The 115343-nt window shown below is 46.4% G+C and carries 95 protein-coding genes, 1 tRNA gene and 3 pseudogenes (1 of these 99 running past the window's edge); 50 read left to right on the forward strand and 49 right to left on the reverse strand.

All coding sequences use genetic code 11. The features are described 5' to 3' along the window. Positions 1-286: 286 nt before the first annotated feature. The 3 genes from H6F63_RS02805 to H6F63_RS02815 all read right to left on the reverse strand — a co-directional run bounded on the left by H6F63_RS02805 (position 287) and on the right by H6F63_RS02815 (position 1591). Entirely contained in the window at positions 287-439 is a 153-nt protein-coding gene (locus tag H6F63_RS02805; RefSeq protein WP_190634719.1) for a hypothetical protein, read from the reverse strand. 1 nt (position 440) lies between these two features. Further along, positions 441-1034 (reverse strand): MarC family protein, encoded by a 594-nt coding sequence (locus tag H6F63_RS02810; RefSeq protein WP_190459569.1) that lies wholly within the window; start codon positions 1032-1034, stop codon positions 441-443. 344 nt (positions 1035-1378) lie between these two features. Then, positions 1379-1591 (reverse strand): hypothetical protein, encoded by a 213-nt coding sequence (locus tag H6F63_RS02815; RefSeq protein ID WP_190417640.1) that lies wholly within the window; start codon positions 1589-1591, stop codon positions 1379-1381. Between the two features lie 261 nt (positions 1592-1852). Between H6F63_RS02815 and H6F63_RS02820 the strand changes: the two genes are divergently transcribed. Continuing rightward, a complete protein-coding gene (locus H6F63_RS02820) occupies positions 1853-2665 on the forward strand; it encodes a carbon-nitrogen hydrolase family protein (protein WP_190634721.1) in 813 nt (270 codons plus the stop codon). A gap of 398 nt (positions 2666-3063) precedes the next feature. Here H6F63_RS02820 and fba read toward each other — a convergent pair whose 3' ends face one another. From fba to H6F63_RS02835, 3 genes are all read right to left on the reverse strand, one after another. Beyond that, positions 3064-4143 carry a class II fructose-bisphosphate aldolase gene (gene fba, locus H6F63_RS02825; RefSeq protein ID WP_190445046.1) on the reverse strand — a complete coding sequence of 360 codons (1080 nt, stop codon included), beginning with the start codon at positions 4141-4143 and terminating at the stop codon, positions 3064-3066. Positions 4144-4371: 228 nt separating this feature from the next. Further along, positions 4372-4443, reverse strand: a tRNA-Lys gene (locus H6F63_RS02830). Between the two features lie 67 nt (positions 4444-4510). Next, the gene (locus tag H6F63_RS02835; protein WP_190634883.1) at positions 4511-5380 is read right to left on the reverse strand and encodes an aldose epimerase; all 870 of its coding nucleotides are present in this window, start codon (positions 5378-5380) and stop codon (positions 4511-4513) included. A gap of 347 nt (positions 5381-5727) precedes the next feature. On the opposite strand from H6F63_RS02835, the gene H6F63_RS02840 reads away from it, so the two are divergent. Together H6F63_RS02840 and H6F63_RS02845 are read left to right on the forward strand one after the other, a co-directional pair. Next, positions 5728-5970 carry a hypothetical protein gene (locus tag H6F63_RS02840; protein ID WP_190445044.1) on the forward strand — a complete coding sequence of 81 codons (243 nt, stop codon included), beginning with the start codon at positions 5728-5730 and terminating at the stop codon, positions 5968-5970. A gap of 830 nt (positions 5971-6800) precedes the next feature. Next, positions 6801-7112: a DUF6679 family protein gene (locus tag H6F63_RS02845; RefSeq protein ID WP_190417754.1), complete on the forward strand. Its 312-nt coding sequence runs from the start codon at positions 6801-6803 to the stop codon at positions 7110-7112. 94 nt (positions 7113-7206) lie between these two features. Here the strand turns inward: H6F63_RS02845 and H6F63_RS02850 are convergent, their stop codons facing one another. After that, positions 7207-8886 carry an MBL fold metallo-hydrolase gene (locus tag H6F63_RS02850; protein ID WP_190634723.1) on the reverse strand — a complete coding sequence of 560 codons (1680 nt, stop codon included), beginning with the start codon at positions 8884-8886 and terminating at the stop codon, positions 7207-7209. A 237-nt stretch (positions 8887-9123) separates the two neighbouring features. Here H6F63_RS02850 and H6F63_RS02855 point away from each other — a divergent pair, with 237 nt between their 5' ends. Next, on the forward strand, positions 9124-9720 hold the full coding sequence (locus H6F63_RS02855; protein ID WP_190634724.1) for a DNA-3-methyladenine glycosylase: 597 nt from the start codon (positions 9124-9126) through the stop codon (positions 9718-9720). Here the strand turns inward: H6F63_RS02855 and H6F63_RS02860 are convergent. Next, complete coding sequence (locus H6F63_RS02860; RefSeq protein WP_190445040.1) at positions 9717-10235, reverse strand: hypothetical protein; 519 nt, start codon at positions 10233-10235, stop codon at positions 9717-9719. The two genes, H6F63_RS02855 and H6F63_RS02860, sit on opposite strands and share 4 nt — an antisense overlap. A 232-nt stretch (positions 10236-10467) precedes the next feature. Between H6F63_RS02860 and mgtE the strand changes: the two genes are divergently transcribed. The 3 genes from mgtE to H6F63_RS02875 all read left to right on the forward strand — a co-directional run bounded on the left by mgtE (position 10468) and on the right by H6F63_RS02875 (position 13525). Continuing rightward, positions 10468-11820, forward strand: coding sequence for a magnesium transporter (gene mgtE / locus H6F63_RS02865; RefSeq protein WP_190634726.1), 1353 nt, complete (start codon positions 10468-10470; stop codon positions 11818-11820). A gap of 75 nt (positions 11821-11895) precedes the next feature. After that, complete coding sequence (locus tag H6F63_RS02870; RefSeq protein WP_190634728.1) at positions 11896-12924, forward strand: aspartate carbamoyltransferase catalytic subunit; 1029 nt, start codon at positions 11896-11898, stop codon at positions 12922-12924. Positions 12925-13030: 106 nt separating this feature from the next. Then, positions 13031-13525 carry a molybdenum cofactor biosynthesis protein MoaE gene (locus H6F63_RS02875; protein ID WP_190634730.1) on the forward strand — a complete coding sequence of 165 codons (495 nt, stop codon included), beginning with the start codon at positions 13031-13033 and terminating at the stop codon, positions 13523-13525. Between the two features lie 633 nt (positions 13526-14158). On the opposite strand, the gene H6F63_RS02880 is transcribed toward H6F63_RS02875, so the two are convergent. The 3 genes from H6F63_RS02880 to ruvC all read right to left on the reverse strand — a co-directional run bounded on the left by H6F63_RS02880 (position 14159) and on the right by ruvC (position 17022). Next, entirely contained in the window at positions 14159-14806 is a 648-nt protein-coding gene (locus H6F63_RS02880) for an SH3 domain-containing protein (protein ID WP_190634733.1), read from the reverse strand. 631 nt (positions 14807-15437) lie between these two features. Next, on the reverse strand, positions 15438-16388 hold the full coding sequence (locus tag H6F63_RS02885) for a trypsin-like peptidase domain-containing protein (protein ID WP_190634735.1): 951 nt from the start codon (positions 16386-16388) through the stop codon (positions 15438-15440). A gap of 103 nt (positions 16389-16491) precedes the next feature. Beyond that, positions 16492-17022, reverse strand: coding sequence for a crossover junction endodeoxyribonuclease RuvC (ruvC, locus tag H6F63_RS02890; protein ID WP_190634736.1), 531 nt, complete (start codon positions 17020-17022; stop codon positions 16492-16494). Positions 17023-17397: 375 nt separating this feature from the next. Here ruvC and H6F63_RS02895 point away from each other — a divergent pair, with 375 nt between their 5' ends. Continuing rightward, positions 17398-18801 (forward strand): gluconeogenesis factor YvcK family protein, encoded by a 1404-nt coding sequence (locus tag H6F63_RS02895; protein ID WP_190417663.1) that lies wholly within the window; start codon positions 17398-17400, stop codon positions 18799-18801. Positions 18802-18804: 3 nt separating this feature from the next. Then, a complete protein-coding gene (gene tsaE, locus H6F63_RS02900; protein ID WP_190634738.1) occupies positions 18805-19260 on the forward strand; it encodes a tRNA (adenosine(37)-N6)-threonylcarbamoyltransferase complex ATPase subunit type 1 TsaE in 456 nt (151 codons plus the stop codon). 191 nt (positions 19261-19451) lie between these two features. Here tsaE and H6F63_RS30855 read toward each other — a convergent pair. Next, positions 19452-20778: pseudogene (locus H6F63_RS30855) on the reverse strand (dihydroorotase). Positions 20779-21029: 251 nt separating this feature from the next. Between H6F63_RS30855 and lepB the strand changes: the two are divergent. After that, positions 21030-21626, forward strand: coding sequence for a signal peptidase I (lepB, locus tag H6F63_RS02910; RefSeq protein WP_190417667.1), 597 nt, complete (start codon positions 21030-21032; stop codon positions 21624-21626). Positions 21627-21797: 171 nt separating this feature from the next. Here the strand turns inward: lepB and H6F63_RS02915 are convergent, their stop codons facing one another. Continuing rightward, the gene (locus H6F63_RS02915) at positions 21798-23060 is read right to left on the reverse strand and encodes a dihydroorotase (RefSeq protein ID WP_190634740.1); all 1263 of its coding nucleotides are present in this window, start codon (positions 23058-23060) and stop codon (positions 21798-21800) included. A gap of 431 nt (positions 23061-23491) precedes the next feature. Next, positions 23492-24835: a histidine phosphatase family protein gene (locus H6F63_RS02920; protein ID WP_190634884.1), complete on the reverse strand. Its 1344-nt coding sequence runs from the start codon at positions 24833-24835 to the stop codon at positions 23492-23494. A 242-nt stretch (positions 24836-25077) separates the two neighbouring features. On the opposite strand from H6F63_RS02920, the gene H6F63_RS02925 reads away from it, so the two are divergent. Both H6F63_RS02925 and H6F63_RS02930 read left to right on the forward strand, forming a co-directional pair. After that, positions 25078-26592: a CPBP family glutamic-type intramembrane protease gene (locus H6F63_RS02925; RefSeq protein WP_190634742.1), complete on the forward strand. Its 1515-nt coding sequence runs from the start codon at positions 25078-25080 to the stop codon at positions 26590-26592. A 165-nt stretch (positions 26593-26757) separates the two neighbouring features. Then, positions 26758-29244: a heavy metal translocating P-type ATPase gene (locus H6F63_RS02930; RefSeq protein ID WP_190634745.1), complete on the forward strand. Its 2487-nt coding sequence runs from the start codon at positions 26758-26760 to the stop codon at positions 29242-29244. 145 nt (positions 29245-29389) lie between these two features. Here H6F63_RS02930 and H6F63_RS30360 read toward each other — a convergent pair whose 3' ends face one another. After that, positions 29390-29515, reverse strand: coding sequence for a hypothetical protein (locus tag H6F63_RS30360; protein ID WP_277873846.1), 126 nt, complete (start codon positions 29513-29515; stop codon positions 29390-29392). A 58-nt stretch (positions 29516-29573) separates the two neighbouring features. Between H6F63_RS30360 and H6F63_RS02935 the strand changes: the two genes are divergently transcribed. Continuing rightward, positions 29574-29993 (forward strand): FHA domain-containing protein, encoded by a 420-nt coding sequence (locus H6F63_RS02935; protein ID WP_190445026.1) that lies wholly within the window; start codon positions 29574-29576, stop codon positions 29991-29993. A 51-nt stretch (positions 29994-30044) separates the two neighbouring features. Here H6F63_RS02935 and H6F63_RS02940 read toward each other — a convergent pair whose 3' ends face one another. Further along, complete coding sequence (locus H6F63_RS02940) at positions 30045-30392, reverse strand: hypothetical protein (RefSeq protein ID WP_190417675.1); 348 nt, start codon at positions 30390-30392, stop codon at positions 30045-30047. 212 nt (positions 30393-30604) lie between these two features. Between H6F63_RS02940 and tmk the strand changes: the two genes are divergently transcribed. The 3 genes from tmk to moaA all read left to right on the forward strand — a co-directional run bounded on the left by tmk (position 30605) and on the right by moaA (position 33442). After that, positions 30605-31270 (forward strand): dTMP kinase, encoded by a 666-nt coding sequence (gene tmk / locus H6F63_RS02945; RefSeq protein ID WP_190634746.1) that lies wholly within the window; start codon positions 30605-30607, stop codon positions 31268-31270. 68 nt (positions 31271-31338) lie between these two features. Then, positions 31339-32328, forward strand: coding sequence for a DNA polymerase III subunit delta' (locus H6F63_RS02950; protein ID WP_190634748.1), 990 nt, complete (start codon positions 31339-31341; stop codon positions 32326-32328). A 127-nt stretch (positions 32329-32455) separates the two neighbouring features. Next, positions 32456-33442 (forward strand): GTP 3',8-cyclase MoaA, encoded by a 987-nt coding sequence (gene moaA, locus H6F63_RS02955; RefSeq protein WP_190634750.1) that lies wholly within the window; start codon positions 32456-32458, stop codon positions 33440-33442. 77 nt (positions 33443-33519) lie between these two features. Here the strand turns inward: moaA and rpsD are convergent, their stop codons facing one another. The 3 genes from rpsD to H6F63_RS02970 all read right to left on the reverse strand — a co-directional run bounded on the left by rpsD (position 33520) and on the right by H6F63_RS02970 (position 39252). Next, on the reverse strand, positions 33520-34128 hold the full coding sequence (gene rpsD, locus H6F63_RS02960) for a 30S ribosomal protein S4 (RefSeq protein ID WP_190417683.1): 609 nt from the start codon (positions 34126-34128) through the stop codon (positions 33520-33522). Between the two features lie 316 nt (positions 34129-34444). Continuing rightward, the gene (locus H6F63_RS02965) at positions 34445-34873 is read right to left on the reverse strand and encodes a response regulator (RefSeq protein WP_190634886.1); all 429 of its coding nucleotides are present in this window, start codon (positions 34871-34873) and stop codon (positions 34445-34447) included. A gap of 17 nt (positions 34874-34890) precedes the next feature. Continuing rightward, positions 34891-39252, reverse strand: a complete 4362-nt coding sequence (locus tag H6F63_RS02970) for a PAS domain S-box protein (RefSeq protein WP_190634752.1) — start codon at positions 39250-39252, stop codon at positions 34891-34893. A 318-nt stretch (positions 39253-39570) separates the two neighbouring features. Between H6F63_RS02970 and H6F63_RS02975 the strand changes: the two genes are divergently transcribed. Further along, positions 39571-40497 (forward strand): cobalamin-binding protein, encoded by a 927-nt coding sequence (locus tag H6F63_RS02975; protein ID WP_190634754.1) that lies wholly within the window; start codon positions 39571-39573, stop codon positions 40495-40497. Between the two features lie 272 nt (positions 40498-40769). Here H6F63_RS02975 and H6F63_RS02980 read toward each other — a convergent pair whose 3' ends face one another. After that, positions 40770-40928, reverse strand: a complete 159-nt coding sequence (locus H6F63_RS02980; RefSeq protein ID WP_190634756.1) for a hypothetical protein — start codon at positions 40926-40928, stop codon at positions 40770-40772. An 8-nt stretch (positions 40929-40936) separates the two neighbouring features. Between H6F63_RS02980 and H6F63_RS02985 the strand changes: the two genes are divergently transcribed. From H6F63_RS02985 to H6F63_RS02995, 3 genes are all read left to right on the forward strand, one after another. After that, the gene (locus H6F63_RS02985; protein WP_190634758.1) at positions 40937-42187 is read left to right on the forward strand and encodes an MFS transporter; all 1251 of its coding nucleotides are present in this window, start codon (positions 40937-40939) and stop codon (positions 42185-42187) included. A gap of 219 nt (positions 42188-42406) precedes the next feature. Then, positions 42407-43030, forward strand: a complete 624-nt coding sequence (locus tag H6F63_RS02990) for a methyltransferase domain-containing protein (RefSeq protein WP_190634760.1) — start codon at positions 42407-42409, stop codon at positions 43028-43030. Between the two features lie 13 nt (positions 43031-43043). Then, on the forward strand, positions 43044-43718 hold the full coding sequence (locus tag H6F63_RS02995; RefSeq protein ID WP_190634762.1) for an SDR family oxidoreductase: 675 nt from the start codon (positions 43044-43046) through the stop codon (positions 43716-43718). On the opposite strand, the gene H6F63_RS03000 is transcribed toward H6F63_RS02995, so the two are convergent. After that, positions 43705-44124, reverse strand: a complete 420-nt coding sequence (locus tag H6F63_RS03000) for a hypothetical protein (RefSeq protein ID WP_190634764.1) — start codon at positions 44122-44124, stop codon at positions 43705-43707. The genes H6F63_RS02995 and H6F63_RS03000 overlap by 14 nt on opposite strands. Positions 44125-44305: 181 nt before the next feature. On the opposite strand from H6F63_RS03000, the gene petN reads away from it, so the two are divergent. Beyond that, positions 44306-44395, forward strand: coding sequence for a cytochrome b6-f complex subunit PetN (gene petN, locus H6F63_RS03005; protein ID WP_190417696.1), 90 nt, complete (start codon positions 44306-44308; stop codon positions 44393-44395). Between the two features lie 7 nt (positions 44396-44402). Beyond that, complete coding sequence (locus H6F63_RS03010; protein ID WP_190445116.1) at positions 44403-44651, forward strand: hypothetical protein; 249 nt, start codon at positions 44403-44405, stop codon at positions 44649-44651. Between the two features lie 88 nt (positions 44652-44739). On the opposite strand, the gene H6F63_RS03015 is transcribed toward H6F63_RS03010, so the two are convergent. Next, positions 44740-46191, reverse strand: a complete 1452-nt coding sequence (locus H6F63_RS03015) for an ATP-dependent DNA helicase RecQ (RefSeq protein WP_190634766.1) — start codon at positions 46189-46191, stop codon at positions 44740-44742. 31 nt (positions 46192-46222) lie between these two features. Here H6F63_RS03015 and H6F63_RS03020 point away from each other — a divergent pair, with 31 nt between their 5' ends. After that, on the forward strand, positions 46223-46804 hold the full coding sequence (locus H6F63_RS03020) for a Uma2 family endonuclease (RefSeq protein WP_190634768.1): 582 nt from the start codon (positions 46223-46225) through the stop codon (positions 46802-46804). 29 nt (positions 46805-46833) lie between these two features. Here H6F63_RS03020 and H6F63_RS03025 read toward each other — a convergent pair whose 3' ends face one another. The 4 genes from H6F63_RS03025 to H6F63_RS03040 form a co-directional block, all read right to left on the reverse strand. Further along, entirely contained in the window at positions 46834-47634 is an 801-nt protein-coding gene (locus H6F63_RS03025; protein WP_190634770.1) for a class I SAM-dependent methyltransferase, read from the reverse strand. An 83-nt stretch (positions 47635-47717) separates the two neighbouring features. Beyond that, positions 47718-49328, reverse strand: a complete 1611-nt coding sequence (locus H6F63_RS03030; protein WP_190634772.1) for a 2-isopropylmalate synthase — start codon at positions 49326-49328, stop codon at positions 47718-47720. 79 nt (positions 49329-49407) lie between these two features. Next, positions 49408-49929 (reverse strand): NYN domain-containing protein, encoded by a 522-nt coding sequence (locus H6F63_RS03035; RefSeq protein ID WP_190417704.1) that lies wholly within the window; start codon positions 49927-49929, stop codon positions 49408-49410. A 337-nt stretch (positions 49930-50266) separates the two neighbouring features. Continuing rightward, positions 50267-51088, reverse strand: a complete 822-nt coding sequence (locus tag H6F63_RS03040) for a sulfurtransferase (RefSeq protein ID WP_190634774.1) — start codon at positions 51086-51088, stop codon at positions 50267-50269. Between the two features lie 266 nt (positions 51089-51354). Here H6F63_RS03040 and H6F63_RS03045 point away from each other — a divergent pair, with 266 nt between their 5' ends. The 3 genes from H6F63_RS03045 to glmU all read left to right on the forward strand — a co-directional run bounded on the left by H6F63_RS03045 (position 51355) and on the right by glmU (position 54909). Beyond that, entirely contained in the window at positions 51355-52236 is an 882-nt protein-coding gene (locus H6F63_RS03045; protein ID WP_190634776.1) for an MnmC family methyltransferase, read from the forward strand. A 130-nt stretch (positions 52237-52366) separates the two neighbouring features. After that, complete coding sequence (locus tag H6F63_RS03050) at positions 52367-53428, forward strand: two-component system response regulator (protein WP_347276764.1); 1062 nt, start codon at positions 52367-52369, stop codon at positions 53426-53428. Between the two features lie 104 nt (positions 53429-53532). Then, the gene (gene glmU / locus H6F63_RS03055) at positions 53533-54909 is read left to right on the forward strand and encodes a bifunctional UDP-N-acetylglucosamine diphosphorylase/glucosamine-1-phosphate N-acetyltransferase GlmU (RefSeq protein WP_190417712.1); all 1377 of its coding nucleotides are present in this window, start codon (positions 53533-53535) and stop codon (positions 54907-54909) included. Positions 54910-54970: 61 nt separating this feature from the next. Here glmU and H6F63_RS03060 read toward each other — a convergent pair whose 3' ends face one another. From H6F63_RS03060 to H6F63_RS03075, 4 genes are all read right to left on the reverse strand, one after another. Continuing rightward, positions 54971-55276, reverse strand: a complete 306-nt coding sequence (locus tag H6F63_RS03060) for a type II toxin-antitoxin system RelE/ParE family toxin (RefSeq protein ID WP_190634780.1) — start codon at positions 55274-55276, stop codon at positions 54971-54973. Next, complete coding sequence (locus tag H6F63_RS03065; RefSeq protein ID WP_190445009.1) at positions 55273-55539, reverse strand: type II toxin-antitoxin system ParD family antitoxin; 267 nt, start codon at positions 55537-55539, stop codon at positions 55273-55275. The genes H6F63_RS03060 and H6F63_RS03065 overlap by 4 nt, the downstream gene beginning before the upstream one ends. 149 nt (positions 55540-55688) lie before the next feature. After that, positions 55689-56648: an isoaspartyl peptidase/L-asparaginase gene (locus tag H6F63_RS03070; RefSeq protein WP_190634783.1), complete on the reverse strand. Its 960-nt coding sequence runs from the start codon at positions 56646-56648 to the stop codon at positions 55689-55691. 97 nt (positions 56649-56745) lie between these two features. Further along, complete coding sequence (locus tag H6F63_RS03075) at positions 56746-56889, reverse strand: DUF2256 domain-containing protein (protein ID WP_190417764.1); 144 nt, start codon at positions 56887-56889, stop codon at positions 56746-56748. A gap of 107 nt (positions 56890-56996) precedes the next feature. Between H6F63_RS03075 and H6F63_RS03080 the strand changes: the two genes are divergently transcribed. Both H6F63_RS03080 and H6F63_RS03085 read left to right on the forward strand, forming a co-directional pair. Further along, positions 56997-57809, forward strand: a complete 813-nt coding sequence (locus H6F63_RS03080) for an RNA methyltransferase (protein ID WP_190634785.1) — start codon at positions 56997-56999, stop codon at positions 57807-57809. 159 nt (positions 57810-57968) lie between these two features. Beyond that, positions 57969-59570, forward strand: a complete 1602-nt coding sequence (locus H6F63_RS03085; protein ID WP_347276763.1) for a serine hydrolase — start codon at positions 57969-57971, stop codon at positions 59568-59570. 71 nt (positions 59571-59641) lie between these two features. Here the strand turns inward: H6F63_RS03085 and obgE are convergent, their stop codons facing one another. The 3 genes from obgE to H6F63_RS03100 all read right to left on the reverse strand — a co-directional run bounded on the left by obgE (position 59642) and on the right by H6F63_RS03100 (position 62302). Then, positions 59642-60655 (reverse strand): GTPase ObgE, encoded by a 1014-nt coding sequence (gene obgE / locus H6F63_RS03090; protein ID WP_190634788.1) that lies wholly within the window; start codon positions 60653-60655, stop codon positions 59642-59644. A gap of 72 nt (positions 60656-60727) precedes the next feature. After that, entirely contained in the window at positions 60728-61414 is a 687-nt protein-coding gene (locus tag H6F63_RS03095; protein ID WP_190634790.1) for a Mo-dependent nitrogenase C-terminal domain-containing protein, read from the reverse strand. Between the two features lie 201 nt (positions 61415-61615). Continuing rightward, positions 61616-62302, reverse strand: a complete 687-nt coding sequence (locus tag H6F63_RS03100; protein ID WP_190634792.1) for a ComF family protein — start codon at positions 62300-62302, stop codon at positions 61616-61618. Between the two features lie 159 nt (positions 62303-62461). Between H6F63_RS03100 and H6F63_RS03105 the strand changes: the two genes are divergently transcribed. The 3 genes from H6F63_RS03105 to H6F63_RS03135 all read left to right on the forward strand — a co-directional run bounded on the left by H6F63_RS03105 (position 62462) and on the right by H6F63_RS03135 (position 73816). Beyond that, on the forward strand, positions 62462-65911 hold the full coding sequence (locus H6F63_RS03105) for a PAS domain-containing protein (RefSeq protein ID WP_190634794.1): 3450 nt from the start codon (positions 62462-62464) through the stop codon (positions 65909-65911). A gap of 393 nt (positions 65912-66304) precedes the next feature. Continuing rightward, on the forward strand, positions 66305-70987 hold the full coding sequence (locus tag H6F63_RS29190) for an ATP-binding protein (protein ID WP_199297599.1): 4683 nt from the start codon (positions 66305-66307) through the stop codon (positions 70985-70987). A gap of 255 nt (positions 70988-71242) precedes the next feature. Continuing rightward, positions 71243-73816 (forward strand): putative PEP-binding protein, encoded by a 2574-nt coding sequence (locus H6F63_RS03135; protein ID WP_190634797.1) that lies wholly within the window; start codon positions 71243-71245, stop codon positions 73814-73816. A 51-nt stretch (positions 73817-73867) separates the two neighbouring features. On the opposite strand, the pseudogene H6F63_RS30860 reads toward H6F63_RS03135, so the two are convergent. Further along, positions 73868-74975: pseudogene (locus H6F63_RS30860) on the reverse strand (hypothetical protein). Between the two features lie 183 nt (positions 74976-75158). On the opposite strand from H6F63_RS30860, the gene H6F63_RS03145 reads away from it, so the two are divergent. Further along, positions 75159-76316: a hypothetical protein gene (locus H6F63_RS03145; protein ID WP_190634799.1), complete on the forward strand. Its 1158-nt coding sequence runs from the start codon at positions 75159-75161 to the stop codon at positions 76314-76316. 306 nt (positions 76317-76622) lie between these two features. Here H6F63_RS03145 and H6F63_RS03150 read toward each other — a convergent pair. Then, positions 76623-76980: pseudogene (locus H6F63_RS03150) on the reverse strand (hypothetical protein); the annotation flags it as partial. A 111-nt stretch (positions 76981-77091) separates the two neighbouring features. Here H6F63_RS03150 and H6F63_RS03155 point away from each other — a divergent pair. After that, positions 77092-77880, forward strand: coding sequence for a sugar phosphate nucleotidyltransferase (locus tag H6F63_RS03155; RefSeq protein ID WP_190634801.1), 789 nt, complete (start codon positions 77092-77094; stop codon positions 77878-77880). Positions 77881-77885: 5 nt separating this feature from the next. Here the strand turns inward: H6F63_RS03155 and H6F63_RS03160 are convergent, their stop codons facing one another. Next, on the reverse strand, positions 77886-78536 hold the full coding sequence (locus H6F63_RS03160) for a DUF1361 domain-containing protein (protein WP_190634803.1): 651 nt from the start codon (positions 78534-78536) through the stop codon (positions 77886-77888). A gap of 151 nt (positions 78537-78687) precedes the next feature. Continuing rightward, on the reverse strand, positions 78688-81036 hold the full coding sequence (locus H6F63_RS03165) for an MASE1 domain-containing protein (RefSeq protein WP_190634805.1): 2349 nt from the start codon (positions 81034-81036) through the stop codon (positions 78688-78690). A 196-nt stretch (positions 81037-81232) separates the two neighbouring features. Between H6F63_RS03165 and H6F63_RS03170 the strand changes: the two genes are divergently transcribed. Beyond that, the gene (locus H6F63_RS03170) at positions 81233-82600 is read left to right on the forward strand and encodes a TldD/PmbA family protein (RefSeq protein ID WP_190634891.1); all 1368 of its coding nucleotides are present in this window, start codon (positions 81233-81235) and stop codon (positions 82598-82600) included. Between the two features lie 54 nt (positions 82601-82654). Here the strand turns inward: H6F63_RS03170 and H6F63_RS03175 are convergent, their stop codons facing one another. Together H6F63_RS03175 and H6F63_RS03180 are read right to left on the reverse strand one after the other, a co-directional pair. Then, the gene (locus H6F63_RS03175) at positions 82655-82870 is read right to left on the reverse strand and encodes a hypothetical protein (protein WP_190634807.1); all 216 of its coding nucleotides are present in this window, start codon (positions 82868-82870) and stop codon (positions 82655-82657) included. Between the two features lie 230 nt (positions 82871-83100). Next, positions 83101-83256: a hypothetical protein gene (locus tag H6F63_RS03180; RefSeq protein ID WP_190417777.1), complete on the reverse strand. Its 156-nt coding sequence runs from the start codon at positions 83254-83256 to the stop codon at positions 83101-83103. Between the two features lie 147 nt (positions 83257-83403). Between H6F63_RS03180 and H6F63_RS03185 the strand changes: the two genes are divergently transcribed. From H6F63_RS03185 to H6F63_RS03200, 4 genes are all read left to right on the forward strand, one after another. Beyond that, positions 83404-84192, forward strand: coding sequence for an SAM-dependent chlorinase/fluorinase (locus H6F63_RS03185; protein WP_190634810.1), 789 nt, complete (start codon positions 83404-83406; stop codon positions 84190-84192). 33 nt (positions 84193-84225) lie between these two features. Then, a complete protein-coding gene (locus H6F63_RS03190) occupies positions 84226-84879 on the forward strand; it encodes a DUF2301 domain-containing membrane protein (RefSeq protein ID WP_190634812.1) in 654 nt (217 codons plus the stop codon). A 148-nt stretch (positions 84880-85027) separates the two neighbouring features. Further along, positions 85028-86143 (forward strand): DNA-processing protein DprA, encoded by a 1116-nt coding sequence (gene dprA, locus H6F63_RS03195; RefSeq protein WP_190634815.1) that lies wholly within the window; start codon positions 85028-85030, stop codon positions 86141-86143. 212 nt (positions 86144-86355) lie between these two features. Beyond that, positions 86356-87531 (forward strand): GNAT family N-acetyltransferase, encoded by a 1176-nt coding sequence (locus H6F63_RS03200; RefSeq protein ID WP_190634816.1) that lies wholly within the window; start codon positions 86356-86358, stop codon positions 87529-87531. A 25-nt stretch (positions 87532-87556) separates the two neighbouring features. Here the strand turns inward: H6F63_RS03200 and H6F63_RS03205 are convergent, their stop codons facing one another. The 4 genes from H6F63_RS03205 to H6F63_RS03220 form a co-directional block, all read right to left on the reverse strand. Next, positions 87557-88669: a Gfo/Idh/MocA family oxidoreductase gene (locus H6F63_RS03205; protein WP_190634818.1), complete on the reverse strand. Its 1113-nt coding sequence runs from the start codon at positions 88667-88669 to the stop codon at positions 87557-87559. Then, complete coding sequence (gene gshB / locus H6F63_RS03210; protein ID WP_190634821.1) at positions 88666-89643, reverse strand: glutathione synthase; 978 nt, start codon at positions 89641-89643, stop codon at positions 88666-88668. Before gshB ends, H6F63_RS03205 begins: the two co-directional genes overlap by 4 nt. 109 nt (positions 89644-89752) lie before the next feature. Continuing rightward, positions 89753-90010: a glutaredoxin 3 gene (gene grxC, locus H6F63_RS03215; protein ID WP_190420839.1), complete on the reverse strand. Its 258-nt coding sequence runs from the start codon at positions 90008-90010 to the stop codon at positions 89753-89755. A gap of 179 nt (positions 90011-90189) precedes the next feature. Then, positions 90190-91245 carry a hypothetical protein gene (locus tag H6F63_RS03220; protein WP_190634824.1) on the reverse strand — a complete coding sequence of 352 codons (1056 nt, stop codon included), beginning with the start codon at positions 91243-91245 and terminating at the stop codon, positions 90190-90192. A 1724-nt stretch (positions 91246-92969) separates the two neighbouring features. Here H6F63_RS03220 and H6F63_RS03225 point away from each other — a divergent pair. The 6 genes from H6F63_RS03225 to secA all read left to right on the forward strand — a co-directional run bounded on the left by H6F63_RS03225 (position 92970) and on the right by secA (position 100672). Next, on the forward strand, positions 92970-93869 hold the full coding sequence (locus H6F63_RS03225; protein WP_190634826.1) for an MBL fold metallo-hydrolase: 900 nt from the start codon (positions 92970-92972) through the stop codon (positions 93867-93869). 72 nt (positions 93870-93941) lie between these two features. Then, positions 93942-95066 carry a bifunctional riboflavin kinase/FAD synthetase gene (locus H6F63_RS03230; protein ID WP_190634828.1) on the forward strand — a complete coding sequence of 375 codons (1125 nt, stop codon included), beginning with the start codon at positions 93942-93944 and terminating at the stop codon, positions 95064-95066. Positions 95067-95364: 298 nt separating this feature from the next. After that, a complete protein-coding gene (locus tag H6F63_RS03235) occupies positions 95365-96273 on the forward strand; it encodes a MoxR family ATPase (RefSeq protein WP_190460109.1) in 909 nt (302 codons plus the stop codon). Positions 96274-96281: 8 nt separating this feature from the next. Continuing rightward, the gene (locus tag H6F63_RS03240; RefSeq protein ID WP_190634830.1) at positions 96282-96956 is read left to right on the forward strand and encodes a class I SAM-dependent methyltransferase; all 675 of its coding nucleotides are present in this window, start codon (positions 96282-96284) and stop codon (positions 96954-96956) included. Between the two features lie 75 nt (positions 96957-97031). After that, positions 97032-97703 carry a diheme cytochrome c gene (locus H6F63_RS03245; protein ID WP_190634832.1) on the forward strand — a complete coding sequence of 224 codons (672 nt, stop codon included), beginning with the start codon at positions 97032-97034 and terminating at the stop codon, positions 97701-97703. A gap of 152 nt (positions 97704-97855) precedes the next feature. Beyond that, positions 97856-100672, forward strand: coding sequence for a preprotein translocase subunit SecA (gene secA / locus H6F63_RS03250; protein ID WP_190634834.1), 2817 nt, complete (start codon positions 97856-97858; stop codon positions 100670-100672). Positions 100673-100765: 93 nt separating this feature from the next. On the opposite strand, the gene H6F63_RS03255 is transcribed toward secA, so the two are convergent. Continuing rightward, positions 100766-103747: a GAF domain-containing protein gene (locus tag H6F63_RS03255; protein WP_190634836.1), complete on the reverse strand. Its 2982-nt coding sequence runs from the start codon at positions 103745-103747 to the stop codon at positions 100766-100768. A 253-nt stretch (positions 103748-104000) separates the two neighbouring features. On the opposite strand from H6F63_RS03255, the gene H6F63_RS03260 reads away from it, so the two are divergent. Further along, a complete protein-coding gene (locus tag H6F63_RS03260) occupies positions 104001-105155 on the forward strand; it encodes a quinone-dependent dihydroorotate dehydrogenase (RefSeq protein ID WP_190634838.1) in 1155 nt (384 codons plus the stop codon). A 237-nt stretch (positions 105156-105392) separates the two neighbouring features. Here H6F63_RS03260 and H6F63_RS03265 read toward each other — a convergent pair whose 3' ends face one another. Next, entirely contained in the window at positions 105393-106568 is a 1176-nt protein-coding gene (locus H6F63_RS03265) for a PAS domain S-box protein (RefSeq protein WP_190634840.1), read from the reverse strand. Positions 106569-107343: 775 nt separating this feature from the next. On the opposite strand from H6F63_RS03265, the gene H6F63_RS03270 reads away from it, so the two are divergent. After that, positions 107344-107607 carry a DUF1816 domain-containing protein gene (locus H6F63_RS03270; protein WP_190634842.1) on the forward strand — a complete coding sequence of 88 codons (264 nt, stop codon included), beginning with the start codon at positions 107344-107346 and terminating at the stop codon, positions 107605-107607. A 32-nt stretch (positions 107608-107639) separates the two neighbouring features. Here the strand turns inward: H6F63_RS03270 and cobO are convergent, their stop codons facing one another. Continuing rightward, entirely contained in the window at positions 107640-108314 is a 675-nt protein-coding gene (gene cobO, locus H6F63_RS03275; RefSeq protein ID WP_190634845.1) for a cob(I)yrinic acid a,c-diamide adenosyltransferase, read from the reverse strand. 407 nt (positions 108315-108721) lie between these two features. On the opposite strand from cobO, the gene H6F63_RS03280 reads away from it, so the two are divergent. Together H6F63_RS03280 and H6F63_RS03285 are read left to right on the forward strand one after the other, a co-directional pair. Further along, positions 108722-110353: an ATP-binding protein gene (locus tag H6F63_RS03280; protein ID WP_199297607.1), complete on the forward strand. Its 1632-nt coding sequence runs from the start codon at positions 108722-108724 to the stop codon at positions 110351-110353. Positions 110354-110450: 97 nt separating this feature from the next. Then, positions 110451-111548 (forward strand): response regulator, encoded by a 1098-nt coding sequence (locus H6F63_RS03285; RefSeq protein WP_190420867.1) that lies wholly within the window; start codon positions 110451-110453, stop codon positions 111546-111548. A gap of 34 nt (positions 111549-111582) precedes the next feature. Here the strand turns inward: H6F63_RS03285 and H6F63_RS03290 are convergent, their stop codons facing one another. Continuing rightward, a complete protein-coding gene (locus H6F63_RS03290; protein WP_190420869.1) occupies positions 111583-111888 on the reverse strand; it encodes a hypothetical protein in 306 nt (101 codons plus the stop codon). A gap of 271 nt (positions 111889-112159) precedes the next feature. On the opposite strand from H6F63_RS03290, the gene H6F63_RS03295 reads away from it, so the two are divergent. Together H6F63_RS03295 and speY are read left to right on the forward strand one after the other, a co-directional pair. Further along, positions 112160-112687, forward strand: a complete 528-nt coding sequence (locus tag H6F63_RS03295) for an O-acetyl-ADP-ribose deacetylase (protein WP_190634893.1) — start codon at positions 112160-112162, stop codon at positions 112685-112687. A gap of 105 nt (positions 112688-112792) precedes the next feature. Beyond that, positions 112793-113986: a deoxyhypusine synthase gene (gene speY, locus H6F63_RS03300; protein WP_190634848.1), complete on the forward strand. Its 1194-nt coding sequence runs from the start codon at positions 112793-112795 to the stop codon at positions 113984-113986. 84 nt (positions 113987-114070) lie between these two features. Here the strand turns inward: speY and H6F63_RS03305 are convergent, their stop codons facing one another. Together H6F63_RS03305 and rsmG are read right to left on the reverse strand one after the other, a co-directional pair. Then, positions 114071-114958: an SAM-dependent methyltransferase gene (locus tag H6F63_RS03305; protein WP_190634850.1), complete on the reverse strand. Its 888-nt coding sequence runs from the start codon at positions 114956-114958 to the stop codon at positions 114071-114073. Positions 114959-115012: 54 nt separating this feature from the next. Next, positions 115013-115343, reverse strand: the 3' portion of a protein-coding gene (rsmG, locus tag H6F63_RS03310) for a 16S rRNA (guanine(527)-N(7))-methyltransferase RsmG (RefSeq protein ID WP_190634852.1). The gene runs 416 nt beyond the window's last position; the window shows 331 of its 747 coding nt (coding positions 417-747); the start codon falls outside the window, past its right edge; the stop codon is at positions 115013-115015.

The following is a 115343-nucleotide window of genomic DNA, read 5'->3' on the forward strand; positions in this document are numbered from 1 at the left end:
CTTAATATTTTAAAAAATTATAGCATTTAATATGAGACGAGCTTTAAAAATTGATTTCAATTGAAGATTATGCCAATTGTCAAAGTAACCCCTTGCCGAGGCAAGTGAATAACCACCACAAAGTCTAAAAATGGAATTATTTTTAGTTTATATATTTACCCTTTCACTACATATTTACCACCACCGAAATGCTAAAGCCCTTACATGGAGAATGCGATCGCCCTCTCTTCCTCTGCGTTTCTGGCGTTTATAAAAACGCGATCCCCCGTAAGAAATGCTAAAGCTCTTACATGGAGAATGCGATCGCCCTCTGTCCCTCTGCATCTCTGCTGCTTATGAAAACGCGATCCCCCGTAAGAAATGCTAAAGCCCCTACATCGAGAATGCGATCGCCCTCTGTTCCTCTGCCTCTCTGCCGTTTATAAAAACGCGATCGCATCTTACGTTAGAAACAATTCCCGAATTCCAGCACTGCCAATTTCCACCGCCAGTGCTGCTAGAAGAAAACCTAGAAGTTTAGTAATGATAACTGCCCCTTCTGGCCCGATCAAGTGGTCTACGCGAGCAGACAGACGCACAATAAACCAAGTCACGAGCATAGCAGACACAATACCTACCACCACGCTCAGATGAGCATCAGGAGACTCAGACATCAATAGCATCACCGCAGTCAGCGTTCCTGGCCCCGCCAAAAGAGGAAAAGCCAACGGAGTAATCGCCACATCCCGCGTTTCATCAACGACGGGTGTATCCAGTTCTCCCTGGAGCATTTGTAGGGCAATTAACAGCAACAACAGGCCTCCAGCTACCCGCAAAGACCCCATGCTGATTTCTAAATATTTTAGAATCCATTTACCGCCAAAGGCAAATAGCAGCAGCACGCCCGTTGCCACAATACTTGCGCGGTTCACCACATTGTCTCTTTGCTCTGATTCCATGCCCTTAGTCAGGACTAGAAATATCGGTGCATTGCCCAAAGCATCTGCCAAGACAAACACAGCAACAAAGGTTTTGACCAGAACAGAGATATCCACGATTGAAGTTTACGAAATGTTTCCTCAACCGTAATGCGATCGCTGTAAAATTTCCCCATTCCGAAGGTCGATCTAAAACTAACAAGTCAGCAGCCCCCAGCCCTGACTAGCGATCGCCTGTGTCTGATTTTTTTACTTTATCCGCCCTGGATCTTCTTTCGCATCCCAGCGCGTCTACCTGCGGTTATATTTCTCTAATCTTTTCCTGAAGAAGCAGCCCAAACAATCGCTTACCTCATCTCACAGAAGCGATCGCCCTGTTCTTCTCTCTTCCTGTCGCGCCTTGGAGCCTTTCTCTAACACGCCATCACTGGTCATTCTGGTGTGCGATCGCTACCCGCCAGTCATACCAACGCCGCAAGACGCTTCGAGTGCAGTAATTCCCGCGACTCTTGCCGTACCCTACCTTCCATCGCCTCTTTCTGTAACGTAATAAAAGCTGTAAAGTCCTCGAAATCGTACTTTGTCTGTAAAAGTTGACGTAGCTGATCTTCTGCTTCCACGGTTAGATACCCAGTCGCTAAAGCTTGTTGAACAATTTTACGGATTAGACTCATAGTTATTCCCATCAGAACACGCGAATTTCCTATACAGCATTTTAACTGAAGACCAACCTTGCTTAAGTTTTGTTTCGCTTTTCCGGATAGATAAACCATATATCTATCCAAAGGAGTAGGCTAAATATCTATATCTAAAAGCTAGATTGTCTGAACTATCACCTTATTACTGGCCACAGAGGCGGCAAAGTAATAACATATGTTTTTATGTTCCCAACATCACCAGCGTTTAGGCTGATTTAACTAATCCACGAGAGCCACATGAAGTCCTATCTTGCCGCCGCCATACAAATGACTAGCTTGCCAGACCTGGAAAAAAACCTGGTACAGGCAGAAGAACTGATCGATCTTGCCGTGCGGCAGGGTGCCGAGTTAGTGAGCTTGCCAGAAAACTTTTCCTTCCTGGGAAAAGAGGAAGATAAGATTGCTCTTGGGGATGCGATCGCCACAAAGAGCGAAAAATTCCTCAAAACAATGGCACAGCGCTTCCAAATTACCATCTTAGGGGGCGGGTTTCCGGTTCCGGTTGACAGCCACAAAGTTTACAACACCGCCCTGCTCATCGATCCTTCAGGGCAAGAACTCGCCCGTTACGAAAAAGTGCATCTATTTGATGTTAACTTGCCCGACGGCAACACCTACCGAGAATCTAGCACAGTTATGGCTGGCACTCGCATACCGCCAGTTTATCCCTCAAAGCACTTAGGTAATTTAGGACTCTCGGTGTGCTACGATGTCCGGTTTCCGGAACTTTATCGGCACTTGGCGCAGATGGGAGCGGACATTTTCTTTGTCCCAGCGGCCTTCACCGCCTACACTGGCGCGTACCACTGGCAAGTATTACTCCAAGCCAGAGCAATTGAAAACACCTGCTACATTATCGCCCCAGCCCAGACTGGGCAACACTATGCCTTGCGGCAGACTCACGGACACGCGATGATTATTGATCCTTGGGGCGTTATTTTAGCGGATGCAGGGGATGCGCCGGGGGTAGCGATCGCAGAAATCAACCCCTCTCGCCTCGAACAAGTCCGCCGTCAGATGCCCTCACTGCAACATCGGGTTTTCATGTAACTTCCCCTTAACAATACTGGCGATATGCGAATAAAGCTGCTTGCCGCCAGTATTGTTGAATGGAAAAAGTCCCGCGAAGTGTTAACACCCACACTTTGCACCTTACTTACCAGGCTTTTTTGGCTTAGTAGTATTTTGGGTGCTAGTATTTTTCGGGGCGCTTCCCTGCCGTCTTGCGGGCTTGCCAATGTTAGAAGGTTGAAACTTTTTATTAGTAGCCATAAAAATAACAAACTCTTGAAAAACAACGATATGCAGTTCTACAAGGTTGCTCTGGTTGGTTCCTGAAAGTTTGCCAAGCTACTCTTTTGATATACAAAAACGGGTAGCTAAAAAGCTACCCGCCAAGGAAAATTTTCTATTTTAGATTGGCGATTAAGCCAAAATCCAAAATTTGCTTAGACAGTCAAAGCCTTCTTGGTGACAGCGCTCAACTCGCCTTTAGCATACTTAGCAGCGAAATCATCCAAAGACACCTGCTTAATCTTGGTGCCTTGACCAGCTGCGCCAAATTGCTGATAGCGATCGCCACAAACCTTCTGCATATACTTGATAGAAGGCTTGAGGAAGTGGCGGGGGTCAAACTCCTTAGTATCTTTGGCAAGAGCTTCGCGCACTGCTGCTGTGATAGCCAAGCGGTTATCAGTGTCGATGTTAACTTTCCGAACACCGCTCTTGATACCCTTTTGAATTTCTTCTACAGGTACACCGTAGGTTTCTGGAATTGTACCGCCATACTGGTTAATCAGAGCCAGTAGGTCTTCCGGCACAGAGGAGGAACCATGCATCACTAGGTGCGTGTTTGGCAGACGGCTGTGGATTTCTTCAATCCGGCTGATAGCCAGGATTTCCCCAGTCGGCTTGCGGGTAAACTTGTAAGCACCGTGGCTGGTACCAATAGCAACCGCCAAAGCATCTACTTGAGTTTGTTCCACAAAGGCAACAGCTTCGTCTGGGTCAGTCAGCAGCTGGTCGTGAGAGAGAACTCCTTCCGCACCGTGACCATCTTCTTTGTCACCCATGCCAGTTTCCAGAGAACCCAGGCAACCCAGTTCGCCTTCGACGCTAACGCCGATGGAGTGTGCAACTTCTACCACTTTCCGGGTGACTTCGACGTTGTACTCGAAGCTGGCTGGAGTCTTAGCATCTGCTTCTAAGGAGCCATCCATCATGACGCTGGTAAAACCGTGGCTCATGGCAGAGTAGCAGGTAGATGGTGAATTCCCATGATCTTGGTGCATGGCAATGGGGATGTGGGGGTAAGTTTCCACTGCCGCTAAAATCAGATGGCGCAGAAAGTTTTCTCCAGCATACTTGCGAGCGCCGCGAGAGGCTTGCAAAATCACGGGACTATTTGTTTCATGGGCAGCCTGCATAATTGCCTGGATCTGCTCCATGTTATTTACGTTATAAGCAGGGATGCCGTAATCGTTTTCGGCCGCGTGATCCAACATCAGCCGCATTGGTACGAGCGCCATAATATATGATCCTCCTAGTTAGTGGTCGTCAAGTTAATTTGTTCTAGACGAGCGAAATTATTACGATAATCTTAAGATAGTTTACCAGTCTCTAGGGAATTATCTAAGTCAATTCATAGATTATCCCTAACTACAGCAACTATAAACTCGTTTTATATACCAAGCGCGAGAAAGTAGAAAATTATTTTTTCTGCCTTTTGTCTTTTTCTATTTGTTTTTATATTTATATGGGTCGCCCGGGATTCGAACCCGGAACTATTCGGTTAAAAGCCGAGTACTCTACCGTTGAGTTAGCGACCCGAAGAAATTTGTGTTTTTCGCACCGTTCATAACGATAACACGAATTACTAGAAATGCAAAACTTTTTTCAGACAAAATTTATGGCTAAGCGCACAAGTGTCTCCAAACTGGCTCCTGGTTCCAGGTGAATTAGTTGCTCACCAGTATTTAGGGCATTGCGGGCCGCACTCCAAGGTTCTATGCAGTAAAAATCTTTGCCTTTGACCGTCCAAAAGACAAAGGTGGAATAGTTGTTGTCCCAGTTGAGGGTCAGCTGTAAGTGACGAGCGCGATCGCTAACTGTGGCAGAATTCCCGCTAAGCTGTCGAAAAGCAACATCAATTTCATCAGAGTCTAAGTCAAAGGCACCATTAAACGAATGGGTTTGCTGAGTGCGCTGATCCAGGTATTCGGTACCGGGGATTTCAAAGCTTAGTTGAGTCTTTTCCGGTGTCCAGAAGTAAGGATGCAAACCTGTGGAAAAGGGCATCACTGTCCCTGAGTGATTGGTGTAGCGCTGTTGAATTTCTAGCGTATTGCCCAACAGAACGTAGGTGAAGGCGAGTTGAAAGTCAAAAGGGTAAACGGCGCGTGTGGAGTCGTTGCTGTTTAGGACAAGGGTAAGGCTTGCTTTGTCTTGAGTCTCTTGGTCGGTAACTTCCCAAGGTTGTTCGCGGGCAAAGCCATGTTGCTTTAGATGGTATGACTGACCGTTAATAGTGTATGTATTTTCGGGTAAATTCCCGCAAATCGGGAAGAGAATCGGAATCCCACCTCTGACACTCAAGTCTGGATCGGCAAACCGCTCTGCATCTAGGTAGAGGATTTCCTGACCTTTGAGACGTAGGCTGGTGATAATACCGCCTCGTTCGGGAACAACCTCTAGGTAAGATTGGGCGGCTTGGTCTGAGAGGACATAGGTTTTGTATTGCTGCTGCTTAATGGCGATCTCAAACACCTGTTTTGTTTCCCCACTTATCGGGTGATCAGCTACCAGTCTCAAACTTTAACAAACTTTTATACCCATCCTCATTAAGTTTATGCCTTTTTAACAGTTGTTCTTCTAAGCTGTCATTAAGGGATGGGTAACATATTTTACTTCGGTTAAAAGCTAGAGTCTCCATGCACAAATTAGCAAGAGCGAACAGTCAATCAGCCAACCCTCAAATAGTTTGCCTTAGCTGTGACCCAAATCACAGGTGAATACCGCCTAAAATCACACTTAATGACCGATTTCAATCAATATCCACGTTTGAAAAGTATTAGATACTAAGAATACACACTCGAAGGATGCACGCCTACATCATGATTCGCACACTTGTACAATCGGCTTTCCAAACAGGTTGTCTCAGCGTTGCTTCAGAAGGATTGATTCGCCAGGTGCTGGTGAACAAATGCTACCAGTCATCCGATTTAGAAGCTCTTCATTCCCTTTATGAGGCAGTGAATGCAGGTCAGATCAAAAGAGAGGCGGGCGCGGGTGTGGCAATGGTATCTTTAGGAGTCCTGGCTTTCAGGCCCTTAGCAGAGGGCTGCAAAGCGTCCTGATTAATTCATTGAGGGATGCCGCAATACCGGAAAGCTACATATATTGATATATTCATAAAAATTTCCCCGTTCTAGCCGCCGACTTTGCCCAAGAATTATTAGAATGATTAATAAGAACTACCAATTGCAGCTTAGATGCACTTCGTGGAAAAAACGCGAGTAGTAATGTCAAAATTGATGGCTGCCGCAGCTTGACTTGTTTCCCGTCGGTGCTTTTCTCATCAGTAACCTTCCATCTACTCTACTCAAAGCGCTTGTGTGAGACCCGCAACTATTGTCATTCAAGTTTTTCTAGTCAGCCAATGACCTTGAATGAAGATGGAAGCGAGCTTTTAAGAGAAGCAACTTGGCGTCTACGAGCTTGTAGCTGGGGAGTATTGTGAAATTACCATCTTAAATACCACAGGATTCAAGCTAAACTTTGAGATTAAATCGGTAACATCATTTAGAACCCTCACCTTGAATTTTTGTCCTTACCCTCAATTCCCACATTTTCCTAGAAATCGGCGCCGGGCAGACCAAAAGGCATCCTCGCCAGCCCAAAAACTGGATTTCCAGCCTGAACCTGGAAAGGAAATCCCACCTGCGAGATTTTGGAGAGCGAGTTGGAGGAAAAATTCTTTTTCCCTCTCCCTGTCGGGGAAAAATCCCTATCCTCAAATTCGCTTCAAGATTCGAGAATTTGGGGAAAAGTGGGTAAAGATGAAAAGTGGAACTTGCCAGAAGTGGGGCAGTCAAATCGTATCAAGTTGGAAAGAAGTTGTGTATCCAAAAATTGGTTCACAGGTTTCTTACGGATTAAAAACTTATCAGCTCAGGAGAAGCAACCCATGCTACACCGCAAGATTTATCAACTCTGTTGCGATGGTCGTGAGGTCTGTATTTTCTTGCGGGACCAACAACGCTGGATAGAACGCGCTCGCATTCTTGACATTGAAGGAGATTTAGTAACACTCCGGTATGAAACTGAAGAAGAAGATGAAGTTTGTTCTTGGGAAGAAATGGTTCGCCTGGAAAGCATCGGTGCTGTAACTCAGAAGTTGGCTTCAGTACCGCGAGGAAATGTTGAACCTCTTGTATCTGACGATTGCCCAGAAGCTGAGCAAATTCGTCCGAGTTTCCCAGACTCGAATCCAGACTAAACAGTTAAAAAGGCAAAATTCAAAGTTTTGCCTTTTTAACTATGCAACTCGAAGCCACTACCATAATCGGTACTCGGATTTGGTGGTGGTTACTTCACTCTTCAAGACTTTCTAAGTCGGTATCAGAGGGTGTAGCGTTGGGATGCGCCGTTTCAAAAACTGGACAGTATCCCTCTGGTGTGACTTTAAAACCATAGAGGGGCGAGTCCTGATTCCAACAGCGTTGTCCCCGTTGGTGCAGGCAATTGCCGCAGCATTCAATACTCAGCGGAACTTTGGCATTGCTGCTCTGACTAAGTAGTTCCCGTTGGGACAAGCCGCGCAATACGAGTTCTTCACCCTGCCATCGGGCTTCTACTAAACCAGTGTCAGAAAAGTTAGTAAAGCGGGGGTCTAGAGCGATCGCTTCTGGTAAAGTAATTGTGACCACGGCTCCCAATTCCGACAGTTCCCCTTCATAGCTGGTTTCTGGTGCCGCAGGTTGCACAAACGTCTCGCCTATCGGGAGTTCTACCAACGTTCCCGCGCCTGGAGAATGCAAGTGGTAGCGGTTGTGTAACTCCTCCAAACCAGTTAAATCAGCCAAATAAGTCGGGGAGCCGTGAACAAAAATTACGTGCTGCGGACGGAGATTGTGGATTAACTGGGTGGTTCCCAAACCATCCGAATGCTGTGCCAGTAAATAGTCCTGAGCAATCAGTGCTTCGCCGCCAGTAGTGAGGCTGTAGGGATATGGCATTGCCATGTTCCTACGTTGCTGAGGTTGTAATAATACCCAAGGCCCGGTGCCTGGTTGACAGTATTCCCTTAAATCGTGACTTTCATCGGTGAGGACGATACAGGGAGACTTACCAATCGAGGAACGCTGTTCTGAAGGCAACCGGCGCACACGAGGACGCACCCGCTCATCCCAAAATAAAGATTGATGTCGGGCAAAATTTTGTACTGATGATGGGAGAGAGGGTAGCAGTTCCAGATAGGCATCGCAGCCAGCTGCAACGTTGCCATCTACCCAAATGTCTAAATTTTGACCAGTGAATAGGTGGTGACTCCGCAACAGCATTAGGAGTTCTTGCCCTAGCCCTAAAGTCGGGACAGGCATTAAGACAGATTTCGCCCCAGCGATCGCTTGATTAATTCGCTCTGCAAGGTTGTTTTCTTGGTTTCGTCGGTGGGGATGCCGTGCTGTGCCATAACTGCCTTCCACAATTAGCACATCAGGCTCTAAGCCGCGCAAAGCTTCCAAGGGCAACCCTTCCACCAGCCGGGAATTGGAGAGAAAGAAGTCACCTGTGTAAAGTAGCGAGTAGGTGCGTTGTGGAGCAGTGTAGGTGAGCAATATTGCCGCAGCGCCTGGTAAATGCCCGGCTGGGAACAATTCCGCCGCTAGTCCGGTTTGGAATTCCACAGGCGATCGCATCGGCAAAGCCTGACACAATTGCGGAATATCCTTAATATCTACCTCTGGCCAATTCAGCGGCAGTAGTTGGGTTGTCACCTCACTGGCGTAAATTGGCAACTGTGGGAAAGCCTGACGTAACGCCAGTAACCCACGAGCGTGATCCGAGTGTGCATGGCTGCACAGCACCAAATCTACTGGAGGATTTCCTGCTTTCAAAAGCGGCGAAATATCCGCCAAACCACAGTCTAAAAGAACGCGGTATTGGCCCAACCGCACCAGCAAACATACCCCTTCGTCGCTATGACCAACGCCATAGGGCAAATAGGCTAGATCATCGTAGCCGTGAGATGATGCCGGGGGAGCTTGACTCATTATTCGATTGATATTTGCAATTTAGAATTGTGGATTCCGACTCAATCCAAATCGGTTTAAAATCCAAAATTAATTAGTGGGCAGAACCGTTTCCATGATAGTTGTCTGAATCGTAGAATCCATTCTTAGTGCCAAAGAACAGGCACGATACAGTAAAAAGAACTGTTAATGCCACTAAAACCAGCTTGACATCCATTTGTTTTTATTTCCCCTAAGGTGTAATTAAGTATATTTACGATGAATTGTATCAAAAATAATCAAATTGTAGAACTTTGCTGGCTAGAACGTCCATCCACGGAAGTTGCACCCGACCTAATTGGCTGTTCGCTGGTACGGCAAATGGCAGACGGAGAAATTATCCGGGGGTTAATAGTGGAAACTGAAGCTTACGGGGAAAACGATCCAGCGTGTCATGCCTATCGGCGGCGAACTGGGCGAAACTCGGTGATGTTTGGGGAGGCGGGACGAACTTATGTTTATTTAATCTATGGGATGTATCATTGCCTCAACGTTGTGACAGACCGGGACGGCGTTCCTAGTGCAGTATTAATTCGGGCTTTGCAGCTAGAGTCAGTACCCAGATGGATAAATGAGCGCGACCGAGTAAAACCATCACGAATTGCCGCGGGGCCAGGTAAACTCTGTCGCGCCCTGCAAATTGACAGCACTCTCAATGCACAAGTTATACAACCCGGCCAACCTCTGTGGTTAGAACATCGCTCCTCAGAATTTACACCCGAAATCGTCCAGACGACCCGGATTGGTTTAACTCAGGGGATTGATTTGCCTTGGCGGTGGTATCTGGGAAACTGTCCGGCTGTTTCCAAACTCTAGAGATAAATTTCCTGTCCTTGGTCTGTGAAGCGGACATCTTTAATCTTCCACGCTTGATTACTAATCAGCGTTTTTCGCAAACTGCCAAAAAGAGCGAATTGTTCGCAAGTTGACAAAGAGACAAACTTCCGTTCTTGATTGGGTGCGAGTCGCAAATCAACAGTAGCAACGCCACTTTTTTGATTAACCTTGACGCGATACCCAGCTAAATTAAAGTCGGCTGTGTCTCTTTCTTCCAAAACTTTACCAACCGCTGCTGCTACTGAATTTTTATCTGAGACAGCTACTTTTTCTGGCACTAATTCCTGACACTGATTATCCGGTTGGTAGATGGTGACAGTGACAGTGTTTTTTGAGGTGGCGGTATTAGTTGTGCTAGCAGCAGTATTGGAAATTGTTGTTGGATTAACTGCATTCTCAGTTTTGGGATCAGCGGGAGTAGTAGTACAACTACTTAGGTTGAGGACAATTACCCCAGTTAAAAGCGGGACGATAGATTTTTTTATAAGTTGCATAATTTTTGAAACCTATATTTGGTATTTGGATAGATTGGTGCGATCGCGCCAATTGTGAAATGCACCTTGAGGGGATAGCATATATTTACTGGCATTGCTTAGCGATATCAGTGTAGATTTCTGCGGAATTTATGGACCGAAGTCCATTAGGTGACAGTAGTAAACTCCTCTAGCGTCTGGTGGGCGATCTAGTCTTTGCCAGCGCGTGGGGAGACTAGGAATAGGAGGAAGAATGCTCACTCAAGAAGGACGTGTTGCACTGGCGGATATTGGCGACTTAAATCAGCTAAAGTCGGAATTGAATGGTTTGCCAGCGGTAGATGTGGGGGATTACATTGTAGAATTGCCTCCAGAAAAGCGGGCGCTCGCATTCCGATTACTGAAGAAAGATCCGGCTATTGATGTATTTGAATATCTGCCGCCAGAGGTGCAGGAAGAATTAATTAATTCGCTGCATGACAACCAGGTGGTGCAAATTGTCGAGGCGATGCGCCCTGATGACCGGGCAGAATTGTTTGATGAGTTGCCAGCTGGAGTCGTAAGGCGGCTGTTGCAGCAACTCAGCTCGTCGGAACGGCAAGCAACAGCGAGAATTCTGGGTTATCCAGAAGGTACTGCTGGGCGTGTGATGACTACGGAATATGTATGGTTGAGGGAAGGCTTAACGGTGGGAGAAGCCTTAAGCAAAATCCGTCTGAGTGACGAAGATAAGGAAACAATTTATTACGCTTACGTCACGGACAACAACCGCAAACTGGTTCGGGTGGTGTCTTTGCGGCAGCTGTTATTTTCAATTCCCGATGCCCTTATCCGTGATATTGCCAGCGATCGCGTTGTCAAAGCTACTACGGAAACGCCCCAGGAAGAAGTCGCGCAACTAATGAAGCGTTACGACTTGATCGCAGTACCTGTAGTTGACCGCGAAGACCGATTGGTGGGGATTATCACCATTGACGACGTGGTGGACATTCTAGAGGAGGAAGCAACTGAAGACATTCAGAAACTTGCCGGGGTGAGTGGTGGCGATGAAGCCGCTTTGTCGCCTCCTCACGTTACGCTTCGCAAGCGACTGCCGTGGTTGTTGGCTAATATTGGTTTGTATATTGGTGCGGCGAGTGCGATCGCGCCCTTCCAAGGTGTAATTTCTGTTGTGCCAGTTCTTGCGGTTATCATGCCGATTTTGTCTAACACCAGTGGCAATGTCGCCATTCAAGCTTTATCAGTGACAGTACGCGGACTCGGTGTAGGTGAAGTGACACCAGAAGATACCTTAAAAATTCTCCGCAAGGAAATCTTAGCAGGGTTGGGTACGGCTTTAGCTTTAAGTTTTGCCCTTGGCATCCTTTCGTTAATTTGGTCGCCGCCAAATGACCGATGGGTGGCTTTAGTTGCAGCAATGGTGATGGCTGTTAATGTTATCGTAGCCGCGACTTTGGGAACTTTGCTGCCAATGGGTTTGAAGCGGGTTAACCTCGATCCAGCTCTAATTAGCGGCCCGTTATTAACTACAATGCTGGATGCAGTGGGATTTTTGACCTTCTTATCGCTGATATCGGTTGCTTTGAAGGTAGTAGCCCACAATTAAAAATGTAAAATTAAAAATTAAAAATGAAAGAACATATCTTGATTTTTTAATTTTTAATTTTTAATTATTTTTCTGATGCCTACTACCAATTGGACTCGTCACCACATTCTTTCCTTGGCAGATTTCACGCCAGATGAATACGATACTGTGTTGCAAACTGCTGCCAGTTTTCAAGAGGTGCTTTCGCGACGCACGAAGAAAGTACCAACGCTACAAGGTCAGGTAGTCGCTAATTTGTTTTTTGAATCTTCTACCCGTACTCGCAGTAGTTTCGAACTGGCAGCAAAGCGCCTCTCTGCTGATACGCTGAATTTTGCAGCAGCAACGTCTTCTTTGACGAAGGGCGAGACAATTCTGGATACGGCAAAAACCTATCTGGCAATGGGTGCGGATATGATGGTGATTCGCCATCGGGAGGCGGGAGTGCCGCAAGCGATCGCCTTGGAAATGGATCGTTTGCGATCGCGGGTAGGTGTCCTCAATGCTGGTGATGGTCAGCACGAACACCCTTCCCAAGCACTCTTAGACTTGTTTACAATCTGCACTCTTTTAGACCCAGACCACCCGCGACTCGAACTCCTCAAAGACAAAAAAATTGTCATTGTCGGCGATATTCTCCACTCGCGGGTAGCCAGATCGAATATCTGGAGTTTGACAGCGACAGGCGCAGAGGTTCATCTAGCTGGGCCACCCACTCTTTTACCCCAGCTTTTTGCCGCCTACGGTAGCGAGATTCAGGGAGAGGAAACTCCCCAATCCCCAATCCCCAATCCCCAAAGAAAGCTATTTCTCCACTGGGATTTAGAACCAGCTTTACAAAATGCCGATTTTGTGATGACGTTGCGGCTGCAAAAGGAACGTATGACTCAGCATTTGCTGCCCAGTCTGCGAGAATACCATCAACGGTATGGGATAACACGCGATCGCCTGAAACTCTGCAAACAGGACGTTAAAGTGCTGCATCCAGGGCCAGTTAATCGTGGCGTGGAAATTAGTTCTGACCTGATGGACGACCCCCAGTTCAGTTTAATCTCCCAGCAGGTGACGAGCGGCGTTGCCGTTCGCATGGCACTACTGTACCTGATGGGCAGCGGCAAATCTTAATCTGTGGGTCAGCATCTTGCCATCCCCTCACTGTTTATATTTTCATGGGCTTAGGGCGCTGGATCGATCACAATAGATCCAGTTCCTTGCTCAGGATTTCAACTTGATGAATGGTGTCACCAGTCTTTTAAACACTCCCACTCAACACCACAAAGGAGATAACTTTGCCATCTCCTTTGCTCCCTTGTCACTGGAAGAAGTTTATGCCCTAGCAGATGACCCAGGTAACGGTGCAATTGTGGTGATGAGTGGAATGGTTCGCAATCAAACCGATGGTAAACCAGTAGTTGCCTTGGAGTATCAAGCTTATGAGCCGATGGCTTTACAAATCTTTATACAAATTGCCGCTGATATCCGCCAAACATGGCAAGATGTCAATCGGGTTGTAATTCACCATCGCATCGGACGCTTAGAAATTGGTCAAATCAGCGTGCTGGTAGCTGTGGGTTGTCCTCACCGTTCGGAAGCCTTTGAAGCCTGCCAATATGCGATTGATACCCTGAAGCACAACGCTCCAATTTGGAAAAAGGAACATTGGGCGGATGGTTCTAGCAGTTGGGTGAGTATTGGTGCCTGCGAAACTCAACAAGAGGGTTGCTAAGTCGCTAATTGGCATTTGTTGCAAAACTTTAAGTTTTTAGGTGTCGTAGATTGCAGTTTGTAACTATTGCTTTATCTCCGGAAAATTATCCTTTAGACTGAGTTGCAATTCATAAATTTGAGATAAGCAGGGTTAGATAAATGCCAAATCTGCACTGGCACGATTATTTACTTTTCGCTTCTTTAGTTGCTAGTATTGCCGGACTTTTTTTACTATCTGATGGCGACTCAACTCAAGCTTCGGAGCTTGAGACAAGTGAGCAAATGCTGTTATCAATGAGCTTTTCTTACTGGATAGTGCACTGCGTCATGGTAGGCATCCTGAAGCTTTGGCATCCTGAGTGGGAAATCTTATCAATTAATTTGAGGTTGACGGCTGCTTTTTCTTACTTGTTGACCTTTTCTTGCATACTGTCTCTCCCGCTACATAGAATGTCAGTACGTCAAGTAGAGTAATGTCAAGTTGGGATTTTGAATCAATTCAAAGTATTAGGTTGTTGAGCGTGATTAACGCATCCTATAAATAGAAGGAAACAGCCACTCAATTGAATCTTGTCAAAAAAATCACCCCATTTCCAAGAAACTTGGTAAAAATATGGGGTGATTTTAACTTAAATGAGTTTAGGCTAAGATACTACGGACAACGGCCGACATTCAATGAGTTTGAACTAGGATAGCCGTAAGAAATCCATCCGGCAACCGGGGCGGTAATTTGTACCCAAGCACGGCGATCGCTATCGTAAGTTAAGTCTGGAGGACTCTTTACGAGAGTAACGCGATCGCCAAGTCTGATTCCACCAACTCTGGTGCCAGTTTTGTTGGGGCCACTACGGATAGCCAAACCCTCACTTCCTCTGTACGTAACTACGCGACAGAGGCTGGAAGGTTGAGCAGGGGGAGGATTGTTTGCTCCAGTGCAGGGTTTAAGGTATTGTGCCTGTATGTAACCGGTAGCAGGTGCATTGATCGCGATCCAACCAGCACTACCATTATCTGCCAGAGTCACGGCTTCGTTGGGAGCTAAGGTTCTAATCGTTTGACTGGTGGTTGAACGCTGTGCGTAGACAAAAATCCGCTGATTAACGGCGCGGCACTGTCCCACAAGTCCCTGTGCTAGTAGTAACTCGCCCTGAGGCCGAATAGAATTTGGTTGTGATTCTTGAATAGAGCTATCTGTGGTGCTGTTAGTGACCGCAATGGCGGAGACATTCAAGCCCCCCACAGTGGTTAATCCGACAGCAAGCAGGGCAACAGGCATTGCCCAGTGGCTCTTTGTTTTCATACGCTACACTCCTCATCTCACCAAAACGTTTGTGTTAGAAGCTTCCACATCGAAAAGCATCCCCGCAGTCGAGACTTGTTTTTCATAATGGTTGACTGATTAGCTGGCGCATCTCTATCAACCCGTCCCTACATCACTAAGCAATAGGATAGTTAAGTTTGCGGAAGCTTCTTAGTCAAATAGCATACAGAAAAATTAGTGTTAAATACATGAAAAAGGGGAATATTGTCAAGCAGTGCGCGGGAAGTGAAGTTATTGGGTAGACTCGTGTGGGGCAGGCAAGATGCCCCTCATCGCAAGCCCATACTTCAAGGGCTACCTTTTTCTAACTTAACCAAGTGCAAGGGGAAGATATATAAACTCCCCTCGCCTAATCGGGAAGCAGGGTGGTTCATATAATCGAAGAGAATATCGAAAATTGCGACATTTTGTAGGGGCATGGCAGTGCCTATGCCCCTAGCGCCAACCAGAATCAACTTTACAGAATTTTCTTTTAATAAATGAAACCACCCTGCCCTTCTAATCAGGAAGGGAGGCGAGGGGAGTTAGGTTTATCTTATAGGGGCAAGTATGACATTGAAAGTGGGCAGGCAAGATGCCCGCCCGATCAAAGAAACATTTTTTCCCAACTTCAAAAATTCACCCGGACATCAGCCAAACGGCGATTCCGTCCCACCGTGAGAATTGCCGAAGCGGGACGACGAGCTAAGAAAGTTTGCAAGTCTTGAACTCCCCTGAGACGACGACCATTAACAGCAATGATTCTGTCTCCGGGTCTGATTCCGATATTCGCAGCTGGCGATCCTGGCTGTACCCCCACAACTACCAGTGTCCCTGTATCTACAGTCACACCCAAGCCACGAGTTGAAGGCAAAGAGGGACTTTGCGCGGTAGTAATGGGGGGAGCGGTTCGGTTACGGTTTTGTTGAATAAAATTTCTGGCAACTGTCGCACTGGTAGCGAACCCAATCCCCGTATTGCCTCCGCCACCGGGACTGAGAATGGCTTTGTTTACACCGATGAGTTCGCCCCGCGAGTTGAGCAAAGGGCCTCCGGAATTGCCCGGATTAAGTGCTGCATCTGTTTGTAAGTCGCCATTACGGCCAACACGGCTTAAAATACCTGTTGTCAAAGTTCCGGACAATCCAAAGGGGCTGCCAATAGCAAAGACGCGCTGACCGACTTGAATGCTTGCCGGATTGGACAGCTTTACACTGGGGAAGCGATCGCTCGTATTTAATCTTACTAGCGCTAAGTCATTCGCTCGGTCAGTAGCAATTACTTGCCCGGTATAGCGCTTGCCTGTAGTGGTATTGACGCTCACCACACCGCCTCTGGCGCTGCGAATAACGTGATCGTTAGTTAAAACCAGTCCTTCTGGACTAACAATAGTCCCAGAACCGGAACCTCTTCCGGTACTTATGGTAACTACCGCCGGACTGGCAGTGCGATAAACATCAATGCTAGTTTGTTCTTCACCTTGAGCTTGGGCAAGAATCGTGGGAACGGGAACACTGCTCACGGCAGGCGTATTGAGCAAACAAAGGGAAGCAGCACACAACAACCAGCGCTCAGGTTTCATGACACTCAAAGGTAAGTAGCCGAATTTAAGAGGGATGACTCAATAAGACTGATGACGCAAATCCGCTGAGCGTGTTTCCTTTGTACGGATGTGTAGATTGCGGCTACTGCCCATACCACGCTGTCAGCGCCACCGCAAGGGCATCTGCGGCATCGTCTGGCTTGGGAATATAGTCTAAATTTAATTCCCGCGCTACGGCTTGCTGCACTTCCGACTTATCAGCATTACCCATGCCAGTTAGCCCCTGCTTAATCTGTGCTGGCGTAAATTCAACATAGGGGATACCATGCTGCGCTAACACTAACACCATTATCCCCCGCGCTTGAGCCACCAAAATTGTGTTCCCCATCCGATAGAAGAACAATTTCTCAATCGCCACCAAATCGGGTTCCCACTGATCGAGCAGAGTGTGCAAATCGTCGTAAATTGTGCGGAGTCGTTCTCCCATCTCCGTTTTGGCGGAGGTTTGGATAACGCCAAAATCCAGCAATGTTGCTACTTCTGGCGCGGTTTTTACCGGGCGCTTGGCAGCAGGAAGATTCGCCACAGTTAAGCAGTCAGGTGGTTTACAGAGAATTACGCCAAATCCTAATGTGGCAAGTCCAGGGTCTAATCCTAAAATTCGCTTTTCCATTTAGCCAAGTTTACGGGATAAACCAAGCGAGCTGCCGCCTAAAATGGCGACTCAAGCTGACTTCTGATGCAATGTTTATATTAGCTCCCTCTAATTCCTGATTTTGCTGCTGAACGTCGCAAGCGTATCATAAGCTCAGTTAAAAATTTGGAGACAAACTTTATTAGTTTCGTATGTCACATCCCAAGAAGCTGCAAAAAATGTATTCTGATGGGCAAAGGCTCCCTGTTGCTCTTTATAAGTGGCAACTTAGACACAAGTGTGCCAGTCCAATCAATTCGTAGAAGCGATTTATGGGAGCGTTCCTATTTCAGTAATTTTGCGCCCTTTCTCGTTAAAGTCGAATCTTGCCTTCGTGTTCCCCAGGAATCAGCAATGTCAAACGCTATTTTTAAACAAGCCTTACGCACCCTGAGACAAGAGTCGCATATCCCCTGGGGTTTGAACTCCAGAACTCCCCATCGAGTCAATAGCTGGTTTAAATGGTTGGCTCCCGGATTGTTGGTAAAACGTTGGTTGGTGATTAGTGCGGGTGGTGTGCTACTAACCACTTTGGGTTTGGCAATTTGGGTGAAGCTGACGCCGATTTTTTGGTTGATTCAGTTCATTGGGGAGCTACTGGAAACGATTACTACCATCCTTCCTAACTATGTGTCTGGCCCTATTGCGATCGCTTTCGGCGTGTTTTTGATTTTTTTGGGGCAAACTCGCTCTATGGGAGCGATTACCTCAGTGCTGAAGCCCTCATCAGATGAACAACTGATTGATGTGCTGCTAGCTCATCGCAAACTGAACCGAGGTCCAAAAATTGTCGCAATTGGCGGCGGTACGGGGCTTTCTACTCTGCTTAGAGGATTGAAGCATTACAGTGCCAACATTACCGCTATTGTCACTGTGGCAGATGATGGCGGCTCTAGCGGTCGTCTGCGGCGGGAAATTGGGGTGCTACCTCCTGGGGATATTCGCAACTGTATAGCAGCTTTGGCAGACCAGGAGAAGTTATTAACAGAACTGTTTCAATACCGCTTTAAGGCTGGGGATGGTTTAGTAGGTCACAGTTTTGGTAACTTGTTCTTAACGGCGATGAGCGATATTACTGGGGATTTGGAGAGAGCGATCGCTGCTAGTTCCCAAGTTTTAGCTGTGCGGGGACGGGTGCTACCAGCAACATTGAGTGATGTTCGTCTCTGGGCAGAATTAGAAGATGGGCGGCGGATTGAGGGAGAATCAAGCATCACGGAAGCGGGGGGTAAAATTAAGAAAATTGGTTGTATTCCCAGCAATCCCCCAGCCTTACCCAAAGCTTTACAGGCAATTCATGAAGCTGATTATATTATCATTGGCCCTGGTAGCCTTTATACCAGCGTGATCCCGAATTTGTTAGTACCGGAAATTGCCGCAGCGATCGCCCAAAAACAAGTTCCGATCATCTACGTCTGTAACATTATGACCCAGCCAGGGGAAACCCAAAGCTACACTGTCTCAGACCACATCCGCGCCATTGACGCTGCTTGCGGTCAACAATTATTTAACGCCGTCCTGGTACATAAAAAAGTTCCCTCTGCTCATACTCTGATTCGATATGCTCAGGAAAGTTCTCATCCGGTTTTTTTAGACAGAGAAGCTGTAGGAGAGTTGGGACGACGAATTGTTCTGGCGAATGTGATGGATGAGGATGAAGAAACAGGTTATGTAAGGCACGATCCTCAACGTCTAGCTAGGATTTTGCTGAGGTGGTATAGTCGCGCTCAAGGGATAGAGTTAGGAGTTGGAAGTTAGGAATTGCAAGTAATTTCTCTACTAGATGCAACAGCGACGCGATCGCTGGGTGTAAATCTTGGGCGATCGCTAAGTGCTGGGAGTACGATTTTGCTAGAAGGAGACTTGGGTGCTGGCAAAACTACTCTTGTTCAAGGCATTGGTGAAGGATTGGGCATTATCGATCCAATTGTTAGTCCCACCTTCACCTTAATTAACGAGTATCGGGAAGGACGCATTCCTCTGTATCACCTTGACTTATACCGCTTAGAACCTACCGAAGTGACAGTGTTAAACTTGGAAACTTATTGGGAAGGCATTGAAGTCCCTTTGGGAATTGTCGCCATTGAATGGGCGGAACGTTTGCAGTATAAACCATTAAACTTCTTGAGCATCCACTTAACTTATTCCGCTGATAACGGCCGCCAAGCTGAACTTGTCCCAGCAGGTGCATTTAATTTTGGGTCATTAAAGATTTAAACGCTCTAGGTAGCAAAGGTACACGCAAACAACTCTGCCTACCTTTGCGTTTAAATCTTACCCTTTAAAAAGTTACACGGTAGGCATTATGCTCACCATGTCAACTCTTGTTGTATTATTATTTAACTATAATTACAAGAGCTTGTCAAGCAGTTTTTGCGAAAAAGATTGACTAATTTAAAAGTTAGAAATTAGCAAAAAGATAAAGCTTGACCGCGGACTTCTGTATTAAGTTTTCCTCGGTCGTAAACAACCTGACCGCCGACAATAGTCACAACAGTCCATCCAGTGAGGTTCCAGCCTTCAAAGGGACTCCAACCACATTTAGTAAGTAAGTCCACGCGCAAAACAGGGCGGTAATTGTTCAAATCAACAAGGATTAAATCGGCATCATAACCAGGAGCGATCGCGCTTTTTTTTGGAATATTATAAGCTTGGGCTACAGCCGCAGACATCCAGTTAGAAACTTGGGCAACACTACAACGTCCCTGCATAGCAGAAGTTAACATCAGCGGTAGAGATGTTTCAACACCTGGCATTCCCGAAGGAGTATTGGGGTAGACTTGAGCTTTTTCTTCCAAAGTGTGGGGAGCATGATCGGTAGCGATAAAATCAATTACACCATCGAGAAGAGCTTGCCAGCGAACTTCGTTGTCATGAAGCGATCGCAAAGGCGGATTCATCTGCGCCAGCGTACCAATTTTTTCATAAGCGCTAGTGTTTAGCAGCAAATGTTGCGGCGTTACTTCCGCAGTCACCCAACTCGGTTTATCCTGACGCAGTAACTGGGCTTCCTCATCTGTGGACATATGCAAAATATGTAACCGTCGCTGGTATTTTTTAGAAAGATTTAACGATAGTTGAGTAGCATTAAGGGCAGCTTGATTATCCTCAATTTGGGAATGAATTGCCGGATCGTTGATCCCGGCAAATTCCTGACGACGTTAATTAATTCGGGCTTAATCTTCAGCGTGAACCGCAATTAAGCGATCGCCTTGTGCAAAAATGGACTCCAGCGCCGTATCCTGATCTACCAACAACTGACCGTGCATCGATCCCATAAAAATTTTAATTCCAGCAGTCGGATGCGCCTCTATAAATATCCGGCAAAATTTCCGCCGTTGCCCCAATAAAAAAGCCATAATTAACTAAGCACTTTTCTTTCGCCCGCAGCAGCTTGTCATCCAAAGCCGCCTGCGTAGTTGTCAGAGGGCGAGTATTAGGCATCTCCAGAAACGACGTTATCCCTCCCTTGGCACAAGCGCAACTCGCAGTAAACAAGTCTTCTTTGTGTTCCAACCCTGGTTCTCGGAAGTGTACCTGCGGATCAATAACTCCCGGCAACAAAGTCAGACCCGAACCGTCTATTTCTTTACCAGAGTCATCTTTTGGGATTTCTGACGTAACCTGGACAATTTCCCCGCCACGAGTTTCGACATCCCCAATGAAAAACTCACCATTGGGCAGAAGAATATTAGCGTTGCGGATAAACAGAGAAGAAGCAGAGGAGCATAGCAATCGGTGGTTTATGCAATCGTCAAGTGAGCGCGAAAAGTGTATGCTGTGCTTAGACTTTACCGCAATAAGGCGTTTTTTTTAACTGGGGCCAAGACAATTATGGTAAACACGCCAGCCAAATATTTTTAATGATGGCAGGATGTATTTAGGCAAAATTTAGACAAAATATAGGTAGAAACATTGTTTCCCTTGATATAAATCATTAGATGGGTAATCCGTTATATCCCTTTGCTTTGAGTGATTAACCGTTTATGACTGACGTGCAGAATCAAGAACCAGACAGCAAAACCCAACAACAAGTTGAAAATCCCTTTATAGAGGGAATTAAAACGATTGGGCTTAGCGCCATTTTAGCCTTTGGAATTCGCTCTTTTGTAGCGGAAGCACGCTACATCCCTTCGGGATCGATGCTACCAACGCTACAAATCAATGACCGTCTGATTATAGACAAGGTTAGTTACAAGTTTACCTCTCCAGAACGGGGAGACATTGTAGTATTTAATCCCACCGAAGCCTTAGAAAAGCAAAATTTCCACGATGCCTTCATTAAGCGGGTGATTGGTATACCGGGAGACAAGGTAGAGGTGAAAGGGGGGCGGGTTTATGTCAACGATCAAGCCTTGCGGGAAAAATATATCGACGAACAGCCTAATTACCGCTATGGCCCAGTGACGGTGCCACCTAACGCTTATTTGGTACTTGGTGATAATCGCAACAACAGCTACGATAGCCATTACTGGGGTTTTGTCCCCCGCGACAAGATAATTGGTCGGGCGATAGTACGTTTCTGGCCTTTGAATCGCGCCGGAGAAGTGGATCAGTCTCCAGTTGATTCCTCAGATAAGTGAAAGGGCTGATGGCTAATGGCAAGAAAAGCCCTGAACTAAAGTTTGGGCTAATAACTAAAGTCATCTAAAGATGACTGGGTAAATGTTTCAACCCGTTAAAACGGGTTTAAGTTTTAAGCCTAAAATTTATTTAAGGCTTTTGCCAGTCGGATGGCTAATTGTTCATTTATATTAGCCGGGACTCCAATTTTGGACGACGCGGCCCTGTAACTGTTGACCTAGCCAGGGAGTGTTGAGTGAGAGGGATTTGAGGTTTTGTCTCTCGACTGTCCAAGTTAGTTGGGGGTCAAATAAAATAATTTCAGCGAGTTGACCAGCTGCGATCGCAGCTGGTTTTTGTTGTAAACACTGGGCGGGACGGGTACTCAAAACCCGCCACAGTTCCAAAGAACTCCAGTCGCCATTCTCAACCAGGGTGTGCCAAAGTAGCGGCAAAGCTAACTCTAAACCAATCGCGCCCGGTGGTGCTTCAGCGAAGGCGACGGTTTTTTCTTCGTAAGTATAGGGAGTGTGGTCAATAGCGATCGCATCAAGTACCCCACTCCGCACACCCTCAATTAATGCTGCTTGGTCAGATGGGTTCCCCAGAGGCGGTTCCAGGCGTAAAGAAGGATCGTAACTCCCCACATCCTCAGCATTTAGCAGCAAGTGCATCCAAGTGGTACTCGCCGTTATTGGCAAACCCCGCGCCTTAGCATCCTGAATTAGCTTAACGCTGCGGCCGGTAGAAACGCGCATGATGTGGACTTTCGTGCCAGTGGATTCTACCACTTCCAACAAAGCAGCCAGAGCAGATGTTTCCGCGATCGCGGGATTTCCTGGCAAACCAAAACGAATTGAAGCCGCACCTTCTCGCATCACCCCATTGGTAGAAAGATGGCGATCGCAAGCCCACAAAGCCACTGGTTTTCCTAGAGGCTGAAGATATTCCAAAATTCTTCGCAGCAGCGCCAAATTCGATATCGGCTTACCATCAGCAAAACCCACCACCCCAGCCGCTGCAAGTTCTGCCAACTCTGTCATTTGCTGGCCTTGCACGCCCAAAGTTAAAGCACCCCAAAATCCAATTTTGGATTTTGGATTTCGGATTGTGGATTGTTGAAGATAGGATAAACCAGCTGGGTTGTCCATAGCTGGCAAGGTATCCGGCAAAATTGTCAACCGGGTAAAGCCTCCAGCCGCCCCTGCGGAAACAAGCGTTACTAAGGTTTCCCGTTCTTCAAACCCAGGTTCACCGGAGTGGCTGTATAAATCCACGAGTCCTGGCCCTAGCACCAATCCACGACAATCCCGCACCGATGTTTCTGCGGGATTTGCAGAAATTTCAGTTTCGACTGCTTTTATATAACCATCAGCAATCAAAACGTCGGCAATCTGGTCAGTTCCAGAAACAGGATCTATTACCCTTACTTGTTGAAGTAGTTCACTATTCATATATAAGTACCGAGGGCTAAGGACTGAGGACGTTGTTAATTCTGTTTGTTCTCAGCCCTCAGTCCTGAACTTCTCAGCCGTTTACAAAGCACATCTTGCACCAGTTGCAATAAACCGCCAGAGATTTTTCTGGCTAATAGCGAAAGTTTTCTTAAGACAAATGGCATTGACTTATGCCCTGAACTAAAGTAACAGGCTCAAAGCTCACAACCCGTTTTAAAGAGTTGAAAGACTTATTCAGTAAGCTTTAGCTTACTTTAGCTTTAAGCGGGAAATTTATTTCCTGGCTCAATTAAGCGCCATTCCTCTTAAGACGACTTAAGTCTTACCAGATAAAGATTTCAGTCTATTTTAATAGACTTTCGCTATTAGCCAGAAAATTTATTTCTAGGCTAGCTTTGAGGCTTATTGAGAATAGTGCAAGATGTTAGTTACAACGCACCAGCAGCCGTTTTATCCAGAACACCTCCTCCTAAGTGAGTTGTGATATTCATCGCTTGCAGCACTGGCATACCATCTGGGCCTTGGGGATAATCAATTACGGTGACTGCCCCATTACCCTGCTTAATGCTCCAGAAATTTTCTGGCTTTAAACCTAAAATGTGACAAAGCAAGACTTTGTTAGTGGCATCGTGAGCCACCACTAAACCAGTTTTAGGCTGATCTCCAGAATAAGATGCGATCGCCATTTGCCAAGCGGCTACGCTGCGTTCCCATACCTGCTGCAAATTTTCTCCCTCTGGCATCTGCACGGTCTGGGGGTAATCTCGCCACTGTTCCAACATACCTGGGTACGTTAGCTCAATTTCTTCCTCAAATTTCCCTTCCCACAGCCCGTGACTGATTTCCGCCAAAGGTGGCTGTAGTTCAATCTGGACATGGGGATGATATTTGAGAATAATTTCCGCTGTTTCCTTGGGACGCAGCAGTGGACTACTAACAGCAAAGTCGATTTGCACATCTTTGAGAAATTCGGCCGCTTTTCCGGCTTGTTCTCGCCCATTGTCGTTAAGCGGGACATCAATTTGTCCCTGAAAGCGTTTCTGACGATTCCACTCAGTTTCCCCGTGGCGTACCAGCAACAAACGTAACCCCTTATGTCCCGGACGAAAACTGGGCAGAGTTTCGCCCACATGAGCAGTCAAATTCATCGACTCTAATTGAGCAGGTTTGTCCCAGCCATCAGCAAAATTTAGTACGCTGATGCCACAGTTCGACTGCTGAATCGAATGGTAACGCTCAGGGGACATAGCGATCGCATTCGCAATCAAAGCTCTATTGATGCCGTTATGCCCCACCAATAAAATAGTTCCCCCAGCGTGGCGTGGGAGAATTTCCTGCCAAAACTGTCGCGCTTGCTCGTAAAGAGATAAAACTGGAAAATGTTCCCTCACGCCCTCCGCTTCCTGTATCATCATTCGCAGTTCGTGGGGACGTTCCTGCCAGCAGCGATAATCTTCGGAAAATTTCTCCTTCACCTCAGAAGAAAGCATTTTCTCCCAAGCAGGCAAATCGATTTCCATCAGCTTATCTGACGCTTGTAAGGGCGCAGGTGTCGCCAAACAGGATACGATTACCTCTGCTGTCTGTTTTGCTCTTTGTAAGGGACTGGTATAGATTGCATCAAATTTTATGCCACCTAGAGCAGCACCAAGTTGACCAGCAGTGACACGACCTTTTTCGGTCAAAATTGATTCATCACAGCGGCCCTGAATTCTACGCTCAGTGTTATAGCTGCTCTGACCATGACGCACGAGAATGACACGAGTATTCAGGGTAATATCCTCCGCGAATCGATTGTAGATTTTAGATTTTAGACACCCCCCTTGATAAGGGGGTAGGGGGGATCGGATGCAAGGATTTCTCGTTTTTGGGCTGCTGCCTGAGAACGAGTTGAGCAAGGCTGCTGCCTGAATCCGTGAACAAAAAAGGTTCAGGAGAATTTTAACCTGTTCGGGACACGTCGCTAAGATATTCTCCAGAGGCGACACGATACTAAATGTTTATAGGAGAACGCATGACAATTAAGCGGTTGATTTTGGGGTTGCTGACAATTTTGGCTATTGTTCAAGTTGCCCTGTCCTTGCAAGGCAGCTGGAGTCAGCCTCAGATTCAAAGTCGTCTGGAATTGTACCAAACGAATCTGTTGCTGCACGCAACCGAGTGGCAGCCGGAAAATTCCGGTGGCTCAAATTTGACGACCGCCCGTAACGCCATTCTGGGTGACGAACCCTTAAAAGCTGCCCAAAAGCAGTATCAGGATGCACTTTCGGAGGATAAAAATACTCTCCAAAAGCTCCAAGGGCAACTCAAAAAGCTGCAAGTTGAAGCTGAGACAGCTCCAAATAAATTGGATCAGCAGCAATTACTTTTGTCAATAGACAAGTTAAAAAAGGTGATTGATGAGCTGTACTTGCGAGTGGGAATCTTACAGGTGCCAGGAGAAACGGATGCAGCGATCGCAACCTGGAAAGAGACGAGTGAGCGATCGCCCTCTCAAACGGCTAATGTATTAATCGGGCTTTGGAGCAATCCCCCGCGCCTGTTGCCAGATGCCCAGGAGCAAATTGAACAGCATTTAGACGGTTGGTTCCGCTATCGCGCTTTAAGCAAGCTGTACGAATTACAGGAGCGAACAGAGGCGCTTTCGACTCTCAAAGCACAAGAACAGGAAATAGCCGAACAAGCAGTTTTTAAATTAGCAATGGTCGCTACGGTGCCGCTTTTCGGGGTAATTGTCGGCATAGGATTGCTGATTTTTCTGTTAGCTGGACGATTGATTAAGGGAAAAGAATCCCTTCTGGCTCACAATGGCGATGTTAAATGGACAACACCCTGGAATGGGGAAACTATCTGGCAAGTGTTTGTTGTCGGCTTTTTCTTTATCGGTCAATTTCTGCTGCCGATCTTTTTCACCTTACTGCCGCTAAACCGAGCCAGCTTCGATAGTCGGACGCAAGCCTTGTTTGTTCTAGCTACTTACCTATTTTTGGCAATTCCGTGTCTTTTAGTGTTGTATTTCTCCATAAAACCATTTTTTCCCCTGCCTGAAGGTTGGTTTCGGATTGATTGGCGGGGAAACTGGATTTTGTGGGGATTGGGAGGCTACTTGGTAGCGCTACCGCTGGTGATTATAGTGTCGCTAATTAACCAAAAACTCTGGCAGGGACAAGGCGGGAGTAATCCGATTCTCCCAATTGCCCTAGAGGGAAGGGATAGCGTAGCACTGACGATATTTTTCATGACGGCGGCTGTGGCGGCACCCCTATTTGAGGAATTTTTGTTTCGCGGGTTTCTGTTGCCGTCTTTGACTCGTTACTTGCCAGTGTGGGGCGCGATCGCTGTCTCTAGCTTACTATTTGCTGTTGTTCACCTCCACCTCTCAGAAATCTTGCCTTTGGCGACTTTGGGGTTTGTGCTGGGTATAGTTTACACGCGATCGCGCAACCTCCTCGCCCCCATGCTCCTCCACTCTCTCTGGAATAGCGCCACCCTCGTGAGTCTCTTCATCTTAGGCAGTGGCTCTACGTGATGCTTCGTGCTTTATCTGCGCTGGGGGAATCGTTGACCCAAGCAGGGGCAACTAACTTAAAAAAAATTTACAATTTTTGCGCCAAGACGCGGACTTTCGCCTAACCTCAAAATAGAGGCGCTAGATTAATCTGGCACTCTTGGTGTCGCGGTAAGTCCCAAATCTATGCAAGTTTCGACCAAATCCGTAGTTGCTACCCCCGAATCGTCGGTAGAGACTATTACCCTCGACGTCGGGGGAATGAGATGTGCAGGCTGCGTAAAGGTTGTAGAAAAGCAGCTAAAAGAGCATCCGGGTGTCATTTCCGCCTGCGTCAATCTGGTGACAGAAGTGGCTGTCGTAGAATGCGAATCTGGCGCAGTAGATCCAACAGCTTTGGCGCAGCAGGTCACTGACGCTGGATTTCCCACCCAGTCTCGTGTAGCTTCTACAGGCGATGGAAAAGAGGCTTTGAGTCCAGCCCAGCGACACGCCGAGGAAAATCGTAAGCAAATGTGGCGCTTGGTAGTTGCAGGCGTGCTGATTCTCTTCTCCGGAATTGGTCATCTTGGGCAACACTCTTTACTTTTGCCGCAGTTGTCACTGCTGACGAATATTTGGTTTCACTGGGGATTAGCAACAGCAGCCTTGCTGTTACCAGGGCGCGAGATATTGCTAGATGGCTGGCGAGGTTTGCGGCGAAATGCTCCGAATATGAACACGCTGGTGGGATTGGGAACCCTGACGGCATACACGGCAAGTTGTGTGGCGCTGTTCTTCCCCCAGCTGGGTTGGGAGTGTTTCTTTGATGAGCCTGTAATGCTATTGGGATTTATCTTACTGGGGCGCACTTTGGAGCAACGGGCAAGAGGTCGCGCGGCGGCGGCGTTTGAGGCATTGTTAGCACTACAGCCAAAAGTAGCTCGTTTGATTGCCAATCCAACTAATTTGGGAAGAGGAGCAGGGGAGAAAAGCAGAGGGGCAGAGGAGAATTTTGCCAAATCCCCAATCCCCAATCCCCAATCCCCAATCCCCAATCCCCAATCCCCAATCCCCAATCCCCAATCAGAAGTGGAAATCCCAGTCGATCAAGTCCGTGTGGGCGAGTGGTTGCGGGTGTTACCGGGTGAGCAGATCCCAGTCGATGGGGAAGTGGTGGCTGGTCAGACGACCGTGAATGAGTCGATGCTGACGGGGGAGCCTGTACCAGTAATGAAGCAGCCAGGGGATGCGGTGGCGGCTGGGACGCTGAACCAGTCGGGAGCGATCGCTATTAAGGCAACTCGTACTGGTAAGGACACGACTTTAGCTCAAATTGTGGCATTGGTGGAAGCAGCCCAAACCCGTAAGGCACCAGTACAACAGTTGGCGGATACAGTGGCGGGTTACTTCACTTATGGGGTTCTAGCAGCTGCGGCTTTAACGTTCCTATTCTGGTACTTTGTCGGCTCTCAACTTTGGCCTGATGTCTCCATATTGCGGGTTGTTGGCATTGATAGCCATGCCGCAATGCACCACGCTGCCAGCAACCACTCACCAATGTTATTAAGTTTGAAGCTGGCAATTTCTGTTTCGGTCATCGCCTGTCCCTGCGCTTTAGGCTTGGCAACACCCACAGCAATTCTAGTAGGGACTGGTCTTGGGGCAGAACGTGGGCTGTTGATCAAAGGTGGCGACGTGCTGGAACGGGTACACCATCTGGATACAGTGGTATTTGATAAGACGGGAACGCTGACGACTGGTCATCCTACGGTGACAGATTGCTTACCCATAGGAAATTTAACCCCAGAAACTCTTCTCGTCCTGGCGGCGGCGGCAGAAAGTGGCACGACGCACCCTCTAGCTAAGGCAATTTTAGAGGAAGCACATCGGCAAGAATTAGCGATCGCTCCGGCTGTAGAGTTTTATACGGAACCGGGGCTGGGGGTATCGGCTTTAGTAGATAATTCGCGGGTTTTCCTGGGTAACGCTGACTGGTTAATTAAGCAGGGGATTGCGATTAGTGATACAGCGGCGGAGCGCACTTTATCGCTATTTGCTGCTGGGAAAACGGTAGTTTATGTGGCAGTGGACGGTAATTTAGCTGGGTTGATTGCTGTAACTGATACCCTCAGACCGGATGCAAAGGCTACGGTGGAGCGATTGCGTTCAATGGGATTGCGGGTGATGCTGCTAACTGGGGATAGGATGGAAGCTGCTGTTGCGATCGCATCTCAGCTAGAACTGCACCCTGATGATGTTTTGGCAAATGTCCGCCCAGAGGCTAAAGCCACCGCAGTGCAACAGTTGCAAACTTTAGGGCAACGAGTGGCAATGGTTGGCGATGGCATCAACGATGCTCCGGCGTTAGCACAAGCCGATGTTGGAATTTCTCTCCAAGGGGGGACAGATGTTGCTATTGAAACTGCCCAAATTGTTTTAATACGCGATCGCTTATCTGACGTGGTGCAGTCAATCCAACTCTCCCGTGCCACCTTCAACAAAATCCGCCAAAATCTCTTCTGGGCTTTTGCCTACAATACACTCTCGTTGCCCGTTGCTGCTGGCATCTTACTACCAAGTTTCGGCATTGTTTTAGGCCCATCTGCCGCCGGAGCATTGATGGCATTTAGCTCTGTAAGCGTCGTCACCAATTCTCTATTACTCCGTCAAAGCCTGAAAAATCAAGATTGAGGTTTGTCCGGAGTTTGTAGCTTCTCGGTTGTAGTCACTACGGGATCTCTAATAACTACAATATGATAGGGGGAACATTGTAACCCAAAAGCACTATCATGCCTGCTGCAACTTGACAATACTGGCTTCAAAGGTGTAGAGGGTGTTACGCTGGAGTCCGGACAACATCAGCCATAGCTACTCTTGTTTTCCTCAAGATAATATCTGGTTGCTGGTTGTCAATCCGGGTGCAGGCACAGGCGCTTACGCCGCCAGTTGAAGATGGTGCCATTGTTAGTTGAAGTAACTGTTTTTTCCCAACCAACCGCTCTTTCTAAACTATTTTTTCAATGCCTTCAAAACTGCATCTGAACCATTTATTGATTATTGAGGATGATCAGGGACGCAAGGAGTTTACCTTAGAAAATCCTGAATATTGCGTTGGCAGAGACCAAAAATGCGATATCCGGCTATACTCACAGTTTGTATCCCGTAGGCACGCAACTTTAGTGCAAAAAATGCGTGGGGATGGCTCCTATTACTACAGGATTGTCGATGGCGACAAAGGCAAGCCTAGTGCCAACGGACTGTTGATTAATGGGCGTAAACTTCAATCCCACGATCTTGAAGATGAGGACGAGATTGTTTTTGGGCCGCAAGTGCGGGCGAGATATTTCCACTTGAAGAAAGAATCAATCCCGACAGGGCCTCCCGATGAATGGGACATCACTCTGATTAGCCCCAACATGGTAGGCGAAGACGAAACTTAAGCGATCCACATCAAAAGCTCAACCTCCTGCTACCCAAAAGTGAGCGATCGCCTATCCGGCTACGCTTTCAACCAGTTGCCAATGGCGATTTTGGGCGATCGCCTGCTGCACTTGGTGGAACATTTGATGACAGTGGTTGTCAACCTGGAGGGGCAATTCTTCGTTTTTAATCACAAAATTCATCCGCACTTCTTGCTCTGTGGCGGTAGATTTATCAATCAGCACCTCGACCGTCACCAGCTTGGCAAAGGAGACGTGGCCTGGTATTTCCCTCGCCATCAGGTAGTCTCCAGTGTTATAGATAATATCGAAATTGCAGGACTCCAAAACTTCTATGAGCACCTGTTGGAGACGCTCAAGGGGAACTGCAATGATAAATGAACAGGTATAGCGAGCCATCAAATAAACCCCCGAGTCATATCCCTAGACCCTCTCATCATACCGAACCTTAGTTTAGGGTCATAATTAAGTATGCTTTTTTCTAAGGCTAGAGCCATTAATAAAGCTTTTATCAGCTTCTAGCATACCAGTCATCTCTCCGGAAAGAACCAGAATAGGACGGATGGCTGAATGTAAAAGGAAAAAAGTGCTGTGATGATGAGAATTGGGTAATGCAGGGCAAGCTGATTGTGTTTGAGGGAGTCGAAGGTAGCGGTAAAACAACCCAGATACAGCGATCGCGCCATTGGCTTCTGGAAAGGATGAATCAAAAGCCATCCAACGTTGTAGTAACCAGGGAACCGGGAGGGACAACATTAGGCAGTCGTTTGCGCCAGTTGTTGCTGCAAGGACACCAGCACCCAATCCAAGACAGGACTGAACTACTGATTTTTGCGGCAGATCGCGCTCAACACGTTGAGGAAGTTATTAACCCGACTCTCTTGGCGGGAGGAATTATTTTGTGCGATCGCTTCACAGATTCCACAATTGCCTATCAAGGTTATGGTCGCGGTCTTAGCCTAGAATTAATCGAGAATATCTGCCAGGTGGCGACCGACGGTAGGACAAGTGACCTCACCCTGTGGCTGGATGTTGATGTCGAAGTTGGTTTAGCACGAGCCTTGGCTCGTGGAACTGCTGACCGGATGGAGCAAGCAGATTTAGCGTTTCATCGACGGGTACAGCAAGGCTTCACCGCATTGGCAGCAGCGTATCCGCATCGGATTGTGCGGGTGGATGCCAGTTGTAGTGAGGCAGAAGTACAAGAGCAAATTCAGATGATTTTGACTCAAAAATTTGCCCAATGGTATCCAGACAATTCCTTTTCCCCAGACTGATCTTGGGAACGAGAAAATAGAGACAGATTCTCTGTTTACTCCTTTTCCTGCCTTTCTCCACCAGTTTAATGAACTTTTTTGCACCACTTGTAGGACAAAATCAAGCCGTTGAGTTACTAACCCAGGCAGTTGCCCAAAACCGGGTTGCACCTGCCTACCTGTTTACTGGGCCAGAAGGTGTTGGCAGAAGTATAGCGGCCCGATGCTTTGTGGAGCTTCTATTCTGCACCCATCTGGCAAAACTAAATTCCAATACGCCTGCTGACGAAGCAAACTTAAAACATGGTTTCGCGTTACAAAAACGCTTGGCTGCTGGAAACCATCCAGACTTGCTCTGGGTGCAGCCAACTTATCTCCACCAGGGGGAAAGATTATCTGCCGCCCAAGCAACCGAAAAAGGTGTGAAGCGCAAGGCCCCGCCACAAATACGGCTGGAGCAAATTCGGGAAGTTGGTCAGTTTTTGGGACGTTATCCTCTGGAGGCTCCACGGAATATGGTGGTGCTGGAGGCGGCAGAAACAATGGCAGAGGCGGCGGCGAATGGCTTACTCAAAACGCTGGAAGAACCGGGACAGGCAACGCTGATTTTGATGGCACCATCAGAGTCCTCGTTGTTACCGACTCTGGTATCGCGTTGTCAGCGGATTCCTTTTTACGGTTTAGATAAGGCGGCGATGAAGCAAGTGCTACGGCAAACGGGTCACGAAGAGATTTTGAAGCATCCGCCAGTGTTAGCGATCGCGCAAGGCAGTCCAGGGAATGCGATCGCATCCTTCACGCAACTCGCCACCATTCCCCCAGACTTACTCCAAGACATTACCCAGTTGCCCAAATCTCATCGCAATGCTCTCCAACTCGCCAAAAAAATTGATAAAACTCTAGATACAGAAGCCCAACTGTGGTTAGTTGATTATTTACAGCACAGTTACTGGCAGCAATTCTTAGACAGAAAAATTTCTAAATTGCCCTTACAGCATCTAGAAAAAGCCCGCGAATATCTCCGAGGCTATGCTCAGCCGCGACTGGTCTGGGAAGTGACTCTATTAAACATGATTTAAGCCGCAGAGATTTTCAACGACTGTATCAGGCAAGCTTTCCTCTGGAGCAGTCTTTAGTATGGTGAATATACCCAGTGAACCCAGTAGTGGTGATAAAAACAAAACTGGGTAAGGGTTAGCAAATCTTATGAACCAAGTAGATTATCTCCGTATCAGCTTAATTGACCGCTGCAATTTTCGGTGTCAATACTGTATGCCGGAGGGGGCTGAACTTGACTATATTTTGCAGCAGGAGCTGTTAACTAATCAGGAACTGCTTACTCTGCTTAAAGAGGTGTTTATCCCTGTGGGATTTAGTCGGTTTCGCCTGACTGGTGGCGAACCGTTGCTGCGTCCGCGTGTGGTGGAATTGGTAAGCGCGATCGCATCCCTAAGAGAAACCCAAGACCTCTCGATGACTACTAACGCCTTTTTACTTTCCCCGATAGCGCAAAACCTCTACAATGCTGGTTTGCGACGGCTCAATATCAGTCTCGACTCTCTCGATCCAGATACATTTGCCCAAATTAGTGGTAATCGCGGCCGTTCCCGCTGGCAAGAAGTCTGGGATGGAATCCAAGCTGCTCATCGCGTCGGTTTTGATCCCCTGAAACTCAATGTAGTAGTGATTCCTGGTGTCAACGATCACGAAGTTCTAGATTTAGCCGCCCTGACACTTGAGCGACAATGGCACGTCCGGTTTATTGAATTCATGCCCATTGGCAACGACCAGCTTTTTGCGGGAAAGGGTTGGGTGTCCTCTGCCGATTTGCGGCAACGCATTCGTGACGTTTTTGGCTTGACAGAATCTTCCGTCCGTGGTAACGGGCCTGCGGATATTTTCCAGATTCCCGGAGCCAAAGGTACGCTGGGATTTATCAGTCAGATGTCAGAGTGTTTTTGCGATCGCTGTAACCGGATGCGTCTCTCAGCAGACGGCTGGTTGCGCCCCTGTCTGCTCAATGAAACTGGTCAAATTGACCTGAAAACTGCCCTTCGCACTGGCATTGAAACGGCTGAACTACGCGAGAAAGTGCAGCAGTTGCTCTTTCTGAAACCAGAAATTAACTTCAAGCAGCGAGATTCAGGATCGACTGGTGCGTATAGCCGCACCATGTCGCAGATTGGTGGGTAATGGGGGATTGGGAATTGGGGATTGGGAAGAATTTTATCCAGTCCCCAGTCCCTAGTTGCCAGCCCCCAGCCCCTTGCTTACGCTTGCCGCGAGTAGTATTCAACCACCAGCAGTTCGTTAATTTGCAGCGCGATCCATTCGCGCTCAATAACGCCATTCACTTTACCAGCCAGCTTGGTTTTGTCGAACTCCAAATGGCTTGGCATATTTGCCAGACCTGGATATTCCAGGTTTGCTTGCACTAAACGACGCGATGCGTCATTGTCGCGGACACCAATTGCCTCTCCAGCGCGACACTGATAGCTAGGAATATTGACTACGCGACCATTAACCGTCACATGGCCGTGATTCACTAACTGACGCGCCGCAGGGATCGTGGGAGCCATCCCCAAACGGAAGACGGTGTTATCCAGACGCATCTCCAACAATTGCAGCAATGCTTGACCCGTTGAACCCGTGGCGCGACGTGCTTTACGCACGTAACGCAGCAGCTGCTTTTCACTCAACCCATAGTTAAAGCGGAGTTTTTGCTTTTCCTCAAGTCGGATAGCATACTCTGAACGCTTTTTGCGGGCTTGCCCGTGCTGACCGGGCGGATATGCGCGGCGCGGCGACTTGCGGCTTAAACCAGGCAGTTCACCCAAACGACGCACAACTCTGAGGCGTGGGCCTCTATATCGGGACATATACCTTCCTCTTGGCTATTCTGCTTTAACTTTGCAAAACTTTCATTATACATTCATAAAGAAACTATAACCAAAAGTTTTTTGCGCGTTCCGAAACTGAGCGTGGAAACGCTGGTAGGGGAGGCTGTGCCTCGGCAATCTGTTTTAGATGAATTTCAGGTTGATTTATGAAAATTTTTCTAATAAGTAAAATAATCTTTCTGTTTCCCGTGCCGGGAAAAACTCTAGTTGTAGGGAATCGGAGCCACCCCATCTGCTGTGTTAATAGCGCCTTTGGTGCGTGGCGTTTGAGGAACCTCAGCCAAGAAATTAGCTACTAGCTAGCTGGTGGTAATTTGACAATGGTAAGCCAGAAGTCTTTTATTGACTGCACCACTTGCAGGAACTGTTCAAGGTCAAGAGGCTTGGTGATGAAACAGTTAGCATGGAAATTGTAGCTGTTAAGAATATCTTGCTCGGCTTGCGAGGAGGTGAGAACTACCACAGGAATATGTTTTAGTTCGTCGTCGCGCTTAATTTCTTCTAGCACTTCAATACCGCTTCGCTTGGGTAAGTTGAGGTCAAGCAAGATAATACCGGGACGAATGGCCTCTGTATACTTGCCTTGTCTTCGTAGGAAAGCTAACGCCTCAGCACCATCCCTGACGACATTCATGTGATTCCAAACCATACTTTCTCTAAACGCTTCTTTGGTGAGACGAATATCACCCTCGTTATCTTCAACTAGTAGAATTTCCACTGGTATATCACCCGAATTCACCTTTAATGCACTCCTGTTCGGGGAATTGTAAAGTAAAATACACTTCCCTGTCCCACTTGAGACTCTACCCAGATTTGTCCGCCGTGCCGTTCAACGATTTTTTTGCAGATAGCTAAACCAATCCCTGTGCCGGGATATGCTTCGCGAGCGTGTAAGCGTTGAAAAATGATAAAGATGCGATCGCACTCTTGGGGATTTAGACCAATGCCATTATCGCGAACTGAGAAGATCCATTCATTCTCTGTTGGCTGGACACCAATGTGAATCCGAGGGGGAGTATCTTGGCGAAACTTGATGGCATTGCCAATCAGGTTCTGTAACAGTTGACCGAGTTGCGTACTATCTCCCCTAACCGTGGGTAACGGATCGTAAGTGATGATGGCGTTACTTTCATCAATAGCGAATTCCAGATTAGCGATCGCTTCCTGTAACACATCCTCGCACTCGACGGGATCAAACTCGTTGCCTCGCGTCCCCACTCGCGAATACTCCAGCAAATCTTTAATCAACCTTTGCATTCGGTTGGCACCATCTACCGCGAATGTAATAAATTCGTCGGCATCTTCATCTAGTTTCCCTTTGTAACGCCGAGACAAAAGCTGGGTATAGCTGGCAACCATTCGCAACGGCTCCTGCAAGTCGTGGGAAGCGACATAAGCAAATTCTTCCAGTTCAGCATTGGAGCGGGCTAGTTCTTGTGCCTGTTTAGAAAGTGTCTCCTCCATCTGCTTACGCTCGGTAATATCGATGATATAGCACACACCTTGATATTCATTTTCTTCGAGAAGAGCGCCACCAATCAGAACCGGGACGCGCCTGCCATCAGCGCGAATGAATTCCTTCTCGAAAGGTGTACAAATTCCCGTAGCTGCAACCTCTTGGAGTTTTTGCTCATCCAGCTCTTTGTATTCCACAGGTGTCATGTCTTTCCAAAGCACTTTCCCGGAAAGCAAATCCTCCCGCGTGTAGCCGATCATCCCCAAAAAAGCATCGTTGGCTTCGGTAACGTTGCCGAAAACATCCCAAAAGTTGATGCCAATCATGTTGGAATCAACAACGCGCCTAAACCGCCCCTCACTTTCTCGCAGCGCTGATTCCATCTGCTTGCGATCGTGAATATCTGTAGAAGTTCCGAGCCACTTGACAATTTGCCCATCATTCGCACGTACAGGCACTATCCGATTCAGGTGCCAGCGATATTGTCCATCAAGCGATCGCTTCAAGCGGTGTTCGCTTTCGTAACTTATGCTCTTGCGAACAGCCTGATACCAGTCGCGGCGAATTTGCTGTCGATCGTCCGGATGCACCGCAGATACCCATCTGTAGCCCAGACTTTCTTCTAGTGTTAATCCGGTATAATCAACCCAGCGCTGATTGAAGTAATCGCAATTACCATCTGGCTGTACAGAAAACACGATCTGCGGCATCGCTTCGGCTAGAGAACGATAGCGTTGCTCGTTTGCCTGAGCCAACTGCCGAGCAGCCTGTTCCCGCAACAAAAGGTGAGCGCGTTCTTCTTCTGAGAGCTTGCGTTCGGTAATGTCCCACCAGGAACCGATAATTTCTATCGGGTTGCCAGCTTCATCCCGCACCAGTTTTAATTCGTCGTGCATCCAGCGATAGGTGCCATCCGGACGTAGGAAGCGGTATTCATGATGATGATGCCCTCGCTCAAATAGGTTTGACAGCCCAGCCAATATCTCCGGTCTATCCTCCGGGTGAATATGGTTCATCCAGAAGCCGGAATCCTCGGTAAATTCCCGCGGTTCATAGCCAAGTTGCGAGATGACGTTCTCGCTAATGAAGGTGGCAGAGTAGTCATTTGAAGCCTTGCAACTATAGATTACAGCTGGGCTAGAACTGAGTAGATGTTGCAGTCGCTCCTCGGCTATCTGGCGCTCAAGGATTTCAATTTTTAAATGTTCATTAGCCAGCGTCAGCTCTTGGGTACGCTCTTTCACTCTGCTCTCAAGCTCTGCATTCAGTTTTTGTAAAGCTTCCTGGGCTTGTTTGCGCTGGGTGATGTCGGTGGAGATGCCACAAACTCTATAAGCGACACCACTAGAGTCATAAAGGGGAAATTTGATGGAAAGATAAGTGTGTATCCCGTCGTCAAGAGGAACACTTTCTTCAATCTCTAAAGAAGTTGTGGCTTGAAGTACATTCAAGTTATTTTCGGCAAATCGATCGGCTATCTCCAATGGCCAAATGTCGTACAGGCTTTTACCTACGATCTGCTCTTTAGTAACCTGGAACAATTCTTCATACCTGCGATTGACCAACTGGTATTTGTTCTGAGTATCAGTTAAGTAAATGAACGCCGGGGAGTTATCTAAAATTGCCTGTAGGCGCTGTTGGCTTTCTCGCAGTTCCTCCTGGGCCTTTTTACTTTCGGTGATGTCGCTGCCAATTCCCAGAAACCCAGTGATGTTTCCCTCTGCGTCGTATAAAGCTGTCACCGACAGCAGCATTCTGGAGCGGCGGCCATCTTTACAGATATAAGTCCATTCCTGCTCGTCTATTTCTCCGAGACGAGCTTTGGCAACAAGAACCTCGAATAATGGGGATTGGGGGTTAGGGATCGGAGATTGTTCCGCTTGTTCCCCAATCAAGAGCGCTCGCTGCTTTAATTCCTCTGTATCATGAAATATGGCGGGGGTTGTTTTCCCCACTACTTCTTCGGCAGCATATCCTAATAAGGCTTCAGCCGCTCGATTAAAGGTAAGAATGGTGCCATCTAGTGAAGTAGAAATAATTGTGTAATTGGCACCATCTAAAATTGCCCGTTGCAGGCTGGTTGTCTTTTGCAAAGCAGCTTCTGCTGCTTTACGTTCTTGTATTTGCTCTTGCAAATCTGCATTAGCTAATGCTAGTTCCGCCGTTCTTTCTTGAACGCGAATTTCTAATTCTTCGGCTGCTTTTCGCAACGCTGACTCTGCTTGTTTGCGATCGGTAATATCTTCGGCAATGCCGACAATACGGTAAACTTGCCCTTGGGCGTTGCGAACGGGGAAGGAGCGATCGCGTATCCAGCGTTGTTGACCGTTTGGCTGAATAATCCGGTATTGTTCCTCATACTCGCCTGAAGATTGTTTGGCGAAACTAGCGAGGACGCGATCGCGATCTTCCTCATGGATAGCATCTACAAAAGATTTAGGTTGCTCGTAAAGACTCTCTCGCGTGCGTCCCCAAACTTCTTCGTATGCAGGATTAATGTAGATTATCTGGTTCTTATCCGGGTCACTCATCCAGAATACTTCCCGGATATTATTAGTAATCTGACGGAAGCGTTCTTCACTCTCCTGTAGCGCCACTAAAGCTTGTTGATGTTCGACGATTTCACTTGCTAATTGTTCGTTGGAGCGTTTCAATTCTGTCATGTTACGCTCGATTCGCTCCTCCAGTTCTCCATTGAGCTGGCGAAGCTCCTCTTCTGCTTTTTGCCGCTGCTTGTCTATAGTATTTAATGATTTGGCATTTCCCCAAATCAAAATACTAAAAATTACCAGATTCATCACTCCAATTACTGTAAATCCTTCTTCGGCATTAACCTTATCGTGACGATAACCGACGAGGATAAACCACGATAAGATTGGCGGAATCAGAATTACAGCTAAAGATAAACGCCTCGCCATCATACCACCAGCGTTATTGCTGGTGATCACTGCCATCAATCCTTTGTCCGGACAAGCAAATAAAATCCCGATACTCAACAGCATGAACGCGATCGCGCTGTGCAGCGCTATTTTGGTATAGATACTAATTCCGTAAAATGAGGAAATGCCATATAAATACCCTAAAAAAGCCAGCCATGCAACTAAAAAAGCTGCAATGCTCAATATCTGAGCAAAATGATAATTTGGGCGTTTTCTTAATAGTAGTATTTTGGCAACGCCAAGGATGAAAAAATTTAGAGCCGTATTGAATGCCATCCTGCCTGGAGCAAACCTGTGAATGGCATTATCTGACTCTTTAATCAGTAATTGATCAATACCAAAGTCTACGCCAAACCCATATTGTATCAACGTCAATAAACCAATTAAAGCAACGATAAAAGGTAAAGTTAAATGAAAAATAGGGACTCTTGAGTCTTGACTATTACCTCTTGAAAATCCCCCAATTTCCAGCTTATTCATTTTTACATTTCGCCTCCTGCCTTCTTTATACAGGGAAGCACCTGCCAGGATAAACAAAAGTGCTGCGTTGACTTTCATTGTCACAAATCCCGGAAAAACGCTCTTGAGGATGGTAATGTCAAAAATCCATCCGATTATGACCAAACAGCCAATTGCAAATACAATAATACTTGCAGCTTGCGAGATTGATCGCAGGTATTTGCTCAGACGCAAGTTAGTTTGCTGCATAATTTTGGTTTAGCTTTGATAGTGGACGTTGTTGTTTTTAGGTGTTATATAAATGCTTGCCGAAGTCGGAAAAAATAATAAAGCGCACAGAACGCTAACAAAGAGAAATAAACGATTTTAGGGAGGATTGAGAATTGTTATAAATTGATGGATATAATTATTATGGATAGAGCGACACAAGCCTTACCCATCGAATCCCAGCCAATGTTGGGTTTCTAGCTCAGAGGTTTATTTTAATTATGTCTACATACTTAGTTATTTTTTCAAAAATAAGAAGTGATCGTAATCACTGACAATTTATTAATTGGTTAGAAAGTAATGAAACAAAAAGAGTTAAAAATTGTCTCTCTTATCCCCAGTGCAACGGAAATTTTAGCGATATTGGAGCTGACTGATGCTATTGTTGGGCGATCCCATGAATGCGACTATCCAAGAGAAATCCAAAATCTACCAGTCTGCACTCAGCCTAAATTTAATCCTGAAGGCAGCAGTCCAGAAATTCACGATCGCGTTACGGATTTGTTGCAATCGGCTCTGAGTGTCTATAAAGTTGAAACCGACATTCTAGAACAGCTGCAACCTACGCACATTGTTACTCAAGCTCAATGTGAAGTGTGTGCTGTTAGTCTGGCAGAAGTTGAGAAAGCTGTTGCCAGTCTTACCCATAACCAGGCGCAGATTATTTCCTTACAGCCCAATTTCTTGAGCGATGTCTGGGATGATATTGCAAGAGTTGCTGCGGCTTTAGAGGTGGAATCGCAACCAGTGCTGACTGGGTTACAATCTCGGATTGATGATTGTGTGGAAAAGACGCGATCGCTATCCTTAACAACTCGTCCCACTGTTGCTTGTATCGAGTGGATCGATCCGTTGATGGCGGCAGGAAATTGGATTCCAGAATTAGTCCAAATGGCGGGAGGAGAACCGCTGTTTGGTGTTGCGGGAGAGCATTCTCCGTGGTTGAAGTGGGAAGAGATGGCGATCGCAAACCCTGCCATAATTATCTTCATGCCCTGTGGTTTCGACTTAAGCCGCACCCGTTCTGAAGCAATTGAGGTAACTCAGCGTCCCGAATGGCAAAGCTTGCAAGCTGTACAAACTGGCAGAATCTATCTTACCGATGGCAACGCCTACTTCAACCGTCCCGGCCCTAGATTAGTAGACTCTCTGGAGATATTAGCCGAAATTATCCATCCAGAAATCTTCCACTTCGGATATCAAGGCACTGGATGGGAGTTTTTGTAACCTTTTTAATCTTCTTGAGAATCCCCGAAATGCTATTTCGGGGATTTTTCGTTTACGAAGCCGACTTGAATGTGTAGATTTTCTCGCTACACATTCGATTCATTGGGAAATTGAATGCGATCGCACAGCCATAAAACAACTTTGTGGGATTAAAAGATTTCTGGTAAGTTCTAGCTTTGTGGATAGCCTGCTTTAATAATTCATATAAAAAATTCTGTATTTAAATATACATTTTTTATTCAAATCAGGACATCTATCAAGTTATCCTGACATTAACAACTAGCTTCCACACCTGCAAAACTTGGGAGTTCTAGAGTTGGGAAGGCATTCCAAGCTTTCACCAGGCTATTGCCTTTGGTTGCTGGCGTTGGCACTCCAGCTAAGTTCTCAGATTTTAGTCGTCTGTGAAATGTGATGTGAGTTGAAATCACTGAAATCAATGCCGAAATCCAAAGAATTTTTTAATCACTTACCCCATACCGAATCAGCCGATCTCGGGATTCGCCTAAAGCAGCATAAAGACCTGTTTTTATTGCTTTCAATCGCGGCGGGGCTAATTTTTCTCCAGGGGTACATGATTGCTCCCCTGATTCCACGTTTGGCTGAAGTTTTTAATGTTCCGGTTCAGGAAATTGGCTTTATCGTTCCAGCCTATATGCTGTCCTATGCACTGATGGCATTATTCTTCGGACTCCTATCCGATCGCTTTGGTCGATGGTCTATTATTCGCATCTCGCTTGCTGTTTTTGTCATTTGCACTGCTTTAACTGCCACCGCTCAAACTGCTTCGCAGATGGCAACCTGGCGGCTATTAACAGGAATTGGAGCCAGTGGAGTGATTCCTCTTACCTTTGCCTTAATTGGCGATTTATTCCCGTTTAATCAGCGAGGTAGCAAGCTAGGATTGGTGTTTGCAGCAATGGAAGGGGGTATGGCAGCAGGATCGGCGGGGGGAGCCATTCTTGAGCCATTTGTCGGTTGGCGATCGCTCTTTATAGGTACTGCTGTGCTTGCTGCTGTTGTCCTTTGGCGGCTTCATCCTTACGGCTCTTTATTTGATACACCAAAAGTCACGAAATTACCGACTATTCGCCAAATATTTAGGGGATACAGCCAGATATTAGCCACCTTTCGGGGAAAACGTACATATATTTATGTTCTGTGGAATGGTATTTACCACTCTGGGGTATATACATGGCTAGGGTTGTATTTATCGCAACGGTACAACATGGATGCCCTGAGCATTGGTTTAAACATTCTTGGGTACGGCATTCCCGGATTATTGCTAAGTTCTCTAATTGGTCAAGCCGTGGATCGGTGGGGACGGCGTTGGCTAGTTCCAGCCGGGTTGGTCATGGCTGCTCTAGCTGGGATTGGAATGATTTTTGAGATTCCGCCAATCGGAACGACGATCGCAGTTCTTATTTTGTCTTTAGGGTATGACTTAACTCAACCGTTATTTGTCGGAATTGTGACCGATTTAGGAGATGACAACAATTTGGGGCAAACGATGGGACTGAAGGTATTTACTCTCTTTACTGGATTTGGTGTAGGCAGTTTCATATTTGGCGAGCTACTGCGCTTTGGATTTGCACCTTCTCTTGCTATCTTTGGTGGTATTCAGTTAATCGCGGGTTTGATCGCAGTTCCACTATTCTGGCAGGAAGTCCCTTCTCGATTACGGGGTTAGCGACTGTTGCCCAAACCAATGTTGCCTAAATCAATACTGCTCACATCAGTGCGATTAGTGCTGGTAAGAGGATATCTGAAAAGTCATAATCGAGACGCTTAGAGGGTGGAAATTCGCTTAAATCCCCCTGAATAAAGAGTGCTGGGGGATTCAAGCTAATTTTTGACACTTCTCAGACATCCTCTAAGATTTTATTAGGTTTGAGGAAAGGGAGGGAGTGTGGAACAACACGAGCATCTGACAATTGCGGAGTACCAGGCGACGGCGGAATCTTTCCGGGATGGAACTTGGGATCACGATGTCTCTCAAAATCGCGATGCTCTGGTAGCGGCTATGCCTAAGATACCTGGTAAAATACTCGACTTAGGCTGTGGCCCTGGGCGTGACTTGGTTGCTTTTAAGCGTCAGGGGCATACGGTGATTGGCTTGGATGCTACACCAGCGTTTGTGGAGATGGCGCAACAGGCGGCAGATTGTGAGGTTTGGCAACAGTCGTTTCTCCGGCTTGAGTTGCCTCCAGAAACTTTTGATGGCATTTTTGCCAATGCTTCTTTGCTTCACGTTCCCCGTGCGGAAATGGTTAGGGTGTTGAAAGATTTACATCAAACACTTGTTCTTGGCGGCGTAATTGTTATTTCTATTTGTCGCGGCGATGATGAGGGTTATAGCGTTCGTCCAACTGGTTATCGTTATGTTGTTGGTTGGGAATATGAAACTTTAACTGCTTGTCTAGAAAAAGCTGATTTTGAAATTTTGCACCACTACTATCGTCCGCCTGGTTTGCCCTGCGAGGCTCAATCTTGGCTGGTGATGGTGGCAAGAAGAAAAGTTTTGAGTTGTTAGTGGTAATTTGCAGATGACGGCTGAATCATACATTTTTATAGGTGGGGCAAGTCGGGGTGTAGGTAGAGAAATTGCCAATTACTTAACAGGGGAAAATCAAAAAATAAAGGCAATGTTGCGCTCTGATATGTCTCGCGCTGATTTGGAAGGAATGGGAATTAAAGTAGTAATGGGAGATGCCCTAAATGTTGCCTCTGTGGAGCAGGCAATGCTGGAAGAAACGATTCATGCTGTAATTAGTACCATTGGCGGTTTACCTAAAGACGGCGAAAGAGCTGATTATTTGGGCAACAAAAATCTCATAGATGCGGCGGTGAAAGCGGGAGTTAAAAAGTTTATCTTAGTTTCTTCTATTGGCAGCGGCAACAGTGTTGTTGCTTTGCCGCCGCAAGCGTTGGAAACTCTAAAACCAGTTTTAATTGAAAAAGAGAAAGCTGAGCAATATTTGATTGAAAGTGGACTTATTTACACAATTGTTCGCCCTGGTGGGCTGAAGTCTGAACCGGCAACTGGTAACGGAGTTTTAACGGAAGATCCGCGAGTTGCGGGAACAATTCATCGGGCTGATGTGGCGCAATTGGTTTGTCGATGTCTTGAGTCTGATGCTGCTAATAATAAAGTTTTGTCAGCTCTTGACAGAAATATGATGTATGGGCAAGTTGAGTTTGAGGAGTTTAGCTTGACTTGAAGGGTTTTAGCCAGCTGCGATAAATTGCTAAGTCAAGGGTGAAACGAGCGATCGCAAACAGCAAGATACTCTCAATTCCCAGTACAGCATACAACCAGAAGGTATCGGGGAAATTTAGCCCAACCTCTATTTGCCCTAATCCCCGCACCAACCCAAAGGCAAACACAGCGCCAGTTTTGAGATGCGAGTTGCGGTCTTCCCGAATAATATAACGGTAGGTGACACCAAAGAGAAAACCGCTCAAAAGAGCGATCGCTACCTTCACCAGTAAATTAAAACCAGTCACGATCTGTATTTGTGACAGTAAATTATTGCCCAGAGTGACAATACTATAAGTTAGGAAAACGGACACTGCCGCCAGGGTTCCTGCTTTGATAGATTCAATTCGCTCTTTTGGATCAAACATAATGGGGATTGGGGACTGGGGGCTGGGGGCTGGGTACTAGGGACTAGGGGCTGGGGGCTGGGTGCTAGGGACTAGGTAAGACTTTTTCCCAATTCCCAATTCCCAATTAAGTGCCATAGAAGTCTCAGATTGAATTATCATATGGCTTGGAGACATTTCGTGATGGTTTTTACATATAGCTATGGATATTTTGTCGTTGGGCTGGGTGACGGTTCTGGTTCTGTTTACGTGGTCGATTGCAATGGTAGTTTGGGGTCGTAACGGCTTCTAAAAGCATCGTGGAAACTTCTGTCGTTAGTGTTTTAGGTCTTGTTACCTTTGCGTTGCTGTTTATAGTCAGTGGCGGTGTCGTTTATCTGACGCTGGCGGAGTGGCGCGATCGCCGTCGTCAGGAGAAAGAAAAACGAGAAAATAAGTTGCCCCTCACTGGTCGTCGTCAGGAGAAAGAAAAACGAGCGGATAAGCCGCGCGATCGCCGTCAGGAGAAGGAAAAACGGGTGGAAAAGGTGCGCGATCGCCGTCGCTAGAGTGTGGCTAAAGGCGAAACTCCAAGGGAACCCTACCCCAACCCCATCTCCGCTTGCGGGGAGATGGGGTTGGGGTAGGGTTCTTTTTTCAATTGCAATTATCACAGTGTCCGCATCGCCACCCAGCCGCCTCTTTTGCAAAGCCAAAAGCTTGTAACAAAAACTGCCAACGGCATTCTCGTGTTGTAAGATACTGGGTCATTTGAGACTGAAACTGCTGCTGCTGCGCGTTCAATTCGCCAAAGGAGCAAGATTTTCCTGATTGATGGCGAATATAATGAAACGGGCTTTGCCATTCTAATTGTCCGGCGCTGTGGAGTAGGGCGAGAGCAACTGCACCGTCGCGAAACTGCTTCGCCACCGTTGTTACTTCGCCTTGAGTTGGAAGTTTGGAAGCAATAGCTTGAGCTTCTTGGTATTGCGATCGCATCTTTCCTGCAAAAAATTCCCGTCTCTGCTTATCCTCCGGGTTCAGCCACCCCGTAGCCTCGCTAACTAATGTTAAAGCTTCCGCAGGCTTCCCATCTCGTCCAGCTCTCCCAACTTCCTGCACGTACTCGGAAAGCAGCAAAGGCGAATGGTAGTGAATTACCCAGCGAACATCTGGCTTATTGATGCCCATACCAAAGGCACAAGTACAGACAACAAAAGGCATTTTACCACCCAGCCAACTCGCTTCAATTTCGCGACGTTCCTCTGGACTCAACCCTGCATGATAAGCTGCTGTTGCATAACCTTTTTGCCGTAGCAATTCGGTTAATTCTTCGCTATCTCGCCGTGTGCGGACGTAAACTAAGCCTGCTTGGTTTGGTCTTGCCTGAATAAACTTTAACATCCCTTGGCGGCGACCTCTGGGTGTCCAAATAGTTTGAACTTTAAGATGCAGATTTTGCCGATACGGACTTATTTGGAAAGCAGCGGGTTTTTGCAGTTGTAAGACTTGCTGGATGGTTGCTCTAGCTTTTGGATCGGCTGTGGCGGTGAAGGCTGCGATCGCTATTTTTGTCCTAGCTGGCTTTGATTTTAACAGAGCTAGACGCACTGCACCCAATCTTCTATAAGCTGGGCGAAAAGTTTCTCCCCACTGCACCAAACAATGCGCCTCATCCAAAATTAACCCATTAATTTCTAGCTGCGGTTGACACAACCTTTCCCACACTGGCGCACTCAGCAAAGTTTCTGGCGACAAATACAATAGTCGTAACTTTTCCAAATTTTGCAGAGTTTTCTTGCGTTCCCAAGTGGGTAATTCACTATGCAAAAGAGCAGCTGGCAACTTGCGATCGCGCAATTCTTGCACTTGATTTTCCATCAGCGCCACCAAAGGCGAAATCACCAACGTTAACCCATTTTGAAGTAAAGCTGGAAGTTGAAAACAAATAGATTTCCCGCCGCCAGTTGGCATCACAATTAAAGCATCATGCTTTTCTAATAAACTGCGAATAATTTCTCCCTGCGGCGGACGAAAATCATCATATCCCCAGATTCTTTTAAAAGCTGCGAGAACCTCTTGCCAAGATGTTGTATCAGAATTATACATAATGGTAGTAGATGCCGAAAATAGTAAATTTATGAATACCCTAATTTTGAATATACCCTCTGCTGTTAAGCTGACAGATGAACAATTTTATCAAATTTGTCTGGCAAATCCAGATTTAAGGCTGGAACTAACTGCACAAGAAGAATTGATAGTTATGCCACCAACTGGCGGAGAAACTGGTAGACGTAACTTTAGCTTAAACGGTCAGCTTTGGCTATGGAATCGCCAAACAAATCAGGGCGTTGCTTTCGACTCCTCAACTGGTTTTAAATTACCCAATGGTGCGACTCGTTCTCCTGATGTCAGTTGGGTAAAGCAAGAACGCTGGGATGCTTTAACTGCTGAACAAAAAGCAGAATTTCCGCCACTTTCTCCTGACTTTGTGCTGACATTGCGTTCTGCAAGTGATTCTCTGTCTAAAGCAAGAGACAAAATGCAAGAGTACCTTGACAATGGCTGTCGTTTGGGGTGGTTAATTGATCCACAAAATCAACGGGTGGAGATTTATCGACAAGATCGGGAAGTAGAAATTATCCAGTCTCCTACAACTTTATCTGGTGAAGAAGTGCTACCTGGATTTGTACTAGATTTAACGCAAATTATCAGTATTTGAAAGCGCGATCGCATCCTCTGCATTTCAAATCATTTCGTCGCCACTACAGCCAAATTCCAAGCAAAACGCTTCATCAAAGGAATATGTTTTACCACACTATCTAGAGTTTCTAAGCACTGATATGTCGGCTTTAATCTTTCCTGTTCAATAATAATTTTTTTCCAATAACGCTCCTTATTTGGATCGACTTTTTCAATCAAATAGAAGCGCAAGAAAATCCACAGGGTCGCCAGCCAAAACGTATCATAAGACGTTTCTGAAAACTGGGATTTGACAAAATTTACAATATTAATATCCAGCGGTGTTTCATCTTCAGTTCGCACCTTAGTAGCCATCCGCCGATAAACATTAATAACTGGATTGTGCTTCAAAGGGTCCCAAAAACAAGCTTTTCCACCAGGCTTGAGAACCCTGTGCATTTCCCTAATAGCGAGTTTCGGATTCGGCAAATGGTGCAGCAAATTCGAGGCGTAGACGATATCAAAACTATTATCCGGGCAATCAAGAGCGATCGCATTCATAGTTCGCCCCTCAATCTCCACCCCATTAGCAGCTGCCAGTTGCAGCGCCACTTCCACCATACCCGGAGAATAATCAGATGCTAAGCATAGCGCCCCTTTCCTGGCAAAATAGACGCTATTTTCACCAGCACCACACCCTAAATCTAAAAGTCGCTTACCTCTAATATCCCCTAATTGCTTGAGGATAAATCGATTTTCTGGCGCGGTACAAGCTTCAAAGTAATCTTTAACTTTGATTCCTTCTACATCTATAGTAGATGCCCATTGATCGTGAAATTTTTTCTCTTTGTCAAAAATATCTTCTTTCATGGTTGCTATTAAGAAATAAAAGCAAAGGTACGCAAAGGATTCTCTTACTTTGCGTACCTTTGTGTCAACCTCTGCGCCTACGTTTACAATTTCTGATAAGTCACGGCTTCCCGCCCTTCCTGAGCTTGTAAAGCTGAGTAAAGGCGATTCAAGGCGTTGAGATAAGCTTGGGCGGAGGCGACGATGATATCGGTGTTCGCCGCATGACCGGAAAATACCCGTTCTCCGTGCTTCAGGCGAATGGTGACTTCGCCGATAGCATCAATTCCAGCAGTTACAGATTGAACGGAAAACTCAATCAGTTGGTTGGGTACGTTCACCACGCGGTTGATTGCCTTATACACGGCATCTACTGGCCCCGTACCAATGGCGGCATCAGTTAATTCTTCACCTGTGGGGGTGCGGAGTGTTACTGTGGCTGTGGGCTGGGAGTTGCTGCCGCAGGATACCTGCACCAATTCTAAGCGGAAAATTTCGGGAGCTTGTTGGGTTTCGTCGTTAGCGATCGCTTCCAAATCCCAATCGGTGATTTCTTTCTTTTTATCCGCCAATTCTTTGAACTTCAGAAATGCTTTATTTAACTCGCTATCAGTTAGTTCAAAGCCCAATTCTTTCAGTCTGGCGCTGAAGGCATGGCGACCGGAATGTTTGCCTAATACAATCTGATTATCTGTTAATCCGATGGATTGGGCATCCATGATTTCATAAGTCAGCTTGTTTTTTAGAACCCCATCCTGGTGAATTCCTGACTCGTGAGCAAAGGCATTCGCGCCGACAATTGCTTTATTTGGCTGCACCAACATCCCAGTCAAATTAGAAACTAATCGGGATGTCTTGTAAATTTGGCGCGTATCAATATTGGTCAGCGGTTCTTCTGAATCCTCTGAACGTCCCAAAAATGGATTGTAATATTGCCGACGCACATGGAGAGCCATTACCAATTCTTCTAAAGAAGCGTTTCCAGCACGTTCGCCAATGCCGTTAATAGTACATTCCAGCTGACGTGCTCCATTTTTCACAGCTTCCAAGAAGTTAGCTACAGCCAAACCTAGATCGTTGTGACCGTGAACTGAAATAATTGCTTGGTCAATGTTGGGAACGTTTTCTTTAATTCCCCGAATTAAATCCCCAAATTCGCTGGGAGTCATATAACCCACAGTATCGGGAATGTTAACAGTTTTGGCACCAGCAGCAATGGTTCTTTCTAGCACTTGGTAAAGAAACTCTGGGTCAGAACGTGCTGCATCCATTGGAGAGAATTCTACATCGTCCATCAAGGATTTGGCATAAGCGACCATTTCTTCTGCGATCGCTAACACTTCAGCCCTAGATTTTCTTAGCTGATACTCCAAGTGAATATCTGATGTTGAAATAAACGTGTGAATTCTACCCTTTGCCGCTGGTTTTAGCGCTTCGGCTGCTGCTTCGATATCTGCTTTAATTGCTCTTGCCAAACTACAGATAACTGGGCCATCTTCTGTCCCTACTGTTTTAGCAATTTTCTGCACAGCCTCAAAATCTCCAGGGCTGGCATAAGCAAAACCGGCTTCAATCACATCCACGCCTAAACGCGCCAGTTGTCGCGCAATGCTCAACTTCTCGTCTACATTTAAGGTAGCTCCGGGACACTGTTCGCCATCCCGAAGAGTGGTATCGAAAATTACGATTCTGTCTTGGTTTGATTGATTTTCCATAGTAATTGGTCAGTCCTCAGTTGTTCTCGATCAATTTCTAATAGCTAATTGGTAATTTTTCATCCCCATTAGTCATTAGCTAATATTCAGTCTTCTCAATATGATCCCGAATATCATTTAAGTCTATGTAACGATCTGTAGCGTTTCGCAGCTCTCTAGCTATCATTCCTTCTGTAGAAACCACTGTGATATGAGTATTTTTGGAACGTAATAGTTCGATGGCTCTTTCAAAATCGCCATCGCCACTAAATAAAACTACCCTGTCGTACTGCTCTACTGTATTAAACATATCTACGACAATTTCAATATCTAAATTTGCTTTCTGGGAGTAGCGCCCAGATGTATCATCGTAGTATTCTTTGAGAATTTTAGTGCGAACGGTATACCCTAAACTAATTAGTGCGTCTCGAAATCCCCGCTGATCCTGCGGATCTTTAAGCCCTGTGTACCAAAAGGCATTGATGAGTGTTGTTTCTGGCTGTTCTTTTTTGAAATATTCCAACACCCTTCTAGGATCAAAAAACCAACCATTTTTTTGTTGAGCGTAGAACATATTGTTCCCGTCTACAAAAATAGAAAGACGGTTCATTAAGCAAGCCATAGAAGCTAAGACCTAAAATTTGTAGAAAAGAATTTAATCGGAATGATTTATTCTAGCAATTTGTTAGTATAACAGTTTACTTATACTTACTCTAGCGTCAATATACTATATCTGTTTCTCTGTAACTGTATGCCCAAAGACCGACAGTGGCATTCAGGCGGACTTTAGAGCTGGCTTCGGGGAGCAAAATCGGAAAATTGACACTGCACACCAAGATCGCTCTGACAATTACTGCTTATTTAAACTCTACCTTAGTTCAGGAATTTGTAAATGTCCTACTTGTCACAAGAATGAATATTTAGGACAAGCTATTAGCCACTACTGCCCCTGTAACATCTTAGAGGTAGGAACACCAATCGCTCCAGCTGCCAGCATAAAGCTTGCCTGTGTGAATGCCAGCTATTTCAAGAGATAATAGATTGACGCAAGCAGTGACACCAGAACCGCAATAAACCAAAATTTCTTCAGCTTGCTCTAAACCGTTCCATCGTTGGCGTTGTTCTGTCATCAGTCGTAAGTAAGATTGAGTGTTAGAGACATCTTGCCAAGGGTAGTTAAGTGCGCCAGGAATATGACCTGCAATCGGGTCAATTGGTTCTCGTTCGCCTCGGTAGCGATCGCCTTCTCGCGAATCTACAAGCATAACTTGCGGCAAGTCTTTCTTTGCTTTCACTGTTTCAATATCCACCACCAAATCTTCTTGCAACCGCACCACAAAATTACCTGGATCTGGTATCGGTAGAACATCTGTAACCCGATGCCCCCCAGCGACCCATCCCGCAAACCCTCCATCCAAGACGACTTGACGATTATGCCCCAGGTAGCGCAGCAGCCACCAGAGACGGGACGCAAAGGCGAATCGGGAATCATCGTAAGCAACAACCAGGGTTTCTTGAGAATTTACCCCGATAGCTGCTAACTTCTTAGCTAACTCTTCTGGGCTGGGTAAAGGATGTCTTCCACCATGCTTTTCAACATTACCCGAAAGGTCTTTATTTAAATCCAGATAGTAAGCACCCGGTATGTGACTGGTGAGATACTGTTTGTGTCCCAATTCTGGATCTGTCAGGGAAAAGCGACAATCTACAATAACGACTTGAGGATCGTTAACGTGTTCACCTAGCCATTCGGCGGAAACTATAAAGTTGTTATCAGTCATAACTTGAAAATTCAATCTAAAATACCAAATAATTGAGATTCGCTTTGTATTGAGTAATGGCAATAAAAAAATATGATTGGTGTAATTATGAGTAACAATATCTTTACAATTTCCTTATAGGCACAGAGTAATCTTACCAAAAATGATGTTTTTTGTATTGCTCTAGGTTGTTTCCTTGGTACAAACTAACTACTATAAGCACTTCAGAACACTCAAGGGTAGAGATGCTTACAACGTCTCTATAACCTAAGCATCAATTAAGAATAATGGATAATGGCGGCATCTTCACACCACAACTTACAGATGATGGCTCATTCACCTTCTTCTCACAAGAGTTTGGCGAAGCTTTTCACAGTCAGCATGGTGCTAAGCAGGAAGCCGAACTTAAGTTTGTGAATCCTCTCCAACTCAACGAGAAAGCGCAGCAACCAACATTGCATCTATTGGATGTTTGTTATGGTCTTGGCTACAATACAGCAGCAGCGTTGGAGACGATTTGGGCAGTAAATCCAGATTGTCGCGTTGAGTGGGTAGGCTTGGAATTAGACGCATCTGTAGCACCAGCTGCGATCGCGCATAATCTCCTCAACAGATGGAACCCCGAATACATCCAAATTCTCGCTAAACTAGCAATATCTGGACAAGTTAAGACAGAACGTTTACAAGCAAATCTACTCATCGGTGATGCTAGGGAAACAATTAGGCAAGTATATCTCTCCGGCTTTAGAGCAGATGCAATTTTTCTCGATCCCTTCTCACCCTTGCACTGTCCCCAACTGTGGACAGTGGAATTTCTGGACATGGTTGCCAAATGCTTAAAACCTTCAGGGAGGCTTGCTACCTATTCCTGTGCGGCGGCGGTGCGGACAGCACTTTTAGCAGCCCAGTTACAAATTGGTGCGACACCACCAGTCGGGAGGCGATCGCCGGGAACCGTCGCCGCGCAAAAAGCCCCATTACCGCCACTATCATTACAAGAACAGGAGCATTTGCAAACCAAAGCCGCCATTCCCTACCGCGATCCGACTCTGAACGATCCAGCCGATGTAATTTTGCAACGGCGTACAATAGAACAGCAAACCAGTTCTCTAGAGCCATCCTCTCATTGGAAAAGGCGCTGGTGTCAAAAGCAAGATCCAAAATCTTAAATTTAGGTCTTAAAATTTATCACAACTATGGCAACAAAACTTTGCATAATCGCTCTAAAATATCCGTGAAAAGCCTGATTTCATAATTGAGCGATTCGTTCATACTAAAAACAAATTTCTAGGATAAGCGATTTTAAACTTATTAAATGCTTCTACTTTTTCGCAAATAAGGTGTTCTTCAGTGAGCTTTATCGATTCTGAATTGCCCAAAGTTCTAGTTGTTGACGATCATCCCTCCAGTCGGATGACAGCAGTAGCACTCCTGTCGGTGGAAGGCTACGAAGTATTAGAAGCAGACAGTGGCCCAGTAGCATTAGAACGAGTGCTGGAAAGCAATCCGGACTTGATTTTGCTAGATGTAATGATGCCGGGGATGGATGGATTTGAGGTGTGTCGCCGCCTGAAGGAGAACGAACACACGCGCTTGATTCCGGTAGTGTTCATCACCGCATTAAATGACAGGCGATCGCGCATTATGGGCATAGAAGCTGGTGGTGATGACTTTCTCACCAAACCCTTCGACCGCTTGGAATTATCTGCCAGAGTGCGATCGCTCGTTCAGCAAAAGCGCTTAAATGAAGACCTGGATCACGCTGAACAAGTTCTTTTCTCAATTGCCCGTACCGTCGAAAGCCGCGACCCTGTAACTGGCGACCACTGCGAACGACTGGTGACAATGGGCAGAACCTTCGGAGAATTTATCAATCTTGGACGCAATGAAGTTCGGGATTTAGTGTGGGGAGGCTATCTCCATGATATCGGTAAGGTAGGAATTCCCGACTCCGTGCTGCTCAAAAAAGGAAAACTCACCCCCGAAGAGTGGGACATTATGAAACAGCACGTCACCATCGGGGAGACTATTTGCAAACCCCTGCGAACCATGCGGGGTGTCATTCCCATTATTCGCTATCATCACGAACGCTGGGACGGTACTGGCTATCCGGATGGACTCGTAGGCGATGAAATCCCAATTCTTGCTCAAGTGTTTCAAATTATTGATATTTACGATGCCCTAACCAGTGAACGCCCATATAAACGGGCTTTCACCCCAGCCGAAGCTTTAGAAATCATGAACGAGGAAGCCTCAAAAGGTTGGCGCAATCCCCAACTTGTGCAGCAATTTGCTGAATTTATTCAATCTACTCAGCAACCTGAAAGCCTGAGTCGTGAGGAAGCGTTTGCTCAAAAATGACTCAGATGATGGGAAAGCTTTTCCTCAAGTGTGAAATTCAACTTTGAAGGTTCACCCTTCATCCTTTATCCTTTTAGCTGGTAGCTGAAGGCTGATAGCTAAACATGGTAGCAGTAGCAATTCTTGCAGCAGGACGTGGAACGCGGATGAAATCGGATCTGCCCAAAGTTTTACACTCTTTGGGAGGGCGATCGCTCGTCGAACGGGTTCTGCATAGTCTGTCCGAAATCAATCCATCTCGGTGTCTTGTCATTGTCGGGTATCAGGGCGATCGCGTCAAAGACTCTCTTGCGGGGGTTATTAATCATTTGCCCCCAATTGGAAGTTTAGAGTTTGTCGAACAAACAGAACAGTTGGGTACAGGCCACGCCGTCCAGCAATTACTTCCCCACCTAGAAGGCTTCGCTGACGATTTGCTGGTTTTAAATGGGGATGTTCCTCTCTTGCGACCGCAAACCATCCAAAATCTGTTGCAGACTCATAAAACAAATCAAAACGCCGCTACCCTTCTCACCGCCCATCTCCCCAATCCTAAAGGCTATGGGCGGGTTTTTTGTAACGGTCAAAATCTGGTAAAAGAAATTGTGGAAGACCGGGACTGCACACCCGCTCAAAAGCAAAATCGTCGGATTAATGCAGGTGTTTACTGTTTCAAGTGGTCGCAACTAGAAAAGGTGCTGCCGCAACTGGTGGCGAACAATGACCAGCAGGAATACTATCTCACCGATGCAGTAAAATTCATGGCACCTGTGATGGCTGTGGATGTAGAGGATTATCAGGAAATTCTCGGCATCAACGATCGCAAGCAGATGGCTTCGGCTTACGAAATATTACAAGAGCGGGTGAAAGATTCTTGGATGGCTGCTGGTGTCACTCTGATTCACCCAGACACGATTACGATTGACGACACGGTGCAGCTTTCTCCCGATGTGGTCGTTGAACCCCAAACTCATCTGCGCGGACAAACGGTAATTGGTGCAGGTAGTCGCATTGGCCCCGGTAGCTTGATTGAAAATAGCTCTATTGGGGAAAATGTGACGGTGCTTTATTCCGTGGTGACGGACAGCGCTGTTAAAAATGGCAGCCGAATTGGCCCTTACGCCCATCTGCGAGGTCATGTAGAGGTTGGGGAATCTTGCCGGGTCGGGAATTTTGTGGAATTGAAAAATAGCACTTTGGGCGATCGCACAAATGTCGCTCACCTATCTTATTTAGGAGATGCCACACTGGGTAATAAAGTTAACATTGGTGCTGGGACAATTACGGCAAACTACGACGGGGTGAAAAAGCATCCGACAACCATAGGCGATCGCACGAAAACTGGTTCTAACAGTGTTCTTGTCGCTCCCCTAACATTGGGAGAAGATGTGACTGTTGCTGCTGGGAGCGTAGTTACAGAAGATGTGCCAGATGATTCTCTGGTAATTGCGCGATCGCGTCAAGTAATTAAACCCGGTTGGCGCTTGAACCCAGAAGAATAACTTTACCCGTCTTTGCGTTCCCAGCCAGAGACTGGGAACGCACAAATCGAGAATGTCAATGTTATTCGTCCTCAGCATCTGCAAATAAAGAGCCTAAATTGCGTCTGCCACTCACGACTCGCATGATTTCAATAACATCATCTTTGACTCGATAGAAAATAATGAATCCTTCCAAAGGAAGTCCGCGCAGGTAAGAACGAATCTGAGGATAGCCACGTCCCATCTCTGGGAAACGAACCAACTGTTTACACCTTTCATTGAAGGCCTGAAACCAGCGTTCCCCTGCCTCCAAATTGCAAGCCAGAAAATAATTACTAATTTCGTCTAAATCTTGGTTGGCTTCAGGTGCAATAATATGGCGACTCATCCTCGATCTTGGCGAACTTGACGAAATCTTTCTAAAATACGGTTCACAACTTCTTCACCGTCTTGACCTTCGCCTCGATCTAAAGATGCAGCAGCAGCATCTATTTTCTCACGAGTTTCTTGCACCCACTGTTCGTAATCCTTATCCCGTTCTTCCAGCAGTCGAAAGGCTTCTATAATAACCTGATCGACGGTTTGATACTTCCCAGTTTTCAGTTGCTCTTGAATGAATTGCTCTTGTTCTGGCTTTAATGAAATGCTCATAGCGATTGATACAGGAGTTTTTCCTATCATAAAGCGATCGCCCTTGGACGCTCCCTGATAGGCGACAGCCTTGCCGAATGCCTGCCCTATATGAGTGCAATGCTTTCGGCATGGTGGTGTATGACCAAAGCGCCTAACTAACGCTTAATTTAAGCTACAAAGCCTGTGAGGGTGTCTCCAGTCCATTCCAGAGTGTCGCCGATCTTTTCGCCAGTGTGAAAAGCAGAAAGGAGGACTTCACTGGTTTTGCCAAAAGCGATCGCGCCTGTCGCATCAATTCCAATCGCCCCAAAATCTCGGCGGTGGTGATAAGCTTCGCCAAACGAGCGCTCAAATGCTTGGGCAAGAGATAGGCCATCAGTGACACGTACCACAATCCGCGCCGCCAGACACTCATCAATGATGTCTTCCCCAATACCCGTACAACTGATCGCTGCTTTCTGGGTGGCGTAGTTGCCAGCTGGCATAGCTGAGTCACTAACCCGCCCAATTCGCTCAAAACCCTTGCCACCCGTCGAAGTTCCGGCAGCTAAGTTTCCTTGCCCATCTAGAGCCACTACACCAATCGTTCCAACTCCTGCCTTACTTGGCTCAACCAGCTCTTGTTCCGCTATGACTCCAGCAGCTTCTTTGATAAAGTTCTCATCGCGTTCCTGAAGCCATTCCTGCAACCGGATCTCGATCATGGGATTGTAGACTGGAACTTGCAATTCCCGGATTAGTTCCATCGCCCCAAAATCCGACAGCACCCGATCCGCAGACGTTTGTAAAGCTTGAGCTAACTCAATCGGATGTTGTACCCGCGAGACATTGATTACACCACTGAAACGCTGACTTTCCCCATCCATCAGCGAAGCACTCATGCGAATTTGCCCGTCTGATTGCAGTACGGAACCTGTTCCAGCATTAAAGCGGGGATCGTCCTCTAGCATATGGCAAGCACTGACAACTGCGGCTGAGGCAGTTGCTCCTGCCATCAGCAACAAGTAAACTTCCTCTACGACTTTGTATAGAGATTGGCGTACTGCATCAACTCCCCCTTTACTCTTGAGAGAGCTTCCGGCACCGCCGTGAATGATAAGCTTGGGTTGCACCTGGTTAACTGACATTCCTTGAACCTTTGTAATGCGTGATATTTAGCGAGGATTAGGGATTGGGGATGGGGAATTGGAAGGAATCTTACCCAGTCCCCAGCCCGCAGCCATTTTATGAGCGGCGGCGGCGACAGCGCTCCGAACAGTATTTCACATCATCCCAGCAATCAGCCCATTTTTTGCGCCAAGTGAAGGGACGTTGACATACCGGGCAAATTTTTGTGGGTAAGTCGGACTTGGAACGAACACGCTTCATGCTAAGTTGACGATACATTGCTATTTAATTTTACGTAACAATTAGGGCAGGATGGCTACTATCTGTCTACAGATAGATGTGCTTTTTACTGTTTTCTTGAGTAAGTCATGGATGAAACCACATTAACGAGGGTGCGGATTGTGTTGGTGGAGCCAGCTGGCGCTCGAAATGTTGGTGCTGTGGCTCGTGTGATGAAAAATATGGGGCTGCGTCAGTTGGTGCTGGTGAATCCCCAATGCGATCGCCTCTGTGAAGAAGCTGTGCATATGGCAGTTCATGCCCTAGATGTGTTGGAACAAGCCCAGGTAGTTGCCACAATGCCAGAAGCATTATCCGGGTGTACTCGTGCGATCGCTACCACTGCCCGCGTCCGAAGTATAGAAACTCATCTGGAAAATCCCAGAACCGCTTTACCGTGGTTGATTGCAGAACCAGTGTCATCAGCTTTGATTTTTGGCCCCGAAGATCGGGGGTTAAGTAATGCGGAATTGAATTATGCTCAACGATTTGTACGCATTGCCACCAATCCGGAGTATCCTTCTTTAAATCTGGCAGCTGCTGTTGGCATTTGTTGTTACGAGCTTTATTCGTCAGTAATCAGCGAATTGTCAAGTTGTCAGGTTGAGTTGTCAGATTTTAATAGCTTGGCAACCTTTCAATCTGACAATATTGAAACGCCGACTGAAACTGCACCCTTAGAACTCTTAGAGGGGTATTATCAGCAGATGGAAGCTGTGTTATTAAAAATGGGTTATCTGTATCCCCACACTGCGACAAGTCGCATGGAAAAATTTCGCCGCATCTTCAATCGAGGTAATTTAAGCAAAGAGGAAGTAGCTATGCTTAGAGGGATTTTTAGTCAAATGGATTGGGCGCTGCAATTTTTACCCGAATCAGCAATAGGCGATCTCAAGCAATAGGACGCGCCATAGAATAGGGGATTGGGGACTGGGGACTGGGGACTGGGGACTGGGAAAATTTCCCAATCCAAAATCCAAAATCCAAAATCGATGTCGCCTGTACAGTGGTTGGGCGCTCTTTTTAACAACTAACAGCTAATAATGGTGGAGGAGTTGGGAGTGACTCAGCAGCCTGCAAATCAGTCAGTTGTGCCAGAGGTATCAGTGGGGAGTAAGTATACAGGCAAAGGGCAAACGCCCGACAAGGTTCGCGCCGCCATCCGCGAACGTCGCCGCCGAAAGGAAAAAAGTCAAATTGCATCGCCAACACAGCGCGAAGCATCTAGCAGCCCAGTGTCACGACGTACACCCTTGGTAAGGGTGGAAGACAAGCGTCAACCTGGAATTGGGAGTGAGGAATTACGGGCGGATTTAGGGCAGAAAGCGGCTTTGGAAACAGAAAGACGGAAATCGTACTTGTCGGCGCGATCGCAAAGCAGTACAGATTTGACTCGTGGAGGGCAACAAGCACGTCGGCGTACCGGCCGAGTGCGCCAGAGAGCAAATGCCAATCAGTCAATCTTTGCTGCCTCCTCAGAGCCAAGGAATAATGTTACACGCCTGAAAAAACCTTCTGCGTCTTTACCTGTCAATCTGCCAGTAAATAAGTCAACTCGTCGGACAAAACCTCAACGCCCGGTATCGCCTCTGCTATACGCTGCCCGTCTGTTGATTTTGGGGGTAGGAGTAGGGGCGATCGCTGGTACTTTATTATCAGCCTGGGACCCAGCCAAGCGCCAACTAACAGGCGCTATTAATCCAGAAGTCGCGATCGCTCAAAATTCAGCCGTTGGCGGCGAAGCACTAACTTCAGGACAACCGAATACTCAGAACTTACCACCAACTGCGCTCGCTGTGGGCGAAGAAATCCCAACTTTAAAAGCCAAAGTGCAAGCTTTGGTAACGCAAAATCCCAAATTTCAGCCGGGAGTATTTTTAGTAGATTTGGAAACCAATGCTTACCTAGACTTGTCGGGAAGCGAAGTTTTCGCCGCCGCCAGCACGATCAAGGTGCCAATTTTGGTCGCCTTTTTTCAGGATGTCGATGCTGGCAAAATCCGTTTGGATGAAAAATTAACTTTAGAGCAAAATGCGATCGGGGGTGGAAGCGGCGACTTGCAGTACAAAAAGCCAGGGACGCAGTACACAGCCCTGGAAGTGGCAACCAAGATGATTATCATCAGTGACAACACTGCCACAAATATGCTAATCCAGCGTATGGGGGGCGCTCAGGCGCTCAATCAGCGCTTCCAATCTTGGGGCTTAACAGCAACAGTAATTAACAACCCACTTCCAGACTTGGAAGGAACCAACACAAGCACTCCTAAAGATTTGGCGAATTTGATGGCAATGGTTAATCAAGGAAATTTGATGTCTTTGCCATCACGCGATCGCTTGTTGGACATCATGCAGCGAACAGTAACTAACTCGTTGCTACCAAAGGGACTCGGAAAAGGCGCTACCATCGCCCACAAGACCGGGGATATCGGCTCTTTACTCGCAGACGTTGGTTTAATCGATTTGCCTAGTGGCAAGCGCTACATAGCTGCTGTGATGGTGAAACGCCCCCACAACGATTACAAAGCCTCGGAGTTGATTCGTCAGATTTCTCGTATAGCTTATCAATACTTCAGCGCACCGCCATCAGTCCCTGATGCAACTGAAGTGTCTCCCATACCTAAGCCTGTGACTGCGGGAAATAATACCAGTTTTATTAATTAAGGGACTGGGGACTGGGGATTGGGGATTGGGTAAGACTTTTTACTAATCCCCAATTAGCAATTAGCTATTAGCTATTGAGTAACAAGTGATAACTGCTCCAGAGTTTGCCAAATTTCCTGCAATAAAGGGTCTAGTCCAATTCGCGCCACTGCTGAAATAGCAAAGACGGGTGCATCAGTCAAAGAACGTAACTGTTGCGCGATCGCTTCTACATCGCGTTCCCCTGGAGCCAGCGCATCCACCTTATTGAGTGCTATAAATTGCGGACGTTCCGTTAAACCCCGCCCGTAAGCCTCTAACTCCTGCTGTATAGTTTGATACGCCTCAATTGGATCGTCGCTGGTAACGTCAATCATGTGCAGCAGTAAGCGGGTGCGCTCAATGTGACGCAAAAAGTCGTGACCTAATCCGACACCCGTATGAGCGCCCTCAATTAAACCAGGAATATCGGCAAACACAGTACCATCGCCGTTGGGTTTGCGTACCACGCCCAAATTCGGCACCAAAGTTGTGAAAGGATAATCTGCCACCTTTGGTCTGGCAGCAGAAATCGATGAAATCAGGGTAGACTTACCCGCATTGGGTAAACCAATAATTCCAACTTCAGCTAACAGCTTCAGTTCCATACGTAGGTGCCGTTTTTCACCAGGCAGCCCATCTAAGGCATACTCTGGCGCTCGGTTGCGATTGCTCAGGAAATATTGATTTCCCAATCCGCCCTTGCCACCTTGAGCTATACAAAAAGTTTGCTTTGGCTCGACCAAATCAGCCAACAGTTCATCCGTTTCGGCATCATAAATCATAGTGCCACTGGGGACATTAATCACGCGATCGCGTCCCGCCGCACCAGTCCGATTATTCGGGCCTCCCCGCTCTCCGTCGTCTGCCTTAAAACGATGGTTGAACCTAAAGTCCAGCAGCGTTTGCAAATTCTCTTGAACTACTAGATACACCGAGCCGCCGCGTCCCCCATTACCACCCGATGGGCCGCCTGCTGGCACATACTTTTCCCGGCGAAAAGCGACAATTCCATCGCCACCTTTTCCCGCCTCAACTTCAACTTCTGCCTGATCGATAAATTGCATAATTACTAATTGAAAGGTTGCTAATTGCTGATGGCTAATTGTTCATTGTTCATTGCTATTAGCCATCAGCAATTAACAGTAAGTCGAAACATCTTCTCCACAATCATCCGCCAGATAGGACAAAGCCCGGAAGCGCAAACCTACTAACTGTTCGTAGAGAGGATTGAGCTTGCAAAGTGGCGGGATGTGGACAATCTTTTGCCCGAACAGCTTAACATCTCGCTCGAACGGACACTGAGCGGGAATCATTTTACACAAAAATCGGGCTAATCGCTGGTCATGAATTTCTAACCCGTCAAGCCAAACTCTGACAGGTTGCAGCACCACGCGATTTTTGATCCGAGCCGCCGCCCCTGTCTCCAGTTTAGAGTCAATCTGACCTCCTGGGCTGGATTTCAGCGCCTGTCGCAGCACGGACAGCGCTTTTGGCTCCTGTCCCAATGCCTGACAAAACTCGCTCAACAATTGATCCTCGCTGGAGGAATAGACACCATCAGCTACTGCCACCATTACAGCAGTACGCAGGAAATTTTCTGCGGCGCGGGCATCTTTTCCAAAAGCTGCTGCCAGTTCATCGGGTGTAATTTGTTCAAGTGATGCGAAATCACTATCAAGAGCCAGTTCATCTTGAGCCAGCGATGCAATTAATTTTTGTTCTTCGGCATCAAAATCGCCGTCTGCCCAAGCAAGCGTCAGCAAACCGCGTATCCAAGCCGTCATTTGCTGGCTAGTGTAGGGAGATTGAAGCACGCTTGTCATAAAACTCTAATTTTGGTTGAATGTACGTTGCGATCGCTTTAAGTCGATTTTAGCTCTGGCTCTGACGCACTTGTTTATCTAAAAGACTCAACTACTTGCTGAACACCGTTTTTGGCGAATTTAGCAGAGTTAGGATCGTTTCTCTCTTCGATCCTAACCAGCTTTGCGTACACACGCGGGGGGTTTTCTGTCAGGAAAACCCTACTTGTGGACTGTTTTTTGGAAATTTTTTGGTGTAGCGATCGCTACCAGCCCGTATACTGGAATACCTTGCCCCTTCAGGGTTTCACTTGCCGCTTTAGCTGTCGCCCCGGTAGTATAAATATCATCCAATAGTAGTACAGAGCGAGATGGACGCGATCGCCTAAAGCCTTTCCCCAAACTGAAAGCTCCAGCTAAATTTTGTTCTCTCTGAGTACCAGATAAGCTAAATTGAGCTTCAGTCTCCCGAATACGTTCCAAGCCGCATTTTTGTAAGGGGAGGCGGGTGAACTCGCAAAAGCTTTGTGCTAATAAGTCAGCTTGGTCATATCCACGCTTTTTGCGCTTCTCTGCGTGCATGGGAACGGGAACAACGACTAGAGATGGAGAAGACATAGGAGAATTTAACCAAGCTTGACCTAACCAATGGCCCAAAGGACGAGCTATCTGGGGTTGGTTTTCATATTTTAAGGCAGCGATCGCTCTTTTTATTGCGCCCCCATAAACTCCCCAGGCAAATACAGGAAATTCCTCTTCCCATTGGGCGTAATTTGATGATTGGCAGCGTTGAAGTTGTCTGTAACAATCGTGACAAAATTCTTTGGGAGTTGGGCGCTGGCAAAGAGGACAACTAGACTCAATAAAAAGATTTAGCAAGCTTTGGAAAATCTGATGGCTGTTCCCCATTTTCGGCACTCCAACCTAATCAACTATTTTTAATCCTGGCTTAAAATGGTTATCTATAAAGCAAGTTAAACCTAACTATAAGAATTATTTATATTTTTGTGAAAATCAACCCACAACGCTCAGGTATTACCTGAGTATTATCATCTCAGAGGAAATCTCTTGAACATCAGCTTCTGGTCGCAGCAGAGTGGCCCCATCCTTACCTTAGTAACGATTGCTATCATTGAGCTACTGTCCCAGACTGTATTTTCCATTCCCAACCCAGCTCCGATCTACCTCACGGCTGTAGTATATGCTACATTCAGCGGCAGTTTCCCCTCTGGGTGGATCAGCGCGACGATGACGCTAGTTTATGCTCTCTGGTTCTTTTCTACACCAGGGGAACTATTTCACTACACAGATGCTAATGCACACAGCGTACTTGTCCTAGCTTTAACGACACCCGCGCTGGTATTGATGGTTGGTTTCCTGAAACACAGAGTAGAGAAGGCTGTGCAGCTAGAGACAGCAAATACCATTCTCCAACAGCAGCTGGTTGAGATGCAGCAGGTGGAGGTAGAACTGCGAAATGCAAACGATCGCTTTCATCTGGCAGCAGAGGCGGTTAAGGGTATTATTTACGACTGGGATATTACTAAAAATTACGCAGAAAGAACAAAAGGGCTGACCGAAGTTTTAGGTTATCAACTCCAAGAAGCTGAAGCTACCGCTGATTGGTGGGCAGAGCGCATCCATCCGGAGGATATAGAGCGTGTACAAGAGGCAATTAAGCAAGCTCTTGCTCTAGAGAGCAGTTTTACTATCGAGTATCGAGTTTGCCACAAAAGCGATCGCTACCTGTATGTTTGGGATAGAGGGCTAATAGTGAGAGATGCCTCTCAAGCCGCGGTGCGAGTAGTGGGCTGCACCTTGGATATAAGCGATCGCTTCCACGCAACTATGGAACGCGATCGCCTGCTGGAACAATTAGAAACCGAACGCGCCCTCTTAGAAGCAGTGCTGCAACAAATGCCAGCGGGTGCAATAGTTGCCGAAGCACCGTCAGGAAAGCTAATTTTGGGCAACGACCAGGTGGATCAGATTTGGCGGCATCCTTTCTTAACATCTGCGAACATTCAGGAGTACCACAAATACAAAGGCTTTCATCCGGATGGGCATTCCTACGAGCCGCAAGAGTGGCCTCTGGCGCGTTCCATAAGCACAGGCGAAGTGGTGATGGAAGAGGATATTGAAATACTGCGCGGCGACGGTACGCGGGCTACAATGCGCGTCAGCTCCTCCCCAGTGCGATCGCGTACTGATGCCATTGTCGCCGGAGTAGTTATTTTCTCCGACATCAGCGATCGCAAACGAAATAAAGCGCTGATGAAAGCGCAAAACACCGTTTTAGAAATGATTGCCAGCGGCGCTCCCCTTCCCCAAGTGCTGGATGTTTTGACTAGATTAATTGAAGAACAATCCAATGGGGCGCTTTGCTCCATCCTACTACTGGACAAAGAAGGGAAAAAACTATTTTTCGCTGCTGCCCCCAGCCTCCCAGAAAGCTATAAACAGGTAATTGCTGATGGTCTTCCCATCGGTGAGAACGCTGGCAGTTGCGGAACTTCAGCTTATAGACGGGAGCCGGTAATTGTATCCAACATTGCCAATGATCCCCTCTGGGCAGAATTCAGCCATTTTGCCTTGGCTCACGGACTCCAAGCTTGTTGGTCACTACCCATATTTTCCACGCAGGGAGAAGTCTTAGGCACCTTCGGGATGTATTATCGCACGCCGCGCTCGCCCAATTCCCAAGAATGGAAACTAATCGAGATATCAGCTCATTTAGCAGCGATCGCCATTGAGCGTCAGCGTTCCCAAGAGGCGCTGGTAAAGAGCGAGGCACGGTTTAGGCGTTTGGCTGAATCTAATATTCTCGGCGTAATTTTCGCGGATTTTAGCGGCAACATTATTGATGCTAACGATGCCTTTTTGCAAATGGTGGGCTACACGCGGGAGGAATTTAACCAAGGGAAAGTGCGTTGGGATACCATGACACCGCCAGAATATCTCCCTCTAGACGAGGAGAAAATTTTGGAACTGCAAGCGTCTGGAAGTTCTACTCCTTGGGAAAAAGAATATATTCGCAAAGACGGCTCGCGCATTCCTATTTTGGTCGGTATGGCCCTTTTAGAGGAACCTGAAAATACTTGTGTCTGCTTTGTACTCGACTTAACTGAGCGCAAGTTGTTAGAGGGAAGCTTGCGACAACAGGCACAAGACTTAGAACAAGCAAATCGCATTAAAGATGAGTTCCTAGCTGTAGTTTCCCACGAATTGCGGACACCTTTAAATGCCATGCTCGGCTGGGCGACTCTACTGCGTAGCCGCAAGTTTAACGAAGAAACAACGTCAAGGGCGCTGGAAACAATCGAACGCAATGCCAAATCACAGGTGAAACTGATCGAGGATATATTGGATGTCTCGCGCCTGATGCAAGGGAAAATCCGCCTGAATATCTGCCCTGTTGAACTAAAGCCACTAATTGAAGCTTGTATTAATACTGTCCTACCTTCCTGCGAAGCGAAAGGGATAATTTTAGAGTCGGTAATAGACCCGGTTGCTGGCTTTGTTTCCGGCGATGCAGAACGCTTGCAGCAAATTATCTGGAATTTACTTGCCAACGCCATAAAGTTTACCAGCGAGGGCGATCGCGTGACGCTGCGATTGTCAGCGGTTAGGGAATTGTCAAGTTCTAACAAGTTAACAACTTTGCCACGTTTAAACGTGACAACGGGAACCGAAGAGTTGTCAAGTTCCCAAGTTGGAGGGTTGGCAAGTTCTAACAACTTGACAACTTTGCCACGTTTAAACGTGACAAAGGGAACCGAAGAGTTGTCAAGTTCTCAAGTTGGAGGGTTGGCAGGTTCTAACAACCTTCAAACGCCAATAAACTACTACGCTCAAATTCAGATAAGCGACACAGGCATTGGTATTAACCCAGAATTTCTACCTTTCATCTTCGAGCGCTTCCGGCAAGCTGATAGTACCACTACGCGATCGCACTCCGGTCTAGGGTTAGGTTTAGCAATTGTCCGCCAGCTGGTGCAACTTCACGGTGGCACTATTAAGGCTACCAGTCCCGGAGAAGGGCTAGGATCTACATTTACAGTACAGTTACCACTCCAAGAAAGGGGACTCTTGACTAGGGACAAGCAGGATTTCCTAATCTCCAATTCCCAATCCCCAATTTCCCTTAAAGGTTTGCGGATACTTGTGGTCGATGATGAAGCGGACACTCGTGAATTTCTCACCACAGCCATAACACAATACGGCGGTAAGGTACTAGCTGTAGCATCGACAAGAGAGGCTCTAAAAGCACTCGAACAATTCCAGCCAAATGCCCTTGTCAGCGATATCGGAATGCCCTTAGAAGATGGCTATTCGCTGATTCGGCAAATAAGGAGCCGTTTCGGAAAACGCGGACAGCTGTTGCCAGCACTAGCCCTGAGTGCTTATAGCACCCAGGCAGATAGCAAACGAGCGATCGCGGCAGGTTTCCATCAACACCTTGCTAAACCAATCGATCCAACCGAATTAGTAGAAGCGATCGCCAAGCTTCTGCCTTAGAGGATGTCCCCAAATTTATATTCAAGAAGCTTAGACGGTGGAGATACCCCTATTTAGGGGACTTGGAGCCGAATTATACTGATTTATGCCCTGAACTAAAGTTCAAGGCTCAAAGCTAAAAACTGCTAAAACAGGTTGAAAACCTTATCCAGTAAGCTTTAGCTTCTCGCTGTGAAATTTATTTCCAGACTTTTAAGTAATTTATAGGTATGCTTGCGGGGCGGATACCAACTTTTGACATTTCTGGGACATCTTCTTAGCCGTATTGCAATATAAATTAATAGTTTTTATCTATAGTCTGCTATCAATTGTAACTATCTCTAAAGGTAGATTTATGCTGCATTAGATGCCTTTAACCTTTAACCTTTAGGCTTTAGACTGAAGGCAATAAGTATGCGATCGCCTTTATTTAGATTCACAATGGAGGAAGATACGAAAAAGCAAGATATGCGAATACATCGGGATGAACTAGGCTACGGCGTTGCGGTATCGATTTGTACTTTGATTGTGCTAGCACTGTGGCCCGATCTCTTAACAAATCTATTGGTAGGAAAAGGTTTTATCCCACATGGACATTGTTACCTGTGGAAACCCAACTTGGTATGGCTCCACGTAGTTTCAGATTTTCTGATTGGGCTTGCTTATGTTTCGATTTCCGGAACTCTAGGCTATTTAGTCTACAAAGCCCGCCGAGACATCCCCTTTTATTCAGTGTTATTGGCATTTGGATTATTTATCATTGCCTGCGGTGCCACCCATTTTATAGAAATTTGGACATTGTGGCACCCGATGTATTGGCTATCGGGAAGCATTAAATTAATTACTGCGATCGTATCGGTAACTACAGCCTTATTACTGCCGCCGTTAGTTCCTCAAGTAATAGCACTGGTTGCAGCCGCCAAAAGCTCAAATGAGCGCAAACTGCAACTAGAAACCGCCAACCAAGAACTAGAGACACTTTACCAAAAACTCAAAGAACTCGACCAGCTAAAAACTCAGTTTTTCGCCAACGTCAGCCACGATTTGCGGACACCACTAACGTTAATTTTAGGCCCAACCGAGAAGCTATTAGCGGACTCCCAAAGCACGAGCATTGAGCAGCGTCACAACCTAGAAGTCGTAAACCGCAACGCCCAAATCTTGCTCAAGCGTGTCAACGATTTGCTCGACGTTTCCAAGCTAGAAGCAGGGAAAATGGAGATCAACTACGCCCCGACTGACGTAGCGCAACTGGTGAGACTGACAGGGGCATACTTTGAGATTCTTGCACAAGAGCGAAAAGTAGCTTTTTCGCTGGAGACACCCGCATCTCTACAGGCAACTGTAGACGCTGATAAGTTACAGCGCATCTGTTTTAACCTGTTTTCCAACGCCTTTAAGTTCACTCCTTTAGGTGGCAGTATTCGCTGCATTCTGGGGGAATTAGTAGTCACGTCGTCAAGTGGTCAGCTTAAATTGTCAGGTTCTAACAACTTGACAACATTGCAACCTAACAACCTTAAAACACCAACGGACTGTTTTATCCTTAGTGTTCAAGACAGCGGTTTAGGAGTGCCGTTGGAACTACGCGAGGTAATTTTCGAGCCATTCCGTCAGAGAAATTTAGGTTCCAATCAACTGTTTGGTGGCACAGGTTTGGGACTCGCCATTGTCAAGGAGTTTGTAGAACTGCACGGTGGAACTATTACAACTGGCGATGCTCCCGGAGGCGGGGCGATTTTTACTGTCTGCGTACCAAAAACAGCATCTAATGGGGTGCTTAGTTTTGGGGCGAAAGAGTTAGCCGAAAATAGTCAATTTACCGACAATGTTAGTACAGAAAATTCAAAACAAACTACCACAATGGATGGTGAGTTTTGCGGACTCTTGGCTGGGGATAAGGGACAAGGGGATAAAGGGACTCTTGGCTGGGGACTCTTGGCTGGGGAAGATTCTTACCCAATCCCCAATCCCCAATCCCCAATCCCCAATCCTCAATCCCCAATCCCCAATCCCCAATCTCCACTGGTATTGGTAGTTGAAGACAATCCGGAAATGAACCAGTTCATTGCCGAGATTTTAGGAAGAAAATATCGCGTAGTTACTGCCAGAAATGGGCATGAGGGATTGGAGAAAGCGATCGCTCTTTCTCCCGATTTAATCCTCACAGATGTGATGATGCCCCACCTGAACGGCGAACAGCTAGTGCGGAAAGTAAGATCCATTCCGGCGCTTGATGGCATCCCGATCATCCTGCTGACTGCCAAAGCTGACGACAAGCTAAGAGTGCAGATGTTGCAAGAAGGCGCTCAAGATTACCTGATGAAACCCTTCCAGATTGAGGAATTACAGGCAAGGGTGGACAATGCGATCAGTATTAAACAGGTTCGCGAGGTACTACAAACCGAATTGCAAACTCTGGATGGAGATGTAGCGGTATTAGCCAATGAAGTCACCAACCGCAAACGCGAACTGCAAAAAGCCAATGATGAATTAGAAATTCGAGTCACTGAAAGAACCCGCGAACTACTAACAGCTAACGAACTGCTAAAAGCAGAAATCGCCTCTCGCTCCTTAGCAGAGGAGTCTCTAAGAGCCAGTGAGAAACGTTTCCGCAGCTACTTTGAACTTCCTCTAGTCGGTATCGCCATCACGTCACCAGAAAAAGGCTGGGTAGAAGTAAATGACAAATTGTGCGATTTCTTGGGCTATTCTCGGCAAGAACTCAAGGAGATGACTTGGGAAGATTTAACTCATCCCGATGATTTGCAGTCTGATGTGGAGCAGTTTAACCAAGTCTTAGCAGGGGAAACTGAAGGCTATTTGATGGATAAGCGGTTTATCCGCAAAGATGGTACTGTAATTCACACCAGCATCTCGATTCGCTGTGTTCGTCGTGCTGATAAGTCGATTGATTACTTTATAGCAGTGGTTCAGGACATCACTCTGGCTCTTCAGGCTCTTGAGTCCCTGCGCCAGAGCGAATCTACTCTCCGCAGTTTCTTTGATAGCGCTCCTCTGATGATGGGGATTGTGGAGCTGGTGGATGATGATATCTTGCATATTTCTGATAATCGCACCAGCTCGAAGTTGTTTGAAACAACACCAGAGGCGATGCGAAACCAAAAAGCTAGCAGTTTGGGAGTACCACCGAAATATCTCCGCTTGTGGTTTCATCAATACCAGTTGGCTCAACGCAGCCAAGCTCCTGTACGCTTTGAATATCCTCACAAGATTGGGAGAAATAAGAAGTGGCTATCAGCAACAGTCTGCCCAATCGAGGTATCAACGCTGGCGCATCCAAGATTTGCTTATGTGGTGGAGGACATCACCAACCGCAAGCAAGCTGAGAGAGAACGGCTCCAGCTCTCCCTTGAACATGAGGCTCGCGTTCAAGCCCAAGAAGCGCAGCAGCGTTATCAGCTGATGGCTGAAACTGTTCCGCAGATAGTATGGACAGCAGGCCCAGATGGTGCCGTCGATTACTTCAACCAGCGCTGGACTGACTATACAGGAATGACGCTGAAAGAAAGCCTTGGCTGGCAGTGGCAGCCAGTAATGCATCCAGACGACCGAAGCCAGAATATTGAGCGTTGGTTGAGTGCTATTGATACGGGCGAGACTCACGAAATTGAATGTCGCTTTAAGAGGGCATCGGACGGGACTTATCGCTGGCATTTGGTTCGGGCAATGCCGGTGCGCGATCGCAATGGTTGGGTTGTCAAGTGGTTTGGAACTTGTACGGATATTGACGATCAAAAGCGAATCCTTTCATCAATGCGGTTTTTAGCGGACGCTACTGTGGTGCTGACCTGTTCGTTGGATTATCACGCTACCCTGCAACGGCTTGTGCAACTGGTGGTGCCACATTTAGCTGACTGGTGTACTGTTCACATAAAATCGGCTGATGGCTCCCTGCGCCTGCTTGAGGTCGCGCACGTTGACTCAGAACGAGTGCAGCAAGCATGGGAAGTAGAGAAGCGCTACCCGTGTGACCCACAAATGCAGCATGGTTTGGCAAAGGTGATGCAGACTGGTGTGGCGGAACTTGTGCCGGAAATTCCCGACTCGCCACCGGATGCGATCGCTGGCGATGAAAACTTTTGCTCATTTTGCAATATGGGTTTCAAATCCTATATGTGCTTACCTTTGGTGGCTCGTGGTAGTACCCTTGGGGCAATTACCTTTCTAACTGCCGAATCAGGTCGCCAATACAATGAAGCTGACCTCGCTTTGGCATCGGAACTCACCCACCGGGCGGCAATGGCAGTGGATAATGCCCGGCTTTACCAGGAAGCTCAAGAAGCAAGTCGCATGAAGGACGAGTTTCTAGCAATTATTTCTCACGAGTTGCGAACGCCAATCAACTCGGTGCTGGCATGGGCGCAAATGCTCAAGACTCGCAAGTTAAATGAGGCAAAGACGAATATAGCTCTGGATACTATTGAGCGCAATGCTAAGGCACAGACGCAGCTGATTGAGGATTTGTTGGATGTGTCACTCATGATTCGGGGTAATTTGTCAATAGATCGTCGCCCTGTTGACCTAAAAACGGTGGTTCAGGTGTCGCTTAATACTTTGCTCGCCTCGGCGCAGGCAAAAGGAGTTGAGATTGAGACGATACTCGACTCGGCTGGCAAGCGTGTGGAAGGCGATTCCACCAGATTGCAGCAAGTTTTCTCGAATCTGATATCTAATGCCATCAAGTTTGCAACTGAGGGCGATCGCGTAACGGTGCGATTGTCAGTGGAGAATCAAACAGAGCAACAAACAACTAAGTATGCTCAAATTCAGGTAAGCGACACGGGAGTAGGCATTAGTGCAGAATTTTTACCTCATGTCTTTGATTTGTTCCGTCAGGCTGATAGTTCAATAACGCGATCGCATGGCGGACTGGGACTCGGTTTGGCAATTGTTCGCTATTTGGTAGAACTACATGGCGGTACTGTTAGCGCCCAAAGTCCCGGTGTTGGACAGGGAGCAACATTTACTGTGAAGTTACCACTCCAAGAAACCAAGGAAGTAAGGGAAGGGGGAGTTTCACGTCTCCACTCTCCAGCCACCAGTCTCCCTCAAAGTGCGGATACTGGTGGATGATAGGGATACTTACTCTGGTTCTTATCCAAGCAGTGGAAGAGGAAGCGATTTTGAAAGCAGTGCCGGCACTTTCACCAATCGCCGCCAGAGGTGCTAGTTAGTGATGTTGGAAGGCTATGCCTTGATTCGTCAGGTGCAACACTCTTAAGCCGAGTTACTAGCAACAGTGGTAAGTTTGGGCAAACAATGAAAAATCCAAAATTAAGAATTAACAATTAAGAAGGCTTGCTGTTAAATGTTTAATTTTTAATTCTTATGGATAATCTCCACTGGCTTGAGGAAATTAAATCAATCGACCGGACGCTGGTGGGAGACAAAGCCTTCTTTTTGAGCAGAGTCATGCAGCGTGGCTATCCGGTCGTCCCCGGTTTTGTGGTTCCGGCGATCGCTACCCATGAATTTCTCGAAAGCGTCGAATGGTCAGAACCGCTTGGCTTGGATTTACCTTATTCTTCGCTACACCTGGATGTGGATAATCCCAAACAGTTGCAGCATCTCGCCCAAAAAATTCGTCAAGAAATTACCGCTGCTGCTTTACCGGAGTCTTGGCTGGAAAACATAAACTCCGCACAAGAGCGTTGGCATTCCCCAGTGTTGATTTTACGCCCTTCTCTAGCATTGGTGGGCAGTTCGGCATCCGTACTACGAACAAGCAATTGGTCGCTAGTACAGGAGTCTGGACTTCTAGAATCTCATACTTGTCTTGCGTCGCCAGAGGCTTTGGCTGCGGGGCTGAAAATAAGTTGGGCGGAACTGTTCCGTGCCCGAAGTTTATTTTATTGGCAGTCTTCTGGTATTCAGGTAACTCAGATAAATCTGGGAATTTTAGTGCAACCGCTGATGGAAGCGATCGCTTCTGGTACTCTGCACGTCTTACCCGAACTTTGGGAAATTCAGGCAACTTGGGGTATGGGGAAGGCGTTGTTTCGCGGCGAGGTGGTTCCAGATTCCTACCAAGTGCAACCAGAAACGGGTGAAGTGCAAACCCGCAACTTGGGAATTAAAACCCGTGCCTATCGAATTAAACAATACTCTACAGACGGGTTTGAAAACAGTACGGACAGTGTTCAGGTGGCAGTAAAGGCTTATGTCGCTGGGTTGATGGCTGATGAAGGTCTAGAGCCTTATCTTCTGGACGAGGAGCAACAAAAAAATTACGCTTTGTCAGAAAAGAACTTAAATGATCTGATAAACCTGGCAAGGCAATTAAAGGCTGAACTCGGGCCAGCTTTTTCTCTGGAGTGGATAATTTCTCCCCATGCAAATGAAGGCGACAAGCTTTATCTTACGCAAGTAAGCATTCAGCAGGCAGCCGTCAACTTGAGGGAGTCGGAAGTCCGAGATAGGCAACCAGCCGTTAGCAGTGATTCATCTATGGCTTCATTCAATTCACGGCCAGCTGTTCATTCTTTATCTTCCCGCTCATCCCCGACTAGCCACAACCCACTGGAAGGCGATCGCGTTGTGCGGACATCTGGGCTAACACCTACAGCATCACAGCAGCAGCACTCAATTAAGGGACTTGCAGCGGCGGCGGGACAAGCGATCGCGATCGCCCACGTATTAACAGAGAACCATCACACGCAGTGGTCACAAGCAGATGGAGTTTCATTACCAGCAGTTAGCGGCAAGATTTTAGTTACCAAAAACATCACTCCTGATTTGCTTCCCCTGCTACGACAAGCTGCGGGGGTGATCGCTGAACAAGGTGGAATGACTTGTCACGCTGCGATTGTTGCTAGAGAACTGGGTATTCCCGCTGTAGTTGGCGCTATCGGTGCTAGACAGCTGATTCAAAGTGGTGACTCGGTGCTACTTGATGGCGATCGAGGAGAAGTATATCGCCTTAGCGATGAAGAGTCATTAGTGATTAGTCAAAAGCCGTTAGCTAAACAACCGCCAATTTCCAATTTCCAATTTCCCATTGCTACTCAACTACTCGTCAACCTGAGTCAGCCAAGTAGTATTGAGCGTGCAGCGAATCTTCCTGTCGATGGAGTCGGCTTATTACGTTCAGAATTGCTGGTGCTGGACTTACTGGAGGGGCAACACCCTCACCGTTGGCTGCAACAGGGGCGCGATCGCGAATTAGTGGGGCTTCTATCCCAAAAGTTATGTGAGTTTGCTGCTGCTTTTGCGCCGCGTCCGGTATTTTACCGTTCTCTGGATTTGCGATCGCACGAATTTCTCTCTCTAATCGGTTCTCATCAAGTACGAGCCGAAGCCAATCCGATGCTAGGTAACAGGGGAACCTTCAGCGCCACTTCTGACCCCGCCTTGTTCGATTTGGAAATGGCAGCTTTAGCCAGCGTACAGCAGTCTGGCTACACTAATATGCACTTGATCTTGCCTTTTGTCCGCACCGTTGAGGAGTTTTCCTTCTGTCGCCAGCGAGCGATCGCAGCTGGGTTAACTGAATCTGCCCAATTTCAACTCTGGATCATGGCTGAGGTGCCGTCTGTTTTGTTTCTGCTAGCAGATTATGTCAAAGCAGGCTGCATGGGCATCTCTATTGGCTCTAACGATCTCACTCAGCTGCTTTTAGGAGTTGACCGTGAACACGCACAGATGGCGAGTGCGTTTGATGAGCGTCATCCAGCAGTGATTCAAGCGATCGCGCAACTCATCGCTGGGGCAAAACAAGCGGGTATTCCCTGTTCTATCTGTGGTCAAGCTCCAGCTCAATATCCAGAATTGATTGACCAGCTAGTACAGTGGGGTATTACTTCAATTTCCGTGGAACCGGATGCAGTTGAAAGAACATATAACGCGATCGCTCGTGCTGAACAACGCTTGATTCTAGAAGCCGCCCGTCGTCAACTTGGGTAGTTTGTGCAAGAGTTGGAAGGTTTTAACCTTCCAACTCTTGCCTCAGTGGCTTTAAAACCGTAAAATTGCCGCCACCGGAGCTTCATCTGGCACTATTTCCGGTTCCACAGCATAAACTGTGCCACCATTCAAAAGCGTATGCACGGCAGCAAAATCCACCATATCCTCATCATCCGGCTGTGGTTCCGGATGTAAATCTACTGTCATTGTATCCGGGTTAAACTGTCCCCAATGCTGCTCGCCTACTGCCACAAACAAAGAATCAACCCGTTGAGAATAAGCAGATTAAATAATTTTCTTGATGTCGTGAGATACTTTACTCGTATCGTTTCCAGCTAGTTCCTTGTATTCCTCTACAGCTCGCTCAATTTTCTGATGAAATAGAGGTTCTACAATTTCCCAAGCTTGTGACTGCAATTCTTCAGGCTTGACATTTTCCTGATTTCCAGTAATCCTTTCCTCTACTAAATGTTGGTAATTATTAGCCTCTTTGTATGGAAATAGATACTCAACTCCTGCCAACACTAAAGGCGATTTCTTATTTTTCAGTAAAATGTGCAATGCGTTATCAACGATGTGGAAATATTGCAGGATGTCCTGCTTAATATCATCCCGATCAGGACTTCCTTGTCCATGAAAACTGCCCGCCTGCTGAGCAGCATTAGCGGTTCCACCTTTCGATGTGCTGATCCGGAACTGACCCTCCTTAGCCGTCTCGTCGTATTGGAGAGCTTCATCCATGCTCTTAGGCAAACCTTCTAACTCTACCTCCTTAACGGTGGAGCGAGTTGCCTCTAGCAGCTTAACCTGCTTTTGGCTAAGAGCCAGAATGTAGAATTTTCCATCATTCATTATTGATTAGATGCAGCAGCGGCTTCAAGTGGAAGCGATCGCTTACAACCACCAAGTCTTGAAACTCTTCCGGAAGATAGTAGTAGCGAAATACATCTGGCGACACAAAAATTGCCAGTCCGTGGTCTTGGTTTTCCCAAAAATCACCAGTATCAAGCTCATGCACTTGCTGGAACCATTCCATTGTCTGTTGATGGTCAAGACCCATTTCATCCAAACGTTGCTCTGCCTCACGAATGAGATTTTTGAAACGAATCGGGTTTTGTCTAATATCTGGCCCCGCCTTTTGCACCGGCATAGAACCCATTTGACATTCTTACAATTCTGGACAGTTCTGGATTAACGTCCTTACCCCCTTTGAATCTAGTTCTCATAGCGTATTGCAGCGACCTCTGAGCTTCTTTTCTACCATTCGGCAGGGGCTTCGGCTTGAAAAGTTTTTATAGTATGAGGGTTCCGTTGCACATCTTTTTAATCCTGTCTTAATAATATGAGCTTCCTTTCGATCGAAGAACTGAAAGAACTCGTCGAACAGCCGCAAGGACTGTGTGTATCAATTTACATGCCGACCGTGCAGCTTAGTTCAGAAACTCAGCAAAACTCTGTCCGCTTTAAAAATATACTTCGGCAGGCGGAAGCGGAGTTAAAAAAATATGAATTGCACCCGACTGATCCAAGCCAATTTCTTCAGCCTGCGAGTGAACTGGATGAAGATGAATTTTGGCAGCAACAGAACGCAGGTTTAGCATTGTTCATCTCAGAAGGGTTCTTCCGTTTCTATCGGGTACCGATCGACCTGATTGAACTGGTAGTCGTAAGCGATCGCTTTCATCTCAAGCCACTAATTCCGCTGTTGAGTGGAGATGACCGCTTCTATATTCTCACGCTCGGTCAACGTGATGTGCGCCTTGTCGAATGCAACCGCTACGGTATCACCCGTGAAGTCGAAATCGAAGGCTTGCCGAAGAGTATGGATGAAGCCTTGCAGTATGACGAAACGGCGAAAGATGAACAGCGACGTCAGGGCGCGGGCGCAGGTCGTTCAGCTTTGCAAGCAGGTGGTTCCTATCACGGACAGGGCGGCGAACGCGAAAACGTTAAGGAAGATTTGCTGCAATATTTCCTGTTAGTTGATAAAAGCTTGCACGACTTCTTCCGCAATCGCCGCTCGCCGCTTGTTCTAGCTGGCGTTAGCTATTTGCTGCCGATTTATCACGAGGCAAATACCTACAATTTCATTGTGGAAGAAGGAATTCAACACAACACAAAGGAGCGAACGGCAGAAGAACTTCATGCAGAAGCATGGGCAATCATAGAGCCACAGTTTAAAGCAGACCAGGAAAAAGCGATCGATTATTATCATGAGTCAATTGCGGCTGGCAAAGGATCAAATGATTTGAATGAAGTCATTCAAGGTGCATTTTATGGTCGCGTAGAACAGCTTTTTGTTCCAATTTGTGTACAAAGATGGGGACATTTTGACCCGGACTCAATGGAACTTGAGATACATAATGAGGCTCGTCCTGGTGATGAAGATTTGCTCAATGCAGCAGCGATTCAAACGATCTTTCACGGAGGAACGGTATATGCTGTTGAACCGGAAAAAGTACCGGACAATACCCCTGTTGCGGCAGTATTTCGCTACTAATTGGTAAGGAAAGCGAGGATGTGGAAGAATCTATTTAGGGGTAAAGGTAGCGAAGCTGCAACGAAGTAGACACGCGATGTCTAGAAGTTCTGCTACTAGCTCATCCTAGAAAAATTCTGTCTTTAAACAGCATCCAATTTTAGCTGCTGATGTATGTCTAACTGAAGCGTGCCATAGGGATTGGCACGCTCCCATATCAACGGAGTCAACGCCCGTAAGTCCTCTTGAAAGAGCCGCTTCATCAGCACTTCTTTGGTCGCGTTTTGTTCTATATTATTTTAACGATTATAGAACCCATTTGAGATATTAGGAAGGAGCTGAAAGCCGTTTGAGCATTAGCCTGACAAAGCAGAAATCGATTTTGGTTGTGACATGAGATAAGGTGCGCTTCTTCGTTCTTCACCAGACTCTTACAGCGCTCCATCCAAGCATTGGAACGTTCAATCACCCATCGTGCGATGGCTGGGACAAATCCAGATTTTCCTTGCACCTCCTTCTCTGGTTTCGAGGGTTTCGTCGAACGCTCAAACCTGATTTTTGTCATAATCTGATGATAAACCTGCTCTAACTTCTCAATCAAATAATCAAGGTGATAACCGTGGTCTAGCAGAATAGTGATCTTGGGAATATTGACCGGTTTCGATTTGAAATAGTCGATGTTGAGCAGTTCATTTCACGTCAAGACTAATACTTATTCATCTTTCTTTTGACAGAAAAGTTTCTCGTTTTCTCTTTCTCCTGGCTTACGCCATCTACCATGACCAACAGCAATCAAATGAAACAGTGGCAAGTAATTGGACTGCTACCAGCAGGAGGACAAGCAGCGCGAATTTCCCCTTTACCAGTTAGCAAAGAATTGTATCCAATTGGATTTCGCCGCGTGGAGGATAACAGCTTACGCCCCAAAGTCGTTTGCCATTACCTACTGGAAAAGATGCGGCTGGCAGGTATTACCAAGGCTTACACCGTGTTGCGTCCGGGTAAGTGGGATATTCCTGCCTACTTTGGCGATGGCACCATGCTAAACATGAACATGGGCTATTTAATTATCAGTTTGCCTTTCGGCGCGGCTTACACTTTGGATCAAGCCTATCCCTTTGTGCAAGATGCTGTTGTAGCAATGGGTTTTCCTGACATTCTTTTTCAGCCGGATGATGCTTTTGTGCGGTTACTCGCACGCCTTGAGGCTAGTAATGCGGATGTTGTCTTGGGATTATTTCCTACGGAAGAGCCGCAAAAAGCTGGTATGGTTGATTTTGATGCCGCCCGACGAGTATACAAGGTGATTGAAAAACCACCACAGAGTCAACTGCGATATATGTGGGGTATTGCAGTTTGGACACCAGCTTTTACACAGTTTATGCACGAGCATCTGGCTGCTATCCAGACACTTAGTAGTTTAGTACCACAGCTAGAGTTACCGATTGGGGATGTGATTCAGGCTGGAATTGACAATGGTTTGCGGGTAGAAGCAGAGGCGTTTCCAGAGGGGACATATTTGGATATTGGCACGCCACCGGATTTAGTTCGTGCAGTTCGCCTCTTTGCTGCTGAGGAAATTTAAGCCAGTTACTGATAACTGCTAACTTTCGACTCCTTTGGCGATCGCGATCGCAAAATTATCCCCAAACTCACTTGCTTCATCAGCCAGTACAACAAAGTCACCACCCCAAAGGTGATAAACATAACTAGCAGCGGCCATTTGCCTACTAAATCATCGACTACGCTTGTCAATAAGGCATCTGGTTGGGTAATCAAGTCCCAACTGTTGAAGCGGAGGAATCTTCCTAGAAAGATGCCAACGGCGCTTAGTCCGTGCAACGTCAATTCAACTGCAAGAATGTATTTACCTAAACCTTGCCGGTGTAAGTAGTAACCCAGGTTAATTATCGATAAAACGTAGGCTTCAAACCCAGCTAGGATAACTAGCAAATACTGGGGAATCAGAATCAGAGTAATCATCCACACCGAGTTGATAGCGCGAATATCCTGAATTAAGTGAATAATATCCGTCAATAGATAGGGAGCATTGGGCAAAAAAGCCACAAAAACGCACAATCCCGCCCACCAGATAAGCGATCGCTTTTGGTTACTGCGAAATAGCCAAACACTCAAAGCCAAAGGAATAAATGCCAAAAATAGATTCCAAGTCATCCAGCGGCTATTGAGGCGCAAAACACGCGCTATATTGACCATCCAATTAATTAGTTCAAATTTCATAGGCGCTTTTTCTCTCCTTGGCTAATCAATAATATTCCCACAGGCTCTTATCCTGGGGCTATACCAGCAAAGCTTGACGTGAGCAGGCTTAGTTTGTTCGCCTTTGACTTTAGTCGTCAGGCATTTTGCTTTTCCCACTATAGCTACTGTCTCAAAGTTGACCACGCTGCCGCAGAGGAATGCTTATCTCAAATGTTGTCCAACCAGACCCAGATAAACATTTCAGTTGTCCTTTGTGCTTTTCTACAATTATTTGATAGCAGATAGACAAACCTAATCCTGTGCCTTTACCAACTTCTTTTGTTGTAAAAAATGGGTCGAATATTTTGTTTATTGCCGCTTTTTCTATACCTATTCCATTATCTGATATTTTAATTTGCACCCGATTATTATCTAAAAGTTTGGTACTGATGTTCAAAACATAAGCTTCAAGCGTAAAAACTGAATTAGTGTAATTATCATTAATAAACATTTTTCCTTCGTCTTTCATTCTTTGCTCTAAAGCATCAATGGCATTATTAAGTATGTTCAAAAATACCTGATTTAGTTCTCCGGGATAACATTCAACTAGAGGCAATTGCCCATATTCTTTAATTACTTCAATGTCTGGATGCCCTGGACGACCTTTGAGACGACGCTGTAAAATCAACAACGTACTATCTATTCCTTCATGGATATTTACTGGCTTCATTTCCGATTCATCGAGTCGGGAGAAGTTGCGTAAAGAAATAACAATCTGACGGATGCGTTCGGCACCGTTGTGCATGGAGGACAAAACTTTCGGGAGATCGTCGATTATAAAGTCCAGCTCAACTGTCTCACTTACAGCTTGGATTGCTTTTTCTGGTGCGGGATAGTATTTTTGGTAGAGGTTTAAAACGTCAATCAGGTTTTGGGCATAGTTGCTGGTATGGATGATATTGCCGTAGATGAAGTTAATCGGGTTATTAATTTCGTGAGCGATACCGCCTACCAACTCTCCCAAACTTGACATTTTTTCGGATTGAATTAATTGCTGCTGGGTTTGTTGAACTAAAAATAGCGATCGCGCTAATTCTTCATTTTTTTGTTCTAACTCCAGCGTCCTCTCTGTCACTTTCTGATCGAGGTTGTGGGCAAGTTCGAGCAATTGTGCTTCAGATTCCAGCAGCGCTTTCTCAATCCTTTTTTGTTTGCTGATGTCTTGAATCGTACCGATTAGGCGAATTACTCTACCTGATGGTTCCTGAATAGTCTCACAACTTCCCTGGACAATGCGCTCTTGATTATCGGGTAGAATAATTCGGAAGTCAGTGCTGAAAGGCTGGTTATGAAAAGATGCCGCGTCTAGCAGCTCTTTGATCCTTTGTTGGTCGTCTGGGTGAACTGAATTTAAGAAGATTTCCACCGTAGGCTCAAAGGCTTTTGGGGAAAAACCCAAGATGCGATAATGTTCATCCGACCAGCGCAATTGTTGTCTAACCAGATCCAAATCCCAGCTGCCTAGATGGGCGATGCGTTGGGCATTGGCTAGGCTGTCCTCGCTCTGGCGCAGAGAAACCTCAGCTTGTTTGCGTTCTGTAACTGTTGCCCCCAGAAAGAGGGCAGTAATGGCTTCCACCCCCATGAAGGTTTGCAGAGCCAGGATCGCCTGGTTGATATTATCTGTCTGTCCAATGAAGGGGCCGCTGCCTTTGGAGGCTCCCCAGATGGCGATACTGGAGACGAACAGGGTTGCCAATACGGTGCCGCGTTGACCAAAACGGAAGGCAGCCCAAATGACTAAAGGTAAGGGTAGGTACTCAATCGGGTAGCGATCGCTCACGATTTTGGTGGACGATCCGAAGACTGCCCAGGATATACCCAACAACATCAAACACAATACTACTGCCTCAATGACTCGTCGGGGCTGTAAGGTTATCTGATGCCAGCGCGATCGCATTCGCCGTAGTTCGCCCCTAAACCAGGTCAATACTACAGGTGCGAGGATTAACACTCCCATCGCGTCTCCTACCCACCAAGTCCACCAAATCGCGGTAAACTTGCTCCAAGTCTCAAACCCGCTCCAGCAGAGGATGGTGACACCCAAAGTGGGGCCGATTATTGTGGACAAAAGTGCGGATAGCGCCACCAATGCTAAAACATCTCGCAGACTCTCAAGGGAGGGATGCAAGCCAAGGCGACGAAGCAGTGTAGCACCAGCGATCGCTTGCAAACTGGGGATAAATGCCATTCCCAAAGCCATATACCAAGGTTGTCCCCCCCCGAGCGAAATAAAGAAATCGCCCAGCGCCACTCCAGGCCATATACCTCGACCAAATAAAAAAAGTGCAGCTTGGCTAATCCCTGCCGGTGGAAACAGTGGTGCCGCAGCTGCCGATATGCTGGGAATAGAAAAAACTGTTTTTCCGGTAACAAAGTAGATAGCCGCGAGTACAGCGACGGTGGCTAAGTATCGCCACAACCGAGGTTGGGACATTTTGGATTTTGGATTTTGGATTGGTTTGCACCAAGCTATCATGCCTTTTACGTTACTCGTTCCCTCTGCGAGTGAAGCTTTCGATAGGATTCGCTCCCATCCCCTCGCTTTGAAGATTTATAACATCAGCGAAATAAGAATAACGTAGAAACTAAAGGAAACGAAACACAAGCAGCCTACTGTGATATTCGCCTAGAATCCCTATTAGGAATTAAAAAAATTAAAAATGACAACTTCAATGCAGGCTCAGTTGCAGGAGGCGATCGCACCTTACCGCGATCGCGTAGACTATCTAGAAATTCGCTTAGAGCAGAGTGAGTCAACCTCAATTTCCTTTCGCGGCCCTCAATTGGATGCTGTGGATCGCAATTTTACTCTCGCTGGTGGCATTCGCGCCTGTCACAAGGGCGGCTGGAGCTTTGTTACTTTCAATGGTTTAGCCCAGTTGAATGACCGGATAGCCGAGGCGGTTTCTCAAGCCCATCTGGTCGGTAAAGAAACTACTATGTTAGCCCCAGTTGCGCCAATTCAAGATTATGTGGCGGTTCAGTTAGGGCGCGATCCGCGTGGGGTGAGTCTGGAAGAAAAGCGCCGTAATTTGGCGAAATACAACCAATTGCTGCTGGATTTCGACCCGCGAATTCAGACAACGATGGTGAGTATGAGCGATCGCTTCGGCACTACCTATTTTGTCAATTCCCTCGGCACCTGCATCGCCCAAGAAAGGCTGGATGTTTCCGGCAGATTTGGCGCGATCGCCCGCGAAGAAGGTTCCGTTCCCCGCCAAGGTTTCGAGTCCGTCCACTCGCGCACGGACTATAACATTCTCGAAGGCATCGAAGACCGCGTACTAGGTGCCGCCAAACGTGCTGTCGGGCAGTTAGAAGCAAAATCCGTTAAAGGCGGACAATATACTGTTGTTCTCGACCCCTATCTCGCTGGAGTCTTCATTCACGAAGCCTTTGGGCATCTTTCCGAAGCTGATGGTATCTACGAAAATCCCAAAATGCAAGAATTACTTGCTCTTGGTAAACCTTTAGCTATTAAGCAGTTGAATGTAGTAGATGATGCTACCATGCCCGGTTTACCCGGTTCTCTCAAGTATGACGATGAAGGTGTTCCCGCTCAGCGCAAATATTTAATTAAAGACGGCATCCTCACCCAGCGCCTGCATAACCGCGAAACTGCTGGGAAGATGCAAGAAGCTCCCACAGGCAATGCAAGAGCGCTCAACGCCACTTATCCCCCAATTGTGCGGATGACTAACACTGGCATTGAAACGGGAGAACACTCCTTCCAAGACATGATTAAGGATATTGAGGAAGGTGTTTATGCAGTGCGGATGCTAGGCGGGCAAACTAACGGCGAGATGTTCACCTTTGCTGCTGCGGAAGGTTACATGATTCGCAATGGCAAGTTAGCTGAAAAAGTTAACGATGTCACTCTCACGGGTAATGTTTTCCAAACTCTCAAAGATATTGAGGCAATTGGTAACGACTCAATTTATGTTAGCGGCGGTTGTGGTAAAGGCGGACAAATGCCGCTTCCCGTAAGCGTCGGTGGCCCTCATCTACGAATCAAAAATGTAGTTGTGGGCGGACGCTAAGAAGGCAAAAGGCAAAAGGCAAAAGTAAAGAATCTTTCTTTTGCCTTTTTGGTTTTATATTGATGCGATCACCTGCTCAAATTCTTCCACAGATGCTACGGTAATCGCCCGTTTATGGAGGCTTTTTAACAACGCCAGATCATCTATTTCATTTATGCGATCGCTTAAACCTTGCGGCACCGTTTCAAACCGAGTTTCCAAAACTTCGAGGATATACTCGCGAGTAACTTGCACCATCGCGTCCTCTTCAAAAATGGTGAGGTACGGCATCTGATTTTCCTCCTAATAACGCCTCAATTCAGCTCTAAAGCTAAGCTCCAGTCTCGGCAATACCCGAAGTACGGAGAAAACGTCAAGTTGATAGACAACAAAGGGGGATGCCGTAATGCGGCATCCCCCTTCGAGTTTTTTAGCAAGGTATATGGGATGGGTTTCGTGACGGTTACACCCCACTACACCTCCCAAAATGGCAAATTATCACTGCGCTGATGCTATCGGTCTTAGTTGAAGTAGTTGGCTTCTGCTTCCAACTGACGAACCAAGGCTTCGTCACCTTTTGCTCTAGCGACTTCTAAACGATGCTGCAAGCTTTTTTGGATGTTCTCCCGATGAGCCGCCGCTGCATTTTTCCGGTTATCTTGACGTCTTCCGCTCATAATGGACATTCTTTTGGCTCGACTTGAGGTATCTCTTACATTTTTAATATAGCCTACACTAGAGTAAACGGTAGCCTTTGTTACCGAAAATTCACAAATATCTAGCTAGGGTTATAAGTTGGCTCCTACAAGCGCCAGCGATCGCAGATGCACAAAACCAAAATTCTCACCCTTCTCACTGATTTTGGGTTGAGTGATGTGTATGTGGGGGTGATGAAGGGTGTAATTGCCCGAGTCAACCCAACGCTGAATGTGGTGGATCTGACGCACGACATTCCACCTCAGAACATCGCCGCGGCAAGGTTTTGTCTGATGAGTGCTTACCCGTATTTCCCACCAGGGACAGTGCATATTGCTGTAGTCGATCCGGGAGTGGGGAGTAATCGCAGAGCGATCGCTATTCAATTCGGCGACAGCTTCCTGGTGGGGCCAGATAACGGGATATTTAGTGGCATTATCATCCCTAGCGACGTTACGGCTATCGAACTCACTAACCCCAGTTATTGGCGCACGAGAGAACCCAGCACCACCTTTCACGGGCGAGATATTTTTGCCCCAGCGGGCGCTCATCTTGCCAGCGGCATTCCCCTAGAACAACTGGGAACAGCAATTAATCCCGAAACTCTAGTGCAGTTGCCCATACCTGAATACAGCGTTACAGAGGCGGGTGTAGTGGGTCGCATTCAGTATAGCGATCGCTTCGGCAACTTAATTACCAATATTCCCGGTAATCTAGTGCAAGAAAAATCTTGGTTTGTTGAGGTAGATGGATATACCATCCTAGGTACAACAACTTACCATGACAGCCCCCCTGGAAATCTGGTTGCTTTAGTTGGCTCTCATGGTTGGGTAGAAATTGCTGTTAATTGTGGTAATGCTCAGCAGCAACTGCAACTAAACTGGGGAGATGTAGTAGAAGTTATCTTAAGTAAGTAGACATAATTAAACAGCAATAAAGGAAAGCAAAGTATGACTCAGAGTGATGCTCAGTTAGAACCAGTAGTTTATCAAGGGCAGTTTGGAGAGTTTACGTTAACCGGAAGCGATCGCACTGGTGTAATAATCTATCGCACCGGATTAATGGTAGCAGCTTTAAGCTTTGCCTTGGGTAGCTGGTTGGTATTGGGAACAAATACAGCCCAATTGTCCTTACTAACTCCGTTATATGCTTGTTTTTGTTTAGCACTGGGTGTCAGCTTAGTTACCATCCATATTTACCTAGAACCACTGCACCGACTATTACAAGCTTTTTGGGTAATTGGTGCGATATCGGCAGCGTTTTTGGCACTCCAAAGTAGCGAACCTCTGGCTTTAACTGTATACAATAACCCAGTTACACTTTTCGGGATTGGCTTTACCTTTGTATCGTTAACAGGGATTTATTTTAAAGAAGGTTTTTGCTTTCACCGATTAGAAACAAAAATTCTCACGCCTTTAGTTCCAGTTCTATTACTAGGTCATCTAGCTGGCGTTTTACCAGTTTCAGTAGAACAGAAATTATTAGGAGTTTGGGCAGTGCTATTTATCGTGTTTGCTTTGCGAAAAACTGTTCAAGAAATTCCTGATGATATTGGCGACAAGTCGGTTTTTGCTTACTTGAAACAACAGCGTTCAGCGACTTGATATTATTTCTCGTTCCCAGGCTGAGTTTGGGAACCAGGATATTTTGAAAAATAAGGCTACTGACGCGAATGTGCGAAAGTAGGTGGCAACTACTGGAGCCTTTATCTGATGAGTATGCTGGAATCTGAATGGCGACGAGGGTAGGTAATTGGTAGAAGAACGCGCCTTTTGGCTGGCATGGTCGCAAATTCCTAAAATTGGGCCAATTTTGCTTGGACGCTTGCAAAAGCATTTTGGCACACTCTCGGAAGCATGGCTTGCCAGTCCTGCTGCCTTGCGAGAGGTAGAGGGGTTTGGGCCTCAGACAATTGAAGTGGTGGTAGAGAAGCGATCGCGCCTCAATCCGCGACAATTATTAGAGCAACACTCGGCAAAAAATCCCTGTTTCTGGACACCAGCTGATGCAGATTATCCCCGCTTACTCCTAGAGACTCCTACCCCGCCGCCAGTGCTGTACTATCGCGGCAAAGTCCAACTTCTGGAAAATCAAGGCATTACGCCGATGGTTGGCATTGTCGGGACTCGCAAACCCTCCGAGTATGGCAAGCGTTGGACTCGCAAAATCAGCACAGTGCTGGCAAAAAATGGTTTCACAATTGTTTCTGGTATGGCAGATGGAATTGACACAGAAGCACATCGCGCCTGTATAGAAGCTGGAGGCCGAACCCTGGCAGTTTTAGGCACTGGCGTGAATGTAGTTTATCCCAGGAATAATAAATCTTTATACGAACAGATTTTGCATCACGGATTAGCCTTAAGCGAGTATCCGGCAGACACGCCACCAACACGGGAACATTTTCCCCCACGCAATCGAATTATTGCTGGTTTGAGTCGGGCAATTATGGTGATGGAAGCGCCTACAAGATCCGGTGCTTTGATTACTGCTGACTATGCTAATGAGTTTTGTAGGGATGTCTATGCTTTGCCTGCACGATTAGATGATCAGCAGTCAATGGGTTGTCTAAGATTGCTTAATAAGGGAGCTATGTCGTTTCTTGATGAAGCGCATTTGTTAGAAATGTTAGGAGCAATTCCACAACTCGATTCGGTGCAGCAATTAGAGTTATTTAATCAATCTCCCTTGCCAGATTTGGAACCAGAACTCAAACAAGTTTTGCAAGCTATTTCCCTTGAACCTGCACCGTTTGATTTAATTGTGCAGCAGGCTGGCTTAACGCCAGGATCTGTATCTAGTGCGCTATTGCAACTAGAATTACTTGGGTTAGTATCGCAATTGCCGGGAATGCGCTATCAAAGATGTTAGAAGCAATGCTTCTAGAAAAACTACCTCCTAATGGATGAACCAGTAGGGTGAATTGCTCTCACCCGCTTGGATGAGCTGGTTAAGGGAAGCGATCGCGCGATCGCTTCAGTAATTTATAAATACTGATTGCAGTTTTGTAAGGTAGGCAATGCCCACAAAATACAGTCTTATAGCTAATACTAAAAACGCAAATTACCAATTACCAAGTTTATATGACACATAATATTGAATTTGGCACCTTTTCTAACTCTGACGAAAGTCAACAGCTTTTGGCATTACTGTGCCAGTGCTTCAATGCTCCACCCAGCGACGATCAATATTATGCCAATCTTATCGGCTTAGAGAACTTTCGGGTAATCCGCAAAGATGGACGAGTAGCTGGAGGATTAGCCATCCTTCACATGGGACAATGGTTCGGTGGTTCTAGCGTACCGATAGCAGGAATCGCATCTGTTGGCATTGCTCCCGAACATCGAGGAACAGGCGTAGCGGCGGCGATGATGACAGAACTTGTCAAGCAGCTTTATGAAGCGGGTGTTCCTATATCAACACTCTACGCCTCTACGAGTGCGCTTTATCGGAAAGTTGGTTACGAACAGGCGGGGAACTATTGCCGTTTGTCGGTGCCAGTAGACAGTATCCTGCTAAAAGATCGCACTCTGCCCATTTTTCCAGTAGCAGCAACTCAGCACGAAGTTTTTCACGAATTATACCGCCAACGAGCGATCGCATCCAGTGGCAATCTAGATCGAAATCAGGCAATTTGGAAAGGCATAATCGAGTCCAAGGAAGAAACAATTCACGCCTATCTAATTGGTGCTGAAGATAAACCACAAGGTTACGTCATTTTTAGCCAAAAGTGGGGAGACAAAGGCTACAGCCTACTAATTAGAGACATGGTGGCAATAACACCAGCAGCAGCACGCCGTCTGTGGACTTTCTTCGCCGATCACCGCTCTTTAGCAGAGAATGTTATTTGGCGGGGTATGGCAATCGACCCTTTTTTAGGCTTACTTTCCGAGCAAACTTACAAAATTACTGCTTTAGAAAGATGGCTAGTGCGAGTAATTAATGTGCCAAAAGCCCTTTCATTACGTGGTTATCCGGCAGGTGTAGAAGCCGAATTGCATTTGGAAATTCAGGATAATATTCTACCCGATAATAATGGGAAGTTTATCTTAGCAGTTTCCGGAGGTCGAGGTGAAGTAACTAAAGGCGGGAGGGGAGAATTACGCTTAGATGTGCGTGGATTATCGCCTTTATTCACAGGTTTGTTTACACCTCATCAACTGCAAACAATTGGGCAAATTGAAGCAACTGCTGATGCAATCGCCGCAGCAACGCAAATATTTGCGGGTTCGGAACCTTGGATGTCCGATCATTTTTGATAATAAGCTAGGAGTAGCGTGGGAATTAGCTATTAGCCAGAAACTGATCAAAATCCGGTACATCCACCCAGCAACCTGTTTCATGGGATTGATGGGTTAAATCCATTAATAGCTGAGAATAAACCCCTTCTCGCAGCGATGGCGTGACTGCTTTTCCTGCGTCAATTCCTTTCACCCAATTATCTACAACTCTGATAAATGGGGCCAAACGCCCATCAGTGTAATTTTGGGGAAACAGGAAATGATTAGGAATTTCTATCTCAGCTAGAGATTTACCCGCGCCTGCACCCCAGAGGCGAAAACCATGAACGTAATCTTTTTGATTGTCGCTGCCCAAGACTAACGTCCCGCGATCGCCATATACTTCTATCCAGTGGGTTCGGCTTGCATAAACTACGGAACTGATACAAACTTGGCACGGCGTACCATCCGCCAAAAGTAGCATCAACGTACAAGTATCATCAGCATCCACAGCCTTCATTTCCCCCGTCTCTGGAACTGGACGAAAAGGAATCCCCGTAATCAACTGGGCGCATAGTCGCTGCACGGGTGCAAACAACCAACTAATATAATCAAAAGCGTGAGAACCGACTGCTCCCAAAGCACCGCCGCCTTGGTCTTTCCGAGCATACCAGTTCCAAGGGCGCGAGGCATCAGCGCGACTCGACACCAACCAATCTATTTTAATCAGGCGCTTTTCTCCTACATACCCTTCTGCCAATAACTCAGCAAATTTTTGCCATGCGGGGACAAAGCGAAATTCAAAATCCATTGTAGCGATCGCGCCAACATTGATCGCCATATTGTGCAATTCTCGCGCCTGGGATGCTGATAAAGCTGTCGGTTTTTCTAATAATAAATGCTTCCCAGCTTGCAAGACAGTCTTTGCCATTTCGTAGTGCAAAAATGGCGGCGTTGAGATACTGACAGCATCAACATCCGATAGGGTGACGATTTGTTCTAGGTTATCGCCAGCGTGAGGAATATTGTGGGCAGAAGCGATCGCTTTTGCTTTCTCCAGATCCCGGTGATAAACTGCCACTACCTGAGTGCGCGGATGTGCCTGAAATCCGGGAATGTGGATTTTCTGACCAAATCCCGTGCCTACAACGGCTACGTTAACATTGCTGAGTGTCATGCTAAATTTGCGGATTTAAACTTTTCCACCCATTCAACCACTTGATGACCTAAACGAGTGCCGTTTAGTCGGTCGGCTTCCCGGATACCAGTGGGGCTGGTAACGTTAACTTCAGTAAGGTAGCCGCCAATTACATCAATACCAACAAAAATTAAGCCATCCCGTTGTAATGTAGGCGCTAGTTGCGTGCAAATTTCCCGCTCTCGTTCGGTAATTTCCGTCTCCGCTACTCTACCACCGACTGCCATATTACCCCGAAATTCTTTACCTGTGGGAATGCGATTTAACGCCCCAATTGGTTCGCCATTGAGTAAGATAATTCGCTTATCTCCATCTTTAGCGGCAGGTAAATAGGTTTGTACCATGACTGGAACTCGTCCCTGAAGGGTACTCAGTTCAATTAAGGAATTAAAATTGCGATCGCTCCCATCCAAAAATAATATCCCTTCTCCCGCTTTCCCACCCAGGGGCTTTAATACAGCTGTCCCTTTTGCTTCCAGAAATTCGCGAATTACCCCTTTATCGGCACTGACAATCGTTTCTGGAATTGCCTCTGTAAACTGGAGTGCATACATCTTTTCATTTGCCTCTCTCAGCCCTTTGGGGGCATTGATAACCAACGTTTTAGCAGGATCGATATAGTCCAGAATGTACGTCGCGTAGAGGTAAGGAACCGTCACTGGCGGGTCGGTTCGCATGAAAACCGCATCCATTGACTCAAGGGGCGAGAGGGTGCGATCGCCCACAGCAAACCACGCCGACTCTGCCACCCACAGCCCGTTCACCAGCTGCACTGGTTTCAGTTGCACCGGCTCCAGCAACGCCCAGGCCTTGCCATCCACCACACTCAATAAATTAGCCTGAGTTATCCAAACCTCGTGACCAAGTGCTTGCGCGGCTTCCATCAGCGCCACGCTGCTATCGTGACCAGGATCTAGCCGTTGGATGGGGTCAATGATAAATGCAAATTTCATTTTAGATATCAGCTAGCGGCTTTTTGCTCATTGTCGATTGTCCGTAGACGTGTGAAGAGGCAAGAAAGTTGGAACGTTTCAACTTCCCCACTCTTCACACAATGACTTCTTATTGCAGGAGTTGATCAAGTTTACCTTGAGCCTCTAGGTCATAGGTATCATCGCACCCACCGATGTGCTGATTGTTGATGAAAATCTGAGGTACTGAACGCCGCCCATTAGCTCGTTTTGCCATTTGCGATCGCGCTGCCTCGTCCCCATCGATACAATACTCTGTATACTCAACGCCCTTTTCATCGAGCAAAGCCTTGGCGCGGATGCAGAATGGGCATCTGCTCCAGGTATAAATTTCCACGTTAGCAGCCATCTTGTCCTTAAATATTCATTAATATTTGTTAATCCTAGTCTACCCAAGTACATTAACTTTTCCCTGTTAAAGCTAAATCCCTTAAAAAAACGCCTCTCACTTCCTTGAGAAGTGAGAGGCGTTTTAAGTAATACGTATCTCTACAGGAGAAAAAACTGTCCTTTAAATAGCCTTTGAGACTACTTTTTGATGCTTTTGCGACTTTTGCCGAAACCCCAGGTTACTAAACCTGTCAGTAAGATGGCACTCATTGTGTTGGGTTCAGGAACTTCTTTGGTTCCGCCTGTGTTACCACCTGTGTTACCACCTGTGTTACCACCTGTGTTACCACCTGTGTTACCACCGTTACTGTAGTCAACTCCGCTACCGCCATTGCTATAGTCAACGCCAGTAGTACCGCCTGAAGTTGGTACGGGAGTTGGTACGGGAGTTGGAACTGGAGTTGGAACTGGAGTTGGAACTGGAGTTGGAACTGGAGTTGGTACGGGAGTTGGAACTGGAGTTGGTACGGGAGTTGGTACGGGAGTTGGTACGGGAGTTGGTACGGGAGTTGGTACGGGAGTTGGTACGGGAGTTGGAACTGGAGTTGGTACGGGAGTTGGAACTGGAGTTGGTACGGGAGTTGGTTTGGGAGTGAAAGCGACCGGATTATTCACAAAGGCTTCACTTCCCTCATTACCAAAGGCTTGGACGTGGAAACCCAGGCGCAGCGCACCGCTTGTCAAATCGCTAAAGACATTGCTTAACGTTTTGCCTGGATCTAAATTAAACAGGATACTAACCCATTCTCCAGGATTCACACCCATCTGTGACGTTGGCTGGTTAGCATCCACTACGAAATCTTCTGAAAACTTGACAGTATTCCCGCCCGGCAGATTACCTTTGTTCGCCTCAGAAAACGACACTCCGCTCCCGCTATCGGTAATTGAGATTATGTTCTTCAAAACGCTGGAGTCATCCCAGTAAAGTTGGGTGATCGAAGATAGTTGCGTTCCGATGTTGCTGAACTTAAACAAAACCTGAGTAGCGGAAAGAGTCTCTCCACCGCTAGCGTCGGTAACATCTACAAACAACTGGGATTCCCCAGTTGCCTCGTTCATGGCGTTATTGTGAGTAATGTTGCTAAATCCAAACTGAATGGCTTGCGCTTGTGTGGCGGTTAAGGCAGAAGATACAACAGCAACACCAGCAGCCAGCAAGGAATGTCCAATTAATGTCGAAAATAACCGTGTCATTGTAATTAAAACCTGAGTCTGTTTGAGCGTGTATTGAAGTTGCGCTAGGGGAAGCTTGATATTTCACTTCCATGCTGGGTTGTAGATAGCAGGAAGGTTAACCCTGATTTTAATAATTGGAACTTGTAGCTTAGCTTTATTTTAATCAAAGCTAATGTTTACCTAGCTGCTTCAATTTCTACTATATCCACTGTTTCGTTGAGTGTCTATTACTAAAAGGCAATCTTTTCTGTATCTTCATTTACTCTAAAGTTTTGATTAAAATACTGTGTAATTTACTGATACATCTTCATAAATATATCTGATATTTATCGGCTATAGCCTGACTTGCACTTATAGACGAACCACCAAAAGTCTTGCAAGAAAAGGGTTCTGAGCTAAGCAGAAACTTTTAATAGAGATTATTTATAATTAATTGTTGTAAGTATTACTTATTAACTATAAATTCAATATCAGCATAAATACGTAAACGAAACCAGGAACAGGGTCTGGCTTAGGCAATTTTAAGTATATTCCGATTATGAGTAGCCTTAAATATAAATTAGACAGTTAAAAAACACAAAAAGTTCTCAAGCAATCCTTGCAAGAGTTGTGGAATATTTTTTTCATTTTTCAGGCAGGTGTTTCTCCAGCAACAGGCTATAATAGCCAATCCTACGGTTGACAACCTATTTAGTAAGCTGGCGTGTATTCGATATTCTTGAATTTGTCAATAAGGAAATCGTTAGCCAATAAGTAACCGAAGCCCATATTTATTCGGGTATTTACCGAAAAACATGGTAGTAAATGAGGTTGCTAAAATTTGACGCAGTATTTCCCCGCAGAGGCTAGACTGGTTAGAAATCAACACTTAGCAGAAAACTACTGATGAGCGATCGCGCTTGAGCAGTATATATTTACAAAAGCGAGTTCATTGTGCCTTCTGGGAGGTTAAAGAGCGATCGCTTGGCTCTTTGAGTAAACATCTGGGAAATTACCTAAATTTTTAGGGGTAAGGCATCGAAGAGATCGGGAAAAGGGGTATTGGTGAAGAGGAAGACGAAACAGTTGCATTCTTGGGTTCCACAACGCGGAGCAACGACTAAAATGGCGATGTAATCGCCTCCGCTCCTCCTCCTCAGTCCCTTTCATTGTCAAACAGTGTCACTCAAATAAGCGATAGACTATAGCCTAGACTCGATAATATCCTTGTAAAGGCTCCATATAGGCTACTGCCGATGTTAATGTTGAAATACAGGTGTGCAGAGCGAGTCCAAACACAAAGCAGATTTTATGCTCTAGCGGGTTATATAAGTTTTGAGAGTGAGCCAAATCACAAGTTTATATTGCACTAAATGGCAGACGTTTTGGCGACTAAACTGCTAAGCTTTTTAAATTAATACCAAGAGCTAGAGTCCTCATTCGGACGTGCGTCCCACAAGAGGCAGTAGCGTCAAAAAAAGTTTCCTCAAGAAACGCTTGGTCTATCGGCACCTGCAATCATGCCAGTGAGCAGTTGTGATTCATACTCAAATTTAAGCATAGGGTCGTCTACCAAAGCACTTTTTAGTATGTCAGTAAAAGTTATACCATTTGGTATAGCTTTGCAACCACGGTTCGACCTAGGGCTTGGGCTAAACAGAGCAGCGCATTTCCACGTGATCGCTCACCTGGATGGCACAAATTATATGCAGAACCGAAAACCTTACTGATGGATCGCAATCGGAACCCTACAGGGAACACCCATGTCTAGCATACAAAACCTATTCACAATTCACTTTTGGGGCGTTAGAGGAAGTATTGCCTGTCCGGGGCCGGAGACAGTCCGGTATGGCGGCAATACACCTTGTGTGGAGATGCGCGTGGGTGGTGAACGCCTGATTTTTGATGGCGGCACTGGTCTACGAGTTTTGGGGCAATCGCTCCTGTCCCAAATGCCAGTGGAAGCTTATATGTTTTTCACTCACTCCCATTGGGATCACATTCAGGGGTTTCCCTTCTTCGTCCCTGCTTTTATCAAAGGGAATCGCTTCCACATTCACGGAATGATTGCTCCCAATGGCTCGACGCTGGAGCAGCGCCTGAGCGACCAAATGCACCACCCAAATTTTCCCGTACCTTTGCAGATCATGGGAGCAGATTTAAAATTCTACGATCTGCCAGTAGGTCAAAAGGTGGAGATTGGTGAAATTACGGTTGAAAATGCGCTCCTGAACCATCCAGGGGAAGCTGTGGGTTATCGCGTTAACTGGCGGGGCTGTGCGGCTGCCTATGTTACGGATACAGAACATTTGTCAGACGGTCTAGATGAAAAAGTTTTGTGGCTGGCGCGGAATGCAGATGTCCTGATTTATGATGCCACCTACACCGATGAGGAATATTCCTCGCCAAAATCCTCTAAAGTCGGCTGGGGACATTCCACATGGCAGGAAGCGGTGAAAGTGGCGCGGGCAGCTAATGTGAAAAAATTGGTGATTTTCCATCACGATCCCCTGCACAATGATGATTTTCTCGATCGCACTGGCGAGTTAGTAGCTCAACAGTTTCCCGATGCGATTATGGCTAGAGAAGGGCTGTCAATTCAGGTAGCGCCCCCGACTGTGCAGAATGCGATCGCTCAAAAAGAGGCAGGTGTCTCAGCCTGAGACAATTCATGGTCAATAGCCAATTTCTAATTGACTACTGACTAATTACAAAATTATGTAAAAATGTAAAGCGTGTGGGTTACTTCTTCTCCTAACACTGCTATAACACCAACCGCTGTTGCTCTGGGAAACTTTGACGGAGTTCATCGCGGGCATCAACAGGTAGTCAGACCAATTTTAGAGGTTTCTGGCGCTCCTGCTGCCCTGACGCTTCCTCAATCGGCCCTAAATCGGCGGGAGCAACACCATTGGCTGAGCCTGGGGGAGAATACTCATCAGTCCTCAGAAACGGGGATGCAAACAGATGAACATCTAATCTCAACGGTAGTGACGTTCAATCCGCATCCCAGAGAGTTTTTTACTGGTCAACGCCGAGGGTTGCTGACACCCCCGCCGGAAAAGGTGCGACAACTCAAGAAAATGGGTGTAGAACAGTTAGTGCTGTTGCCGTTTGACCGGCAATTAGCTTCTTTGAGTCCAGAAGATTTTGTAGAAAAGATTTTGGTGCAGCAGCTCAAAGCCCGTCGCATCAGCGTAGGAGAGGATTTTCGTTTTGGGTGTAAGAGAGCGGGAACAGCAGCAGATTTAAAAGCGATCGCAGCCTCCTATGGCATCCCAGTCACCCTCGTACCCTTGCAAACTTGTGAAGGAGAACGTATCAGCAGTTCCATCATTCGTCAAGCTCTAGAGTCAGGAGATTTAGAGCAAGCAAACCGCCTGTTAGGGCGATCCTACACCCTCACAGGATTAGTAGTAAAAGGGCAGCAACTCGGCAGAACTATCGGATTTCCCACCGCCAACCTGCAATTGCCTCCAGAAAAGTTTTTGCCCCGTTTTGGCGTGTATTGTGTCAGAGTCTATAACCAAGTCGAGAGCCTTTCGCAAGTCACACAGCCACAGCCAAAAGCCAATATAGAAACCCAAGCAACTAGCCTCACCACAGCAAAAGATGCTTCTGTCTGGCCTATAGAAGCCATTGGTGTGATGAATATAGGCTGTCGCCCCACTGTAGAAGGAACTTCTCCCACGGTAGAAGTTCACCTGTTAGATTGGTCTGGAGATTTGTATGGAAAGACCCTAACAGTGAGCTTAGAAAAGTTTTTGCGTTCAGAACAAAAATTTACTTCTCTAAAAGCCCTCAAAGCCCAAATTTATGCAGACTGTGAAGCTGCAAGAGCTTTTTTGAGTAGTCATTAGTTATTATCAGCCGGAAAAAGCGATCGCATCTTGCAGCAGTCACGATGAGTAACACAATTTTGTCCTAAAACAAAGCCACGAACTAAAGTTTGGGCTAAAAGCTAAAGTCAGTTTTAACTGGCTGAAATACAGATTTTATTAAAGAAAAGTTTCAACTCCTTAAAATCGGTTTAAACTTTCTAGTGTGAAATTTGTTTCAAAGCTTGTGGTAATAGGTGCAATTCAGGTAAGTAAAGAAAACAACTGACAACAGACCATAAATTAATGACAATGGAATAATAATTAATGATTAAAGACTATGAGACAACGTATTGAGCAGCTTAACCAAAACTTAAGTCGTACTATTGTAGGGAAAGCAGATGCCATTCGCTTAGTGCTGGTAGCGGTACTTTCCGGCGGTCATGCTTTGCTCGAAGATGTCCCCGGTGTTGGCAAAACTTTACTGGCAAAATCTCTGGCACGCTCGATCGACGGCAAATTTCAGCGAATTCAATGCACCCCTGACCTTTTGCCTACAGATATTACCGGAACGAATATCTGGAATCCCGCTTCAAGAGAGTTTGAATTTTTGCCGGGGCCAGTGTTTGCTAATGTGCTGCTGGCAGACGAAATTAACCGCGCTACACCCCGCACCCAGTCTGCTTTGCTAGAAGTGATGGAGGAACGACAAGTTACCGTAGATGGGGTTTCTCGCACTGTACCTAGTCCGTTTTTTGTCATCGCCACTCAAAACCCAATTGAGTATCAAGGTACGTTTCCCTTACCAGAAGCTCAAATGGATCGCTTTACTCTTTCCTTAACCTTAGGCTATCCCACAGAACAAGAAGAACTCCAGATGCTGCAACGCCTCGCTGAAGGCGTGACAGTAGAAGATTTGCAACCGTGTATTTCTCTAGAAGATGTGCAGGAGTTACGGCGTTTATGTCAGGGCGTGAAGGTGGAGATATCTTTGCAACAGTACATCCTTGACTTGGTGCGGGCAACCAGGGCAGATGAAGAAATTACTCTGGGTGTAAGTCCTCGCGGTACAGTTGCCTTACAGCGAGGCGCTCAGGCACTAGCTTTTCTGGAAGGGCGGGATTATGCTATTCCCGATGATGTAAAATTTTTGGCACCTCACGTTCTTTCCCACCGTCTCATACCATCTGGCGGTCGCCGTGCTAAGACAATTGTGGAGCGGCTGCTGCGCTCAGTTCCCATTCCGTAAGCCAGAAAATGAATATTGAGCAAGCTTTTAATGCTGCCGCAGCAGATTATGATAAGCTACGTCGCACCCTGATTCCATGTTTTGATGACTTTTATGGAACGGCGGTTCAGGTCATACAAATTGAGCGTACAGTACCCCTGAAGGTTCTTGATTTGGGTGCGGGGACTGGACTTTTTTCAGGTATGGTTCAGGCAGCGTTTCCTCTAGCAGAATTTACCCTGATTGACTTAGCCGGTGAGATGTTAGAAATAGCTAAGTCTCGATTTAGCAGCATGGGTAAGTCTCCCAGAATCGTAATTGACGATTATGTTAAGGCTGATTTGGGAGGGCCATATGATGTAGTTATCTCTGCCTTATCGATACACCATCTATGCGATTCTGACAAAGAACGTCTTTTTCGGCGAATTTACGATGCCTTGAGTCCAGGGGGGATGTTCGTCAACGCGGATCAGGTACTAGGCACAACTCCTGAATTAGAGAAACTTTATCGACTACAGTGGGTTGACAAAGTTGGCGCTATGGTTATCTCAGACGAGGAACTAAATGCTGCCAAAAAACGTATGGAATATGATCGCATGGCACCTCTGGAGGATCAACTTGGTTGGTTAGAAGCGGCTGGTTTTGTAGACATAGATTGTTGGTACAAGAATTTTAGTTTTGCGGTGTTTGGCGGGCGCAAATGAAGCGATTCTGGAAGGCGCTCCCCTTGTAGACGGGCTTTTGACTGCTAATGCTGCTTTGGAATGGGTTTTGTGAGGATGGGACGAAAAGTTAGATCGACACAACGGCAACCACTAAGGAAAGAAGTAGCGAAAGGCGGTAAACGCAAGCGATCGCTATTTACTTTATTCTTGCTACTTTTAGTCTGGAGTCTGATCTTGGGCTGGGGGCTGGCACAAGCAAGGGATGTCGGCAGTCAGTCGTCACTGAAGAGCGAACAGAGGTCAATGAAAGTTGAAACGTTGGTAGGTTCTAATAACTTGGCAGCTTTCCAATCGGATATCTCTCAAGCGCCAACAAACAACGGACAAGCGACAACTGACCCGGTTTCCGGTCGCCTCCAGCTAGGGCAACAACTTTACCTGGACAACTGTGCCACCTGCCACCTTGCTCTACCTCCAGGGGTTCTTCCTAGCGAAACCTGGCAAAATCTGCTGCAAGAGACGCAGCAGCATTACGGAACCAAGCTACCGCGCATCATCACTCCCACACTTTTACTCATGTGGGACTACCTGCGTACTTATTCTCGCCCACAGTTAGAAAAAGAAGCAGTGCCGTATCGGGTAACAGAATCTCGCTACTTAAAAGCACTCCATCCTCGCGTCAACTTGCCCCAACCAACTACACTCTCCAGCTGCGTTACCTGTCATCCCGGTGCCGAGAAATATAACTTCCGTAGTCTGACCGCTGAATGGGAAACTTCACCCTAACTTGGGTGGGAAGCCCGTACCGTTTCAGCCTGAACGAAAATGATACGATAATTTTAGGTTTTAGATTTTAATCCAAAATCTAAAATCATCGCCAGCGGAGAAACTCCTTCGCCCCGCAAAATCTAAAATTCTTAAGTTCTCTCTATCCTGCTATGTTTAAAAAAATACTGGGCGATCCTAACGCACGCAAGCTAAAAAAATTTCAACCTTACGTTGTAGACGTTAACCTTTTCGAGGAAGAAATCCAGGCGCTCTCGGACGAGCAACTAACAGGTAAAACGGCGGAATTTAAACAGCGCTTAGCAAAAGTTAAAACATCGCGGGAACGCGAAGAAGTGTTAGATGAACTGCTCCCCGAAGCCTTTGCTGTAGTCCGGGAAGCTGGTAAAAGAGTTTTGGGAATGCGCCACTTTGATGTCCAGATGCTGGGTGGCATAGTTCTGCACAAAGGTCAAATTGCCGAGATGAAGACAGGGGAAGGAAAAACCCTGGTGTCTACTCTGCCTGCTTACCTAAATGCACTCACGGGCAGAGGGGTTCACGTAGTCACGGTTAACGATTATCTGGCAAGGCGCGACGCTGAGTGGATGGGCCAGATACATCGATTTTTGGGCTTGAGTGTAGGGCTGATTCAATCTGGAATGGGGCCACAGGAACGCCAGAAAAACTACGCCTGCGATATTACTTACGCGACGAACAGCGAACTGGGCTTTGACTACCTGCGCGACAACATGGCAACCTCAATGGTTGATGTGGTACAGCGTCCGCCAAATTATTGCATCATTGACGAGGTAGACTCGGTATTGATTGACGAGGCACGGACACCACTGATTATTTCGGGACAGGTAGAACGCCCCACAGAGAAGTATATGCAGGCGGCTGCGATCGCAGCTGCTCTGGAAAAGGAAGTGGAAACTGACGGCTCAAAGGTTGGGCATTACGAGGTAGACGAAAAAGCCCGTAACGTACTGATGACCGATGAAGGGTTTGCTAGAGCAGAACAGTTGCTGGAAGTCAAGGATTTGTACGACCCGAACGACCCTTGGGCGCACTACATCTTTAATGCAATTAAAGCCAAGGAGTTGTTTAAAAAGGATGTAAACTATATCGTCCGCGACAATGAAGTAGTGATTGTGGACGAGTTTACAGGTCGCGTGTTGCCCGGTCGTCGTTGGAGTGATGGATTACACCAGGCGATTGAAGCAAAAGAGCGGGTGGAAATTCAGAATGAGACGCAAACGCTGGCGACAATTACCTATCAGAATTTCTTCTTGCTGTATGACAAGCTAGCCGGGATGACCGGAACGGCGAAAACTGAGGAAGCTGAGTTTGAAAAAATTTACAAGCTGGAAGTAACTCAAATTCCCACCAATAGAGCTCCCGGACGGCGGGATATGCCAGATGTGGTCTACAAGGCAGAGGTAGGAAAATGGCGCGCGATCGCTGAAGAATGTGCCGAACTGCACAAACTTGGACGGCCAATTTTGGTGGGAACGACCAGCGTAGAAAAGTCGGAATTGCTATCAACTTTGCTTAGCGAACTAGAGGTTCCCCACAACCTGCTGAATGCAAAACCGGAAAATGTAGAGCGAGAGTCGGAAATCGTCGCTCAAGCGGGACGCAAAGGCAAGGTGACGATCGCAACAAACATGGCGGGACGCGGAACCGACATCATTCTCGGCGGTAATTCCGATTACATGGCACGTCTGAAGCTGCGAGAATATTTTATGCCCAAGATTGTGCAGCCGTCAGAAGAAGATAGTTTTGCCTTAAGCTCTGTTCCAGGGGCTTCTGGACGTGCGCCTGCACAGGGATTTGTTCCGGGTAAGAAGGTGAAAACTTGGAAAGTTAGCCCGCAAATCTTCCCGACGCAGTTATCGCGGGAGACAGAACAAAAGCTGAAAAGTGCGGTAGATTTTGCCGTGCAACAGTATGGCGAACGGAGTTTGGCAGAATTGGAGGCGGAGGATAAGATAGCCGTTGCTTCCGAAAAGGCACCGACTGACGATCCAGTAATCCAAAAGCTGCGCGAGGTTTACAACTTAATTCGCAAAGAGTACGACACCCTTACCGAATCAGAACATGAAGAGGTGATAAAACTTGGCGGTTTGCACGTCATCGGGACAGAACGCCACGAATCGCGTCGGATTGACAACCAATTGCGCGGTCGGGCGGGTCGTCAGGGCGACCCAGGCTCAACGAAGTTTTTCTTGAGTTTGGAAGACAACCTGCTGAGGATTTTTGGTGGCGATCGCGTGGCAGGATTAATGGATCGGTTGCGCGTAGATGAAGATATGCCTATCGAATCCGGAATGCTAACGCGCAGTCTGGAAGGGGCGCAGAAAAAAGTCGAAACCTACTACTACGACATCCGGAAGCAGGTTTTTGAGTACGACGAGGTGATGAATAACCAGCGTCGCGCTATCTACGCCGAACGTCGTCGCGTCTTGGAAGGTCTGGATTTGAAAGAACAGGTGATCCAGTATGCTGAGCGCACAATGGATGACATTGTGGATGCCTACGTCAACCCGGAATTGCCTTCGGAAGAGTGGGATTTAAACAGTCTGGTAGCAAAAGTTAAGGAATTTGTCAATCTTTTGGCAGACCTGGAGCCATCTCATCTAGATGATATGGGTGTAGGGGAAATCAAAACTTTCTTGCATGAAGAAGTGCGAAAAGCCTACGATCTCAAGGAATCGAATGTAGATCAAATTCAGCCGGGTTTAATGCGACAGGCGGAGCGGTTCTTTATTTTGCAACAGATTGATACCCTCTGGCGGGAACACTTGCAAGGAATGGATGCTCTCCGAGAATCTGTAGGTTTACGCGGCTACGGGCAAAAAGACCCCCTGATTGAGTACAAGCAGGAAGGGTATGAAATGTTCTTGGACATGATGACGGATATCCGCAGAAATGTGGTATATTCACTCTTCCAGTTCCAACCCCAAGCTCAGCCGCAAGCAGTTTAAATATAGCGGTTCTCAATCAGAAAGTCGGAACCAGTGAACCCCACGCGAACAGCCAACCGGAGTTGGGAGTGGGGTTCTCTTATTAATCGGTAATTAGACGGATTTGATAGTCGTTGGCAGTAACAAGCGGGTTAAGTAGCGGTTTCCTTCCATTTGGTAGAATTGGAGGTTGCCGCCAAAGGAACGGACAAAGCGTTGGCAAATTTTTAGAGCAGGTAATTTTGGCGCTGCGAGTACCTTAAAGTTAAAGGTTTCGGAATTGGTAATTAATAATTCTAGTAGAGGCGGGGTGAGGCTACCCGGTCGAGCCGCATGACCAGAGGTATCAGACGATGGGAAAAGACTTTGCTCGTTGGCACTTTTAACTTCAGTCTTGATATTTATCCGGCTACCAACTGGGGCCAGACGACCCGCGACGCTGAGAATTTCGCAGAGGACACATTCGAGTTTGAGTGGGTCAGCATAAACGTCCTGGTTGCTACTAGCACCCCCGGAACGCACTTGGAGTTGTCGTTCATGATACAGGGGTGCTAAGAGCAAAAGCGATCGCTTCAACACACTTGTTAGCGTCACCCTCGTCAGATGTTGTTGCAGCTGCCACTGCTCCTCTTGCAGGAGTGGCGTGAATTCTGTCAGGATATTCTCTAATTCCCGCAGCAGTTGCGTCGAGTGCATCCGTACTAAAGACTTATCTAGCTGATTCCCCTTAGCGGGTGATTCTAGTTCATTTAGCCGGTTGATGCGGTCAGTGGTAGCCTGATGCAGGCTTTCCAAACAGCGATGTTTATACCAGTTGAGCTGTTCTAAGTTTCTTACCTCTTGGTGTAGAGTTGCACTCAACAAGTTATAGCGGCGAATTCGGGCGAACTGTCGCACCAGAGTTTCTAAAACTGGTAGTAAGTGCTTAGACCACTCGCGCCCCCGATCGTCTGCAAGTATGATGAAACCAGCCAATTTGGGATTTTGGATCTTCGATTTTGGATTAGAATCGTCTTCCGACAATCCAAAATCTAAATTCGGTTGCTTTGCAAAATCCGGCAGAGCCATAATTAACAGACAGCCGATGCCGGGACTACTCAGCCATTGCCGAGAAGAAGCTGGGATTTGGGTGCCGCGTTTTTCGACAAGACCATCCGTAGCTAAGGCTTCCTGAATTAGGAGATCCGTTGGTGGTACAGACAGTCCTGGGGAAAGGGCAAAACGAGGATTAGCCATTACCGCCGCCGCGACCTTCCCGGTTTTGTGGCGTTCCGTTGTGCCTTCCCAGTCCAGAAGCATAGCTAAGGGACATTCCAGCATCTCAGAGAGGAATTGTACCAAGGCGCGATCGCTTTGTGCTTGGTCTGACGATGCCGACAAAAGCATTTGCAAACCGTTGTGGAGGTGAAGTTGCGCTGACTCTGAGAGTTTGGTGAGGGTTCTCAGGTTGAAGGTGCGTACTGCCACACTTAACTGTTGGCTGACGATGCCTACTAAGGATCGCTCAGTTTGACTCCAAGTTCGGGGGGTGCTGTGGCAAATAACTAGAAAACAGGAAAAAGAAGTATCCGCATCTTGCACAATAGGGCATATTAAAAGCGATCGCACGCCCACAACCCCCAAGCTTTCCTTCCAGCTTAAAAGTCGCTGGTCTTGTTCCCAATCTTCTATCGCCACTACAGATGACTCGCTTTGCTCAAATAACTGCTGCTGGGCATCTGTAAGGCGGATTAAGCCTGTCGTCAACGGTCTTCTGTTAAGCGGCTGGCGCTGGTAAACAATCGTGTAGGGACTTGATGATTGGGGATTTGAAGATGGGGCGGCTTGAGGAAAGCTTTCTTCTCCTTCTTGGTTCCCAGCCCCCAGTCGCCAGTCGCCAGTCTCCAATCCCTGCACTATCAAAAAACGTTCCACACCCAATCGGTTCAGCAGCAACTGAGCGCACTGATCCAAGGCTTTATCCGCATCAGTATTATCTGCGATCGCGCGGGCGCACTCAGCAACCAGTTGGGCATCCTGTTGAGTTGAGGCCAGTGTTGTTTCTATCTCCTCACTGCCCGCTCCCAGGGCGATCAGCTGGGCAGCAGCGCGGATATAGTTTTTTTCCGCCTCTTCCCAAATCCGGGCTTCATTGCCTTCTACAGCCAGAAATCCCACCAGTTCTTGCTGCACCAAAATTGGCGCTGCCAGTAAAGACCTTGCCCGCAGTCTAGAAAGCAACTGCCCTGTCACTTCCGCTTTCAGAGGGCTTCTGCCAGCACCAATCGCAATTAACCTATTTTCATTCAGAGCTTGATAAAATTCGCTAACTTCTTGTAAAGTGATGCCAGCAGCAGCACTGGTTAACGGGTTTGTTAGTCCCTTAGAGGTGTGGCGATTGCCCACCCGGTGCCAAAAATAGCGTCTCTCTGGCGAATACCAATAGATGCTGGTGCGCGTTGGTGCAACGAATTGCTGAGTCATGGCTACCACCGCTTCCAAGCGTTGCTGCATCGTGGGAAACCGCGCCATTTGGTCTATCACTTGGAACAGCGGTTGGTCGGGGCGCTTGGTAGAGGAATGCTGCCAATCTAGTTCTATCTGATAAAGTGCAGTAGCTAATCCTCCGAACAACAGTGACATCTGGGCTTTTTCACCGGCGCTTTGAGAACCACCCCATACGTGTGACCCCAGCAGTACAACGCCATAACAACGGTCTTTGCAGCGCAAGGGGAAAAAAAGCGCTCCCTGAACCCCAAATTCTTGCGCCGCCCGCCGCCATTCTCCAGCCCGTACTTCTTCGCTCAAATTCGGCACACTCACTGGTCGCTGCTGGATCACTACCTGTTCTAAAAGGTCGCCTGGGGTGAGGGTAAACTTATTTTTCAGAAATTTGGTGTCGCCAGTAGGGGTAATGCCTCCTTTGCCAAACAAACGGTGATCTAATTTATCGTAAAGACTAATCCAAATTAGACGATATTCAAACTCTGAGACAAGATAGTTCAGGGTGGTTTCGATGAGAACGTCAACATTCTCCTCTTCCCGCAGGGTCTGAAGAACGCGCCCCAAGGCAACGATTTGATTTTCGTAGTCTGCTGGACTTTGCTGATGACCCATGTTATTTAACTACGATGCTGCCTTTATACCATTTTGGGTACAAAAATTTTGGATTTTGAATTGTAGAGACGTGATATATGGCATCTCTACGAGTAGTTCGTTTCAGAAATTAAAGTATTGTAGGCATAATATCAAGTGGTATTAATGAATTAAAATTTTAAAATAAGAGATAAATTCGGTTATTATCCATTTTTAATTAGCATTTTTAAGGTTTAATTTTTTTGACCAGTAACCAGCTTTTGGATTAAAGAAAGTGGATATATATCAAGCCGCTATTCGTCCGGTTTTATTTTCTGGGTTGAAAGCCGATCCAGAATGGCTGCATCAGCAAACTTTACAGATGTTTAGTGCCTTAACGCGATCGCATCGCCCTCCTAGTAGTTGGATTCTCTCTCAATTCCAGCAAACCTACTGTCTCCAAGATTCTCGCCTTGAGCAAACTCTCTTTGGGCTAAAATTCCCTAATCCAGTCGGTTTGGCAGCTGGATTTGATAAAGATGGCGTTGCTGCTAAGATTTGGCAGCATCTCGGCTTTGGCTTTGCGGAACTCGGCACTGTGACGTTGCACTCGCAACCGGGAAACCCGCGTCCTCGCCTGTTTCGCTTGGCCGAGGACAAAGCCGCCCTCAACCGGATGGGATTTAATAATCAAGGAGCAGCTGCGATGGCAGCTAGGCTAGAAGCTCTTGGTCATTCCAATTCCCAATTCCCCATTCCCCTTGGCATTAATCTAGGTAAATCTAAGATAACGCCATTAGAGTCTGCTGCGGCTGATTATCTTGGTAGTTTTCGACTCTTGAAGGATTGCGGCGATTACTTTGTAGTTAACGTAAGTTCTCCGAATACTCCAGGTTTACGAAGTCTCCAATCAAAAGAGCAGCTGAGTCTGATTTTGGATGCCCTGCAACAAGAAAATCAGGGAGAAAAACCTATATTAGTGAAGATTGCACCAGATTTGGAATGGGAAGCGATCGCTTCGGTCATCGAACTAGCTCAAAACTACCATTTGGCGGGGATTATTGCCACTAACACTACCATCAGTCGGGATAATCTCAAAACCCAAACAGTTACCTCGACAGGTAAACCAGTTAGTGAAGAAGCTGGCGGTATCAGCGGCGCACCAGTGAAACAGCGTTCTACTCAGGTGATTCGCTTTATCTATCAGGAAACCAAAGGCAAATTACCTATTATCGGTGTCGGTGGCATTTTTACCGCCCAAGACGCTTGGGAGAAAATCGTCGCAGGTGCTAGTCTGCTGCAAGTTTACACTGGCTGGATTTACGAAGGCCCTTGGATGGTGCGTCGCATTCTGGAAGGACTACGGCAAAAATTAGAACAGCAAGAATTAGCTTCTTTCTCTGACGCTATTGGCATTGAAAATCAGCAGTCATATAGCAATCCTAAATGATTCATGAAACCCTGTAGGGACACGGCAGTGCCGTGTCCCTACACTAGGGCGAATACTCGTTCACAACTTAAATAGGATTGTTATAGGTTGGTTAAGCGACGCGCACACCCCTAACCTACGCTTATTGACAACTGACTTCAGCCTGCGCTTCCTGTATATCCACTTGAACTGGTTTCAAGGGGTTTGAGCTTTGAGAGGTGAAATAAATTTCATGGCTCTTAAGTCAGTGCTATTCGACTAAGAATTTATGTTTACCAAAATAATGTGATACTTGGAGTCAAAAACAATCTTTTCTTCTTGCTGTAACTTTCCAAGCAAGCGCGTGATTGTCACTCTAGTAACACCGCAGGCGTTGGCAAGGTCTTGATGAGTCAGGCGAACACTCAGACGAGTTCCTTGCGCTACGGGTTCGCCAATTTCCTGTTTCAGCAGCAACAATAAATTCTGTAAGCGGTCTTGCAATCTTCGTTGTCCAGAAATAGCTAAAAGTGATTCTGTCTGCTGTAGCCGTCGATTAATTTTTGGTAAAATGCTCTGGGCTAGAGTTGGGGAGGCTGCTATTTCTGCTAAAGAAATCGTAACTAATTCCACGTCCGATAGAGCTGTAGCTTGATAAGTGTGTAGAGTAGTCAAACAAGAACCAAAAAGCATTGAGGGGCCAGCTAATCCTACAAGCACCTCTTCGCAATTTTCACCCATCGTAGTCAACCTTACTAAACCCTGACAAACTAGCCAAAGCTTTTGAGGGTCGAGGGGGACGATTTCCCCTCTAGAATAACGATGCACGACGCGATCGCTTTTGTTGTCGTAGTCATCCTTTCTTAGTACGCCATTCGCCCGTTTGGTGGCAGTGATATCCCGAATCATCCAGCGCACTGTGACTGGATTGCCTTTTTTATTGGAACTCAGAGCCACTGTCACAGCCGCATCAAAAATCTCTTTATGGCGCGGCTGTATGCGTACTTCCCATTCACGCACTTGCTGCGGCTCGGACAGTTTGTTGAGTTGATGACGGAAGTCTCGGCGCTCTTGTTGAGTGATGAAAACAGTCAGGGGTTTGCCTACCAGAAACTCGTGAGACACGTTGAGCAGCGCCGCAGCAGCGCGGTTGGCTTCTCTAATTGTTCCTTCTGCATCAGTTATTAAGTAAGCCTGCGGTGCGAACTCGAACAGTTCCTGGTAACGCTGGCGTTCCGCTTCTAACTCCTGGTGTACGCCTGCCAGTTCCTCATTCTGCTGGCGTAGTGTCTCTACAGCTACTTGCAGCTCTTCTGACGCGATGCCTAACTCTTTGAATGCCGTCGGCAATAGGTCTGTTTGACGCAACGGTTCCAATGCGATCGCGCCTTCATACAGATCAGCTAGACGCAAGTGTATCTCTTCTATCTGCTGGCTAAATATGTTTACATTCATCTCAGTTTTCCTATGTTTGCTGGTTTTTAATACGGAGGAATAGAGGCTACTCATACTTTTACCTTAAATTCTTCACTTCTTCTAGCAACTTTTTTTACTGCCTATCACCTTCCTAAAGACGCATTCTTAACTTTTTATTTAATCCTCTATCTTTAAAAATGTTACAATTCATCCTGATTTTCATTTTTTATAGATTTTCTGAATTTAAAATTACTCTATTTTTATACTATTACATAAATTTGTAATAAAAATTGGTGTTTTAGAACTTTACCAAACATTGACACAGGTCTAATGCCTAACCTTCGCGTTGTTCTACCCATCCTACAGATAATTTTTCCCGTCTAATCAGTAACAGATATAACAATTAAAACCATAACAGTTTGAATTTACTTGGTACTTTCAAATGGGTAGCTATTGGCTATTTCTTAGGGCTGATATTATTACTGTTACTATCTACAATTATTTTAAACTTTTTGCAGATGGCGAATATTATTGATGATAATAAGCAGCGAATTTAACTAGGCTATCTGAGCGATCGCATAACAGCACTCTACCCAGAATTGCCCTAATTGAGAGCTTTATAAAGAAAGCCAGGGGAATCTGATCTGTGGCATCACAAAGAAAATTAGTATTAAACTAAGACAGAATCAGAAAACCGCACCGCTTAACCTGCGTAAATGTATCCATATGGCCAGAATTGCGATCGCTTCATCCGGATAATCTCCTTGTGTCCCGCTAGTTTATCCAGTACATAATCGTTTTATCATCACTTTTTATGGCATTTCTCAACATAGTCAGAGAAGTCTTGACAGGTTTCGTTCAAGGGTTTCGTATGGCTTGGTGGGTAGAAATTGCTACTACCGAGCCTCGCTGCATCTACTATTTTGGCCCTTTCGATAACTCTGCCCAAGCAGCGGCAGCCTGCCCCGGATATCTTGAAGATATTTACAAGGAGAAAGCTCAGGGAATCAAAGTTAAGATCAAACGCTGTAAACCAGAGGCGTTGACGATATGTGATGAAGAAAATGATAAGTTATGAGTTATTAATTGAAAACTCATAACTCATAACTTTTAAAACTCGATTCCCGGTTGCGCCTTAACACCCTGTTCCCGAAACGGATGCTTAACGAGAGTCATTTCAGTTACTAAGTCAGCTCGCTCAATTAGGGCAGCTGGCGCGCCTCTGCCTGTGAGAATAACATGAGACTGGGTTGGCTTCTCTTCCAACCCCGCTAGCACTTCCTCCACACTCAAGAAGCCGAGTTTCAGCGCCACATTAATTTCATCTAACAACACTAACTTAAAGTCAGGGTTGCGGATAAAGTTTAATCCAGTTTCCCAAGCACCGTGCGCTTTCTGAATATCTCGCTCTTTGTCTTGGGTTTCCCAGGTGAAGCCTTCCCCCATTGCATGGAACTCTAGCTGATCTGAATAGCGACTAAACACAGCCTTCTCTGCGGGTTCCCAGGCTCCTTTGATAAATTGTACAATCGCTACCCGATAGCCATGACCTAGCGATCGCAACACCATCCCCAAAGCAGCAGTAGTTTTCCCCTTACCATTCCCCGTATTGACGATTATTAAGCCTTTTTCCTGCGAGGCTTTCGCCACCCGTTGATCTTGAACTTCTTTGCGCCGCTGCATTTTCCGCTGATACTGCTCTTGAGTTAGCGATGATGCTGTACTTTCCGGCGAGTCATCAACTTCTAAGTTTTCATTCAAGTCAGTCTGGCTATCAGTTTTCATAAAACTTTTACAGAAACAACTATTACATCTTTTAAAATTTACCTTAGTTTAGCAGCTTTGTTAAAACAAAATTTATATAAACTATCTACTCTTTATGAAAACATTACTATTTTTTGATTAATTACTACTTACAATAAATTAATAAAAATTGTTTTTATTACCATAAAGTTATCAGGCTAAGCAGGATACAGCTAAAGGAAACATTATGCTTAATGGTAACTTCTCTAGTCGGATTCTCTGAAATTCACTCAACAAATCATGAAAATCTTTCTCCTCGAAGCTTATATCATTAATCTGTGCTTCCCTTATGAGGGGTGTTACCCCTCTTCGATAACCTTTAACTTAAGCTGAACTGATATCGGCTTAATTTAATTGAAGTGCATACCCGTATGATTTTAAGTTTGCCAATGAAATCTGAACAAAGCGCAAAAAAACTTAATCTAGAATCAACATTACAAGGATTAAACCTCTACGAAGCTTGTATCGAGTGTGATTGCACCACAGAAGACGTTATCAAGCTATTTGAGGAAAATCCGCTGCTACCGGGTTTAATTGTAATGGAGCGAAATCAGCTTATTGGCATGATTTCCCGACGACGCTTTTTTGAATACATCAGCCGTCGGTACAGCTTGGAATTGGTTGCCAAACGGCCTTTGCGTGAAATTCCAGCTTTGCCTTTTAGCGAATCGCTTTATCAAAGCCATACCCAAATTTTAGTTTTTCCCTCCTACTCTTCGATTACAGCAGCAGTGCGGGAATCTTTGAGGCGATCGCCTGAATTAATTTATGAACCAATTATTGTACAAACCGCACCAGGTGTCTATAAACTATTGGATGTACATCAACTTTTGATGGCACAGTCAGAGTTGCATGAGATAACAATGGCAGCTTATAAGCAGATGGGAATAGCGCTGCAAGAAGCAAAAAACCAACTTTTAGCTGTTTTAGATGCCGTACCAGGATTTGTTTCTTGGATTAGTTCAGATTTACACTATTTGGGAGTCAACCAGCATTTAGCCGAATCATTTAACTTATCCCCAGAAGAATTTATCGGTCAGAAAGTTGGATGTTTTGACAGCCGCAACCACTTTACTGAATTGATAGAAGATTTTTTTAAATCTCCAGCCCAAACTACTTGCCAAGAAGCGATCGCACAAATTAATGGCAGCACTCGGAATTATCTAATTGTAGCTCAAAAGTATAATCACAACCAAGCTGCTGTTACAGTAGGCATTGATATTACCCAACGTAAAATATTAGAAGAAGAACTGCGGGCATCTCTAGAGCGGGAAAAAGAACTTGGCAAACTCAAATCTCGCTTTATTTCTATGACTTCCCATGAATTCCGTACTCCCCTTAGTACCATCCTCTCTTCTGCCGAATTATTAGAACATTACAGCCACAAATGGACTGAAGAGAAAAAAATCGTCCACTACGATCGCATTCAATCATCTGTTAATCGCATGATTAGACTGCTAGATGATGTGCTAACTATTGGGAAAGCTGAAACAGGAAGTTTATATTTCAAACCTTCGCCTGTGAATCTAGAACAATTTTGTTTAGAATTAGTAAGAGAGTTACAGCCAACCGAAGGTAATCAGCACGGGATTAAGTTTATTAATCGCTGCCAACATACCTATTATTACCTTGATGAGAAGCTACTGCGCCATATCCTTACAAATTTGCTTTCAAACGCTATAAAATATTCGCAGGAAGGTAGCGAGGTTAAATTAGTAATCTTCCATAAAAAAGGAAGAATAATCTTTCAAATTGAAGATAAAGGCATTGGTATTCCAGAGCAAGATCGCCAGTGCCTGTTTGAGTCATTCCATCGAGCCGCAAATGTTGGCAACATCCCCGGAACTGGACTTGGATTGGCAATTGTTAAAAAATGTGTTGAGCTGCACTCTGGAGAGATTACCGTAGACAGTCAACTGGGAGTAGGCACTAACTTTACAGTCACGCTACCAGTTAGCAGTCGGCTTTCAGCTTTTGCGCGCAAGAGTAAGTTGTCACACTATGCTAAACACAAACATTGATTCCACAGCGAAAATCATCAAAGCTACTAAAGCAATTCTCATTCATTGTAAACTGTAGCGCAGGCATCACGACGACAGGCTCTGCGGCTGTTAGGTTATGACAAAAATTTTGGTAATTGAAGACGAGACATCAATCAGAGAGAACATTCTGGAGTTGTTGAAGGCAGAGGGTTACAACGCTCTTGCTGCGGAAAATGGTCAGATAGGGTTGCAGTTGGCTACTGAACAACTCCCAGATTTGATTATCTCGGATGCGCGAATGCCAAAACTTGATGGTTATGGTGTATTGACGGCGCTACGATCTAACGCTGTGACAGCGACAATTCCCTTCATTTTTCTCACAGCCAAAGCTGCTAAAACTGATTTGCGTCAAGGGATGGAATTGGGTGCAGACGACTACCTCGCCAAGCCGTTTACTAGAGGCGAGTTATTGAGAGCGATCGCTACACGTTTGGAAAAACAGGCAGCAGTTAACCGACAATCGCAACAGCAACTCAATAATTTACGTACCAATATCACCCTTACCCTTCCCCACGAACTTCATACACCCCTTAATGGAATCTTGTGCGGTTCGCAATTACTAATTGATGAAGCCAACGACCTAGAACCGCAAGAAATCCTAGAAATAGCAGGTGATATTCGTACCTCTGCGGAACGTTTATCTAAATTAGTTCAGAATTTTTTACTGTACGCTCAACTAGAACTAATTGGAACCGATCCAGAGCAAATAGAAGCGTTACGACAAAATAGCCGTACTGATTCCGCTAAAAACGCCATAATAGACGCAGCAACTCAAAAAGCTAAGCAAGCTGGTAGAGAAATGGATTTAGTATTAGACCTGCAAGATGCATCTGTCTCCATTTCTCAGAAAAAACTGCAAAAAATTGTTGAAGAACTGGTGGACAATGCCTGTAAGTTTTCCTCTCCCAGAAGTAAGATTCGCGTCGCTAGTAAGTATGAAAATAGCACTTTTGTGCTGTTTATAACTGACTACGGCAAGGGAATGACAGTAGAACAAATTGCGATGATGGGAGCTTATATGCGATTTGAGCGCAAACTTTCTTCGCAGCAAGGCCCCGGCTTAGGGCTGCTAATTGCTAAACACTTAATCGAACTGCACGGCGGAGAATTAGAAGTTGATAGTATTCCCCAGGAGAAAACTATCGTGCGCGTTGCTTTGCCAATAGCAAATTGAAAATGCTAACTTTTTAATTTACGAATTTCCGTCTTTAATTCTGATTCAACCAGGGAAACTGAGAAGCAACGTCATCAGGTTCTTCAATTATATCAGCCATATCCCCGTGGTAGTTCTTGTTAATGAAAGCAGCTTTGCTCTTCAAATGTTTAGGTACATAACAAAGGTTAACAGGGAGTCCGTGGAAAAGTAAAAATTCTGCCAGATGTTCGGGATGAATATATATACCCTCCTGATGCAGTCGCTGCAACATTTCCAAAAAAGTAGGCCAACGTTGATTGGTTTGAGGCTGAGGTGATGATGTAACGCTAGATGTATTAGAGGAAATATTGTTGGTCATAGTGTCTTGAGAGATACTTAATTTTTCTCCGGATTTAAGGCATGATAATTGCCTTTTCCTAGTCTACAAAATTTTTAGATTTAGCGAATTGCGGTGATCCCCATACTTATGCTAGATGCCATTTTCGTGAATCGCTGCTATGCCCTAAGCTGTCCTATGCCGTTTTTATGGTCTACACAACAATTGGAGTGTGGCAAATGCAACAAATAAGCTAAATCCAGGCAAAATTGAAATGTTAGCCCAATCATATAGCTTTAAATTTACAAATTCCATGAATTTAGGCAAAATAGCTGTCATTCAAGGTGATATTACCCAGCAAAAGGTAGATGCGATCGCTAATGCGGCGAATACCTCTTTACTAGGTGGCGGCGGTGTCGATGGGGCAATTCATCGAGCTGCTGGGCCAGAATTGTTGGTAGAATGTCGCCAGCTCAAGGGCTGCGCCACAGGTCAGGCAAAGATTACCAAGGGTTACAATCTTCCTGCTAAATGGGTAATTCATACAGTCGGCCCAATTTGGCAGGGAGGCAACTATCAGGAGGATGAGCTTTTAGCTAGTTGTTATCGCAGTTGTCTAACTATAGCAAAGCAATACGAGATACGCAGCATCGCTTTTCCTGCTATCAGCACGGGTGTCTATGGGTTTCCGATAGAACGCGCCGCCAGAATTGCTGTGAGTGAGGTAAAAAAGTTTCTGGAGGGGAATACCTCAGTCGAACAGGTGATTTTTGTATGCTTTGGGGAATCAGCCTACAATTCTTATCGTGCTGCTATCAATGAAATTTTACAGGCAGGATAGCGATCGCTTCTTCAATCGTCTTTACTGTTGCTACTCCAGCTGGGTATCTCCTCCACCATCGCTGGTTATATTGACAATGGCGTTCATTCTTTTGCGAGTATAAAAATGTCCAAATCGGGTAACAAAATCGCACCCGCCCCCATGCCAACGACGATTAACGTCGTGGATCTAGTTGATAATTACTTCAGTGCCTACAACTCCGCTCGTCTGCGGGAAATGTGCCACCTGTTGAGTCGCGAAGTTTTACAAGAAGGTGTCACAGTGGGAGTTAGCCTATCGGGTGCTATGACACCGACTGGGATGGGAGTAGGAATTTTGGCACCACTGATCCGCCACGGTTTTATTGACTGGATGATCAGCACGGGTGCCAATCTTTACCACGATATGCACTTTGGTTTGGGTTTTGACCTTTATACAGGTAATCCGTTTGTCGATGATGTGAAGCTGCGCGAGGAAGGCACCATTCGCATTTATGACATCGTTTTTGGCTACGACGTGTTGCTCGAAACCGATGCCTTCATCCGCAAGATTCTGCAAGCCGAACCGTTTCAGAAGCGGATGGGAACTGCTGAATTTCACCACTTGCTGGGCAAATATGTCTCGGAAGTAGAAAAGCAAGTTGGGGTAAAAAATTCCAGCTTGTTAGCAACTGCTTATGAGTGCGGCGTTCCCATTTATACTTCTTCCCCCGGAGATAGTTCGATTGGGATGAACGTCGCGGCTTTGTCGCTGGAAGGGTCAAAATTAGTAATAGATCCATCCATAGATGTGAACGAGACAGCTGCGATCGCATACTGCGCCCGTGAAAGTGGCAACCCAGATGTAGAAGGCAAAAGCGCTGCTGTCATCATTGGCGGCGGTAGCCCGAAAAACTTCCTGCTGCAAACCCAACCGCAACTTCACGAAGTCCTGGGATTAGAAGAACGAGGTCACGACTACTTCGTTCAAGTCACCGATGCTCGTCCAGATACAGGTGGTTTGTCTGGTGCTACGCCAAGCGAAGCGGTCAGTTGGGGCAAAATTGACCCGGAAGAGTTACCCAGCACAATTGTCTGTTACACCGACAGCACCATTGCCCTACCGATTATCACTGCTTATGTGATGAACCAGTGCCAGCCTCGCGCCTTGAAGCGGTTGTATGACAGGCGGGAAGAAATGTTGGATAAACTGCGTACAGATTATCTGGCGGCAAAAACCCAGCCAATTGAAGAAATCCCGGCTGCTGTTGCTGAGAGTGCTTCTGGTGAGCAGCCTGTAGCAACTTATCCCTGCGGCAGGGTGATTCCTAATACTCAGTAGTATTTCTCGTTCCCAGTCTCTGACTGGGAATGCTGATTTTGTTAGCGAAGCGGCGCGTAAGCGCAGTGCCTCATATTTGCTGTCTTACGAGGAAGGTTGAGCGTAGGAACGAGGAAGTCTAGCAGTCACTACATACCACATATTATTTGGTAACGTCCGCTTGTGGAGAAACTTCGCTTCCAGGTCATCTTGCTGCAAAATTTGAATGTCAGATAAGCCTTTTTCTCTCAACCATGCTTCCATCTCATTGCTATACATACCAAATAGATATGGCTCACCGATTTCACTGAGTGTATCAATGCTGGAAGCTATACCTGGAACTAAATCGTTTTTGAAAGTCATTAGTGGTGAACAACAGTCAAAGACGAAAACTGAACCTGGTGCCATTTGCGCTTTGATGAAGTCGAGGAAATTGGAAACACTCTCTTTGGGCAAATAGTAGCTAACTCCTTGCCAGATATAAGCAGTAGGAATTGTTTTGTCAAAACCATACTGAAAAATACTGCTGAGATTGTCTTGATTGAAATCTAGAGGAATGTGTGACAACCCTTGAGGAATATTGCCTAATCTTTCAATCAAGTATCTCTTTTTATCATCAATTGTCTGCGGCAAATCGACTTCAAAGGTGGCAATAGAATTCTCTCTCACACAAGGAAGGCGGAAAAATCTCGTGTCGTAACCTGCTCCTAGAAGGATAAGCTGTTTACATCCTGACGCGATCGCATCTTCAATCGCTTCATCACCATGCTTCTCTCTGAGAATCGTGTACCAGTAAGCAATCTGCTGGAATTTTTCCGCATCATCTTTTGCAGAATCAACATTCAGAGGATTCTCTTGAAGAGAGCGTACTACCGATTCATCAAAAAACCAGCCGACGTACTCATCCTTCAAAATCGCTTCGCTGTGAAACTGATGAGCCAGCTTTAGCATGGCAGTTCCCTTATTGGTTGACTTGCCCCACTCAATGCTCATAAACTTCTCCTGTTTTCTCGTTACCAGGCCCAGCATGGTAATAAGGATAATTATTTAGAGTGGCTTTTGGGCAGGTACGCCCACAGGACGGGGGAATTCTCTCGGTGTAGGTGCCACTTTCCGGAGGTAGAGACAGTGGCGAATGCTTCCACTACAAGGAGTAGTAAATTCCTCGATGGATTCAAGAATGCCGCCTAAGTTTTCTAAGGCTGGTTGTAGGGCATCGTTTTCCTCAGTTGTCCACTGTCCGCGATAGAGGATGGCTAATCCGCCGCGTTTCAGCAATGGTAGCGCATACTCGGCACAGACAGAAGGCTCAGCTACTGCCCTGATTAGAGCGAGGTTGTAAGCATTTCGGTCAGAAGGATATTGACCAATTTCTTCA

The sequence above is a fragment of the Trichocoleus sp. FACHB-40 genome (assembly GCF_014695915.1).
In the GTDB taxonomy this organism is placed as follows: Bacteria; Cyanobacteriota; Cyanobacteriia; order Cyanobacteriales; family FACHB-T130; genus Funiculus; species Funiculus sociatus.

Coding starts and splice junctions, on each gene's coding strand:
- glmU (WP_190417712.1), top strand. CDS start 53,533: ATGGTAGCAGTAGCAATTCTTGCAGCAGGACGTGGAACGCGGATGAAA.
- H6F63_RS03175 (WP_190634807.1), bottom strand. CDS start 82,870: ATGCCGTACCTCACCATTTTTGAAGAGGACGCGATGGTGCAAGTTACT.
- cobO (WP_190634845.1), bottom strand. CDS start 108,314: ATGAAAACTGATAGCCAGACTGACTTGAATGAAAACTTAGAAGTTGAT.
- H6F63_RS03000 (WP_190634764.1), bottom strand. CDS start 44,124: ATGTTTGATCCAAAAGAGCGAATTGAATCTATCAAAGCAGGAACCCTG.
- rpsD (WP_190417683.1), bottom strand. CDS start 34,128: ATGTCCCGATATAGAGGCCCACGCCTCAGAGTTGTGCGTCGTTTGGGT.
- H6F63_RS02805 (WP_190634719.1), bottom strand. CDS start 439: ATGCGATCGCGTTTTTATAAACGGCAGAGAGGCAGAGGAACAGAGGGC.
- H6F63_RS03145 (WP_190634799.1), top strand. CDS start 75,159: ATGAGCTTCCTTTCGATCGAAGAACTGAAAGAACTCGTCGAACAGCCG.
- H6F63_RS03295 (WP_190634893.1), top strand. CDS start 112,160: ATGAATTTAGGCAAAATAGCTGTCATTCAAGGTGATATTACCCAGCAA.
- H6F63_RS03045 (WP_190634776.1), top strand. CDS start 51,355: ATGGATAATGGCGGCATCTTCACACCACAACTTACAGATGATGGCTCA.
- H6F63_RS03135 (WP_190634797.1), top strand. CDS start 71,243: ATGGATAATCTCCACTGGCTTGAGGAAATTAAATCAATCGACCGGACG.
- H6F63_RS03240 (WP_190634830.1), top strand. CDS start 96,282: ATGAATATTGAGCAAGCTTTTAATGCTGCCGCAGCAGATTATGATAAG.
- H6F63_RS03170 (WP_190634891.1), top strand. CDS start 81,233: ATGCAGGCTCAGTTGCAGGAGGCGATCGCACCTTACCGCGATCGCGTA.
- H6F63_RS03065 (WP_190445009.1), bottom strand. CDS start 55,539: ATGAGCATTTCATTAAAGCCAGAACAAGAGCAATTCATTCAAGAGCAA.
- gshB (WP_190634821.1), bottom strand. CDS start 89,643: ATGAAATTTGCATTTATCATTGACCCCATCCAACGGCTAGATCCTGGT.
- H6F63_RS02840 (WP_190445044.1), top strand. CDS start 5,728: ATGATTCGCACACTTGTACAATCGGCTTTCCAAACAGGTTGTCTCAGC.
- H6F63_RS03080 (WP_190634785.1), top strand. CDS start 56,997: ATGGATGAAACCACATTAACGAGGGTGCGGATTGTGTTGGTGGAGCCA.
- H6F63_RS03185 (WP_190634810.1), top strand. CDS start 83,404: ATGCACAAAACCAAAATTCTCACCCTTCTCACTGATTTTGGGTTGAGT.
- H6F63_RS02880 (WP_190634733.1), bottom strand. CDS start 14,806: ATGAAAACAAAGAGCCACTGGGCAATGCCTGTTGCCCTGCTTGCTGTC.
- H6F63_RS03165 (WP_190634805.1), bottom strand. CDS start 81,036: ATGATAGCTTGGTGCAAACCAATCCAAAATCCAAAATCCAAAATGTCC.
- H6F63_RS03220 (WP_190634824.1), bottom strand. CDS start 91,245: ATGACACGGTTATTTTCGACATTAATTGGACATTCCTTGCTGGCTGCT.
- H6F63_RS02925 (WP_190634742.1), top strand. CDS start 25,078: ATGACAATTAAGCGGTTGATTTTGGGGTTGCTGACAATTTTGGCTATT.
- H6F63_RS03280 (WP_199297607.1), top strand. CDS start 108,722: ATGAAATCTGAACAAAGCGCAAAAAAACTTAATCTAGAATCAACATTA.
- H6F63_RS30360 (WP_277873846.1), bottom strand. CDS start 29,515: ATGGCACCATCTTCAACTGGCGGCGTAAGCGCCTGTGCCTGCACCCGG.
- H6F63_RS02985 (WP_190634758.1), top strand. CDS start 40,937: ATGCCGAAATCCAAAGAATTTTTTAATCACTTACCCCATACCGAATCA.
- speY (WP_190634848.1), top strand. CDS start 112,793: ATGTCCAAATCGGGTAACAAAATCGCACCCGCCCCCATGCCAACGACG.
- H6F63_RS02895 (WP_190417663.1), top strand. CDS start 17,398: ATGTCAAACGCTATTTTTAAACAAGCCTTACGCACCCTGAGACAAGAG.
- H6F63_RS03255 (WP_190634836.1), bottom strand. CDS start 103,747: ATGGGTCATCAGCAAAGTCCAGCAGACTACGAAAATCAAATCGTTGCC.
- H6F63_RS02845 (WP_190417754.1), top strand. CDS start 6,801: ATGCTACACCGCAAGATTTATCAACTCTGTTGCGATGGTCGTGAGGTC.
- H6F63_RS03040 (WP_190634774.1), bottom strand. CDS start 51,088: ATGACTGATAACAACTTTATAGTTTCCGCCGAATGGCTAGGTGAACAC.
- H6F63_RS03245 (WP_190634832.1), top strand. CDS start 97,032: ATGGGACGAAAAGTTAGATCGACACAACGGCAACCACTAAGGAAAGAA.
- H6F63_RS29190 (WP_199297599.1), top strand. CDS start 66,305: ATGCGATCGCCTTTATTTAGATTCACAATGGAGGAAGATACGAAAAAG.
- H6F63_RS02885 (WP_190634735.1), bottom strand. CDS start 16,388: ATGAAACCTGAGCGCTGGTTGTTGTGTGCTGCTTCCCTTTGTTTGCTC.
- H6F63_RS03060 (WP_190634780.1), bottom strand. CDS start 55,276: ATGAGTCGCCATATTATTGCACCTGAAGCCAACCAAGATTTAGACGAA.
- H6F63_RS02815 (WP_190417640.1), bottom strand. CDS start 1,591: ATGAGTCTAATCCGTAAAATTGTTCAACAAGCTTTAGCGACTGGGTAT.
- H6F63_RS02915 (WP_190634740.1), bottom strand. CDS start 23,060: ATGAATAGTGAACTACTTCAACAAGTAAGGGTAATAGATCCTGTTTCT.
- petN (WP_190417696.1), top strand. CDS start 44,306: ATGGATATTTTGTCGTTGGGCTGGGTGACGGTTCTGGTTCTGTTTACG.
- H6F63_RS03075 (WP_190417764.1), bottom strand. CDS start 56,889: ATGAAGCGTGTTCGTTCCAAGTCCGACTTACCCACAAAAATTTGCCCG.
- H6F63_RS02855 (WP_190634724.1), top strand. CDS start 9,124: ATGAATTGTATCAAAAATAATCAAATTGTAGAACTTTGCTGGCTAGAA.
- H6F63_RS03290 (WP_190420869.1), bottom strand. CDS start 111,888: ATGACCAACAATATTTCCTCTAATACATCTAGCGTTACATCATCACCT.
- H6F63_RS02930 (WP_190634745.1), top strand. CDS start 26,758: ATGCAAGTTTCGACCAAATCCGTAGTTGCTACCCCCGAATCGTCGGTA.
- H6F63_RS03095 (WP_190634790.1), bottom strand. CDS start 61,414: ATGACAAGCGTGCTTCAATCTCCCTACACTAGCCAGCAAATGACGGCT.
- H6F63_RS03160 (WP_190634803.1), bottom strand. CDS start 78,536: ATGAAATTTGAACTAATTAATTGGATGGTCAATATAGCGCGTGTTTTG.
- H6F63_RS02995 (WP_190634762.1), top strand. CDS start 43,044: ATGACGGCTGAATCATACATTTTTATAGGTGGGGCAAGTCGGGGTGTA.
- H6F63_RS03100 (WP_190634792.1), bottom strand. CDS start 62,302: ATGGGGAACAGCCATCAGATTTTCCAAAGCTTGCTAAATCTTTTTATT.
- fba (WP_190445046.1), bottom strand. CDS start 4,143: ATGGCGCTCGTACCAATGCGGCTGATGTTGGATCACGCGGCCGAAAAC.
- H6F63_RS02870 (WP_190634728.1), top strand. CDS start 11,896: ATGCCTACTACCAATTGGACTCGTCACCACATTCTTTCCTTGGCAGAT.
- obgE (WP_190634788.1), bottom strand. CDS start 60,655: ATGCAATTTATCGATCAGGCAGAAGTTGAAGTTGAGGCGGGAAAAGGT.
- H6F63_RS02875 (WP_190634730.1), top strand. CDS start 13,031: ATGAATGGTGTCACCAGTCTTTTAAACACTCCCACTCAACACCACAAA.
- H6F63_RS02975 (WP_190634754.1), top strand. CDS start 39,571: ATGAAACAAAAAGAGTTAAAAATTGTCTCTCTTATCCCCAGTGCAACG.
- H6F63_RS03035 (WP_190417704.1), bottom strand. CDS start 49,929: ATGGCTTGCTTAATGAACCGTCTTTCTATTTTTGTAGACGGGAACAAT.
- H6F63_RS03235 (WP_190460109.1), top strand. CDS start 95,365: ATGAGACAACGTATTGAGCAGCTTAACCAAAACTTAAGTCGTACTATT.
- tmk (WP_190634746.1), top strand. CDS start 30,605: ATGCAGGGCAAGCTGATTGTGTTTGAGGGAGTCGAAGGTAGCGGTAAA.
- H6F63_RS03155 (WP_190634801.1), top strand. CDS start 77,092: ATGAAACAGTGGCAAGTAATTGGACTGCTACCAGCAGGAGGACAAGCA.
- H6F63_RS03270 (WP_190634842.1), top strand. CDS start 107,344: ATGGCATTTCTCAACATAGTCAGAGAAGTCTTGACAGGTTTCGTTCAA.
- H6F63_RS02935 (WP_190445026.1), top strand. CDS start 29,574: ATGCCTTCAAAACTGCATCTGAACCATTTATTGATTATTGAGGATGAT.
- H6F63_RS03030 (WP_190634772.1), bottom strand. CDS start 49,328: ATGGAAAATCAATCAAACCAAGACAGAATCGTAATTTTCGATACCACT.
- H6F63_RS03070 (WP_190634783.1), bottom strand. CDS start 56,648: ATGTCAGTTAACCAGGTGCAACCCAAGCTTATCATTCACGGCGGTGCC.
- lepB (WP_190417667.1), top strand. CDS start 21,030: ATGACTGACGTGCAGAATCAAGAACCAGACAGCAAAACCCAACAACAA.
- H6F63_RS03285 (WP_190420867.1), top strand. CDS start 110,451: ATGACAAAAATTTTGGTAATTGAAGACGAGACATCAATCAGAGAGAAC.
- H6F63_RS03305 (WP_190634850.1), bottom strand. CDS start 114,958: ATGAGCATTGAGTGGGGCAAGTCAACCAATAAGGGAACTGCCATGCTA.
- H6F63_RS03015 (WP_190634766.1), bottom strand. CDS start 46,191: ATGTATAATTCTGATACAACATCTTGGCAAGAGGTTCTCGCAGCTTTT.
- H6F63_RS03200 (WP_190634816.1), top strand. CDS start 86,356: ATGACACATAATATTGAATTTGGCACCTTTTCTAACTCTGACGAAAGT.
- H6F63_RS03025 (WP_190634770.1), bottom strand. CDS start 47,634: ATGAAAGAAGATATTTTTGACAAAGAGAAAAAATTTCACGATCAATGG.
- H6F63_RS02950 (WP_190634748.1), top strand. CDS start 31,339: ATGAACTTTTTTGCACCACTTGTAGGACAAAATCAAGCCGTTGAGTTA.
- H6F63_RS03190 (WP_190634812.1), top strand. CDS start 84,226: ATGACTCAGAGTGATGCTCAGTTAGAACCAGTAGTTTATCAAGGGCAG.
- H6F63_RS03020 (WP_190634768.1), top strand. CDS start 46,223: ATGAATACCCTAATTTTGAATATACCCTCTGCTGTTAAGCTGACAGAT.
- H6F63_RS03180 (WP_190417777.1), bottom strand. CDS start 83,256: ATGAGCGGAAGACGTCAAGATAACCGGAAAAATGCAGCGGCGGCTCAT.
- mgtE (WP_190634726.1), top strand. CDS start 10,468: ATGCTCACTCAAGAAGGACGTGTTGCACTGGCGGATATTGGCGACTTA.
- H6F63_RS03265 (WP_190634840.1), bottom strand. CDS start 106,568: ATGAATGTAAACATATTTAGCCAGCAGATAGAAGAGATACACTTGCGT.
- H6F63_RS02860 (WP_190445040.1), bottom strand. CDS start 10,235: ATGCAACTTATAAAAAAATCTATCGTCCCGCTTTTAACTGGGGTAATT.
- secA (WP_190634834.1), top strand. CDS start 97,856: ATGTTTAAAAAAATACTGGGCGATCCTAACGCACGCAAGCTAAAAAAA.
- H6F63_RS02850 (WP_190634723.1), bottom strand. CDS start 8,886: ATGAGTCAAGCTCCCCCGGCATCATCTCACGGCTACGATGATCTAGCC.
- H6F63_RS02940 (WP_190417675.1), bottom strand. CDS start 30,392: ATGGCTCGCTATACCTGTTCATTTATCATTGCAGTTCCCCTTGAGCGT.
- H6F63_RS03225 (WP_190634826.1), top strand. CDS start 92,970: ATGTCTAGCATACAAAACCTATTCACAATTCACTTTTGGGGCGTTAGA.
- H6F63_RS02820 (WP_190634721.1), top strand. CDS start 1,853: ATGAAGTCCTATCTTGCCGCCGCCATACAAATGACTAGCTTGCCAGAC.
- H6F63_RS02970 (WP_190634752.1), bottom strand. CDS start 39,252: ATGCAGCAAACTAACTTGCGTCTGAGCAAATACCTGCGATCAATCTCG.
- grxC (WP_190420839.1), bottom strand. CDS start 90,010: ATGGCTGCTAACGTGGAAATTTATACCTGGAGCAGATGCCCATTCTGC.
- ruvC (WP_190634736.1), bottom strand. CDS start 17,022: ATGGAAAAGCGAATTTTAGGATTAGACCCTGGACTTGCCACATTAGGA.
- moaA (WP_190634750.1), top strand. CDS start 32,456: ATGAACCAAGTAGATTATCTCCGTATCAGCTTAATTGACCGCTGCAAT.
- H6F63_RS03205 (WP_190634818.1), bottom strand. CDS start 88,669: ATGACACTCAGCAATGTTAACGTAGCCGTTGTAGGCACGGGATTTGGT.